This window comes from Frankia sp. AgB1.9, from assembly GCF_016786355.1.
Lineage (GTDB): Bacteria > Actinomycetota > Actinomycetes > Frankiales > Frankiaceae > Pseudofrankia.
Genome location: NZ_JADWYX010000031.1, coordinates 1 through 91,655, shown reverse-complemented (window position 1 = coordinate 91,655; position 91,655 = coordinate 1). Strand labels below are relative to the sequence as shown.

The window sequence follows — 91,655 nt, the reverse complement described above, 5'->3', positions numbered from 1 at the left end:
CAGACCAGCGCCACCCACAGACGGGGTTTTATGGCACTGACTTCTATGGCACGCTGTTGAGTTCTCAAGGAGCGGACGCATGAACCGGGCCCACCCTGACGGGTGAACTACCGGCGCGATTGTTCGCCTTTTCCGAAGGATCGGATGGATCGTGTCTGGTCCTCCGCCAGTGCGGTGACCGCCACGCCCCAGATATCTCAGTTCGAGACCGTGTCGGCGCCGAGGGCGATTTGGAGTGTCTGACCGCTCTGCGGTCTTTCTCCAGAAGCTCCCCGTGGGGGGCTCCGGCCCGCCGTGTTCGGCGCCGTGAGGAGAACATTACGGTCGTGCGACGGCAAGCGTCAAACGCAGACGGCTTAAATCGATGTGACCTGCGTCACACATGCTGGGACGCATCTAGACGATCTCATCAGGTATGGGAGGCTGGTCTGCCGGCCCCAGTGCAGGTCCAGCCCACTGAAGGTCCGGCCCCACGCGGGTCACCGGCGCGGTCCGGCCCTTGGTGGCACTCACGGTCGGATCTCCGGCCACCCAGAACCGCCACGGCCGTTCGACCGCCACCCGCAGGCCGATCCGTGGCCCCGTGCAGACCTGGGTGTCGTCCACCTGGGTCCCCCGCTCGACGACCAGCGGCCCTCCGCCAATGACGGGCGATCCCGTGAGGCTGCCGTCGGCTCCGAGAGTCCGGGCGAGACGGCCGGGGCCGCGGGCCAGGTCGCGGTCGACCAGCCGGGGGGCCCGCGCCCTCGCCAGGTCCACTCCAGCCACCACCTCACCGGCGCGGACCAACACCGCCGACGGCGTCCCCGCCGGCCCGCAGACGATGTTCAGGCACCAGTGCATGCCGTACACGAAGTAGACGTAGGCGTGGCCAGGCGGACCGAACATCACTGCCGAACGGGGCGTCGGTCCCCGCGCGGCGTGGGAGGCCGGGTCATCGGGGCCCGTATAGGCCTCGACCTCGGTGAGACGCACGCAGACCGGCCCGTGCCGGACCGTCGCGCCGAGCAGGTCGCGCGCGACGGCCAGCACGGGCCGGGCGTAGAAGTTCGCCGGGAGCGGCGCCGGGGCCGCCGGCGAGCCGGGGTCAGGCACTAGCCGACGGCCCACTTGTGGTCGGCGGCCAGCGTCGGGCGCAGGTTGGCGATCTGCTCGCGGACCCGGGCCGGCGCGGTGCCGCCGGGGGCCGACCGGGCGTCCAGCGCGCCGGCGACGGACAGCACGTCCCTGACGTCCGGAGTGAACGCGGGGTTGATCGCGGCCAGCTGCGCGTCGGAGACCTCGCCGAGGTCGGCGTCGTGCTCCACGCACCAGGCCACCAGCGCGCCCACGGCCTCGTGCGCCGACCGGAACGGCACGCCCCGGCGGACGAGGTACTCGGCGACGTCGGTCGCCAGCGAGAAGCCGTCCGGCGCGGCGGCCGCCAGCCGCTCGGTCCGCACCTTCATCGTCGCGACGGTCCCGGTGACCGCCGGCAGCACCACCAGCAGGGTGTCGACGGCGTCGAAGACCGGTTCCTTGTCCTCCTGCAGGTCCCGGTCGTAGGCGAGCGGCAGGCCCTTCAGGGTCGCCAGCAGGCCGGTCAGCGCGCCGATGAGCCGCCCGGACTTGCCGCGGGCCAGCTCGCCGACGTCGGGGTTCTTCTTCTGCGGCATGATCGAGCTGCCGGTGGCGAAGGCATCGTCGAGCTCGACCCAGCCGAACTCACGGCTGGTCCACAGCACGATCTCCTCGCCCAGCCGGGACAGGTGCACCCCGATCAGGGCCGCGGCGAAGAGGAACTCGGCGGCGAAGTCGCGGTCGGAGACGGCGTCGATCGAGTTGGCGAACGCCCGGTCGAAGCCGAGCTCGGCGGCGACGCCTTCCGGGTCCAGCGGCAGCGAGGAGCCGGCGAGCGCTCCGGCGCCCAGGGCGCAGACGGCGGCCCGCCGGTCCCAGTCACGCAGCCGGTCGACGTCGCGGGCGAACGCGTGCACGTGGGCGAGGATCTGGTGGCCGAACGAGATCGGCTGCGCGTGCTGCAGGTGGGTCATCCCGGGCGCCGGCGTGGCGGCGTGCTCCTCGGCGACGTCGACGAGTGCATCGGACAGCTCCGTGAGCACGGCGGCCACGTGGCGGACGGCGGCCCGCAGGTAGAGACGCAGGTCGGTGGCGACCTGGTCGTTGCGGCTGCGGCCGGCGCGCAGCTTGCCGCCGAGGGTGCCGAGCCGTTCGACGAGAGCCCGCTCCAGGGCGGTGTGCACGTCCTCGTCCTCGATGGTCGCGGTGAACCGGCCGGCGGCCACGTCCGCGCCGACGTCGTCCAGCGCGCCGAGCATCGCGGCTAGCTCGGCGTCGTCGAGCAGTTCGGCGCGGTACAGCACGCGCGCGTGCGCCTTCGAGGCGAGCAGGTCGTACGGCGCGAGGCGCCAGTCGAAATGCACGCTCACCGAGAGCTTCGCCAGCGCCTCCGCCGGGCCGCCGGCGAACCGGCCGCCCCAGAGGCGCAGCGGCGCTCCTCCGGCTCCGTTGGCCTCGTTGCCAGCCGTTTCGCCCGTCCCGGCCGGGCTGCCGGTCGTCTTCACCTGAAGCAACTCCCTATGTCCACGCGGGCCGCAGGTCAGCGGCCCGCGTCACGCGGTTCTCTGGTACGCGCGAACCTTCGTCGCGGTCGTGCCCGTTTCCTGGACCTGCGTCACCCTTCGGGCGGCGTGGCGCGTCCCTCGGCCAGGCCGAGGAGCCTGGCGGCCAGCCGCGGGCCGGAGGGGGCCGATGCCGGGGCGTCGAGACCGTCCGCCGGCTCGTCCGGCACCGGGATCAGGCGGCAGACCACCAGGATGGTGTCGTCGCCGGCGATCGTCCCCATGATCTCCGGGAGCGCGGCGCGGTCGAGCGCGGAGGCGAACAGCTGCGCGGCGCCCGGCGGGGTACGCAGGACGACCAGGTCACCGTTCGCCTCGGCGGAGACCAGCAGGTCCTCGCAGAGCCTGGACAGGGGCAGCCGCACCAGCTCGACCGGGGCGAGCCCCGGGTCGACGGTGTAGACCAGCTGCCCGTCCTGGCCGCGGACCTTCGTCGCGCCCAGCTCGTCCAGGTCGCGCGAGAGTGTGGCCTGGGTGACCCGGACCCCTTCGGCGGCGAGCAGCCGGGCGAGCTCGGTCTGCGAGCGGACCGGATGGGCCCCGATGAGCGCGGCGAGCCGGGCGTGCCGGGCCCGCTTGGTCAGCGGCGTCACCGGTTGGGTCGCAGCGGTCATCTTGGGGTCCCAGCGGTCATTGCGGGGTTCCGGCGGTCACTGTGGGTCCCAGCGATCATTGGGGGGCTTCGAGGGCCGAGAACAGGAATGCCAGCAGCGCCTTCTGGGCGTGCAGGCGGTTCTCGGCCTGGTCGAAGACCACCGAGGCCGGGCCGTCCATCGCCCCGTCGGTGATCTCGTCGCCGCGGTGGGCGGGAAGGCAGTGCATGACCTTCACGGTCGGCTTCGCCGCCGCGATCAGCGCCTCGTTCAGCTGGTAGGGGCGGAAGACGTCGACACGGTTGGCCGCGTCGGCCTCCTGGCCCATCGACGCCCAGACGTCGGTGTAGAGCACGTCGGCGCCGTCGGCGGCCGCCGCGGGGTCGTGCAGCACCGCGACCGATCCGCCGGTACCGGCGGCGAGCTGCGCGGACCGGGCGACGACGCCCGCGTCCGGCTCGTAGCCCTTCGGGGCGCAGACCCGGATGTGCGCGCCGGCCATCGCCCCCGCGAACAGCAGCGAGCGGGAGACGTTGTTGCCGTCGCCGACGTAGGTCAGCGTGACGCCCCTGGTGGTGCCGAGGTGGTCACGCACGGTCTGCAGGTCGGCGAGGGCCTGGCAGGGGTGGGTGAAGTCGGACAGCGCGTTGACCACCGGGACGGTGCCGGCGGCGGCCAGCCGGTCGACCCGGTCCTGGCCGAAGGTACGGATGACGATCGCGTCGACGTAGCGGCTGAGCACCTTGGCGATGTCCTCGATCGACTCGCGCTTGCCCAGGCCGATCGTGTTGGCGTCCAGGACGATCGGGTGACCGCCGAGCTCGGTGACGCCGACCTCGAAGGAGACCCTGGTGCGAGCCGAGGGCTTCTCGAAGATCAGGGCCACCGACCGGCCGGCGAGCGGGCGCGGGTGCGCCGGGGTCCGCCGAGCCGCCTTGAGCAGGTCGGCGCTGTCGAGGACCGCGGCCTGCTCGGCGGGCGTCAGGTCGGTGTCGAGGCGGAAGTGCCGGATCGTCATGGCCCGACCTTACGATCGCCGGCCGACGGCTCGATGGCTCCGGCGGCCACGGCCGCGATGGCGGGCAGGGCCGCGAGGAACGCGTCGGCGTCGGCCTCGGTGAGCACCAGCGGCGGGGCGAGCCGGACTGTCGCCGGCGCGATGCCGTTGACCAGGAAACCTGCCTCGCGGGCGGCGGTCTCGAAGGCAGCAGCCGTGTGGGTCGAGAGCTCGATCGCCAGCCACAGGCCGGCGCCGCGGACTCCGCCGATGCCGGGCACGCCGGCGGCGGCCGCGGCCCGGATGCCGGTGGCGAGCCGCTCGCCGACGGCGGTCGCGTGCGCGAGCAACCCGTCCGCCTCGATCGTGTCGAGCACCGCGAGCGCGGCGGCGCAGACGACGGGCCCGCCGCCGAAGGTGCTGCCGTGCTCGCCGGGCCCGAGGAGCCGGCCGGCCGCCCCGATCCCGATGCAGGCGCCGATCGGCAGCCCGCCGCCGAGGCCCTTGGCCAGGGTCAGCACGTCGGGCAGCACGCCCTCGTGCTGGTGGGCGAACCACACGCCGGTCCGCCCGAGCCCGCTCTGTACCTCGTCGAGGACGAGCAGCGCGCCGGTCCGGTCGCACAGGGCGCGGGCGGCGGCGAGGTAGCCGGCGGGCGGGGCGATGACGCCGGCCTCGCCGAGGGTCGGCTCCAGGAAGACGGCTGCGGTGCGCTCGCTGATCGCGGCCTCGAGCGCGGCGGCGTCGCCGTAGGGCACGAACGTCACGCCGGGCAGCAGCGGCTCGAAGGGAGCCCGCTTGCCGGGCTGGCCGGTGATCGACAGGGCGCCCAGGGTCCGGCCGTGGAAGGAGTTCTCCGCGGCGATGATCTCGGTGCGGCCGGTCTTGCGGGAGATCTTGATGGCGCACTCGTTGGCCTCGGCGCCCGAGTTCGCGAAGAACACCCGGGCGTCGGCGCCGAGCAGGCGCACCAGCCGCTCGCCGAGCAGGACCTGCGGCTCGTTGACGTAGAGGTTGGACGTGTGGCCGAGCTGGCCGAGCTGCGCGCCGACGGCTGCCCGCACGGCCGGGTGGGCGTGGCCGAGCACGCTGACGGCGATCCCGGCGAGCAGGTCGACGTACTCGTTGCCATCGACGTCCCAGACCCGGGTGCCCTCGCCGCGGGCGAGCGCGACGGCCGGCCGCCCGTAGGTGCCCATGATGACCTTGTCCCGCCGGTCGAACAGGTCCTCGGCGCCGCCCGGTCCAGCGGCGGGCCGCGTCGCGGCGGCGGTGCTGGGGGTCAAGGGGTTCCTCCGGTGCTCGGGGTCAGGGCGGGCGCCACGGCGTCCTCCTTGACGGTGGGGGTGATCAGGGTGCCGATGCCGTCGTCGGTGAAGATCTCCAGCAGGACGGCGTGCGGGACCCGTCCGTCGAGCACGTGGGCCTGCGGCACCCCGCCGTCGACGGCCCGCAGGCAGGCCTCCATCTTGGGGATCATCCCGGAGGACAGGGTCGGCAGCAGGTCCTGCAGCTGGTCGGCTGGCAGCTCGCTGACGACCTCGTCGGAGTTCGGCCAGTCCGCGTACAGGCCTTCGACGTTGGTCAGCACCACGAGCTTGAGGGCGCCCAGCGCGACGGCGAGCGCGGCGGCGGCGGTGTCGGCGTTGAGGTTGTAGACGTTGCCGTCCTCGCCGCGGGCGACCGTCGCGACGACCGGGACGCGGCCGGCGTCGAGCAGCGCGTTGATCGTCTCCGGGGCCACCTCGACGACGTCGCCGACGAGGCCGATGTCGACCTCCTCGCCGTCGACGATCGCGGGGCGGCGCTGCGCGGTGAACATGTTCGCGTCCTCGCCGGACAGGCCGACCGCGAACGCGCCGTGGTTGTTGATCAGTCCGACGACGTCCCGGTTCACCTGGCCGACGAGCACCATCCGGACGATCTCCATCGTCTCCGGGGTAGTGACCCGCAGGCCGCCGACGAAGCTCGACTGGACCCCGAGCCGGTTGAGGTGCGCGGTGATCTGCGGGCCGCCGCCGTGCACGACGACGACCCGGATCCCGGCCAGCCGCAGGAACACGACGTCCTCGGCGAACGCCTCGCGCAGCTCGGGGCTCTCCATCGCGTTGCCGCCGTACTTGATGACGACGGTCGCGCCGTGGAACCGGGCCAGCCACGGCAGCGCCTCGACCAGCACCTGGGTCTTCGGCAGCGCCGCGTGCCCCCGCGCGGTGGCCGCCGGCCCCCGCGCCTGCGCCGGCGCCGCCTCGGCGCCGTTCAGCAAGCTCATGTGGAGTAGGCCGAGTTCTCGTAGACGTAGCCGTCGGTCAAGTCGTTGGTCCAGATCGTCGCCTCGACGGTGCCGGCGTGCAGGTCGGCGACGATGGCGATCTCGCGCCCGGACAGGTCGACCAGGTCGCGGGACTCCCCCGGGGCGCCGGCCTTGCAGACCCAGACGCCGTTCATCGCGACGTCGAGTTCGTCGGGCTCGAAGGCGGCCTTCGTGGTGCCGATCGCGGCCAGCACCCGGCCCCAGTTGGGGTCCTTGCCGTAGAGCGCGCACTTGAGCAGGTTGTTGCGGGCGACCGCCCGGCCGACCTCCAGCGCGTCCTGCTCGCTGGCGGCACCCGTGATCGTGATCGCGATGTCCTTCGTCGCGCCCTCCGCGTCGCCGATCATCTGCTTGCCGAGGTCCATGCAGACGTCGGTGACGAGCCCCGTCAGCTCGGCCTCGGCGAGCGTCACGCCGGACGCGCCGGAGGCGAGCAGCAGCACGGTGTCGTTGGTCGACAGGCAGCCGTCGGAGTCGATCCGCTCGAAGGTCAGCCGGGTCGCCTCGCTGACCACCCGGTGCAGCGTCGCCGCGTCGGCGACGGCGTCGGTGGTCACCACGACGAGCATGGTCGCCAGCGACGGGGCGAGCATCGCGGCGCCCTTGGCCATGCCGCCGACCGTGACCGTGCCGTCGGCGGACGAGCGGACCGCCTGCTTGCTGACGGTGTCGGTGGTCCGGATCGCCTCGGCGGCGGCCGGGCCGCCGTCGGCGGAGAGCTGGGCGACGGTCCGGGTGACGCCGTTGAGCAGCAGGTCCATCGGCAGCCGGACCCCGATCAGGCCGGTGGAGCAGATCCCGACGTCGCCGGCGCCCAGGTCGAGCGCCTTCGCGACGTGCTCGGCGGTGAAGTGAGTGTCCGCGAAGCCGTCCGGGCCGGTGCAGGCGTTGGCCCCGCCCGAGTTGAGGACGACGGCGCGCAGCCGGCCGTCGGCCAGCGCCTGGCGGGTCCACTGGACGGGCGCGGCCTGCACCCGGTTGGTGGTGAACACGGCGGCCGCGGCATCGGACGGCCCGTCGTTGACGACGAGCGCGACGTCCGGACGCCCGGACGGCTTGAGCCCGGCCGCGACTCCGGCGGCCCGGAAGCCCTTCGGGGCGGTGACGCTCACCTGCGTTCCTCGATTCTGGGGTTCTGCGCCTATGGGGTTCTGCGCTGCTGGGAGGCGTTTCGCGGGGTTCAGGGGGCGAGGCCGGTCAGCGGGAGGCCCATGGTCTCCGGCAGGCCGAGCATCAGGTTGGCGCACTGGATCGCCTGGCCGGCGGCGCCCTTGGTCAGGTTGTCGAGCGCCGAGACGACGACGACCCGGTCAGCGTCCTCGTCGTAGGTCGCCTGCAGGTGGACGGTGTTGCTGCCGAGCGTGGCCGAGGTACGCGGCCAGCGGCCGGCGGGCAGCACCGTCACGAACGGCTCGTCGTCGTAGTAGGCGCGCAGGATGCCGCTGGCCAGGTCGGCGCCGAGACCGTCGGTGGATGCCTTGTCTGTCGGCCTCGCCGTGCAGGTCGCGAGGATGCCGCGCGGCATCGGGGCGAGCGAGGCGGTGAACGACACCTTCACCGTCGCCGCCGGCCCCGGCACGCCGGTGGCCGCGACCTTGGTGAGGTTCTGGACGATCTCCGGCCGGTGCTGGTGGCGGCCGACCTTGTAGGCCGTCACGTCGCCCATCACCTCGGAGCCGAGCAGGCTGGCCTTGGCGGCTCGACCGGCGCCCGAGGTGCCGCTGGCGGCGACCGTCACCAGGTCCGACGGGTCGATGACGCCCGCGGCGACGAGCGGCGCGTACGCGAGCGTCACCGCGGTCGGGTAGCAGCCGGGGGCGGCGACCCGCTCGGCGGCGGCGATGGCGGCGCGGGCGCCGGGCAGCTCGGGCATACCGTAGGTCCAGGTGCCGGCGTGCGCACCGCCGTAGGCCTTCGCCCAGGCGTCGGCGCTCTCCAGCCGGAAGTCCGCGCCCAGGTCGACGACCTTGATGCCGGTCGGGATGGCGGCCGCGACCTCGGCGGAGCGGCCGTGCGGCAGCGCCAGGAAGATCACCTCGGCGCCGCTCGCGACCGCCGCGGCGGTGTCCACGAACGTCTGCCCATACAGGCTGGGCAGGTGCGGGTGGAGGTCCGCGATGTCCTCGCCGACGTTGGTGTGCGCGGCCACCGCGCCGATCTCGATCTCCGGGTGCGCGAGCAGCAGGCGCAGGAGCTCGCCGCCGCCGTAGCCACTGCCGCCGATGACCGCCGCTGTCATGCCCATGGCCGCAATTCTATGCACGAAGACGCATGGCCATCCAGTATTTTTCGATGCCGGTCCGAGCGCCCCGCTCGTTTCGGGTGGTGTGCACCGCCGGGGGATGCCCCCGTTCCAGGGAACTTCCACTCCAACCACTAAGCCAGTCCTAAGAGACCTTCTCGGCTGCCTCAGGTGAGGCGGCGCCGGCCCGCGCGCTGGCTAGCCTCCGGCACCAACGCCCACCGAGGAGGTCACCCCACGATGTGGTCGAAGCAGGGTCGGCACCGCCGGCGCCGCCGCCAGATCATCTCCGGCACGGCGGCCGCGTTGGCCGCGGCGACTGGGCTCGTGCTGGCCCTCACCGTTCCCGGCACGGCCTCGGCTGCCGTCCTCGGCGCTGCCTACACGCGGACGCAGGCCTGGGAGACCGGCTACTCCGCCGACTACACGGTGACGAACACGACCGGGTCCGCCCGCGGGTTCACCCTGGAGTTCGACCTGCCGGCCGGCGCGCGGCTCACCTCGCTGTGGAACGCCCAGTATCAGGTGGGCGGCCAGCACGTGACCGTCACACCCGCGACGTGGCAGCCCGAGCTCGCGCCCGGCGCGGCGGTCGATGTCGGCTTCGTGGTGAGCACGACGGGCACGGTCGCCGACCCGACCGGCTGCCGGATCGATGGCGGCCCCTGCGCGCCGGGCGGCGACCCCGCCGGGCCCACCTCGGCGCCGTCGGCCACCACCACCGTTCCCCCGGCCACGCCACCCGCCACCGCGCCGGCCTCACCGCCGGTGACCGAGACGGCCACGTCGGCGCCCGCCACCGCGCCGCCCGCCACCGCGCCGCCGGCGACCGCCTCGCCCGGCGCCGGCTCGAACCGTTTCGCGCCCTACATCGACACCTCGCTGTACCCGCCGTTCGACCTGGTCTCGGCCGCGCGGGCAACCGGAGTGCGGACGTACACGCTCGCGTTCGTGCTTGCCGGCGGGGGCGGCTGCACCCCGAGGTGGGGCGGGGTGTCCGAGCTGAACCAGGACGGGGTGCCAGGCCAGATCGGTCAGCTGCGCGCGCTGGGCGGTGACGTACGGGTCTCGTTCGGGGGCGCGAACGGCACCGAGCTCGCGAGCGCCTGCGCCAGCCCGGCCGCGTTGGCCACGGCGTACGGCCAGGTCATCAGCGCCTACGGCCTGAGCCGGGTGGACTTCGACATCGAGGGCGCGGCGCTGTCCGACGCCGCGGCGGTCGACCGGCGTGACCAGGCCATCGCCGAGCTCCAGCGGGACGCGACGGCCCAGGGCCGGCCGCTGGACGTGTCGTTCACCCTGCCGGTGCTGCCCTCCGGACTGACCCAGCCGGGCGTGGCCCTCCTGGAGAACGCGCGGGAGCGCGGTGTCGCAGTCGGCTCAGTCAATGTCATGGCGATGGACTTCGGCGACGGCGTCGCACCGAACCCTGACGGCCAGATGGGCAGCTACGCCATCGACGCGGCAACCGCGACGCAGGCTCAGGTGAAGGGCGTGCTCGGGCTCTCGGACACCGACGCCTGGTCGCGTCTCGCCGTCACGCCGATGATCGGCGTCAACGACACGAGCACCGAGGTGTTCCGTGAGGCTGACGCCCGCCAGCTGGCCGCATTCGCCACAGGCCACGGGCTGGCCTGGTTGTCGATGTGGTCGCTGACCCGCGACCAGCCGTGCCCCGGCGGACCGGCCGGCTTCGCCCAGCCGACCTGCAGCAGCCTCGACCAGCAGCCGCTGGAGTTCACCCGGATCTTCGCCGCCGGCTGAGGACTCTGACCGCCGAGGCCGCGACCGTCCCGCCATCGAGGAGATCTCTGATGCTGAACCGACGCACCCTGCTGGGCGGCGGCGCCGCCGTGCTGGCCGGAGCCTGCGTGACCGGCGTCGCCGCCGCCACCCGCGACAGCCGGGCAGGCCCGGCGCGCCTGGTCGCCACCGACAAGGCAGCGGTCGACATCCCAGCTCATACGCCCGGCACGCCGCTGCCGCTGGTCCTCGTCAACCACACCTACCGGTACGCCAACCGTGACATCTGGTTCTACATAGTCGGCACCGACCTGAGCACCGAGCGGCAGGTCTACGGCCACGCGGACGGCAGCGTCACGCCGGTCGCCCTCGGCGCGGACGGCGCTGACCTCGCGATCCCGCTGGTCGCCGACGGCGACACCGTCGCCGCGATCCCGGTGGGCATGTCCGGGCGGATCTACGTCTCGATCGGGGCCAGGCTCGACTTCCGGATCGTCGCCGACGGGGCCGGCAAGCCGGCACTGCAGTACCCGGTCGGCTGGGTGCGCGACGCGCCCGGCTACGAGGTGCTGCACGACTTCGCCGAGTTCACTTACAACGCGGCCGGGATGTTCTGCAACACCACCATGGTCGACATGTTCAGCGTCCCGCTCCTGCTGCGGCTGCACGGCGACGGTGACCAGAGCACCGGCCAGGTCAGGCCCGGCGGCCGGGACGCCCTGTTCGCCGCGCTTCGGGCCGACCCGACGTTCGCCCCGCTGGTCGTCGACGACGTCCGGGTGATCGCCCCGGGGCACGGCATCCAGGCCGGGCTGTTCCCCGCGACCTACTACGACTCCTACATCAACACCGTGTGGGATGCCTACCGGTCCCGTCAGCTCGTCGTCGACGCTGCGGCGCGGCGAGTGACCGGGACGGTGATCGGGGACAGGCTCACCTTCGACGGCGGGGTCGCGTCGTTCGCCCGGCCGAGCAGCCGTGACGTCTTCTTCTGCGACGGCGCGCTGGCCGCGCCCAACGACGGGGTCACCGGGCCGGTCGCGGCGGTGCTCGGGGCCGGGTTCAACCGGTCGACGCTGCTGACCGACGCCGCGCAGCCCGACGCCGATCCGAGCACCTTCTACGGCGACCCGGTCACCAACCACTACGCGCGGGTCCTGCACGAGCAGACCGACAATGGTCACGCCTACGGCTTCGCGTTCGACGACGTCGCCGGGCAGGCCTCCTACGTCGAGGACCACGCGCCGACCCAGCTCACCCTGGTGCTCACTCCGTTCTGACGCCCGAGGCGGCGCCGGAACTCTCGCGACCGAGCTGGTCTGGGCTGGCCGCGGTCGTCGCTCGCCGCGCGGTTCGGCCGGAACGCGATCGGCGGTCCGGTCCGGGTCGAGTCGGGGACGTTCCGCGGCGGAGTAGGCGCGTTCCTGTCACGATCTGGTGCATGACCACGGTGGCCGGGTTCGGGGTCGGGTGGCGCCCGGAGCTGGCCGCGGCGCTCGCCGACCGGGCCGACCTCGGGTTCGTCGAGGTGATCGCGGAGCACGTGCCACCGCACGCGGTCATGCGTCCGGCGCCGACGGATCTGGGCGTACCGGTGGTGGCGCACGGCATCGGGCTCTCGCTCGGCGGCGCCGAGCGGCCGGACCCGGCCCGGCTGCGCCGGCTGGCCGACGTCGCGGCGTCGCTCGGCTCGCCGCTGGTGAGCGAGCACGTGGCCTTCGTCCGGGCCGGCGGGACCGAGGCGGGCCATCTGCTGCCCATCCCCTACAGCCGGGACGCGCTGGACGTGCTCGTCGCCAACGTCCGGATCGCCTGCGACCAGCTTCCGGTGCCGCTGGCGCTGGAGAACCCGGCCGCGCTCGCGCGCTGGCCGGACGACGAGCTGTCCCCCGCCGACTTCCTGGCCGACCTGGTCGAACGCACCGACGCACTGCTTCTCGTCGACGTCGCGAACTTCCACGGCGACACGATCAACCACGGCCTCGACGCCGTCGCCACCTTCGACCGGCTGCCGTGGGAGCGGGTCGCCTACCTGCACGTCGCCGGTGGGGTCGTGCACGACGGCCGTTACCACGACACCCACCTGCACCCGGTCGGCTCCGACCAGTTGGCGCTGCTCGCCGAGGCCGTACGCCGTTTCCCGCCGGGCCATCCGCCGGCCTACCTGGTCGAGCGCGACGGCGACTACCCACCCGTCACCGAGTTCCACGCCGAGTGCGACCGCGTCCAGGCGGCCGCGAACAGCCAGCGAAGGCAGGCGTCATGAGCACGGCGATAGCAGTCATCGTGGCCGCCCTGGGCCTGTGCGTGGGGACGGCGCTGGCCATCTGGCTGGTCCGCCAGGTGTTCGTCGGCCGGCAGGCGCCCAGCGGCCGGCGGGGCTTCGATTCCGACGTGTCCGGAGCGACCGGCATTGGCGGCGAGGCGTCCGGGCACGGGCATGGCGGGCACGGTGGCCACGGTTGTGGTGGCGGGCACGGCGGCGGCGGCCACGGCTGTGGAGGGGGCAGCTGTGGCGGCGGTGGGTGCGGTGGCGGGGGGTGCGGTGGCGGGGGGAACTGACCCGGCCAGCGGCCCGCGCAACCAGGACCTCGGGGCGTCTCGCACCGCCGACGCTGCTGGGCTCGCCGCCGCGAGGGCACGACTGGCCGCCGGTCAGGCGGCGTTGCTCGCCGCTCTGGTCGCCGGTGGCCCGGACCCGGCCGGCTTCGACCGGGGCGCGCTCGACGCGAGCCGCCAGGCGCTGCTCGACAAACGCCGGGGCGACGTCGCCCGCCGGTGGCCGGCCCTCGCGGCCGAGCCTGGTTTCGCCGCCCTCTTCGTGGCCTGGGCCGCCGGCCGGCCGCCCGAAGGCTCCTACGCCGACGGCCTGGCCTTCGGGCACGCGCGCCGGGCCGATCTCGGCTTGGACGCGCGCTGTGAGCTGCTCTACGCCCGTGCGGCGCGCCGTCGGCTGGTCGTGCTGGCCGACCGTGCGGACGGGGGCACGCTGGTCGCGCTGCGCGCCCCCGTCCTGGGGACGGTCATCCTGCGTTCGCCGAGGCTGCGTTCGCCGAGGCGCTGAGCAACCCGCCTGGCCCGCGCCGGGCTGGCGCGGCGGGTCAGGCCCGCAGGGCGGCGCCGGTGCGGCGGCCGGCCTCGGCGACGGCGGCGTCGCGGACACCGTTCGCCTCGTCGGCCGTCAGGGTGCGGTCCGTCGCCCGCAGCCGTAGGCCGAAGGCCAGCGAGCGACGCCCGGCGCCGACCTGGGCACCCTCGAACACGTCGAACAGGGTGAGCGACTCGAGCAGGTCGCCCGCGCCGTCCCGCAGCGCCGTCGACACGTCGGCGACCGGGGTCGCGGCGTCGACCACCAGCGCGACGTCCCGGTCGGCCGGCGGGTACTGCGAGACGACCGGCGCGGGCGCCGCGCCGTGGCGCAGCGCGGCCGCGATCAGGACGTCCGGGGACAACTCGAAGGCGACCGTCCGGGCCGGCAGGTCGAGGTTCGCGATCACCCGTGGGTGCAGCTCGCCCGCGTGCCCGGCGAGCTCCCCGTCGACGTGCAGCGCCGCGCACCGGCCCGGGTGCCAGGGGGCGTGCTCGTCGGCGGTGACGGTCAGCTCGACGCCGACGGCGCGGGCGACCGCGTGCGCCGCCGCGACGGCGTCGGCCCAGTCCGCCGGCCGGCCGGGCGCCAACACGCCCCCGGCCACCCCGGCGGGCTCGCGCTGGCCGGTGAGCACCCCGGCGACCCGGCGGGGCTGCTCGGGCAACGACGCGTTCAGCGCCGCGATCTGGTCGTCGGTCGGCCGGTCGAGCACCGACGGCGTCGCCACCGGCTCGGCCGGGGTCGGCAGCTCGCGGAACACCTGGCCGATCTCGAACAACGCCAGGTCCGCCTGGCCACGGCCCAGGTTGCGCACCGCCGCGTCGAACAGCCCGGGGAGCAGGCTGGTACGCAGGTAGGCGGCGTCCTCGGCGATCGGGTTCGCGATCCGCACCGCCGCCCGGCGCCGGTCGCCGGCCGGCAGGTCGAGCGCGTCGGCCACGCCGGCGCCGACGAACGGCAGGGTCATCACCTCGGTGAGGCCCTCGTACGCGAGCGACCGGGCGATCGCGCGGGTCAGCCGCTGGGACTCGCTGAGCCCCCGGCCGGCGGGCAGCCGCGGCAGCGTCACCGGGATGGTGTCGAAGCCCTCCAGCCGCATGACCTCCTCGACGAGGTCCGCCGGCCTGGTCAGGTCCTGTCGCCACGACGGGGGCGTGACGACCACGACGCCCTCGTCGACCGGCGCGTCACCGGCCGGCTCGACCGCGCAGCCGACGTCGGCGAGCCGGGTCCGCACGACCTCGTCCGGGTACAGCCGGCCGCCCAGCCGGGTCGGCTCGGACAACGGGAACCGGATCGTGACCGGCGCGGGCCGGTTGTCGACGTCGGTGGTCCCGGGCGCGGGCTGGCCGCCGGCGAGCTCGCCGAACAGGCGGACCGCCTCCTGCGCAGCGGCAGGCGCGAGCGCCGGGTCGACGCCACGCTCGAAGCGCCGGGACGCCTCGGAGAACAACCGGTGGCGCCGGGCCGTGCGGGCGACCGCGAGCGGGTCGAAGTGCGCCGCCTCCAGCACGATCTCGGTGGTGGCAGCGGAGATCTCGGTGCTCGCCCCGCCCATGACGCCGGCCAGCGCGATCGGGCCGGAGTCGTCGGCGATGACGAGGTCTTCAGGGTCGAGCGCCCGGTCGACGCCGTCGAGGGTCAGCAGCCGCTCCCCCGCCTTTGCCCGCCGCACGACGATCCCGCCGGTGAGCCTGGCCCGGTCGAAGGCGTGCAACGGCTGCCCGAGGCCGAGCATGACCACGTTCGTCACGTCGACGGCGGCGGAGATCGGCCGCATGCCGGACAGCGTGAGCCGCCGGGCCCAGCGCAACGGAGTGACGGCCGCGGGGTCGACGCCGGTGATGACCCGGGCGACGTAGCGGTCGCAGGCGGCGGCGTCCTCGACGGTGACCGGGTAGCCGTCGCCCGCGGTCGCGGCGGTGGGCGCGCCCGGGTCGTCGAAGGGCAGGCCGAAGGCCGTGGCCGCCTCCCGGGCGATGCCGCGGACCGACAGCCCGTAGCCGCGGTCCGGGGTGACCGAGATGTCGAGCACGTCGTCGGCCAGGTCGAGCAGCTCGGCGACGTGCGCGCCCAGCGGCGTGTCCGGCGGCAGGACCAGGATCCCCTCGTGGGCGTCGCTGATGCCCAGCTCGCGCTCCGAGCAGATCATGCCGTCGGAGACGTGCCCATAGGTCTTGCGGGCGGTGATCTCGAAACCGCCCGGCAGCATCGCGCCGGGCAGCGCAACCGCGACCCGGTCTCCCACCTCGAAGTTGACGGCGCCGCAGATGATCCCGCGCACGCCGGACTCCGGGTCGCCGGCGACGGCCTCGGTCACCCGGACCCGGCACCAGCGAACGCTCTTCTTCTTGGCCGCGACCTCGTCGATCGCCAGCACCTCGCCGACCACGACCCCGCCGAGGCCGCCGACAGACTCCAGGCCCTCGACCTCGAACCCGGCGCGGATCAACGCGTCGGCGACCACCCCGGCGGGCGGCAGGCCAGGGACCTGCTCCCGCAGCCACGACATCAGGATCAGCATCGCGTCAGCCCTCGATTCCGAACGGCAGGCTGAACCGGACGTCGCCCTCGACGAAGTCGCGGATCTCGCGGACGCCGTGGCGCATCATCGCGGCCCGCTCCAGCCCCATGCCGAACGCGAAGCCGCTGTACCGGTCCGGGTCGACCCCGGCGGCGCGCAGCACGTTCGGGTCGACCATGCCGCAGCCGCCGGCCTCGATCCAGCCCTCGTCCGAGCAGACCCGGCACGGCTGGTGGGCGGCCTCACCGCGGCAGTTGAAGCACTGGACGTCAAGCTCGGCGCTCGGCTCGGTGAACGGGAAGTAATGCGGGCGCAGCCGGGTGTTGAGCCCGGAGCCGAACAGCGCGGCGGCGAACACGTCCAGGGTGCCGCGCAGGTCGGCCATCGTGATGCCCTCGTCGACGGCGAGGCACTCCAACTGGCCGAACACCGGCGAGTGGGTCGCGTCCACCGTGTCGTTGCGGTACGTCCGCCCGGGGGCGACGACGTAGACCGGCAGCGGGCGCGACAGCAGCGCGCGGATCTGCACCGGCGAGGTGTGCGTGCGCAGCAGGCGGCCGCTGCCCTCCGGCTCGACGAACAGGGTGTCGTGCTCGCTGCGGGCCGGGTGGTCCGGTTCGAAGTTGAGCGCCTCGAAGTTGAACCAGTCGTGCTCGACCTCCGGGCCCTCCGCGACCTCGTAGCCCATGGCCACGAAGGTGTCGACGAGCCGGTCGGACAGCAGTGCCAGCGGGTGGCGGGCGCCGGGACGCCGGCGCGCGGCCGGCATCGTGACGTCGACCCGCTCCTCGACCAGGACGCGGTCGTCCCGCTCGGCGGTGAGCTCGGCGAGCCGGGCGGTGTGGGCGTCGCGGACGGCGCCGAGCGCCTCGTTGACCCGCTTGCCGGTGTCGGCGCGGTCCTCACGGGCAACCGTGCCGAGCTTCTGGCGGGCCAGCATCAGCGGAGCCGAGCGGCCGTCGACCTGCGCGGTACGGACCGTGGCCAGGTCGGCGAGGTCGGTGGCCGCCGCGAGAGCGGCGAGCGCCTCGGCCACGGCGGCATCGAGGGCCGCCGGGGCGAGCGGACCGCCGGCGGCGGGCTGCGGATCGGTCATCGTGTCGGTCATCGTCATTCGAGTCCGGTGTCAGCCTTTTGATCGGGTGTGGGCCGGCCCCGCGGCACGCGCATCATCACGTCGAGGGGTCGAAACCAGGGTTCCGGGTCGTTCGGCGAAGCCCGCCGGGCGCGCCAGCGGACAGCCGGGATGTCTGCGAGCACATCACAGGCGCTCGGGAAGCCGAACCAGAGGTCGGCGACCAGGCTTGGCCTCCTCGGCCTCGCCCGCCGGAGCGTTCGCGGTGCTTCGGCTCAGCCGAAGACCGGGGCGCCGGCGGGCAGGGCAAATCGGAACTCCGCGCCGCCGCCGGGAGCCCGGCCGACCACGATCGTGCCGCCGTGCGCCTCGATCAGCGCCTTCGCGATGTAGAGCCCGAGCCCGGTGCCGTTGCCCCGGCTGGCCCCACGCCAGAACTTGGTGAAGACCCGGGACGCGTTGGCCTCCGGCACACCGTCACCCTCGTCGGCCACGCTCACCTCGGCTCCCGTCTCCGTGCCGCGCAGTACGACAGTCACGGTACCCGCTCCGTGTCGCAGAGCGTTGTCGACGAGGTTGTGCAGCACCTGCTCGATCTTGTCCGGGTCGATCCACATCTCCGGCAGCTCGTCGTCGATGTGGACGATGAACCGCTCCGCGCCGGCGGCACCGGCGGCGACCTTGCCCTGCAGCACCCGGGTGAGGATGACCTTGGGGTCGGCGATCTGCTTGCGCAGCTGGATGCGGCCGGCGTCGATCCGGGACACGTCGAGCAGCTCGGTCAGCAGGCGGGTCACCCGGTCGGCGTCCGTGTTGACCGTGTTGAGCATGAGCTTCTTCTGCTCGTCGGTGAACCGCTCCCACTTGGCGAGCAGCGTCGCCGTGAAGCCCTTGACGCTGGTGAGCGGCGAGCGCAGCTCATGCGCGACCGTGGCCACGAGGTCCGAGCGGTTGCGCTCGATGCGCTCCCGGCTGGCCGTGTCACGCAGACACAGCGCGACCTGGACGAGCCGCCCGGCCTGCCGGGTGTAGCGCACCGTCACGTTGAAGTCGTGGTCGCGCGTCGGGCCGGCATACGTGAGGCGTCGCTCCGGCTGGCCGGTGACGCGCGGCAGCCGCCGGCCCGCGGTCGAGGCCTCCCACCAGTCGTTGCCCCGCTCGTCGACGAGCGGCAGCACCTCGGTGACGTGCCGGCCGCCGACCGATCCCGCGTCGACGTCCATGAGGTTCGCCGCGGCGGCGTTGAAGACGAGCACCACGCCGTCGGCGTCGGTCAGCACGACCGCGTCGGGGAGACCGTCGTACGCCGTGGCCGACGCGGCAGTCACCGACCCGGCCGGGGCTCCGGACGAATCGGTGGCTGCCGCGGCGTCAGGCGCTCCAGCCGTCGCGAGGCTGGCGTCCGCGTCGTCAGGCTCGCCTGCCGGGCCCGCGACGTCCTGCGGGCCGGCGGCCTGCCCACCGACGCGGGTGGGCGCCGAGGTGACCGTATGCGTCACCGTCGTTCACCTCCCCCGGTGCCGTGCGTACCGGATCTGGCCATTCTCCGCGCCCGGGCGGACGCGTAAAGACAGAGAGCCGTCGCGACCGCAAGATTCAACGACTCGGCCTGACCGTACACCGGCACCCGAAGCACCGCGTCCGCGGCGGCCAGTGCATCCGGGGACAGACCGTGTGCCTCGTTGCCGAACAGCCACCCGGTCGGGCCATCGAGCTCGCCCGCGTCGGCCGCCTCGTAGAGGTCGCGGGCGCCGTGGCCGGAGGTCGCGACCACCTGGCAGCCCACGGCGCGCAGCCAGTCGACGGCGACGCCGAGGTCCGGTTCCGTGACGACGGGCAGGTGGAAAAGGCTGCCGGCGCTGGAGCGGACGCACTTGCCACCGAAGGGGTCGACCCCGTCGCCCGCGAAGATGACGGCGTCCGCGCCGGCCGCGTCCGCGGTCCGGATGACGGTGCCGGCGTTGCCAGGGTCGTTCGCGGCCACACAGACCGCGACGAGGGCCGGGCGGACCAGGCCAGCCTGTCCCAGTTGTCCTGTCCCACCCGCGGGCCAACCCGCTTCGCCGGCGGGCCGGCCCCGCAGGTTGGTGAGATCGGCGAGCCTCGTCGCGGGAAGGGTGGCGACGCCGACCAGGCCCTGTGGGGTGACGGTCTCGGACAGCGCCGCGGCGGCCGGATCGGTGACGGGACGTACCGGCACTCCGGTGTCGGCCACCTTCGCCACGAGCTCGCCGAACCGTGCGGCGGCCGACTCCCCGACGAAGAGGTCGGTGAGCCGGCCGGTCGCGAGCGCGGCCTCGACGGCCTGGAAACCCTCGGCGAGAAAGCGCCCCTCGGCCCGCCGGGCCGAGGGGCGACGCAGCCGCCGGGCCGCCACGACACCGGCTGCCCGGGGCCCCAGTGGCTGGGGCCCCCTCAACGACGCTGTCACCGCAGGCGCGGCGGTCAGGCCGCCGACGACTCCGAGGCCACCGGAGGCACCGCGGCGCGGGCGACCTCGACGAGCGCGGTGAACGCGGCCGCGTCGTTGACCGCCAGGTCGGCGAGGATCTTGCGGTCGACCTCTACGCCCGCGACCTTCAGACCCTGGATGAAGCGGTTGTAGGTCATGCCGTTGGCGCGGGCGGCCGCGTTGATGCGGGTGATCCACAGCTGCCGGAAGTCGCCCTTGCGGGCGCGTCGGTCCCGGTAGGCGTAGTTCATCGAGTGGAGCATCTGCTCCTTGGCCTTGCGGTACAGCCTGGACCGCTGGCCGCGGTAGCCGCTCGCCTGCTCAAGGGTGGTGCGACGCTTCTTCTGGGCGTTGACTGCCCGCTTCACGCGTGCCATGAGGGCACTGTCTCCTAACGTTCTTCGTGGCCGGCAGCCGGGTCTCCGAAGGGAGCACCCGGAACAGCCAACCGGTCACCTAGCGGTCCCACTCGCCGCGCGACCAGAGCCGGTGGCTCGGTCCGTGCGTGGCGAGAGGATCAGCCCAGCGCGCTCGACCCAGCCCCAACGGGCCGGATCACCGCGACGAGCGGTTAACCCAGAGCCTCGAAACGAGGGTTCGCTCGCCCTGTCTAGCGAGCCAGCATGCGCGAGATGCGGCGGTTGTCCGCGGGGGCGAGCACGACCTCGTCGTTGAGTCGACGGGTGCGACGGCTCGTCTTGTGCTCGAGCAGGTGAGCGCGGTTGGCCCGACGGCGCATGATCTTGCCAGAGCCGGTGACGCGGAACCGCTTGGAGGCGCCGCTGTGCGGCTTCATCTTGGGCATGTCGAGTCTCGTGTCCTGATGTAGTTGGAACCTGGCATGTCTTCGGCGAGCGCGCCTGGGGCAGCGTCAGGGCCCGCATTCCGGCAGTGGACATCATGGGCCGGCGCCCGCCGCCCCGTGCCCCGGGCTCCGAACCGCCTTAGCGCGCGGGCTCGGGCTCGGGCCGCCGCTGGCTCGCGCCCTTGTGGGGGGCCATGACCATCGTCATGTTCCGCCCGTCCTGCTTGGGCTGGGCCTCGACGTACCCCAGTTCGGCGACGTCGGTCGAGAGTCGCTGCAGCAGCCGGATACCGAGCTCCGGCCGCGACTGCTCCCGGCCACGGAACATGATGGTGATCTTGACCTTGTCGCCGGCCTTGAGGAAGCGCACGACGTGACCCTTCTTGGTCTCGTAGTCGTGCGGGTCGATCTTCGGCCGAAGCTTCATCTCCTTGATGACCGTCTGGACCTGGTTCTTCCGAGCCTCGCGACGCTTCTGGTCGGACTCGTACTTGAACTTCCCAAAGTCCATGAGCTTGCAGACGGGCGGCCGGGCGGTCGGCGCGACCTCGACGAGGTCAAGATCTGCCTCCTGCGCCAGCCGCATGGCCTCCTGGATCGAGACGATGCCGATCTGCTCGCCCTCCGCGCCGACGAGGCGAACCTCGGGCACGCGGATGCGGTCGTTGATGCGTGACTCTGTGCTGATCTGGTTTCCTCCATGGCTCGACGCGCGGGCATGACCTCACCGCAGCGGAGCACCAAGCTCGGAAATCCGAGCTCCCGGCCGATGCCGCGCCCAAAGGGAACGACTCGACCGACCGGCGACCCGATCACCTTCAGGGGCTGATCGACGGATCCGATCGGCCAGACCCGGCACCTGGGTGCCGGGCGGTGACTCGGGTGGAGGGCGAACCCCCGCTTGGTCCTGCCGACCACCTGGGGCAACCCGCGCGGGCTGTTCCAGGCGCCGCCCCGGTGAGGGCGTAGCGCGACACGTACGGGTCGCTCACCTCAGACGCTCAGGTGGCTGGTGCGCTGGCCGTGGCTACCAGCCTTTTCAGCTGAGCAGCCGTGCCTGGCACCCCCAGGCCCGAACACCGTCACCAGGCCTGGAACACCCGGAAGCGGAACCCTGTGCCGACCGTCGACAGGCGGTCCGAGCCAGCGTAGCAAACCGACTGCCCTAGGTTGAGGCTGGCGGACCTCCTGCCGTGCGGTCAGGACGAACGCCCCGCGCTCAGGCCGGTGCGGCCCGCCGGCGCCAACGGCGTGCCACGAGGCCTCGGCCGAGGCTCGCGCGCAGCGCGGCGGCCTGCGTGGCGTCGACGAACACCACCGCCGGCGCCGGCTGGTTCGCGTCCACGAGGACGGCGGCCCGCAGCCGGCGGGCGATCTCGTCGAACCGGGCGTCCTCCCCTGGCCCATCAGTCTCCCCTGGCCCGTCAGTCGGGACGGCGACGGCGACGGCCGGCCCAGCCGCGGCCGCCTCCGGGCCGGTCACCAGCTCGGCCTGCCAGAGCCGGGCGCCGCGGGCGAGCCCGGCGGCGGCCAACGCGTCCAGCTCGGCCGCGACCCGCGACCGCAGACGCTCATCCCACGGCCACGCCGCCGGCCGCAGCCCGGTCGCCGGACCGGCCAGGTCCGGCCCGGGCCCCTGTCCACCGCTGTCGGCCCCCGCTGGCGTTGGTGAGCCTCCCTGCGAGTTGGCCGGGGTCGGTTCTGTCGGGCCCTCCGTCTGGGCCGAGGCCCCCATCTCGGCCAGGCCCCCCAGCTCGGGCTCGGGCCCCAGCTCGGTCTCGGGTCCCAGCTCGGGAGTCCGGGGCCCTGCCTCGCGTGTCCCGGGTCCCGTCTCGGGCGCACCGGCGAGGGCGCTGACGTCGAGGGTGGCCGTGACCGGGCCGGCGACGTCGACGACCACGGTCCGATGGCCCAGTCGGGCCGCCTCGGCGCACGCGTCCAGCGCGGCGACCGGGACAGGCCTGGCCGCCGAGCGCCACGCCGACAGGGCGGCCGCGCTGCTGAACACCGGCAGCGCCGTCGCCCCGGAAGGCAGCCGCAGGGTGGCCAACACCATCTCGGACTGCTTCTCGCCACGGAGTCCCGGCCTGCCCGGATGCCGGTGACCTCGGGCCAGCTTGTGCTTCCGACCTCGCCCGGCTGGGTCTGGGTCTGTGCCGGCACTGTCCGGGCCGGCCCTGTCCAGATCGACCAGGTCGGCCGGGTCGACCCGGTCAGCCCCACCCAGATCGGCCGGGTCGGCGCCGGCCCTGTCCGGGTCGGCTCGGTCAGCCGGGTCGGCCCTGTCCGGGTCGGCTCGGTCAGCCGGGTCGGCCGGGTCGGCCGGGTCGGCCGGGTCGGCGAGCTCTATCAGCCGGGACTCGACACCGACGAAGACGCGAGCGTCGGCCAGCGCCTCGGCGACGGCAACCTCGTCGCCCGACTCCAGCGCGGCCCGCAGCCGCGGGTCCGCCTCGCCCGCGTCGCCCTGGCCCGGCGGGGTCATCAGGTCGACTGCCACCGGCCAACCCTATGGTCCGGCTGCCGCGGCGACATTGGCCGGTCGTTGATCGCCATTTCGGCCGTCCTCTGGACCCTGCTGGCCTATCCGAGTCCGGGGTCTGCGTCTGTCCCTACGTGGTATCGGCGAATCTGCCCCGCAGGCGACCGCCAGGCGCCGTGACCGTCAGCGTTTGGCCGTCCCCCTGATCGCCAATTCCACCTCTGGCAGCTACGGAACAATCCGGGACCGTGCTGCCTTATCTGGGCCTTCAGTCGGCGCTCAGTCCTAGGTGGTGATGGCGGGTCTCGTCTGTGGCCGACCGCCCAGTAGGACTCAAGATCTGGTGCGCGAACCTTGGCACGAGCGGCGCCGAGCACCCGGACCGGGCGGGTCGGGCGGCGGCGCGCCACACCATCTCCGGTGGATCTTCAGGTTGGGGATGGCGCCGATTTCCATACGCGATCGCGGATCTCCGGCGGTGTCCAGCCGCTGCAATCGACAAGATCGCGGACCTGGTATGGAGAAAAAGCGCATATGGGGCGTGCAGCGACTATTTCGATACCAGACTGGCGATCATCACACCTCAGCGCGCCGCCGACGGTCGATGATCGCCAGTTTGGTACGCAAACCGGCGTGGAGCATCCGCATCGACGGCGGCATGATCGTCACCGGGTGAATGGCCCACCAGTTTCCCCTGCACATCCGGTGGTCAAGGACGCCTGATCACTCGTTGCGCAGGCAAGACGGCGCTCGGTGCCCCAATTCATCCCCTTTATCCCTGCGCAATTCTCGATCAAGGTGCGGCAGCTGGCCGGATGATCGGCGTCTGCGCAGGCAAGTCGGCGCCTCGGATCAGGCAAGTCGGCGCCGGGGGCCAGGCGCACCACCACCGAGCGCATGGCTAGCGCTGACGGAAGTCCTGGCGGACAGCATGTTCTGTCACTGACGTGGCGCACCGTCTCAGATACCTGGCGGACCGTTCAGGGACGTGGCGGACCGTTCAGGGACGTGGCGGACCGTTCAGGGACGTGGCGGACCGTTCAGGGACGTGGCGGACCGACTCAGATACCTGGTGGACGGTTCAGGGGCGGGGCGGACGGTCGGCGCGCGAGCTGGGCACCGTGGGCGTGTCAGGCGGATCGAGCCGCGACCGAGAGCGAGGTCGGGCCTGCGGGCCCGAGATCGCCGGACCCTGGGACCGTGCCTGACCCTGGGACCGTGCCTGACCCTGGGCACGGGCCTGCGCCTCGGCCCGAGTCGGGTCCACGGGGCCGAGCGGGGCCTCGTCGACCGTCTCGGCGAGCAGCATGAACGCCTCCCGGGTCCGGGGGCGCAACCGCTCCCAGACCAGGGGCGCGCCACCGGAAAGCGTCGGGTCGAACGGGATCGTCACGGGCGGGTGCCCGGCCCCCCCCCGCGCCGGGGGCGCCGGCGCCCCGCGGCGGACGGGGGCGCGGCCCCGCGACCCCGGGCGGCCCGACGCCGGTCCGGCGGACCCGGGCGTCGTCTCGACGTAGGCGACGACGGCACCGCCCGGCAGGTCGGCCCGTGCCGAGGCCAACGCGGTCAGCGCGTCCTGAGCGGCTCCGACCTCGGTGAACCGCGTCGGCTCGGCACCAGCCGGCCGCGCGAGGCCCCGTCGGTTGCGCGTGACCGGTTCGGCCCGCGCGGTGAGCACGACGGTGTCCGCGCGGGCCAGCAGCACCGCCGGCACGGGCTGGGTCCAGCCGGGCGGGCCGTCGATGACCAGCGTCGGGAAGAGCCGTTCGAGCAGGTCGACCACCCAGGCCGCCTCCGCGGCGGTCAGCCCGGGACCGGTGAGGTCGCGCAGCCCGGGCAGTACCTCCAGACCGGAATCACCGGCCGTCGCCAGGAATCGGCGGGCCTCCGTGAGCGACCCGACCGACGGGGTCGCGGCAAGCTCGCGCAGGCCGACGCCGCGGCCGGGCACGCCGGCGCGGTCGGCGAGCGGCCCGCCCTGGTCGGGGCAGGCGTCGACGGCGACCACCCGGCCACCCCGCAGCGCGGCCAGCGCCATCCCGAGCCCGACCGCCACGGTGGTCCGCCCGCTGCCGCCACCGAAGCCGCCGACGAGCACCCGTCGACCGTCCACCCGAGTCGCCGGGACGGGGGCGAGAACTCCGCGCCCCGCGAGTTCCATCCCGCGCCGCCACGCGGCCGCGAACGCCTCCGGCGACCCCGCGGCCTGACGCGGCGACGCATCCCACGCAAAGGCGGGCGTGGACCCGCCCGGCGCGGGCCAGGCCGACCCAGGCACCTCGGGCACCGGCCAGGCCGGCAGCGGCCAGGCGGGCACGGGCGCGGGCGCGGCGGAAGCCGGCGGGCTGGCTGCCTCCGGCAGCGCCGGGCGAACCGGTCGCCCCTCTGGCAGCGCCGGGTGGGCCGCTGGGTGAGCAGGCTGCCCAGCCAGGTGGGCCTGCTGCCCCGGCACGGGCCAGGGCGACGGCGTGGCCGGACCGGGTGGTGGGACCACCGGTGGGTGCGCGGGCGGAGGCGCCGACGGCCGGGCGGGCCCGGGTCCGACCACGGCCGGCGGTGGGTAGACGACCGGGACGGATCGACTCGGCGCGGGTGATGGCAGGGGTGGGCCCTCGGGCGCCTCGCCGGGCGGCGGGAACGTCGGGCGCGGTGGGCCGTAGCCGAACCAGACGCGCGGCGGGTCCTCGCCGCCGGCCGGGCTCGCCGCGTCGTCGCCGGGCTGGCCGGACCGGTCCGAGCCCGGCTGACTGACCCGCGGCGTCCCCGGCCCAGCCGCCGTCGCCCGCGGATCTGCCGTCGCCCGCGAAGCTGACGCCGCGGGCGAGGCGGGGTCTCCTGGCTGAAGCCAGGCGGCATAGCCGCTCTGGTCCAGGCTGTCCGGCCACCCGTCGGGGCCTGGCGGCCCAAACGGTTCCCGCGCCGACGCGGAATCCGTCGACGCGGCGGCATCGGACGGCGTGGCGCGGTCAGACCATGGCGTGAGATCAACCGGCGTTCTGAGATCAGTGGGCGTCCCGAGGTCACCCGGCAACGCGAAGCCGGGCGAACCGGCACCATCGGGCGAACCGGCACGATCAGGCACCCCGGCGTCCCGCGCGACCAGTTCGTCCCGCACAACGGCGTCGTCCCGCACAACGGCGTCGTCCCGCACAACGGCGTCGTCCCGCACAACGGCGTCGTCCCGCACAACGGCGTCGTCCCGTGCCACCGCGCCGCCGGGCTCCCCCGCCTCGTCGTCGGGCCTGACAGCGCCGTCGGGCCTAGCAGCGTCGCCGTCGGGCCTAACAGCGTGGTCAGGCTGACGGGTGGGATCGGGCGCAGCGGCCGGCCCGTCGGAGTGGGTGACTGGCGAGACGGCGGCCTCGGCGTCAGCAGCCCGCGCCGAGCCGGGCGGTCCCCACCAGGAGCCGCGCGGCCGGTGCGCCGGAGCCGGGACGAGCCCGACGTCGGGGACCCACCCGCCCACGGCCAGAGGCGCGGGCGGCCCGTCGGCCCGGGCGGACGGGCCAGGGCTCGCCGAGGCGCCCGTCGGCGCTGGGCCCTCGACAGCGCGGACCGGAGGCGCCACCGCCGCCGATGGCGGCAACGCGGGCCGAGCCGGCGGGGCGGGCCGGGCCGGCGGGGCCACTGCCGGGCGCGCCGGCCTCGGCGGCACCGCGGACGCCGGCGGCGACGAGGCCACGGCAGGGTGGGAGCCGGTCGGGTGGGAGGCGGCCGAGTGGGAGGCGGCCGACGACGGGTCACGGTCCAGGGGAACGGCCGCGAGGCGACGGTCCCCGGCCCGGGGGTTCGAGGCGGTGGCGCGGGCCCGCGCCGACGGACGACGTACCATCGCGCGCTCGCCGGTCCCGTCCGACAGGCGCATGCCCAGCAGCGAGACCGGGCGAGCGTCGCCGCCCCCACCGGGCGCCGGAACCGTCACGGTCCCGCCGTCGCCGGTGTCGCCAGACTCGTCCGCGGGCTCGGGAGACCCGTACTCACCGGGTCTGGCCTGGCCCGACGGGGTCGAGGCCGGCTCGCCGTCGCCGTCGCCCGTCACCGACGCCACGCGCACGCCACGTCACCCCGCTCCCCAGCCGATACCGCCCCCTGCGCAACCACGGGGTCAACTATCACCGCTGACCCACGTTCGGCGCCGCAACGCAAGGAGACCGATACACCGAGACAACACGGTCTCTCGTCGCACCCCGTCAGACAAGTCCGATGGCGTCCGCGTTGTCCTGGTCACCCAGCTCGTGGCGAAAGAAGCGAGAAATCGGCCTCAGGCGAGCGGTTGGAGCTCGGTGAGCACGAGGGCGGTCTCAAGCGCCGCGAGGGCCGCCTCGCGGCCCTTGTCCTCCACGGATCCGGGCAGGCCGGCCCGGTCCCTGGCCTGCTCGACCGTGTCGCAGGTGAGCACGCCGAAGCCGACTGGCACGCCGTTGTCGAGGCTGACCCGCAGCAGGCCCTCGGTGACGTACTTGCAGACGTAGTCGAAATGGGGGGTGCCACCGCGGATGACCACCCCGAGCGCGACCACCGCGTCGTGGTGGGCCGCCAGCCGGTCGGCGACGACCGGCAGCTCGACGGCGCCGGCCACCCGGACGACTGTCGGCTCGACCACGAGCTTCACGTCCTGCGCGGCGCGCAGCGCGCCCTCCAGCAGCGCGTCGGTGATCTCGCTGTGCCACCGGGTGGCGACGATCCCGAGGCGTACCTCGGACGCCTCCGGCAGCACCTCCTGTGGTGCCCCGAACCCACTCACCGACCGTCCCCTCCTCGGCTGGCCTCGGCCACCCGACGGTGACCGGTGAGCCGCCCTCGAACTCGCCCGTTGCCACTGGTGCCATTGCCACTGGTGCCGTTGACGTTCCCACGCCCGGGGGCCGCGCCGTCGGCCGCCTCGCCGCGGGCGTCGGCGTCAGCGTCGAGGACGTCGGCGGCCGTGGCGACCGCCTCGGCCACGGCCTGTGCGACCACCTTGACCGGGACGGCGGGCACCGCGGCGGCGACCGCCTCCGCGACCGCGTCGGCCACCACCTCGGGCAGCTCGGGGAGGCCGGGAATGTCGTGGCCCATCCGGTCCCGCTTGGTGGTGAGGTAGCGCAGGTTCTCCGGTGTGTGCGCGACCGGCAGCGGGACCCGCTCGACGATGCTCAGCCCGTAGCCCTCCAGCCCGGACCGCTTGGCCGGGTTGTTGGTGAGCAGGCGCATCCCCCGCACGCCCAGGTCGACGAGGACCTGCGCGCCGATGCCGTAGTCCCGGGCGTCGGCCGGCAGGCCCAGTGCCAGGTTGGCGTCCACGGTGTCGTGCCCGGCGTCCTGCAGCTGGTAGGCGGCGAGCTTGTGCATGAGGCCGATGCCCCGGCCCTCGTGCCCGCGCATGTAGAGCACGATGCCGCGGCCCTCGGCGGCGACCATCCGCAGCGCGGCGTCCAGCTGGGTGCCGCAGTCGCAGCGCAGCGAGCCGAAGACGTCGCCGGTGAGGCACTCGCTGTGCACCCGGACCAGCACGTCGGTGCCGTCTCCGATGTCGCCGCGGATGAGCGCGACGTGCTCGACGCCGTCGAGCGTGCCCCGGTAGCCGACCGCGCGGAAGGCGCCGTACTTGGTCGGCAGGCTCGCCTCCGCGACGCGGACGACCTGCATCTCGGTACGCCGCCGGTAGGCGACGAGATCCGCGATCGAGATGAGGACCAGCCCGTGCTCGCGCGCGAAGACGACGAGCTGGGGCAGTCGGGCCATCGTGCCGTCGTCGTTGACGATCTCGCAGATGGCCCCGGCGGGCCGCAGCCCGGCGAGCCGGGCCAGGTCGACGGCCGCCTCGGTGTGGCCGGGGCGGCGCAGCACGCCGCCCTCGCGGGCACGCAGCGGGAAGATGTGGCCGGGCCGGGACAGGTCGGTGCTCACGGTCGCCGCGCCGGCGAGCAGCCGCAGCGTGTGGGCCCGGTCGGCGGCGGAGATCCCGGTGCTGACGCCCTCGCGGGCGTCGACCGACACGGTGAAGGCCGTGCCCATCCGCTCGGTGTTCGTCGGGACCATCTGGCCCAGGTCGAGCCGGTCGGTCTCGTGCTCGGTCAGCGGCGCGCAGATCACCCCGGAGGTGTGCCGCACCATGAACGCGACCAGCTCCGGCGTCGCCATCTCGGCGGCGAAGATCAGGTCGCCCTCGTTCTCCCGGTCCGCGTCGTCGACGACGACGACCGCCTGGCCGGCGCGGATCGCGGCCACCGCGTCCTCCACCGTGCCGAAGGCGCTGGTCAGATCCTCGGCTGGCGGTGTCGCGCACACGGTGGTCGCGCTCATCGGTCGGCTCCCTTCAGGCTGGCGACCGTCGGGCGGGCGGCCTCGGGCGAGTCCGCCCGCGGCGGGCCGACGGGTGGTGCTGGCAACAGCGGGGACGGGTCCAGCCGCCCCACCGTGGTGGGCAGCTGGCCGAGAACCGCGCCGGCCACCTGGCCGAGGACGGGAGCGGCGAGCTTCTCCACGTACTTGGCGACGACGTCGACCTCAAGGTTCACCGGCGCGCCAACATTCCGGGCGCCCAGCGTCGTGTCGGCGAGCGTCGTCGGGATCAGGCTCACGGTGAAGGACGCGGGCACGTCGGCGGTGGCGGGTGTGACGTCGACGACGGTGAGGCTCACGCCGTCGACGGTGATCGAGCCCTTCTCGACGAGGTAGCGGTCGAGCCCGGCCGGCAGCGCGATCCGCACGACCTCCCAGTGCTCGTCCGGCGCCCGGTCGGCGATCGTGCCGACGCCGTCGACGTGCCCCTGGACCAGGTGGCCGCCGAGCCGGTCGGCGAGGCGCACCGGCCGTTCCAGGTTGACCCGGTCGCCGGCCGTCAGCGCGCCGAGCGCCGAGCGCCGCAGCGTCTCGAGCATCACGTCGGCGGTGAAGACGCGGGTACCGGTGCGCGGATCGACCTCGCCCGGCGGCGTGAAGGACGTGACAGTGAGACAGACGCCGTTGACGGCGATCGACGCGCCGTGGCGCACATCTTCCAGTACGGCCGTGGAGCCGATGGTCAGCTCGGCCGCGGTCGCGTGCTCGATGACCGCTGCGACAGTGCCGAGTTCCTCGACGATGCCGGTGAACATCCGACCTGCGTCCTTCCCGTCCGGCGCCCGAGCCGGGGGGAGCGAGGGAAGGACGTCACGCAGGGTCCACGGGCGGCACCGGGCCATCCGGCGCATCGCCGGATGCCGACGCCGCGACGCACGCCGGCCGGAACGGATCCGCCCAGCGCCACGGGGCCCCGCGCGCTGCCTCCCATCCGGACTTTCACCGTCGGTCCCGGAATTCCACCAGGTCCACCGCCCACCAACGGTGGGACGGGTCGCGGACTGTTACCGCCGGCTCGGAATTTCACCGACCCCGGAGCGCGCGTGCTGCTGTGGTCTCCCCGCCGACGGTTGTGGCCGCGGCTGGGAGGTGTTGGAACTTGCCTACTGGTAAGTCTGGCACACAAGCCGGGCCAACGCGGCAGCTCACCGGCCAGATATGCCGCAGTAGACACATTTGCGAGGTTCAGCGGTAACAGTCGGGTGACGAACCTCACCCGGCGCCACGTCGACCGGTCGCCGTCGACGTCAGTCGGCGAGCAGGTGGGCGTTAGCCGCGCGTACCCCGGCCGCGAGGTCTGGCCGCTCGACGACCGTGACACCCGCGGCGGCGAGCAGCTCGGCGCCCTGGCAGTCGACGAAGAGCGCGGGCTCGCGCCAGGCGAACACGACCCGGCCGATCCCGGCGGCCAGCGTCAGCTCGGTGCAGGTCCGCGGCCTGGAGGCCCGCGCGCTGCACGGCTCCAGCGAGCTGTAGAGGGTGGCGCCGGCCAACCGTGGGTCGCCGGGCGCGAAGCCGCGCAGGGCGGCCTCCTCCGCGTGGTCGCGCGGGTCGCCCGCCCGGGACCAGCCCTCGGCGAGCACCGTCTCCCCGTCCGGGCCGACGATCACCGCGCCGACCGAGAAGGCCGTCCGCGCCGGCGGGCAGCGCAGCGCCAGCTCGACGGCGTACTCCAGCCAGCGCCCGTCGACGTCGCCCGCGTCCGTCTCGGTGGCCACGTCAGGCCGTCGTCTCCCGGTCGGGCGCCGAGAGCCGCGGCGCCGCGCGCAGCGCCTGCGCCCGCAGCGCCTCGACAGCCGCGCCCGGGTCCGCGAGGCCGTAGACGGCGGTGCCGGCGACGAACACGTCCACCCCGGCGGCGGCGGCCCGCTCGATCGTCTCCGCGTTGACGCCGCCGTCGATCTGCAGCCACAGGTCCAGGCCGCGCTGGTCCAGCAGCCGCCTGGCCGCCTGGATCTTGGGCAGCACGCTGTCCATGAAGGTCTGGCCGCCGAAGCCCGGCTCGATCGTCATCAGCAGCAGCAGGTCGAAGCGGTGCAGGTCGTCGGCGTAGCCCTCGACCGGCGTGGCCGGCTTGACGGCGAGACCGGTGCGGGCACCGGCGGCCCGGATCGCCTCGGTGGTCCGCGGCAGGTTCTCGACCGCCTCGGCGTGGATGGTGACGTTCGCCGCGCCCCGCTCCGCGAAGCCCGGGGCCCAGCGGTCCGGGTCGGAGATCATCAGGTGGCAGTCCAGCGGCGTCTCGGTCACGGCGCGCAGCGCGGTGACGGTGTCGCCGGAGAAGGCCAGGTTGGGGACGAAGTGGTAGTCCATGACGTCGACGTGCAGCCAGTCCGCCCGGCCCTCGACCGCCTGGGCCGCGTCCGCGATCCGGCCGAAGTCCGCGGCGAGCAGGCTGGGATAGATCTGCGCGATGGCCACCCTGCGAGGGTATGACGGGCGCCGGGACGGCCGTCGGGACGCTTGCCCGGCCGTAGCATGGAGCTAATCCGCTCGTTGAAGGAGTTCCGTCTTGGCCGTCCGTGACATTCGCCTCTTCGGAGATCCGGTCCTGCGGACGAAGGCCGAGCAGGTGACGACCTTCGACAAGGAGCTGCGCAAGCTCGTCAACGACCTCGGCGAGACGATGTGGGAGGCCAGCGGCGCCGGCCTCGCCGCGCCGCAGCTCGGCGTCTCGCTGCGGGTCTTCACCTTCCTCGACGACGACGACGAGGTCGACCACCTGATCAACCCGGTGCTCGGCCCGTTCTCCGAGGAGCTGCAGGACGGCGAGGAGGGCTGCCTGTCGCTGCCCGGCCTGTCGTTCGAGCTGAAGCGGCCCGAGCGGGTGCTCGCGATCGGCCAGAACATGTACGGCGACCCGGTCCAGGTCGAGGGCTCCGGCATCGTCTCCCGCTGCCTGCAGCACGAGACCGACCACCTCGACGGCATCCTGTTCATCGACAAGCTGGACCGCGAGACCAAGAAGGCCGCGATGAAGGCCATCCGCGAGGCGGAGTGGGCGAACGAGCCCACCCCCGTGGTCAAGGCCTCCCCACACCCCCTGTTCGGCCGCGCCGTCTAGACCGGCCGAACAGCCCGGCCCAGCACGGTGATCACCGGGGTGATCGCCGTTTTGGCCCTCGCGCGGTCACGATCCGGCCCGGGCTACGACCAGTCGAGGGCCGAAACGGCGATCTTGGGCTGACGCAGCGCGGCCGAGCGAGGTCAGCTCTCCCCCATCGCCGGGAGATCCGCCGCGGCCAGGTCGGTGTGAGTGAAGTCGTCTCCTTTGAAGAGGAGCGGTTCGCGGCGGACCGACGCGAGCGCGTAGGCGAAGCAGTCGCCGAAGTTGAGCCGCGCGGGACTGCCGCTGCCCCGCCCGAAGTCCTGGTATGCCCGCCTGGCCAGCATCGCCTGCTCCACGGTCACCGGGACGACCTCGATGTCGGCGGCTCTGATGAGTTCATCAAACCGACGGCTGGCGACAGGGTCACGTGCGGAGTCGATCACCACGGCGGCCTCCACGTAGTTCACCGCTGACATCGCGGGTGTCCGCGCCGCCACCAGCGCGGCGGCGAAGCGGCCCGCGTCCGGCTCAGCCCGCGTGATGGCGACAAGCGCCGACGAATCGACGATCATGCGGGCAGGCCACGGTCGTCGTAGAGATCCTCGACGGTCATCTCGTGGGAGCGCAGCGCCGCCGCGATCTGGCGGCCGAGACCGACGATCCGGTCCGCCCGCTGCTCCGGTGGCTCGCCACCGGCACGCACCCGCTCTAGCCGTTCACGCAACGCCACGATGACGGCGGTGGTGATGCTCTCGCCAGTGAGCTCGGCGAGCTCACGACCGAGACGCTGGGCCTCGTCGTTCTTGATGTTCAGCGCCATGACACCCGACCCCCGGGCCGATACTCCACGGTGTCGTTCCACCCTGGTAGCGAGAAGTTCCACCATGGTACCTCCTAGGCCGTCCCGCATCGAGGAACGGAGTTCGGACCTGACTGTTGGGTCAGACACTGACTAACCAAACAGTAGCAAACGCGGCAGACGGAATCCGGCTCGCGGGCGAGGCGGCCGGACAGGTCCACGTCCCCGGTGCCACACCGGCCCCTGGTCCGGACCAGGTAGAGGCCTGTGACGCCGAGATCGCGCGCGTCCGGAGAGGGTCGGGGTGGCTCGGCGCCGCTAGGTTAGGGTTTCGTCTTTCGCCACGATGGACATCCACGAACTCTGAAACGGGCCGAGGCAGCGGCGTGACCCCGCGCGCCCGGCGGATCGGTGCGGCTACATGCGACTCGTCTTCGCCGGCACACCGGCGGTGGCCATCCCGAGCCTGCGCCGGCTGCTGGACAGCCCGCGCCACGAGGTGGCCGCCGTCGTGACCAGGCCGGACCGGCCTGCCGGCCGGGGCCGCCACATCGCCCGGTCCCCGGTCGCCGAGCTGGCGGACGAGGCCGGCGTGGAGGTCCTCGCGCCGGAGCGGCCTCGCGACCCGGACTTCCTGAGCCGCCTCACCGCGATCGCCGCGGACTGCGCCCCGGTCGTCGCCTACGGCGCACTGCTGCCCAAGGCGGCGCTGGACATCCCCCGGCACGGCTGGGTCAACCTGCACTTCTCGCTGCTGCCCGCCTACCGTGGCGCGGCGCCGGTCCAGCGGGCGGTCCTGGCCGGCGAGGACATCACCGGCGCGAGCGTCTTCCAGATCGAGGAGGGCCTCGACTCGGGCCCGGTCTTCGGCACCCTGACCGAACGGGTCCGCCCCCGCGACACCTCCGGCGACCTGCTCGAACGGCTCGCCGTCGTCGGCGCGGAGCTACTGCTCGCGACCATGGACGGGATCGAGGACGGCGTCCTGGAGCCGCGGCCGCAGCCGGCCGACGGCGTCACGATCGCCCCCAAGCTCACGGTCGAGGAGGTCCGGGTCGACTGGACGCTGCCCGACTTCGCGATCGACCGGCTGGTCCGGGCCGCCACCCCGGCACCCGGCGCCTGGACGACCTTCCGGGACGCCCGGGTGAAGCTCGCCCCGGTCCGCCCGGCCGCCGGCGCTGTCCAGACCCCACTGCCACCGGGGCAGCTCGTCATCGCGGGTAAGGACACCGTCGCGGTCGGCACCGGAACCACCGCGGTGCTGCTCGGCGAGGTCCGCCCGGAAGGCAAGGCACCGATGCCCGCCGCGGCCTGGGCCCGCGGTATCCGCCCCACCGACGGCGAGGCCTTCGCGTGACCAGTCCCACCGGCCGGCCCCGTCCCAGCGCCGGAGGCGGGCCGCCGACGGCCAAGGTCGACGACGCGCGGATGCTCGCCTGGGAGGTGCTGCGGGCGGTCGACGAACGCGGCGCCTACGCGAACCTGCTGCTGCCGAGCCTGCTCGCCCAGCGCCGGCTCACCGGCCGGGACCGCGGCTTCGCCACCGAGCTGACCTATGGCGCGCTGCGCGCCCAGGGCCTGCTCGACGGCCTGCTCGACACGGTCACCAGCCGGCCCGTCGCCACCGTCGACCCCGGCCTGCGGGACGCGCTGCGCCTGGGCACCTACCAGCTGCTGCGGACCCGGGTCCCGGCGCGGGCCGCCGTCGGCACCACCGTCGACCTGGTTCGGGCGACCGCCGGCGAGCGGCCGGTCCGGTTCGCGAACGCGGTGCTGCGCCGGGTCGCCGACCGGGTGGCCGAGACCGGCGGCGACATCGCCACGATGCTGTCCGCGCCCGCCTTCGACCGCGACCCGTTCGGCCACCTCGCCGTGGTGACCGCCCATCCGCGCTGGATCGTCGAGGTATTCGCCGACGCGCTCGACGGTGACCTCGACGAGACCCGCGCGGCGCTGCAGGCCGACGACACCCGCCCGGCCGTCCACCTGGTCGCCCCGCCGGACCAGCTGAGTCGGGACGAGCTGCTCGCCGAGGTGCACGAGGCCGGCCTCGCCGGCGAGCCGGGCCGCTACTCGCCGTTCGCCGTCGTCCTCGCCGGGGGCGACCCCGGCACGCTGCCGGCGGTGGCCGCCCGGCGGGCCGCCGTGCAGGACGAGGGCAGCCAGCTGGTGGCGCTGGCGCTGGCCCGCACCCCGACGGCCGGCCCGGACAGCGGCGTCACCGTCGACCTGTGCGCCGGCCCCGGCGGCAAGGCGGCGCTGCTGGCCGCGCTTCTCACCTCGGGCCAGGTCGGCGAGACCCTCGGGCTGCCGGAGCCGGCGCTGCTGGCCTTCGAGCCGCGGGCGTCGCGCGCGGGTCTCGTCGCCGCCGCGCTGGCCGGCCGGCCGGGCGCGTTCGCGGTGCGGGCCGACGGACGGTATCCACCGCTGCCGGCTGGCCGCGTCGACCGGGTGCTCGTGGACGCGCCGTGCACCGGCCTGGGCGCGCTGCGTCGCCGGCCGGAGGCCCGCTGGCGCAAGCTCGCCTCCGACGCGACCACACTCGCCCGGCTGCAGCGCCAGCTACTGGTCAGCGCGCTCGATCTGGTCCGGCCCGGCGGGGTCGTCGCCTACGTGACCTGCTCGCCGCACCCAGCGGAGTCCGTCGAGGTGGTCGCCTCGGTGGTCGAGCAGCACGACGCCGTCACCCTGCTCGACGCCCGTCAGTCCCTGCCGGGCGTCCCCGCACTCGGCGACGGCCCGTTCGTACAGCTGTGGCCGCACCGCCACGGCACCGACGCGATGTTCCTCGCGCTGCTGCGCCGGGACAGCTGACCGCGCTGGCGCCACCTCGGCGCCAGTGATCGGCGATCGGGCCCTCCGATGGTCGCAAAATGGCGCCGAACAGGACCACAGCGGGGCCGAAACAGCGATCATGACCGGTCGGGTGGCCCGCGATCGAGGGACTGGGCGCCGCACGTCGCCAGCGGGTGGGACGGGAGCCTGGTCCGGGCCTTCCTGCGAGCGGGGGTCGGGCGGGGCTGGGGCGGGGCCGCACCGCCGGTCGGTCGTCAGGTCGGGGGTGGCGCCGATTTCCATACCCAGTCGTGGATCTTCGGCGATGTCCGGCCGACACGACCTACAAGATCGCAGACCTGGTATGGATAAAAGGCGCATACCGGGCGCAGGGCGACGGTTTCGATACCAGACTGGCGATCATGATGGGTGACCGGGCCACCGACCGCCGATGATCGCCGGCCTGGCATCGAAACCGTCAAGGAGCCGCGGAACGCGCAGATCCACCGTCCCGCGGAACGCGCAGATCAGCCGCCCTGCGGAACGCGGAGATCAGCCGCCCTGCGGAATACCTCGGGCGCCGGGGCGCCCTGGGTGGCGGTTGCGCGGTGGGCGGGTCGTCGGTCAGTCGGGCGGTCGGGGTCCGCGCGCCCGGTTCGCCTGCGCATCTGGCGATCTTCGAACTGTCCGGCGGCAGGTAACAGTCATGATCGCCAGATGTGCAGGAATAAATACGACAAAACGGGGCATCGGGCGACGATTTCCCCTGCCCAACCCGCGATCATGAACAACCTCGACGGTGCCAGGGCGCGATGATCGCCAATTGCGCAGGGGAAACGGCAGCCGCGAAAGGCCGACCTCCCAGAACTGACACGCCACACAACCGCTGACCAGGCGGCCACCTCCCCGAGACAGGCGATCGCCACCCAGGCCTGCGACGCCGTCGCGGACGGCACCCACGACCCGAGATCACTCCCGTCCTAGTTTCACTTGCGCGATATCTGAAACTAAGGGGCCGGCTTGGTTTCGGTTACGGGGCCTGGCTTGGCTCGGGCCGAGGTCAGCCGAGGTCAGCCGAGGACCACGGGGTCCAGCTGGACACGCAGGCCGGCGGCGGCTCGGCGGGCGTCGAGGACGCCGTGCGCGGCGCGCAGCGCGTCGGCCAGCTCGGCGCCCTCCTTGCGGGGGACCCGGACCAGCAGCCGCTCTCGCGGACCGCCGTCGGACTCGGGTCCGCCCTGGCCGGTGGCCGGGTCGCCGGCGGGGCGGCGAGGCGGCGAGGCGACCGGCACCGGGCCGAGCACCTCGGCGTCCGGCGGCAGAGCGGCGGCGGCCAGGAACTCACGCAGGGTCGGCGCAGTGCCCTCGACGGCCGCGATCCGCGCCGCCGGGGGGAACCCCAGCTCGGCCCGGTCGTCCGCCTCCCTGGCGACGAACCAGGCCGGGTCCCAGCGGATGAGCGCCTGCACGGGGGCCAAGCCCTCGTCGGCGACGACCACGACCCGGCCGCCGGACGGCCCGGGCCGCGCGAGCGCGGCAGCGTTCGCCCAGCGGCGCAGAGTTTCCTCGCCCGCGCGCAGGTCGGGGCGGCCGAGCATCGCCCAGCCGTCGAGCAGCAGCACCGCGCCGTAGCCGCCCTCGGCGACCGGCTCGGCCCCGGGTGTGGCGACGACCAGCGTGGGGGCCGCCGAGACCGCGGCGAGCACCTCGTCGCGCCCGGAGGTACGAAGCGCGACCCCGGGGAAGGCTCGGCCCAGCTCCTCGGCGGTGCGCCGGTCACCCGTCACCGACACCCGTAGGCGGGTGTCCCCACAGGCCGGGCAGGCCCACGACACGCCGGGCACCGAGCGTGCCGCCGGGCCTCTACCGACCGTCTTGCCTGCCCGGGCCGTTCCCACGGCGGCAGCCGCGCCTGCGTCGGTGGTGTCCGCCGTGGGCGCGGGGCGGCCGCACCAGCCGCAGACCGGGACACGCCCGCCGGCGGGCCGGCCCAGCGGGCCGTGGCAGTGCGCGCAGCGGGCCGGGCGGCGGCAGGACGCGCACGCGAGCGACGGCTGGTAGCCGCGTCGCGGCACCTGGACGAGCACGGGATGGCCGGCGGCCAGCGCCTCCCGAGCTGTCCGGGCCGCCAGCGACGGGATACGCGCTATCCGGGCGGCCTCGTCGCGGGCCGCCTCCCAGTCCGACCCGGTCGCCCGGACCAGCGGGGCCAGCGCCCGGACCGTGCCCCTGGGCAGGACCAGCGGGTGCGCCCAGCCGGAGCGGGTCAGCGCCTCGGCATCAGCGGACGGCGCGTGCCCGCCGACGAGCAGGGCCGTGTCCTCCAGGTGGCTGCGCAGCGCCGCCACGTCCCGGGTATGTGGGTAGGGAGCGCGGGGCTCGGCGTGCAGGTCGTCGCCGTCGTCCCAGACGACGATCAGGCCCAGGTCGGCGACGGGGGCGAACCCGGCTGCCCGCGTACCGACCACGACCCGGGCCTCGCCCCGGGCCACGGCCAGGAACCGGCGGTAGCGCTCGGCCGGCCCGAGGTCGGCTCGCAGCACCGCGACCAGCGGCTTCTCGGCCCCGGCGGCGGCCAGATCCGCGGTGAGGACATCCGCGAGCCGGTCGACGTCCCGATGATCCGGGACGACCACCAGGACGCCGCGCCCGCCAGCCAGGGTCGCGCGCGCGGCCGTCGTGATCATCGCCGGCCAGGCCGGGCCGGGCGGCGCCCACCACACCGCGCGCGGCGCGCGTCCCGCGGTGAGCGCGGCCAGCAGGCTGGGACCGGCCGGGTAGCGCCGCCACTCCCCCGGCTCGACCGGCGCCGGCGCCGCGGCGGGTTCGGCCACGCCCGGCGACGTGGCGCCCGTCGGGGCCTCGGTCGAGGCCACGCCCGGCGTCGGGGCCTCGAGCGAGGCCGAGCCCGGGGCCTCGGTGGCCGAGGGAGCCGGTTGCCTGGAGGTCGCGGTCGGGACGGTGGCCGCCCGTTCGGCCGCGGCGTGCCGGGGCGGGATCGCGAGGCGCAGGACATCGGCGAGGGTGCCCGCGTAGCGGTCGGCGACGGCCCTGGCCAGCCGGGCCACCGGCGCGGACAGCACCGGTTCCGGGGAGATCACCTTGGCCAGCGGGGCGAGCCTGCCGTCATGGTCCGAGCGCTCCAGCCGCTCCAGCACGAAGCCGTCGACGAGCCGCCCCGCGAACCGGACCCGCACCCGGGCCCCGGGCACGGCGCCGGCGGCCATCGAGGCCGGGACGAGGTAGTCGAACGGCCGGTCCAGATGGGCGAACCCGACCATGGCCGCCACCCGGGCCACCGGCAGCTCGCTGGAGATCTCCGCGTCCCGGCTGGCCGGGCGCTTGCGAGCCGGCCGTTGACCCGCGGGCTCGGCGGTGCGGCCACCGCCGTCGGCCGTCGCCCGCCCTGGCGCCCGGCGCGCGGAGGCATGGCTTCCGGGCGGCTGGCTCCCGGGGGACCGCTCGTCAGGCAGCGGCTGGCCGGGCGGCGCCGGGGCCGCGGACAGGTCGCCGCCGGGCAGGTCGAGCCCAGGCAGCAGGTCCATGCCCGCATTCGTACCAGCCGCCTGAGACAGGCCTACCACCACCCGGACGTACGACGGCCCGGCCCCACGATGTGGGACCGGGCCGAGGTCGGAGCGATTCGCCGCTCCCTGACAAGGTCGGCCAGCCGCCTTGACTGCCGTTCTGGCCCTCTAGTGGTTGTAAAACACGCCCGGATACAACCAGCAGAGGGCCGAAACGGCGATCATGAGGAGACCGAATCGGGGCTAGCCCTGTCAGGGGCGGCGGGTGGCGCGTCCCGATCAGCCCTTGACGATCTTGGCGAGGGCCTCGGCGCGGCCGGTGGACTCCCAGGTGAAGTCCAGCTCGGGGCGGCCGAAGTGGCCGTACGCCGCGGTCGGCGCGTAGATCGGGCGGAGCAGGTCGAGGTCGCGGATGATCGCGGCCGGCCGCAGGTCGAAGACCGTGGTGATCGCGTCGGAGATCTGCTCGTCCGGGACGACGCCGGTGCCGAAGGTCTCGACGAACAGACCGACCGGGTGCGCCTTGCCGATCGCGTAGGCGACCTGGACCTCGCACTTGGTGGCGAGGCCCGCGGCGACGACGTTCTTGGCGACCCAGCGCATCGCGTAGGCGGCGGACCGGTCGACCTTGGACGGGTCCTTGCCGGAGAACGCGCCGCCGCCGTGACGGGCGTAGCCACCGTAGGTGTCAACGATGATCTTGCGGCCGGTCAGGCCGGCGTCGCCCATCGGGCCGCCGATCTCGAAGCGGCCGGTCGGGTTCACCAGCAGCCGGACGCCTTCGGTGGCGATTTCCAGCGTCGCCAGCTCGGGGTCGACGACGTACTCCTTGACGTCGGGCGCCAGCAGCGTCTCGAGGTCGATGTCGGCCGCGTGCTGGCTGGAGACGACGACGGTGTCGAGCCGGACCGGCCGGCCGTCGACGTACTCGATCGTGACCTGGGTCTTGCCGTCCGGGCGCAGGTAGCCGACCTGGCCGTCCTTGCGGACCGCGGACAGCCGACGGGCCAACCGGTGCGCGAGCGCGATCGGCAGCGGCATCAGCTCGGGGGTCTCGTCGCAGGCGAAGCCGAACATGAGGCCCTGGTCGCCGGCGCCCTGCTTCTCGAGCTCGTCCTCGACGGAGCCCTCGACGCGGGCCTCGTAGGCGGCGTCGACGCCCTGCGCGATGTCGGGCGACTGCGAGCCGATCGAGACGCTGACGCCGCAGGAGGCCCCGTCGAAGCCCTTCTTGGACGAGTCGTACCCGATCTCCAGGATCTTCTCCCGGACGACCGAGGCGATGTCGACGTAGGTCTTGGTGGTGACCTCGCCCGCGACGTGCACCTGACCGGTGGTGATCAGCGTCTCGACGGCGACCCGGCTCTTCGGGTCGTCCTTGAGCATCGCGTCGAGGATGGAGTCGCTGATCTGGTCAGCGATCTTGTCCGGGTGTCCCTCGGTGACGGACTCGGACGTGAACAGGCGCGTCGCCACTTGGTGGTCTCCCTGAAAGATCCGACAGATTCCGACGAAGTTTACCGATGCGCGTCGCGGAGCATCGAGCGCTACCGGCGGACGTGGCCAGGCTTTCACTCTCGCGCCCAGCGCCGCTCACACTGGTGAAATATCTCGCCGCAGCCGCGCGGCCACGAGGTCCAGGACGCGATGGGCCAGCAGGTCCTTGGTCGTGCGCTCGATCGTGGTCGTCGAGCCGTCGGATCCCAGGACCACCGCGGCGTTGTGGTCGACCTCGAAGCCGAGGCCCGCGCCGACCTCGTTGACGACCAGCAGGTCCGCGGGCTTGCGGGCCAGTTTCGCCCGGCCCAGGCTGAGCACGTCGCCGTCCGGGCCGCCGGTCTCCGCGGCGAAGCCGACCAGTACCTGCCCGGGCGGGCGGGTGGCCCGGGTGGCGACCAGCTCGGCGAGCACGTCCGGGTTCGCCTCCAGCTCCACCGGAGCCGGGACGCCGGCCTCTTTCTTGATCTTGTGGTCGACCCGCTTGGCCGGCCGGAAGTCGGCGACGGCGGCCGTCATGACGACCACGTCGGCGTCGGCCGCCGCGGCGTGCACGGCCTCCCGCAGGTCGAGCGCGGACACGACCCGCACGACGCCCGCGCCGGCCGGGTCCGGCAGCGCGACGTTCGCCGCGACGAGCGTCACCCTGGCCCCGCGGGCGACGGCGGCGCGGGCCAGCGCGTAGCCCTGCCGGCCGCTGGAGGAGTTCCCGAGGAAACGCACCGGGTCGAGGTGCTCCCGGGTGCCGCCCGCGCTCACGACGACGTGGCGGCCGCCCAGGTCCGGGCTCGCGGCCCGCGGCCCGAGGGCGAGCACGGCGCGGGCGACGGCGGCGATCTCGACGGGCTCGGGCAGCCGGCCGGCGCCGGAGTCGGGACCGGTAAGCCGGCCGACGGCGGGCTCGATGACGACCGCGCCCCGTTCGCGCAGCGTCGCGACGTTGGCCCTCGTCGCCGGGTGCTCCCACATCTCGGTGTGCATCGCGGGGGCGTAGACGACCGGGCAGCGGGCGGTCAGCAGCGTGCCGGTGAGCAGGTCGTCGGCGCGCCCGGCCGCGGCCCTGGCCATCAGGTCGGCGGTCGCCGGGACGATGAGCACCAGGTCGGCCTCACGGCCGATCCGCACGTGGGCGACCTCGTCGGCGTCGGCCCACACGTCGGTGTGGACGGGGTGGCCCGACAGCGCGGCGAAGGTCGTCTCGCCCACGAACCGCAGCGCGGCCGGCGTCGGGACCACCCGGACGTCGTGCCCGGTCTCGGTGAGCCGGCGCAGCACCTCCAGCGCCTTGTAGGCGGCGATGCCACCGGCCACCCCGAGGACGACGCGCGGACGACCGCCGTCCGGCGCTGCGCCGGACACCGTCAGGAGACGGGCGGCAGCGACTCGGGAGCCGCCTCGTGCGTGAGCAGCCCCGCGTTGATCTCGCGCAGCGCGATCGACAGCGGCTTCTCCTGGGCGCTGGTCGGCTCCACCAGCGGGCCGACGTACTCCAGCAGGCCCTCGCCGAGCTGGGAGTAGTAGGCGTTGATCTGACGGGCGCGCTTGGCCGCGTAGATCACCAGGCTGTACTTCGAGTCAGTGGCCTCGAGCAGCTCGTCGATCGGCGGGTTGGTGATGCCCTCGGGCTGGGCCGGCGTACCGGACAAGGTGTTCCTTCCGGTGGGACGGGTCGATCGGCTTCCGATCGGCCGGTCACGAGTGTGGGGCGGGCGACACCGAACGGTGTTCCGGTCGCGCGGGCATGCGGTGTTTCGGGGGCTTGCGGTGCTTCAGGAAATGCCGTACTGCCGGAAATGCGGTGTCTCGGGGGTGCGGGGATCGCCCCCCGCGGGCGGCTCGGCGCCGCCTGTCATGAGTCAGTCATCAAGGATACCAACCGCGCCGCGGCGGCCTCGACGTCGTCGTTGACGACGACCGCGTCAAACTCCTTCTCGGCGGCCAGCTCGACGCGGGCCCGGTCGAGACGGCGCTCGATCACCGCGGGCGGCTCGGTGCCCCGGCCGGTCAGCCGGCGGACGAGCTCCTCCCAGGTGGGCGGGGTGAGGAAGACGAACCGGGCGGACGGCATCGACGCACGGACCTGGCGGGCACCCTGCAGCTCGATCTCCAGCAGCGCGGGCAGCCCGGCGGTGAGCCGCTGCTCCAGCGGCGCTCGGGGCGTGCCGTACCAGTTGCCGGCGAACTCGGCGTGCTCGACCAGCTCGCCGTCCTTGGCCATCCGCACGAAGTGGTCCCGGTCGACGAAGTGGTACTCGACGCCCTCGGTCTCACCCGGCCGGGGCGACCGGGTCGTCGCGCTCACCGATACCCAGACATCGGGGAAAAGCCGGCGCACGGCGGCGACGACGGTTCCTTTGCCCACCCCGGACGGCCCGGACAAGACGGTGAGTCCCATCGGCCAACCTTAGGGGGTGAACCAACAGGCCGGGTTGCCAGCTCACGCCTGCGGCGGCCACAGCGGCCTGATCCCGGCGTCCACGTGCCGACGCGGGCGTTCACGTGCCAGCGCGGGCGCTTCGCCGGCCCGGGCCGCTGTCGGCGTCCCGGGCCGTCCGTGACCGCGTCACGGTGCGAAGCAGGTTGTCCCGGCCTGGCGCCGCGCCGTGCGTCCCGGGTCGCGCCCAGGGCGCGGCTCGGGAGACGCGGGCCAGGAGGGACGGCCCCGGCCGGAGCCCGGGAGTATCCCGATCATGCTGGGACGCTCCCGCGGGCACCGGCCTACTTGCGGTGTCAGGGCCTGACCGGGCGACGCGAGCAATCTCGCCGGGTCAGAACCCCACCAGAGGTCCTCGGCCGTGAACCTGGCCGAGGCGCTCGACTCCCGTCACCGCCACCGGCGTCCCGCCCCCCGCTGTGACACGGGAACGGGCCGCCGGCACCGATGATCAGGATGCCGCGCCGAACTCCTCCAGGAGCGCGGCACGCTGCTTGGCACCGAGGCCACGCAGCCGGCGGGTGGGGCTGATACCGAGCCGCTCCCGGATGCGTTGGGCCCGCACACGGCCCACACCCGGCAGCGCCTCAAGCACCGCCGAAACCTTCATCTTGCCGACGACCTCGTCCTCTTCGGCCTGGGTCAAGACCGCGGCCAGGGTCGTCTCCGCCTTCTTGAGTCGCTCCTTGAGATCCGCGCGCTGCTTGCGAGCAAGCGCGGCCTTCTCGAGAGCGGCTGCCCGCTGCTCGGGCGTCAGGGGCGGCAGGGGCACGGTACGCCTCCTCAAATGGGGTGATCGCGACGCGCAACCTAGCGAGGACTGTCGCGCTGGTCTAGCGGGGGTCACCTCACCCTGAAGCGGGTTTACCGCCCCGAAACGCGCATCGGAGCACCGGACCGGACCGGTTGCGACCGACCGGGGCCAGTCCGTAGCGCGGCGCCACGCTGTGACGGCACCGCGTGGCGACCGCGCCCGGGCCCGCCGGGCCATCCGAGACGTTTATGCAGGTCAGAGGCCTAAAGCAGGTGGCCGAGGGTCGCCGCGAGGGCGGCGGCGACGGCTCCGGGGTCAGCCGCACCCGTGATCGGGCGGCCCATCACGACCAGGTCGGCCCCGGCCGCGAGGGCCTCCTCCGGAGTTGCGACACGCGCCTGGTCAGCCCGTTCACCGCCCGCCGGGCGCACCCCGGGAGTGATTAGAGTCACATTGTTTCCGACCTCTTCGCGAAGCTTTTCAGCCTCCCAGGGGCTTGCCACCAGCGCAGTGGCACCAGCCTCGACGGCCAGTCGAGCAAGCCTTCTCGCGGCGTCGAGAGCCGGCCCGGCAAGCCCCACGATGGTGAGATCAGCCTCACTCAGGGAGGTCAGCACGGTCACGCCGGCGACGGCGAGGGGCGCGGTTCCGGCCTCGGCGGCCACCTCGTTCGCGGCCTCGACGGCGGCGCGCAGCATCGCCGGCCCGCCCGCGGCGTGCACGGTGACGAACTGAGGCCGCAGCCGGGCGACCGACCGGATCGCACCGGCGACGGTCGCCGGGATGTCGTGCAGCTTGAGATCAAGGAAGAGCCCTGGCGCGTCGGGCGACCCCGGCTCCCCCGGGTCGGCGAGCAGGCCCTCGGCGCGCAGCGTGGCGACGACCGCGGGGCCCTCCCGGTAGAAGAGCTCCATCCCGACCTTGAGAACGGCCACGTGCGGCGCCACGGCCCGCGCCCAGCGCAGCGCGGTCGCCACGTCCGACGTGTCCAGGGGGACCGCCACGGGCGCCCGCCCGGTCCGCAGGCCCTCATCCACCCCGACACCCATCCGCGCTCCCTGTGTTTCCGGTGGCCAACCTCGGGCCATGTGTTTCCGGTGGCCAACCTCGGGCCATGTGTTCCCGGTGGCCAACCTCGGGCCATGTGTTCCCGGTGGCCAACCTCGGGCCATGTTCTCGGTAGCCAACCGCTCCAGCATCCAACGCGGACCTGGCCCGCAGGAGCCAAACGCGGGCCAGGTCCCCCTCTGAGGCCGAATACCGGCCGACCGTCCCGCTGACACCGGATGTGGGCCAGACGTCCGCTGGGACGGAATGCGGGCCGCAGTCAGTCCCCCGCCGCACGCGGACCGGTACCGCCCGTGGCCGCCGCCCAGGTGGCGTGCAGCTCCGCGTGGTACGACTGCAACGGTCGGACACCGAGCTCCCCGCGCGAGAGCGCCTCGATGCCCTGGACGCAGGCCGCGGCCGCCTGGATCGTCGTGATGCACGGCACACCGGCCGAGACGCAGGCCGTCCGGATCTCGTAGCCGTCCAGCCGCGGACCGACGCCCCACGGGGTGTTGATCACCAGATCCAGCTGCCGGGAGCTGATCATGTCGACGCAGTCGGTCAGGCCGTCCGCCGGGGCCCGGTGCTTGCCCAGGACGACCGCCTTCACCCCGTTGCGGCGCAGCACGGCGGCGGTTCCCTCGGTGGCGTAGACGGTGAAGCCCAGGTCGGCCAGCCGCTTGATCGGGAAGATCATCGCCCGCTTGTCCCGGTTGGCGACGGAGACGAAGACCCGGCCGGACGTCGGCAACGACGAGTACGCCGCCGCCTGCGACTTCGCGTACGCCGTCCCGAAGCCGCTGTCGATGCCCATCACCTCGCCGGTGGACTTCATCTCCGGCCCGAGCACGGTGTCCACGCCGTGGCCGCCGGCGTCCCGGAACCGGCCGAACGGCAGCACGGCCTCCTTGACGGCGATGTGCGAGTCCAGCGGCAGCGTGGCGCCGTCGCCGGACGCGGGCAGCAGCCCCTCGGTACGCAGCCGCGCGACGGTCGCGCCGAGCATCACCCGGGCGGCGGCCTTCGCCAGCGGCACCGCGGTCGCCTTGGAGACGAACGGGACGGTCCGCGACGCCCGCGGGTTGGCCTCCAGCACGTACAGCACGTCGGACTGCAGCGCGTACTGGACGTTCAGCAGCCCGCGCACCCCGACGCCCCGGGCGATCGCGAGCGTCGAGGCCCGGATCCGGTCCAGCTCGGAGCGGCCCAGTGTGATCGGCGGCAGCGCGCAGGCCGAGTCGCCGGAGTGCACCCCGGCCTCCTCGATGTGCTCCATCACGCCGGCCAGGTAGAGATCCTCGCCGTCGAACAGCGCGTCCACATCGATCTCGACCGCGTCGTCCAGGAACCGGTCGACCAGCACCGGGTGCTCGGGTGAGATCTGGGTGGCCCGCTCGATGTAGTCGCGCAGCATCTCGTCGTCGTAGACGATCTCCATGCCCCGGCCGCCGAGGACGTAGCTCGGCCGGACCAGCACCGGGTAGCCGATCCGCTCGGCGATGGCGTGCGCCTGCGGGTAGGACGTCGCGACGCCGTGCGGTGGGGACGGCAGGCCGGCCGCGGCCAGCACGTCGCCGAACAGGCCACGGTCCTCGGCCAGGTCGATCGCCGCCGGGGAGGTGCCGACGATCGGCACCCCGGCCGCCTCCAGCCGGGCGGCGATGCCCAGCGGCGTCTGGCCGCCGAGCTGGACGATCACCCCGGCGAGCGGCCCAGCCTGCTGCTCGGCGTGCACGACCTCCAGGACGTCCTCGACCGTGAGCGGCTCGACGTAGAGCCGGTCGGCGGTGTCGTAGTCGGTGGAGACCGTCTCCGGGTTGCAGTTGACCATGATGGTCTCGTAGCCGGCGGCCGACAGCGCCATGACGGCGTGGCAGCACGCGTAGTCGAACTCGATGCCCTGGCCGATCCGGTTCGGCCCGCTGCCGAGCACGATCACTCGGGGCTTGTCTCCCGGCGCGACCTCGGACTCCTCGTCATATGCCGAATAGTGATACGGCGTGGCCGAGGCGAACTCGGCCGCACAGGTGTCGACCGTCTTGAAGACCGGCCGGATGCCGCGCGCGTGCCGGAAGGCCCGGACGTCCTCCTCGGTCGTGCCGAAGATCTCCGCGAGCTGGACGTCGGAGAAGCCGGCCCGCTTGGCCCGGCGCACCGCCAGAACGTCGTCGGACCCGGCCGCGGCCGTGGCGGCGGCGATCTCGTTGATGAAGACCAGCTGGTCCACGAACCACGGGTCCATGCCGGTCGCCGTGACGACCTCGTCGGCGGTCGCGCCGGCCAGCAGCGCCTGCTGCATGACCTTCAGCCGCCCGTCGCGCGGCACCCTGGCCTCGTCGACCAGGTCGGCGGCCTTGCGGTCCGGGGCCGCGAAGGAGAACACCCGCTCCGGGCGCTCCTGGGAGCGCAGCGCCTTCTGCAGCGCCTCGGCGTAGCTGCGCCCGACGCCCATCGCCTCGCCGACGGACTTCATGTGCGTCGTGAGCGTCTCGTCCGCGCCGGGGAACTTCTCGAACGCGAACCGCGGCACCTTGACGACGATGTAGTCCAGCGTCGGCTCGAACGCGGCCGGGGTGGTGCGGGTGATGTCGTTCGGGATCTCGTCGAGGGTGTAGCCCAGCGCCAGCTTCGCGGAGATCTTCGCGATCGGGAAACCGGTCGCCTTCGACGCGAGCGCGCTCGACCGGGACACCCGCGGGTTCATCTCGATCACGACGATCCGCCCGGTCCGCGGGTCGACGGCGAACTGGATGTTGCAGCCGCCGGCGTCGACGCCGACCTCGCGCATCACCGCGATCGCGAGGTCGCGCAGCTTCTGGTACTCACGGTCGGTGAGCGTCAGCGCCGGGGCGACGGTGATCGAGTCGCCGGTGTGCACGCCCATCGGGTCGACGTTCTCGATCGAGCAGACGACGACCACGTTGTCGGCGCGGTCGCGCATCAGCTCGAGCTCGAACTCCTTCCAGCCGAGGATCGACTCCTCGACCAGCACCTGGGTCGACGGCGAGGCCGCCAGGCCGTCGGAGGCCATCCGGGCCAGCTCGTCCGCGTCGTGGGCGAAGCCGCTGCCCGCGCCGCCGAGGGTGTAGCTCGGCCGCACGACCACCGGGTAGGAGAACTCGTCGGCCGCGGCCAGGCACTCCTCGACGGTCACGCAGATCGCGCTGCGGGCGGTCTCGCCGCCGACGGTCGCGACGATCTCCTTGAACAGCTGCCGGTCCTCGCCGCGGCGGATCGCGTCGATGTTCGCGCCGATCAGCCGGACGCCGAACCGATCCAGCACGCCCGCGTCGTAGAGCGCGACCGCGGTGTTCAGCGCCGTCTGGCCGCCCATGGTGGCCAGCAGCGCGTCCGGGCGCTCCTTCTCGATGATCTTCGTGACGATCTCGGGGGTGATCGGCTCGACGTAGGTCGCGTCGGCCAGCTCCGGGTCCGTCATGATCGTCGCGGGGTTGCTGTTCACCAGCACCACCCGCAGGCCCTCGGCCTGCAGCACCCGGCAGGCCTGGGTGCCGGAGTAGTCGAACTCGCAGGCCTGGCCGATGACGATCGGACCGGAGCCGATCACCAGCACGCTGCGCAGGTCATCGCGCCGCGGCATCAGGCACCACCCTTCCCGGCCGAGGCCATGAGCTCGCAGAACCGGTCGAACAGGCTGCTGGCGTCGTGCGGGCCCGCCGCGGCCTCGGGGTGGTACTGGACGCTGAACGCCGGGACGTCCAGGCAGGCGATGCCCTCGACGACGTCGTCGTTCAGCGCGATGTGGCTGACGGCGACCCGGCCGAACGGGGTGTCGACGTGCGTTCCATCCGTGGGCGCGTCGACCGCGAAGCCGTGGTTGTGGCTGGTCACGGCGATCTGGCCGGTCGCGAGGTCCTTGACCGGCTGGTTGATGCCGCGATGGCCGTAGGTCAGCTTGTAGGTCCCGAAGCCGAGCGCGCGGCCGAGCACCTGGTTGCCGAAGCAGATCCCGAACAGCGGCACCCCGGCCCGCAGCACCCCGGTCGCCGCGGCCACGGCGTAGTCGGCGGTCGCCGGGTCGCCCGGGCCGTTGGAGAAGAAAACTCCGTCCGGCTCGATCGCCAGCAGTTCGTCCGCGGTCGCCGTCGCCGGCAGCACGTGCACCTCGCAGCCGCGGGCCGCCATCGACAGCGGGGTGTTGCGCTTGATCCCGAGGTCAAGCGCCGCGACGCGGAACCGCCGCTCACCGTCGCGTGGGGCGACGACATACGGGGCCTGGGTGCTCACCGCCGGCGCGAGGTCAGCGCCGAGCATCTCCGGGCTCGCCAGCACCTTCTCCAGCAGCGCCGGGGCGCTCGCGTCGAGGCTGGAGATCCCGCAGCGCATCGCGCCGCGCTCGCGCAGGTGGCGGGTCAGCGCGCGGGTGTCGACCCCGCTGATCCCGACGACGCCCGCGTTCGCCAGCTCGCCGCCGAGGTCGCGCTGCGAGCGCCAGTTCGAAGTGATCCGGCTCGGCTCGCGCACCACGTACCCGGCGACGTGAATCCGGTCGGACTCGTAGTCGCGGTCGTTGACCCCGGTGTTGCCGATATGCGGCGCGGTCATCACCACGACCTGCCGATGGTAGGACGGGTCGGTCAGTGTCTCCTGGTATCCGGTCATCCCGGTCGAGAACACCGCCTCACCGAACGTCTCGCCGACGGCACCGAACGCCTCACCGGCGAACGCGCGGCCGTCCTCCAGGACCAGCACGGCCGGCTGCCCTGGCCTGGCCTGTACTCCTGCTCCCACCTGTGCCCTCGTTCCCTGCTCCGTCACAGCCCGCTCCGTGTCACAGCCAGCTCCGTCACCGAAACCGCGTCCTCACCACGCCGTTCCCGGCCGCGACCGCGGTCACCGGGTTCACTCTTCGGGACGCGGGCGCCGCCGCCCAGCGTCGTACTGCCCGTACGGGTCCGCGTAAGGCTCGCCGGGGGCCGTTCCGCCCGGCCCGGCCGCCGCGTAGGGGTCGGCGTACGGGTCCTGCTGCCTGTAGGCCTCCGGCTCCCACCGGTGCTGGTCACCCGGAGCCGGCGGGTACCGGTCGTCCGAGGCACCCGGCCTGGCCGCGTTCGGGTCGCGCCAGCCCGTCGGCGGGTTCTGGGTGTTCGCGTACGGGTCCAGCGACCGGTCGGCAGCCGGGCCCGGGTGCCGGGGGTACTGGCCCGGGTCGGGATACCGGGCGTCCGGTCGCTGCTCGGGGTACTGGCCGCCGGGCTGGCCCGCGCCGGGACCTCCCGCGCCGTAGGCGCCCGGCGGCGCGGGAGGCGCCACCGGCGCGGGATAGGCCCGCGGGGCCGTCGGCTGCGCGGCCGGGTGCCGGTCGGCGGGGTACTGGCCGCCCCCGCGCGGACCGGTCGACGGATAGGCATCGGACGGCGGCGCGCCGCCGCCGCGCGGACCGGCGGCGGGCGGGTACTGGCCGGCGCGCGGCTGCTGCCCGGTCCCCGGCTGCCGGCCTGGGGCCGACGGCGGCCCGGCGACGCGAGGGCGACCGGACGGTGCCGGGCCCTGCGGCGTGCCGCCGGAGGCCGGCCGGCCGAGTCCTGCGCCATAGGGCACGTTGCGCGGGTTCGTCACGTAGGGGTCCACACCGGGCGGGGCCGCCGCGCGGGGACCGGTGCCGTACGGGTCGTCGCCGCGCCGGTCGGCGATCTCCTGCTCCAGCGAGCGCGGCCGTTCCCGCCGGCGCGGCCGGATGCTGCGACCGGCGTGGGCGATGTGCCCGCCGCGGCCACGGCCGGCCGGCTGGCCCTCGACGGCGGCCCCCACGCCGGGGCCGGGTCCGGCGCCCGGGCCCGCGGCGACGCCGGCCGGGTGGTGACGACGCGGCCGCAGCTGGCGCAGCGAGCGCACGGCCGGGCGCGGCGAGGTGATCTCGCCGTCCGACGGCGCCGACGGCGGGCCGATCAGGTCGTGCACCGAGCGCATCACCTTCGGCTGGCGGACCCGGTCCTCACCGCGGAAGCCGGTCTCCAGCTCCCGGCCCTCCAGCGACCAGGCGATCACGAGCAGCCGGCCGGGCGCGGCCACCTTGCCGACGTGGGCGCGCTCGAACCGGGCGCCGCGCACCGCGTCCCGCGGAATCCAGAACGACCGGCCGGCGCGGTCGACCTGCACCCCGGACTCGTACACGCTGATGTAGCTGCCCTCTTTGCCGCCGAGGCCGCTGGCCGAGAACCATTCCAGCCAGTGGCCCGCGTCGGCGGTCCCCAGGTATGCCCCACGCAGCGGAGCGGCGAGCACCGTGCCGGGGTCCTCGGGCGGCGAGAGCAGCTCGGGCAGGTCCTCCTCGTCCCGGGTCGCCCGCCGCCGCCACGCCTGCCGCAGGAAACCGATCACCGCGACGATCAGCAGCAGCACGCCGAAGACCAGCAGCAGACGCACTCCGAGGAGGCCCGAGCCCCCGCCCGAGGCGAGGACGCGACCGTCGGCCAGCTTCATACGACCTTCCCGTCGAGCACCGTGGGCCGCCCGGCGCGGAAGGTGGCGTGCACCTGCGCTGGCAACGTCATCCCCCGGTAGGGCGAGTTCCGGCTGCGGCTGGCGAACCCGGCGGGGTCGACAACCCAGCGCGTCGCCGGGTCGACGAGGGTCAGCGTCGCGGCGGCGCCGACGTCCATCGAACTGGACGCGTCAACCGGCACGTCGGGCAGCCCACCGATCCGCGCGGGCGCGAGCGCCATCCGGTCGGCGACACCGGCCCAGTCGAGCAGCCCGGTCTCGACCATCGTGTCGATGACGATGGACAGCGCGGTCTGCAAGCCGAGCATGCCGGGTCGGGCGGCGGACCACTCGGTGTCCTTGTCCTGGGGCGCGTGCGGGGCGTGGTCGGTCGCGACGGCGTCAATCGTGCCGTCGGCGAGCCCGGCCCGCAGCGCGGCGACGTCCTCGGCGGTGCGCAGCGGCGGGTTGACCTTGTAGACCGGGTCGTAGGACGCGGCCAGCTCGTCTGTGAGCAGCAGGTGGTGCGGGGTGACCTCGGCGCTGACCCGCCAGCCCTTCGACTTCGCCCACCGGATGATCTCGACCGAGCCGGCCGTCGAGACGTGGCAGATGTGCAGCCGGGAGCCGACATGGCCGGCCAGCAGCACGTCCCGGGCGATCACCGCCTCCTCGGCCACGGCGGGCCAGCCGATCATCCCCAGCCGGGCCGAGCAGGCGCCCTCGTTCATCTGGGCGCCCTCGGTGAGCCGTGGCTCCTCCGCGTGCTGCGCGATCACCCCGTCGAACGCCTTCACGTACTCCAGGGCCCGGCGCATCAGCAGCGGGTCGGCGACGCAGTGGCCGTCGTCGGAGAACACCCGGACGGCCGCGGCCGACGTGGCCATCGCACCCAGCTCGGCCAGGCGCTTGCCGGCGAGACCCTCGGTGACGGCGCCGACCGGGCGCACCTCGCAGTGCCCGGCGTCCCGGCCCAGCCGCCAGACCTGCTCGACGACGCCGGCAGTGTCGGCCACCGGGTCGGTGTTCGCCATGGCGAACACGGTGGTGTAGCCGCCGAGCGCGGCGGCGCGGGTGCCGGACTCGACCGTCTCGGCGTCTTCCCGGCCCGGCTCGCGCAGGTGCGTGTGCAGGTCCACGAAGCCGGGCAGGGCGTACAGCTCACCCGCGTCGACCACGCCGGCGCCGGCCGCGTCGAGGGTGCCGGGCGCGCCGCGCTCCGCGATCCGGCCGCCGGCCAGCAGCAGGTCCACAGGTTCGGCGCCGAGCGGCCGGACGCCACGCAGCAGCCAGGTGCCGTGGCCCCGAAGATCGTGGCCCCGCTGGTCGTGGCCCCGCGGGTCGGCGGCCTCATCTGTGCGCGTCATCGAGAGACCTCCCGCTGCTCGTGTGGTCGCCGGTCGGGTGCCTGCTGGTCACCCAGTCGCTGGTCATCGGGCCGCTGGTCGCCGGGCCGCTGGTCGCCGGATCGCTCGTCGCCGGGGCCGTCCGCGCCGCCCAGCAGCAGGTAGAGGCAGGCCATCCGGACGCTGACGCCGTTCGCCACCTGCTCGACGACCGTCGAGCGCGCCGAGTCGGCGACGTCGGAGGCGATCTCCATGCCGCGCACCATCGGCCCCGGGTGCATCACGAGCGCGTGGTCGGGCAGCTTCGCGGCCCGGTCGGCGTCCAGGCCGTAGCGGCGGCTGTACTCCCGCTCGGTCGGGAAGAACGCGTCGGACATCCGCTCCCGCTGCACCCGCAGCATCATCACGACGTCCGACGCCGGCAGCACCGCGTCCAGGTCGTAGGACACCTCGACCGGCCAGCTCGCCACCGCGTGCGGCAGCAGCGTCGGCGGGGCGACCAGCGTCACCTTCGCCCCGAGCGTGCGCAGCAGCCAGACGTTCGACCGGGCGACCCGCGAGTGCAGGACGTCGCCGACGATCGTCACCGCGAGCCCGTCGACCCGGCCGAGGCGCCGGCGCATCGTGAACGCGTCCAGCAGCGCCTGGGTCGGGTGCTCGTGGGTGCCGTCGCCGGCGTTGAGCACGGTGCCGCGGACCCAGCCGGCCAGCCGGTGCGGCGCGCCGGAGGCGGGGTGACGGATGACGACCGCGTCGGCGCCCATCGCCTCCAGGGTCTGCGCGGTGTCCTTGAGGCTCTCGCCCTTGGAGACGCTGGAGCCCTTGGCCGAGAAGTTGATGACGTCGGCGGACAGGCGCTTGGCCGCGACCTCGAAGGACGTGCGGGTGCGGGTCGAGTCCTCGAAGAAAAGGTTGACGACGGTCCGGCCGCGCAGGGTCGGCAGCTTCTTCACCGACCGGTCGGCGAGGCGCGCCATCTGCTCGGCGGTGTCGAGGATGAGCAGCGCGTCGTCGCGGCTGAGGTTGGCGGTGCTCAGCAGGTGGCGGTTCACCGAACCATTTCCCTCTCGCGCGGGAGCGCGTACCACAGCGCCTGTCCCGGAGATGCCCGTCCCGGAAGTGCCTCTCCCGGACGGCCGCGCAACGCGCTCACGGCTTCGCTCCCAGGATCAGCACCGCGTCGGTGCCGTCGGTCTCGGCGAGCCGGACAGCCACCGTCTCCCGCCGCGACGTCGGCATGTTCTTGCCGACGTAGTCGGCGCGGATCGGCAGCTCCCGGTGGCCGCGGTCGACCAGGACTGCGAGCTGTACCGCGCGCGGGCGGCCGTATTCGGCGAGCGCGTCGAGCGCGGCCCGCACGGTGCGCCCGGAGTACAGGACGTCGTCGACGAGAATGACGACGCGGCCGTCGATGCCGCCGTCGGGGATGTCGGTCACCCGCAACGGGCGGACCGCCTTCAGCCGCAGGTCGTCGCGGTACATCGTCGGGTCCAGCGAACCGGTGGGAACGGTCACACCCTCGACGTCGCGGATTCGGCCGGCGAGGCGCTGGGCGAGTGGCACCCCTCGGGTCTGGATCCCGAGCAGCACGACGTCGGCACCGCCGGAGGTCTTCTCGAGAATCTGGTGCGCCATCCGGCTGACGACCCTGGCGATGTCGGCCTGGGCCAGCACGGTTCGGCTTGTCGCGTCGGGGCCGGGCTCCGTGGCACTGGGCTCCCCGGCATTGGGCTCCGTGGCACTGGGCAGGGCGGCGCTGGGCGCGGCGGTGCCGTCGGTGCCGGAGCGCCGCGCGCCGACATCCCCGGGGATCCGCGTCAGCGGGTCGGTCGGGGAGTTCTCTGGCGGGCCAGCCTCTGGGTTTTTCGGGAAGCCGTAGTTACGGCGAGCAGCGTCAGCCACCTATCCCTCCTTCCCCGCCTCACGGGACGGTCCTTAAAGGAGCGGTCCGCAAGACGGTACCAGCAGGCACTGTCGCTACCCGCCGTCGCGACCGGGGCCACTGGGCGGGCACGAGATGTCACACCGTCCTGTGCCGCAGCGTGCACACGCAGACGCCACGGCGGTACGCTCACGCGCCGCTGCCCACACTCTCGATGACGAGACCAGTGCGTCCGGTCACCTGACACATCCGGATGACGATGGGGCGTGCGGACGCGACAAGCCCTGGTTCAACCCGCATCACATGGCGTTACCGTTGCAGGACGGCGGGCCGGGGCGGTCCGATAGCCGGAAGTCCCACGGGAGTAGCGCCGGGAGCGACGACGGGGCTACAGAAAGTGGTACAAAGAAAGAGGCGACACGACCCCCTCATGTCAGGTCGCAACCGCCTGGGCACTACTATCGGTAACCGCCGTCGGCAAGAGCCCTCGGCTTCATCTGACTCAGACCACGACAGGAGTGGGCACTCCGATGTCCGACTATGCGAAGGCGCTCGGTGCTCGGCTGCGGGCAATACGCACCCAGCAGGGGCTCTCGCTGCATGGCGTGGAGGAGAAGTCGCACGGTCGGTGGAAGGCCGTCGTCGTGGGCTCCTACGAACGTGGGGACCGCGCCGTCACCGTTCAGCGCCTGTCCGAGCTCGCCGAGTTCTACGGCGTGCCGGTAGGAGAGCTCCTTCCCGAGGGCTCGACCGTCGCTCCGCTGGAGCAGTCTCCCCGCATCGTCCTTGACCTCGAGCGGCTCTCGCAGGTCCCCAAGGAGCAGGGCGGCCCGCTCGCCCGGTACGCGGCCACGATCCAGAGCCAGCGCGGCGACTACAACGGCCGTGTCCTGTCGATCCGCTACGAGGACCTGCGGTCTCTCGCGGTGATCTACGACACCTCCCCGAGCAAGCTGACCGAGCAGCTCGTCTCCTGGGGCGTGCTGTCCCCGGAGGCCGGCCAGGAGGCCACCCCGTCCGACGTTTAACGTCGGGCCCCACGCGGCTCAGCAAGCAGCGCCACCCAGCAGCAAATGATCAACACAGCAGGGCAGGCACCAGACCAGCAGGGCAAGGCACCAGCGCCGGGGCCACCCGGTACGCCGCGTCGGGCGGCGTACCGGGAAAACCGGGCGATTCGCTAGTCTGCCGCCGGCTTGACGTGCAGCAGGCTGGCCAGCAGGCCGTTGACGAAGGCTGGCGAGCGGTCAGTGGAGACCGACTTGGCCAGCTCCACCGCCTCGTCGATCGCCACCCGGTCGGGGACGTCGTCCCGCCACATCATTTCCAGCACCGCTATCCGCAGGATGTTGCGGTCCACCGCCGGCATCCGCTCCAGCGTCCAGCCCTCGGCGTGCTCGCCGATGAAGCCGTCGATCCGGTCCAGGTGCTCGGTGACGTCACGGACCAGGCCACTGGTGTACTCGTTGACCGGCGGGTCGTTCTGCACCGACCGCGCGGCCAGGATCTCCAGCGGGGACGCCGACCTGAGGTCGGCCTCGTAGAGAATGTCGAGCGCGCGCTTGCGGGACTTGGACCTGGCGCTCAGCTCGTCACCCGGCCGAGGTAACGCCCGTCGCGGGTGTCGACCTTCACGCGCTCGCCGGTCGTGACGAACAGCGGGACCTGGATCGTCGCGCCGGTCTCCAGCTCCGCCGGCTTGGTGCCACCGGTCGACCGGTCGCCCTGCAGGCCCGGGTCGGTGTGCGAGATCGTCAGCTCGACGCTGGCCGGGAGCTCGACGTACAGCGCCGCCCCGTCGTGCAGCGCGACCGTCGCGATCGTGTTCTCCAGCATGTAGTCGGCCACCGTGCCGACGACGTCGGGACCGACCGGGATCTGGTCGTAGGACTCGCTGTCCATGAAGACGAAGTCGGTGCCGTCGCGGTAGAGGTAGGTCATCTCCCGCTTGTCGACGGTCGCGAACTCCACCTTGACGCCGGCGTTGAAGGTCCGGTCGACCACCTTGCCGGTCAGCACGTTCTTCAGGGTGGTGCGGACGAACGCCCCGCCCTTGCCCGGCTTGACGTGCTGGAACGCGACCACGTTCCACAGGACGCCGTCGATGTCGAGCGTCAGGCCGTTCTTCAGGTCGTTCGTGGTAGCCACGTGGGGTGTCTCCTGTGCCAATCTAGGCCGCTTGCGGGCCTGTGCCGATGCGGACCCGGTCCGGGCCTGTACGGATTTAGGCCGACTGCGGGCCTGTGCAAGCCGCGTCGTCGAGGTCGCGGACGAGTTTACTTACTGGATCGTGTTCGCCGGAATCGGCTCTGAGCCGCGTGCCACGAGCGCGCGCACGGCGAGCAGGTAGCTGTCGACGCCGAGGCCGGTGATGGTGCCGGTCGCGACCGGGCCGATGACGCTGACATGGCGGAACGCCTCCCGCGCCGCCACCTGGGACAGGTGCACCTCGACCAGCGGGCCGGTGAGCGCGGCGGCCGCGTCCCGCAGCGCGTAGGAGTAGTGCGTCCAGGCGCCCGGGTTGAGCACGACGGCGGCGCCCGTGTCGGCGGCCTCGTGCAGCCAGCCGATCATCGTGGCCTCGTCGTCGGTCTGCCGGCAGTCGACGGCGACGCCGAGCTCGGCCGCGGCCTTCTCGACCCGGGCGACCAGCTCGGGGTAGGTCGTGCGGCCGTAGACCGCCGGCTCGCGCTTGCCGAGCCGGCCCAGGTTGACCCCCGACAGGACCAGGATCGCGGTCACGTCGCGGCCCCGGTCTGCGAGGCCGTCGCGACCGCGTCGAACGCGGCGCGGACGAGGGCCGGGTCCGGGTCGGCGAGCAGCCGCGGCGCCCCGAGCGCGTCCAGGACGACGAAACGCAGCATCCGGCCGCGCGACTTCTTGTCGACCCGCATCGCGGCGAGCAGCTCGGGCCAGGCCTGCTCCGGGTACCCGACCGGCAGGCCGACCCGGACGAGCAGCTCCCGATGGCGGGCGGCGACGTCCGCGTCCAGGCCGGCCGCGAGCCGGGACAGCTCGGCCGCGTAGACCATGCCCACGGAGATCGCCGCGCCGTGCCGCCAGCGGTAGTGCTCGACCTTCTCGATCGCGTGCCCCAGGGTGTGGCCGTAGTTCAGGATCTCGCGGCGGCCGGCCTCGCGCGGGTCGCCGGAGACCACCTCGGCCTTGACCCGGATGGCCCGCTCGATCAGCTCGGGCAGGTCGGCGGCCCCGGTCGGGTCCGCGTCCAACAGATCAAGGATCACCGGGTCGGCGATGAAGCCGGCCTTCACGACCTCGGCCAGCCCGGCCCGCACCTCGACTGGTGGCAGCGTGCCGAGCAGCGCCGTGTCGCACAGCACGGTCAGCGGCTGGTGGAACGCGCCGACCAGGTTCTTGCCAGCGGCGGTGTCGATGCCGGTCTTGCCGCCGACGGCCGCGTCGACCATCGCGAGCACGGTGGTCGGCACCTGCACGACGTCCACCCCGCGCAGCCAGCAGGCGGCGACGAACCCGGCCAGGTCGGTCACCGTGCCACCGCCGAAGCCGATCACCACGTCGTCGCGGGTGAATCCGAGCCGGCCCAGCTCGTCCCAGCAGCGCCCGGCGACGGCCAGCTCCTTCGCGGCCTCGCCGTCGGGCACCTGGATCGGATACGTCTCGACACCGGCGGCGCGCAGGTCGGCGACCACCGCCGCCGCGGCCGTGGCGAGCGCCGCGGGGTGGATCACAGCGGCCCTGGTCCGCCCGGCCACGGTGGCGGCCAGCCGCCCGACCAGGCCGTCGCCGACCAGCACCTCGTACGGCCGGTCCCCCGCGGGCGCCACCGGCACCCGGACCAGCTCCCCGGGCACGCCCCGCGTCACGGTCACTCGGCTCCCCCTGTCGGCAGCTTGGCCAGGATCTCGTCGACGATCTCTTCGGGGCCGCGACCGGCGGTCTCGACCACGATGGTCGCGACCTGCTCGTAGAGCGGCTTGCGCTCGCGCAGCAGAACGGCCAGCCGGGTGCGCGGCGCCTCGACGAGCAGCGGCCGGTCCCGGGCCAGCCCGACCCGCTTGGCCGCGTCGGAGAGGTCGACGTCCAGGTAGACGACGGTGTGCCCGGCCAGCGCCGCCCGCGTCCGCTCGGCGAGCACCGCGCCCCCGCCCAGCGCGAGCACCCCCGGGTGCCCGGCGAGCGCGGCGTCGACGGCGTCGCGTTCGGCGGCCCGGAAGGCGTCCTCGCCCTTCTCGATGAAGACGTCGGACACGCTCATCCCGAGCGCGGCCTCGACGTCGGCATCGGTGTCACGCAAGGTGACACCGAGTCGGGCGGCGAGCAGCGCGCCGACTGTGGTCTTCCCCGCCCCCGGCGACCCGACCAGAACCGCCACCGGCCTTGAGGGCCCTGCCGCCGTCACGAGAGCACCGTCAGTGACTTGAGGTAGGCCTCGTAGTTGCGCCGGGTCTCCTCGACCGAGTCACCGCCGAACTTCTCCAGCGCCGTGCCCGCCAGCACCAGCGCGACCATCGCCTCGGCGACGACGGCCGCCGCCGGCACCGCGCAGACGTCCGAGCGCTGGGCGATCGCGACGGCGGTCTCGCCGGTGGCGACGTCGACGGTCGACAGCGGCCGGGACAGCGTCGAGATCGGCTTCATCGCGGCCCGGACCCGCAGCACCTCGCCGTTGGTCATGCCGCCCTCGACCCCGCCGGCCCGATCGGTCGCCCGCCGGACCCGCTGCACGCCTCCTTCGGGGGCGAGCACCTCGATCTCGTCGTGCGCCGCCGACCCGCGACGGCGCGCCGTCTCGAACCCGTCGCCGAACTCGACGCCCTTGACCGCCTGGATGCCCATCAGCTCGCCGGCGAGGCGCGCGTCGAGCCGCCGGTCGCCCATGACGTAGCTGCCGAGGCCCGGCGGCAGGCCGTAGACGACCACCTCGACGACGCCGCCGAGCGTGTCCGCGTCCTTCTGGGCCGCGTCGATCTCGGCGACCATCCGGGCGGACGTCTCGGCGTCGGCGCACCGGCAGGGATCGTCGTCGATCGCCGCGAGCGTGCCGGGCGCCGGCAGGGGCGCGTCCGCCGGGACGGCGACGGCCCCGATCGACAGCACGTGCGACAGGATCTCGACGCCGTAGGCCTGCGCCAGGAACGCCTTCGCGACCCGGCCGAGCGCGACCCGCGCGGCGGTCTCCCGCGCGCTCGCCCGCTCCAGCACCGGCCGGGCGTCGTCGAACCCGTACTTCTGCATCCCGGCCAGGTCCGCGTGGCCGGGCCGCGGCCGGGTCAGCGGCGCGTTACGCCCGAGCCCCTCGAGCTCCGCCGGGTCGACCGGGTCGGGCGACATGACCTTCTGCCACTTGGGCCACTCGGTGTTGCGCACCACGATGCTGACCGGCCCGCCGAGGCTCACCCCGTGGCGCAGCCCGCCGAGCAGCTCGACCTCGTCGCGCTCGAACTTCATCCGCGCGCCGCGGCCGTAGCCGAGCCGGCGGCGCGCCAGGTCGTCCCCGATGTCCGAACTGGTCACCCGGATCCCCGCCGGCAGGCCCTCCACGGTCGCAACCAGCGCGGGCCCGTGCGACTCCCCTGCCGTCAACCACCTCACCATGCCGCTCAGTCTTTCACGCGCCGCCCGATGGCCGGCCGGGACGGGCCCTCTCTTGATCCTTCCGCCAGGCGCCGCGCGGCGGCTCGGGTGACCTTGATCGCTGTTTTGGCCCTGCGATGGTCATGACCGGGACGTTTTTACGACCACCTCAGGGCCGAAATGGCGATCATGAGATCAAGAGGGCCAGGAACGCGCCGAGGAGGAGGTGGGGACCGTAGGGGATGGGGTCCGTTCGACGGGCGCGCCGGGTGACGAGCAGGATGGCGGCCCACAGTCCGGCGGTCAGGACGCCGATCATCAGACCAACCGGGACGAGAACGAGATTGACCCAGCCGAGGGCCGCGCCCAGCAACCCGGCGACCTTCACGTCGCCGAGGCCCAAGCCGCTGCGTGGCATCAGGTGAAGCAGCCCGAAGAAGATCAAGGGGATCGCCGCGCCGACCGCGGCTCGTAATGCCAGGTGGCTTGTCCGGCCAAGCGGGCAGCCCCAGTAGCCGTAAGTGATCCGGTCGGCGACGGCGGCGAGGGCGAACAGCGCGGCGAGGATCAGGTAGGACGGGAGCACGATCGCGTCCGGGAGCCGGTGAACCCGCAGGTCGACGGCGGCCAGCACAACACCGATGACGCTCAGGTACAGGTAGGCGGGGAGCAGCCTGATGTCGCCCCAACTCGTCACCGCCACGGTCACGCCGGCTACCGCCGCCGTTTCCATGATCCCGAGCGTCAGCCGCGAAGGGACCTTCCGACGGACCGGCTCGCCTGCGTACGGCTCGAACGCGCCGACCAGCCGCGGTCCGTAGACCGCGGTCAGTGCGACCGCGGCCGCCGCCAGAAGCGCGGCGACAGCCAGCCTCACCGGCCTGCCGGACCGGAAGAGCTCGTGTCCGACCTTTCGTCGTCGGTCCGGGCATCGTCCGGCGGGGCGGAGACGTATCCCTCGAGCCACTTTCGTTCGTCGAGCACATAGGCGCCGGACCAGTAGCTCTCGCCGGCCCGGAGCACCCGCGCGCCTTCTTGCTCGGCCGTGACACGTTCGGCCTGCGCCTCGTCCCGGTAGGCGCCCAGATAGTCGACGGCCTGGTCCTCGAGGTCCTCGTTCTCCAGTACGTGGAGGACGAGGTGAACCGTCTCGCCGGTCCTCGGCTCGCCCGTGATCTCCAGTGGCGTGATCCGGAAACCCTCAGGGGCGTCCCGGAATCCGGGTAGGTCCAGTGCCGCCCAGATCGCCGAGCGGGCCGCGGCGAGCGACGAGAACGCTCCCAGGCCCTTCACGTCCCGGTAGACGTCATCGAGCTCGTGGACGTGGTCCAGCACGTACAGGTGCTGCCAGATCTTCGGGCCCTCCACCGGCTCATCCCGGGCAGCCAGACCCTCGACCGCGTTCGCGCGCTCCCCGGCGACCTCCATGTCGCCATTGTGGCCGAACGGGCGACTTCAGCCGCCCGCGGTCCCGCCGGCCGCGTGGTACTCGGCGAGCAGCTTTTCGAACTCCTGCTCGGTGGTCGCGAACCTCGTCTGGCCGTTCGGCATCGAGACGAAGTAGTTCCACGGGCCCGCGGCCGGGTTCAGCGCCGAGGTCAGGGCCAGCTCGCCGGGGTTGGAGATCGGGCCGGGCGGCAGGCCCTTGATCTTGCGGGTGTTGTACGGGTTGTTCGACGTGAGCTGGCTCTGGGTGAGCGGGCCTTCGTAGTTGTTCTCGGCGTAGCGCGTCGTCGAGTCCATACCGAGCGTCGGGAAGTCCTGCGGGTCGGCCAGCCGGTTGTAGATGACCCTGGCCGCCATCGGGTACTCCGGCGGGTTCTTGACCTCCTTCTCCAGGATCGACGCGACGATGACGACCTGGGCCGGGGTGAGGCCGAGCCGGGCCGCACCGCTTTCCAGGTTGAGGCCGGCCGCCTTGTCGGAGAACTCGCCAATGAACATCTGCAGGGTCTCCGCCGGGGACGCCTGCGGGTCGAGCAGGTAGGTGTCCGGGAACAGGTAGCCCTCGACCAGGCCGTTCGCGTAGCTCGGCAGGTCCAGCTTCCCGGCCGGGCTGCGCACGATGGCCTCGTAGGTCGCGACCGGCACGCCCATCCGCTTCGAGAGGTCCTTGAGCACCTGCTGGACGGTCTCCCCCTCGGTGATCGTCAGCCGCAGGTGGTTGTTGGCCGGGTCGAGCAGCGCCAGGAGGGCCTCCCGCGCGCTCATCTGCCGGGCCAGCAGGTAGGCCCCCGGCTGGATCCGCTCCGACCGCGGGTCGGCACGCGCGATGGACACGAAGGCGCGGGTACTCGCGATCACCCCGGCCTTGTGCAGCGAGGCGGCGATGTCGCTGGCGCTGTCGCCGAAGCCCACCCTGACCTCGACCGAGCCCGTGCCGGGGCCGGGATAGTCCTTGGCGGCTGTCGATCCACCGATCTGGGGAATCAATGAGCCGACGGCGTAGATGCCACCGCCGAGCAGGGCGGCGAGGACGACGAGCAGGACCAGCAGCTTCGTCAGCGCCCGGCTTCGGCGTGACCTTCGACGACGACCGTCATCCGAGCGGAAGCCAGCAACGCGCCCGTCGTAGCCGTCGTAGTCCGGCTCACTGTCATCCAGATCGTCGTACGAGTTCACCGGCGCTCTTCTGTGGTGAGGGGACCGTTCTCGGGGCGATGCCCATTCATGGTCGCTTCGAACCGGTGCGGAGTCGCCCGACCGAGGCGAAAAACTCAGGCGGACAAGCCGGATTCAGCTCTTGACGGGTGAGAAGGCGTCGACGGCCGCGCGGCGGGTGAGAGCCTGCGTCCCGGCGGTCAACAGGACCTCGACGCGGACCGGTCGGCCAGTGAACAGGGTGACCTGCTCGGCCGCCTGAGCCGCGAGGACGGCCATCCCGCCGCCGACCCGGGCACCCGCGCGGTACGCGGTGACCGCCAGCGCCGTCGGCCACGGGTGGTACAGCAGCTCGACGAGCGGGCAGCCTGCGGGCCAGGCCCATTCGGCGAGCTGGTCAGTCACGCCCGCCGGAGTGGTCGCGACGACGAGATCCACCCCGCGTGGCAGCCCGCCGGCGATCGTCTCCCAGGGCAGCGCCACGACCTCGATCCCCAGGCCCGCACCGATCTCGGTCAACGGGACGACCGCGGCCGCGCGCCTGGCGACCACTCCGACCCGGCGCACCCCGACGGCGGCGAGCGCCGCGACGGCGGCCCGCGCCGTCCCGCCCGCGCCGAGCAGCAACGGACGTACCGGCGGCGCCGCCAGCGGCGGCACCGGCGACTGGGGCACCGGCGACTGGGACCCGCCGCCGCCGGCCGGCGGCGCGGGCGCCGCGGCCGCCGGGAGCGCCTCATGCCCGCCGGGACGGGCCGCGCCGAGGACCTGGCGGACGGCGTACCGGATGCCGGCGATGTCGGTGTTGTAGCCGGCGAGCGAGCCGTCCGGCTCGACGACGATCGTGTTGAGCGCGCCGACCGCCTCGACGCTCGCGTCGAGGCGGTCGACCAGCGGTACCGCCGCCGTCTTCAGCGGCATCGTCAGTGACAGGCCGGCCCAGCCGGGCTGCGACCGGACCTGGTCCAGGACGCCCGCCAGCCCGGCCTCGTCGGTCTCGATGGCCGTATAGGACCAGTCGTCGAGCCCGAGCGCCTGGTAGGCGGCCCGGTGCAGCACTGGGGACAGCGAGTGCGCGATCGGCGATCCGAGCACCGCAGCCCGTCGTCCCGGCTGGGCCTCGGCCGGATCGGGCTGTCCCGATCCGGCGTCCGACGGCCCCGCCGGGACAGGGTCAGCCAACGCCGCCCTCGGCTACGAACCTGGCGTGCGCCGCCGGCCACTCCGACTCGCTCGCGAAGATCGTGACATTCGACTTGGGCAGCGCGACGAAGTAGTACCACGGCTGCCCGTCGGCCCCCTGCGGCCCGGTGTACGGGTGCAGGGCCGAGGTCAGCGCCCACAGGTCGGGGCTCGCGATCGCGCCCGGCGGCAGGCCCGTGTGCAGTCGGGTGTTGTACGGGCTGGGGTTGTTCAGGTCGCTCTGGGTCAGCGTCCCGGTGGGCTTGTGGACCGCGTACCGGGTCGTCGAGTCCATGTCGAGCTTCTGGTACTTGCCCGTCTTGTCGTTGAGCCGGTTGTAGATCACCCGGGCCACCTTCTGGCCGTCGTCGATGCGCGGCACCTCCATCTGGATGATGGAGGCGACGGTGACGATCTGGGCCGGCGTCATCCCGTCCTGCTGCGCGACCGCCTCAAGGTTGATCTTCGTGGCCTGCGCCTTGAACGCGTCGATGAACAGGTTCAGGGTCTGCGCCGGCGTCGCCTTCGGGTCGAGGTCGTAGGTCCCCGGGAGCAGGTAGCCCTCGACCATCCCGTTCGCGTACGACGGCAGGTCCAGCTTGCCCTGCGGATGGTCGATGAGGTCCTGGTAGGTCTGCTTCGGCACGCCCAACCGCTGAGAGAGCGCGGTGATCAGCGTGTCCGCGGTCAGGCCGGGCGCCAGGGTGAAGCGATAGATCGAGTTGTTCGTGTTCAGCAGCGCGGCCAACGCTCCCACGGCGCTCATCTGCTTCTTCAGCCGGTACGTTCCCGGCTGGATCTTCACCGAGTTCGGGTCGTTGGCCGCGGCCGTGATGAACGACTGCCTGCTCCTGACGACGTCGGCCGCGAACAGGGCCCCGGCGATGTCGGTCGCGGTCGCGCCCTGGGCGACCTTCACGTCGGCGGTGCCGGAGCCAGGTCCCGGGTAGTCCGGGATCGCCTTGGAGCCGGTCATCCGGCCGAGCATCTTGCCACCCGCGTAGATGCCCCCGCCGAGCAGCACCGCGAGCACGAGCAGCATCGCGATGAGCTTCGGCGCCGCCCGACGGCGACGGGCCCGGTCACCACGGTCGCCACGGTCGTCCCGCCGCGGCCGCTCGAAACGGGGGGCTCTGTCGCCCGGCCGGTCCTCGGCGCCGTCCTCGAGCTCGTCCAGCCCGCTGTCGGCGTGGTCGCGCCCGGCGACGAACCGACCGTTCTGGCCGCGGGCCCCGGGCCTGCTCCCGCGCCGGGCGCCGGCGGCGGGGACCTGGTCGAACCGGCCACGCGGCTCGTCCGCGAAGTCCTCGTCGGCCGGCGCGTACAGGTCCTCGGGCGGGTCGATCCGGAAGTTCAGCGCCTCGGTCCGCCGGTCGGCGGGGCGCCGACCGCGCCGGGCCGAGCGGGCCGCGCCCTCACCGGGCTCAACGGCCGGCGGCGGGACCGCGCCCGGGGCGGGGAGGTCGGCCGGCCGGCGGGGTCCAGTGCCAGCCTGCCTGGGCTCGTCGCTGTAACGGGCGGTCTGCACCTGGTAGCCGCCGGTGCCCGGCGGGTAGCCGTCGGGCGGGTAGCCCTCGACCTGGGCGGCGCCACCGGCCGTTCCGAACGCGGCGGCCTGGCCGCTCACCTCGTAGCCGGCCGGCTCGGGCGCCGCCGGGTAACCGGCGTCGGGGTAGCCGGCCGGGACGACGGCCGCGTAGCCGGGCTCCAGGCCCGGGCTCGTCGGCTGCGCCGGCAGGACCGGCCGGGCGAGACCACCGGTTCGCGGGTACGGGTCGGCGAGGTACTGCTGGGTGGCGTAGCCACCGGTGACGACGTGACCGCCCGTCGCGGGATGGGGCCCGGACGGGTAGGCCGTCTGGTAGCCGGCCTGCTGGTCGGCCGGAACGGCAAGCTGGTACCCGCTGTGCTCGACGGCCGGGACGGCCTGCTGGTAGCCGCTCTGCTCCACGGCCGGGACAGGCTGCTGGTAGCCGTGCTGTTCGACGGCCGGAACAGGCTGCTGGTAGCCGGCGGTCGAGAAGGAGCCGGTCGGCGGGTTGACACCGGTCTGTTGGTAGCCGGACTGGTAGTCGTAGGCGGCTGCCTGCGCCTGCTGCCCGAAGGCGTCCGGGTAGCCGACGGCCTGCTGGTAGCCGGTCTGCTGGGCGACTTCCTGATAGCCGGTCTGGTGCACGGCCTCCTGATACCCCGTCTGGGGCACCGCCTCCAGGTAACCGGTTGGTTGGACTGGTTCCAGATAACCGGTCTGGACCGGCTCCAGGTAGCCCGTCGGGTAGCCGGCCTGCTGGTAGCCCGCCTGCTGCGCGCCCCCGAGCGTGCCCTGTCCGGGCACCACGGTGCCCTGGCCACCGTCGGAGTAGCCGAGCGCTGCGTGGTACCCGGTGGAGGTCTCGGTGTACGCGACGGCGCTGTCCGCCCCACGGGCCGCCGAGTCGCCGAGGTAGGGGCCGCCGACATACGGGGCGGCGACCGCCGGACCGGGTATCTCGTACCCGCCGGGTGCCTCGGGTGCCTGGTAGCTGGGCCAGACCCCGGTCCCCGCGCCGAAGAAGGCCGCGGTGGTGTCGCTGTACGCCGGGGTCGCGGCTGGCGCGGGCGCGCTGGCCGCCGGGTACCCGCCGGTGCCGTAGCCCTGGTCGCCGACGCTGAAGGCGTCGCCGCCGTATCCGCCGCCGGCCGCCGGGTAGCCACCGGTGGGGCCGCCCACGGGCTGGCCGCCGGGCGTTCCGCCCAGAACTGGGCCGCCACGGACTGGGCCGCCACTGACCGAGATGTCGGCCACCTGGTCAGGCGACTCCACGGCGAACGGGTCTATCGGGCGTGCGCCCGTCCGGTGCGCGGCCCACGGATCATTCCCGTACCCGGCCGCGCCCCCGACACCGTTGTCGAGGTCCCAGCGCTCGCTCACCGATCTTCCGTCGGACCGCCGGCGGCGGTCGCGCCCGGCGCGCCGCGCCGCACGTCCAGCGCGTGTTGCAGGATCTGCACGGCTGCCTCCTGGTCGACGAGACCGCGGCGGGCTCGTGAGCTCAGCCCTCGCTCGGCCATTCTGCGATGCGCCGCCGCCGTCGTCAGCCGCTCGTCGACGAGACGGACCGGAATCGGGGCGACGCGAGCGGACAGCGACTGTGCGTATTGGCGGATCCGCTGGGCTGCCAGACCCTCTTCACCAGAGAGGGTCATCGGCAGACCGACCACCACCGCTACCGCCCGCCGTTCGTGTACGAGCTCGGCCAGCTGCGCGAGATCGCTGTTGTCTGACACGTCGCGACGAAGCGTACCTATCGGTAGTGCGAGAACCCCATCCGGGTCACTCACCGAGACACCGATCCGAACCGTGCCGACGTCGACCCCGAGCCAGACCCCCAGCGGCAGCGGCCGCCGGGTGGCCCGCTGGCGCGGCTTGCGCGGCCGGCCCGCCGCGGCCCCGGACCCGGCCGATCCGGACGGATCGGCCGAGCGGCCCACCGACGGGTCGCCGGGACCGCCTGCCGCCACTCCTCGCCCCGGCCCGACTAGGAGCCGGTCGACGCGGCGACCAGGTCGCGGACCTTGGCCAGCGCCCGGCCGACGCCGCTGACGTCGGTGCCGCCGCCCTGCGCGACGTCCGGCTTGCCGCCGCCGCTGCCGCCGAGCTCGGCGCTCGCGGCCTTCACCAGGTCGCCGGCCTTCAGCCCACGACCGCGCGAGCCCTCGGTGGTGGCCACGACGAGGAACGCCCGCTCGCCGCCCGCGCTGGCGGCGGCGACGATCGCCGGGCGGTCGATGAGCCGGCCGCGGACGTCGAGCACGAGCTTGCGCAGGTCGTCGGGGGAGGTCCCGTTCGGCGCCTCCGCCGCGACCAGCGCGACCCCGCCCACGTCGACGGCACTGTTCGCCAGGCCCGCGGCGCCGGCGAGGACCGCCTCGCCGCGCACCCGCTCCAGCTCCCGCTCGGCGTCGCGCAGCCGGGTGACGATGTCGGAGACCCGGTCGGGCAGCTCGTCGGCGCGGACCTTGAGCAGCCCGGACAGCTGCGAGACCAGCAGGTGCTCGCGGGCCAGGTAACGGAACGCGTCCAGCCCGACGAGGCCCTCGACGCGCCGGGTGCCGGCCGAGATCGACGACTCCGACAGCAGCTTGACCGCGCCGAGCTGGGCCGAGCGGGCGACGTGCGTGCCGCCGCACAGCTCGCGGGAGTAGTCGCCGACGTCGACGACGCGGACCCGCTCGCCGTACTTCTCGCCGAACAGCGCCATCGCGCCGATCCGGCGCGCCTCGTCCTGCGAGGTCACGAACGCGGTGACGTCGAGGTCCCGCAGGGCGACCTCGTTGACCTCGTCCTCGACGTCGGCGAGCACCGCGGCCGGGATCGAGCCGAGCGCGTGGAAGTCGAACCGCAGCCGGCCCGGCGAGTTCAGCGAGCCGGCCTGGGTGGCGGACTCGCCGAGCGCCCGGCGGAAGGCCGTGTGAACAAGGTGGGTGGCGGTGTGCGAGCGGGAGACCGCGCGCCGGCGGTCCGCGTCGACGGTGACCTCGACCTCGGTACCGAGTCGGATCTCGCCGCGCACCACCTTGCCGCGGTGCAGCACCAGGTCCGGGATCGGCTTCTGCACGTCGATGATCTCGACTTCGCCGCCGTCGAAGACGAACCGGCCCAGGTCGGCCTCCTGGCCGCCGGACTCGGCGTAGAACGGCGTCGAGTCGATGACGACGCCGACGTCCTCACCCTCGCCGGCCGCCGGTACGCCCAGCCCGGTCGCGGCCGAGACGAGGCCGACGACGGTCGCGGTGCGGGTCAGCTCGGTGTAGCCGGTGAAGCTGGTCGCGCCGGAGCGCGCCAGGATCGGGCGGAACACCGACAGGTCGACGTTGCCGATCCGCCGGGACGCCCGGTCGGCCTTCGCGAGCTCGCGCTGGCGATCCATCAGCCGGCGGAAGCCCGGCTCGTCGACGGTGAGGCCCTGCTCGGCCGCCATCTCCAGCGTCAGGTCGATCGGGAAGCCGTAGGTGTCGTGCAGCTGGAAGGCCTCCTCGCCGGCCAGCTGGGCCGCGCCGGTCGACTTCGCCTTGCCGACCGCGACGTCGAAGATCGTGGTGCCGGTGCGCAGCGTCTCCAGGAACGCCAGCTCCTCGCCGACCGCGACGGCCGTGATCGCCGCCGCCCGGTCGACCAGCTCCGGGTAGATCGGGCCCATCGCCGACTGGACGACGCCGAACAGGTTCTCCATCACCGGCTCGCGGCCGCCGAGCAGCCGGACGTTACGGACCGCGCGGCGCAGCATCCGGCGCAGCACGTAGCCGCGGCCCTCGTTCGAGGGCACGACGCCGTCGGCGATGAGCATCGCGGCGGTGCGGGTGTGGTCGGCGATCACGCGCAGCCGGACGTCGTCGCCGTGCTGGGCGCCGTAGCTCTTCCCGGTGAGCTCGCCGGCGCGGTCGAGCACCGGGCGGGAGATGTCGATCTCGTAGAGGTTCTCGACGCCCTGCAGCAGGGTCGCCATCCGCTCCAGGCCCATGCCGGTGTCGATGCTCTTCGCGGGCAGGTCACCGAGGATCGGGAACTCGTAGCCGGCGCCCTCGCCCCGCTCGAACTGCATGAAGACGAGGTTCCAGACCTCGAGGTAGCGGTTCTCGTCCGCCTCGGGCCCGCCGTCGCGGCCGTACGCCGGGCCGCGGTCGAAGTAGATCTCGCTACAGGGGCCGCACGGGCCGGGCACGCCCATCGACCAGTAGTTGTCCTCCTTGCCGCGGCGCTGGATGCGCTCCGCGGGCAGCAGGCCCTTCCAGATCTCCTCGGCCTCGTCGTCGTCGAGGTAGACCGTCGCCCACAGGTCGTCGGGCTTGAAGCCGTAGCCCTCGGTCAGCAGCTCGAAGGCCCAGGGGATGACCTCGGCCTTGAAGTAGTCACCGAACGAGAAATTGCCGCACATCTGGAAGAACGACGCGTGCCGCGCGGTCTGGCCGACGTTGTCGATGTCGACGGTCCGGACGCACTTCTGCACGCTCGTCGCCCGGGGCGCGGGCGGAGTCAGGTCACCGAGGAAGTACGGCTTGAAGGGCACCATGCCCGCGTTGACCAGAAGCAGCGTCGGATCCTCAGCGATCAGCGACGCGCTCGGGACCACAAGGTGGCCGCGCTGCTCGAAGTGGTTCAGAAAGCGCCGGCGGATCTCAGCCGTTTCCATCGGTTTCTCACGTCGTCCAGGGTCGAGGTTGCGGCGGTCAGGGGTTGCAGCGAGCAGAGGGTGCGGCGGGCAGGGTGCGGCGGGCGCCGGCGGCGACCGACCGGGCAGGCGGGTCGCCGGGGTGACGCCGTCCAACTTAGTACGTGAGGTTCGGCGCGCAGCGCGCCCGGCCGACCACCGCAACCGTACCGCCGCCGCCCGCCGCGGCTCCAAGGAGTTTCGGGCTAGCGCTGGCGCAGCCGCTCCAGGCGGACGGTGTCCTCGGACACGGCGGCGCGGAGCTCGGCGGACGGCTCGTCCTCGTCGGCCTCGTACAGACCGAGCGCCTCGCGGATCTCGTCCTCCCGCTCGGCCATGAACGCGCGGACGTCGGCCACGAACTCCTGGACCGACGCGACCAGCGAGCCGGCGACACTGCCCGGGGCCATCGCGGCGGCGGCCTTGGCCGCCTGGCGCACGGCGAGGACCCCGGCGACCGCGCCGAAGGTGACGTAGAACAGCCGGCGCGGCATCTAGCGGCCCCGGACCGGCTCGTCGACGTCGGTGCCGGTCGGCTGCGCCGGCGCCGTCGCGGCGCGTCGCGACCGCCTGGCCGCCGTCTTCTCGGCCTTGATCTCGGCCTCGACCCGGGAGCTGACCTCGGCCCTGGCCCGCTTGGAGGCCGCCTGGCGCACTCCGTAGGAGAAGGCCGCGACCCGCACGATCGGCCCGCCGATGGTCGCCGCGAACAGCGACGACATCGACGACACGTTGGTGGTGATCGTCTGGACGTTCTCCGTGATCGCGTCGATCCGGTCGAGCTCCTTGTTCACGTGCGCGAGCGCGACGTTGACCTCGTCGACGGTCGCGCCCGCCTGCCGGACCCGCGCGGTGCCCTCGTCGATGGCGATGCCGGTCTGACGGACCCGGGCGGCGGTCTCGTCGAAGATCTTGCCCAGCTTGTAGAGGGCGTAGCAGCCGAAGAGCACGAGCACCGCGAAGGCACCCGACGCGATCAGGCCGGCCATCGCGCCAGCGGACATCGTCACGCGCCTCCAATGCGGGTCGGCCAGTACCCGACCGGCCGGTATCTGACCGGCCGGTGTCGTGCCCGAAGGTCACCGCCCGGTTCTGCCCGGACCGCGAACACCGGTCGTGAGAGGACCTTACCGACCGGACGGCCCCCAGCACGGCATGGCCCGCAGACCGGGTCGTGTCAGGACCCCTCCCCGCGAGCCCCGTCAAGGGGGTCAGGCGGGGCGTCGGCGGACGTCGAGGCCCGCAGCACCGCGCGCAGCTCCGCCGCCCGCGCGGCGGCCCGGCGCTCGAAGCCGAGGTCACCCGGGCGGTAGTAGTCGACGCCGACCAGCTCGTCCGGCGGGTACTGCTGGCGGGCCACACCTTCGGGATAGTCGTGCGGGTAGCGGTAGCCGTCGCCGTGACCGAGCCGGCGGGCACCCTGATAGTGCGCGTCGCGCAGGTGGCGCGGAACGGGCCCGGCCTTCCCGGCGCGGACGTCGGCGGTGGCCGCGTCCATCGCCCGGATCACCGCGTTGGACTTCGGGGCAAGCGCGAGGTGAATCACAGCCTGGGCGAGGGCGAGCCGGGCCTCCGGCAGGCCGATCAGCTCCAGCGCCTGGGCGGCCGAGACGGCGACACCGAGCGCGCCCGGGTCGGCCATGCCGATGTCCTCGCTGGCCAGGATGATCATGCGGCGGGCGATGAAGCGCGGGTCCTCGCCCGCCTCGATCATTCGGGCCAGATAGTGCAGCGAGGCGTCGGCATCGCCGCCGCGCATCGACTTGATGAAGGCGCTGACGACGTCGTAGTGCTGGTCGCCGTCCCGGTCGTAGCGGACGGCCGCACGGTTGATCGACTGCTCCAGCAGGGCGAGGTCCACCGCAGCCGTCGGCGCCTGCGCCTGCTCCGGCGCCTCGGGAGCCGCGCCGTCGACGGCCGGATCGGCCGTGGTCAGGTCGGCCCTGGTCGGATCGGCCGTGGTCAGGTCAGCTGTGGTCAGGTCAGCGACGGTCGGATCGGCCGGCGGCGGCTCGGCCGCAGTCAGGTCGCTCGTCGCCCGGCTCGCGGCCGGCGGAGCCGCGGTGTCGGTTCCCGCCCCGGCGACGGCCGGGCCCAGCTCGACCTTGCCCGGCGAGCCGCCCTCGGCAGCCGCCTGCGCGGACGGCGTCGGCGCCGTGGCCAGCGAGGGTGCCGCGGTCTGCGCGACCGCGAGGGCCGCCTCGGCGCTCGCCTCCAGCGCCGTGAGCGCGCGGCGGGCGTCGCCACCGGCCAGCCGGACCAGGTGCTCCAGGGCGTCGTCGGCGATCCGTACCCGGCCGCCGTAGCCGCGCGGGTCGACCAGAGCGCGGCGGACCAGGGCGCGGATGTCGTCGTCGGTCAGCGGCGTGAGCGTGAACAGCAGCGAGCGCGACAGCAGCGGGGCCACCACCGAGAACGACGGGTTCTCCGTGGTCGCGGCGACCAGCGTGACCCAGCCCCGCTCGACGGCCGGCAGCAGCGCGTCCTGCTGGGTCCGGGTGAACCGGTGCACCTCGTCGATGAACAGCACGGTCCGCAGGTCGACAGGCACCTCCCCGCCGGCCGGCTGGGTCGCGTCACTGAACAGGCCGGGCTCGCGGACCATCCGTCGCGACTGGTTCGACCGGCTGCTCGACAGCGCCTCCCGCGCCTCGTCGATCACCGCCCGGACGTCCTTGACGCCGGCCGTGACCGCCGAGAGCTCACGGAACCGCCGGCCGGTCGCGCGCGACACGATGTGCGCGAGCGTCGTCTTCCCGGTGCCCGGCGGCCCCCACAGCACGACCGAGGTCGTCCCGCCGCCCTCGACGAGCCGGCGCAGCGGGCTGCCGGGGCCGAGCAGGTGCCGCTGGCCGACGAGCTCGTCGAGCCCGCGCGGGCGCAGCCGGTCGGCGAGTGGACCTGTCGGCGCGGGAAGCGGGGCCGGTCCGCCAGGCTGCCCAGCCGGGCGGGACCCGGCAGCCTGGCCCGCCGGTGCGCCACCGCCGGCCGAGGCAGGCGCGGTGGGGCCGGCACCCGGCGCGCCGCCTGGTGAGGCGTCGGGGAAGGGAGCAACCGTGTCGAACAGGCTCACCCACCAACCGTACGGCGACGGTCACCAGGCGGTGCTGGCAACCTGCATCGCCGACCTGCTCGACGCGGTTCGCCGACGGCCGCTGCCACAGGAGCGGCGCCCGCGGAACCACCGCCTACTGGCCGGTGATCGCTTTTTGGCCCTCCCACGGCTGTGATCAGGGCGTTTCCACGACCACCGGAGGGTCCAAATCGCGATCACTGTCGACAGAAGATGATCAGCAGGGCGAACTGGCCACCCTGACTGCGGAAAGCGGCTAGCGCCGGGCCGATGGGCCGCCGGTGGAGCCTTCGGAACGCTGGTAGCCGGCCAGCGCGGCCAGCTCTGGCGCCGACTCGCCGACGACCGCGCGGAACCGCTCGACGGCCAGCGGGCCCAGAGCGTCGTAGGTCTCGGCGAACAGGTCGCGGGCGCCACGGCGCGGCCAGCGCTCGGGCAGCAGGTCGAGCGGGAGGTCCGGGTCGAGGCTGGGGAAGCGCCACCAGGCGTTGAGCAGCGCGGTCCTGGCGACCAGGGCCGGCGCGCCGGCGACGCCGCCGGCGCGGACCTGGTCTCGCAGCGGGGCGGTGGTCGCGACGAACTCCTCGTACTGGCCACGGAGCTCGGAGAGGTCCCAGGCGGCCATCGGCGGGCGCGGGTCACTGCGGCGGGCGTCGACGGTCGTGGTCAGCACGGTGGACGCCAGCACCCCCAGCTCGGCGAACACCCGGCGGGCGGGCTCCGCGACCGGGCGGGGACTGACCCACATGCCGTCGTAGAGCGGGGCGAACCCGAGCCAGCGCAGCCGGCTGCGCACGGTGTGCCGGACGTCGCGCAGATCCTCGGGCAGCGAGAAGGCCGCGACGGTCCACCGGCCATCCCACGGCTCGTGCCGCTCACCGAAGGACCGGAGCCGGTGCACGTTCTCCAGGACGACCTCGGACGCGGCGGCGGTCAGCCCGTAGTAGGTGTGGCGACCGACCTTGGAGGACTCCAGGACACCGCGCCGGGCCAGCCTGGACAGTGCCGCGCGGGCGCCGACGGTGGTCACGCCGAAGTCGCCCAGCAGCGCGACGAGGGCGGCGGAGGGCAGGTGCTCGCGCCGGCCGTACCAGTAGTCGCCGAGCAGGGTGGTCAACAGCCGCTGCGGCTGCGGGCCTTCCTGGGTGCGCGGTAGGTCGACCTCGGGGTGCGTGGGCAGCGCGCGCAGGGCTGGCCGCTGTGGGGGTACCAGCGGATGGGCCGGAAGGTGGTCCGGCCCGATTGTCCGGCGCGGCGAGGTCACAAAGGGGCAGTTTACGAGGGTCCTCGGCGCAGTTGGACCGCTCGGTCGAATCGGGACACCCGCGGGCCCGTGACCGGCCAGGCCACGCGACAGGACGATCACCAAAAGTGCCGGGCTGGCAGCGTGAGCCGGGCCAGCCCGCGGCCGGGGCCCCTCCTCAGCCCGAGCGGCTGGGCGCGGCCGGGACGCGCGGGCCGCCGGGGTCGCGGCGCCGCGTACTAACATCGACATGGGTCCGCGGTGGCCAGGACTGATCCGCCGAGCCCCACCCATCCGAACGTTCAGCGCCGACGCGGGCCGGTAGGCCGCTCGGCGGGGACCAGGCGGGTTCGGACGAGAACGATCCCGAACACGCCCGGACGACAACCGGCCCCTGGAAGGACCCGTCATGCTTGAGCGGGACGAGATCGACGCCCTGTTCCCCAGGGTCCCGGCCGGACCGGCTTCCGCGGACCGGCCGGACGGCGATCTGCCCGGTCCGGAGTACTGGGAGCAGCGCTACCCGCCCCGGGACCTGCCCGCGGGCGCGATGGTCACCCGGTTCTCGCCGAGCCCGACCGGCGCCGCCCACCTCGGCGGCGTCTACGTGGCGATGCTCGACAAGGACCTCGCCCGGCACTCCGGCGGCGCCTACTTCATCCGGGTCGAGGACACCGACCAGGCCAGGACCGTCGAGGGCGCGCTCCTGCAGTTCGACGCGGCGTTCACCTACTTCGGGGTCCACGCCGACGAGACGCCGGAGAAGGGCGCCTACGGCCCGTACACCCAGTCCGAACGGGCCGAGATCTACCTCTCGTACGCCCGCGAGTTCCTGCGGGACGGCCGGGCGTACCTGTGCTTCGCCACCAAGGAGGAGCTGGCCGCGTCGGCCGAGCAGCAGCGGGCCGCGAAGGTGCCGACCGGGTACTACGCCCGGTGGGCGCTGTGGCGCGACGCCCCGGACGAGCAGGTCCGGGAGGCGCTCGCGGCGGGCCGGCCGTACGTCGTCCGGTTCCGCTCCCCCGGCGGCTCCAGGGTCACCTACACCGACCTGATCCGCGGCGAGATCACCGCGGACGCCAACCGCAACGACGTCGTCCTGCTGAAGTCCTCGGACAGCCCGCTGCGGCTGCCGACCTACCACTTCGCGCACGCCGTCGACGACCACCTGATGCGGGTCACCCACGTGATCCGCGCCGACGAGTGGCTGTCGTCGGTGCCCCTGCATCTGCAGCTGTTCGACGCGGCCGGCTTCGAGCGGATCCCGTACGCCCACATCGCGCCGCTGCTCAAGGGGGACGGGTCGAGCAAGCGGAAGCTGTCCAAGCGCAAGGACCCGGAGGCGTCGGTCGAGTTCTACATCGCCGCCGGCTACCCGGCGGACGCCGTCCTCTACTACCTGCGCGGGCTGATCAACGGCCGGCTGGCCGTGCTGCCGATGGACCAGGCGCTCGCCGAGCCGCTGCGCCTCTCGGAGGCCGGCGTCTCAGGCGCCCTGGTCGACCTGGTCAAGCTGGAGGACATCGCGGCCGACCACATCGCGACCCTGTCCGGCCAGACGATCGTGGACGAGGTGCTCGGCTGGGCCGACGTCCACGACACGGAGCTCGCTTCGGCGGTCCGCGCCGAGCCGCGGGTCGCGCTGCGCGCCCTGGACATCGAGCGGACCGGCGTCGAGAACCCCCGCAAGGACCTGCGCAAGTGGTCGGACTTCCGTTCGGTCTACGGCTACTTCTTCGCGGCGCTCTTCGAGCCGGTCACCGACCCGGCCGACCCGCGGCTCGGCGCCCTGCCGGCGGACGTGGTCCGCGCGCTGTGCGAGGACTTCCTGCGCGACTACCGGCACGTGGACGACAGCGACGAATGGTTCGGGCAGATCCGGGCCGCCGCGGTCGCGAACAGGTTCGCCGGTAGCCCGAAGGAGTACAAGGCCGACAAGGACTCGTTCGTCGGCTCGACGAAGGAGGCGGCGCAGGTCTTCCGCGTCCTGCTCACCGGCTCGAACCGCAGCCCGGCGTTCCACCTCGTCACCCAGGCCCTGGGCGAGCCCGAAACCCGCCGCCGCCTCGGCGCGGTCCTGGCAGGCTGAAGCCGTGGCAACCGTGGGCGTCTCCCTCATCATCGACGGCACGATCGAGCACCGGATCGACATCAGCGGCCTCCTGGACAGCGCCGAGCCCTGGAAGGCACAGCTCGCCGCGCTGACCCAGACGATTCAGGGGTGGATCGCCCAGAGCGAGGTGACGGCACTCCCCCTCGACGGCGGCGGCCAGGTCGTCGTGTCCTGGCGAACGATCAGAACGGTCGAGGTCAGGGCCTAGCCCCAGCGGTCGCGGCAGCGGGGCACATCATTGGATACTGGATAAAACTGGTCCCGGGCGGCGGCCGAGCGCTGGGCCGGCCGACCGGCTGTCCGGGCCGTCTTCGAGTGCCGCGAGGGGTTGTCCATGCCGCCAGGTGGCAGTGCCGAGTCAGTGATCTTCTCGCGGCGGGATCTGGACTTCCTGCTGTACGAGTGGCTCGACGTGACGGCGCTGACGGCGCGGGAACGGTTCGCCGAGCACGACCGGGAGACGTTTGACGCGCTCCTTGACCTCGCCGAGCAGGTCGCGACCGAGCACTTCTACCCGCACCTGCGCCGCTCGGACCTGAACGAGCCGACGTTCGACGGCGAGCGGGTGCACCTGATCCCCGAGATCGGGGCGGCCGTCGACGTGTTCGCGAAGACCGGGCTGATCGCCGCCACGATGGACGCCGAGGTCGGCGGCGCGCAGCTGCCCGTCGTGGTCGCGGACGCCTGCTTCTCGTGGCTGATGGCGGCCAACGTCTCGACGTTCAGCTATCCGTTCCTGACGATCGGCAACTCGAACCTGCTGCTCGCGCACGGCAGCCCCGAGCAGATCGACGCCTACGTCCGCCCGCAGCTCGACGGCCGCTTCCACGGCACGATGTGCCTGTCGGAGCCGCAGGCCGGGTCGTCGCTTTCGGACATCATCACCAGGGCCGAGCCACGCCCGGACGGCAGCTACCGGGTCTTCGGCAACAAGATGTGGATCTCGGCCGGCGACCACGAGCTGGGTGAGAACATCGTCCATCTGGTCCTGGCGAAGATCCCCGGCGGCCCGGCCGGCGTCAAGGGCATCAGTCTGTTCGTCGTCCCGAAGTTCCTGGTCAACGCGGACGGCTCCGTCGGCGAGCGCAACGACGTGGTCCTCGCCGGCCTGAACCACAAGATGGGCTACCGCGGCACCACCAACACGCTGCTGAACTTCGGCGAGGGCAAGTACACCCCCGGCGGCGAGCCGGGCGCGGTCGGCTACCTGGTCGGCCAGCCGCACCAGGGCCTTTCGTACATGTTCACGATGATGAACGAGGCCCGGATCAAGGTCGGCGCGGGCGCGATGGCGCTCGGCTACACCGGCTACCTGAAGTCGCTCAAGTACGCCAAGGACCGCCCGCAGGGCCGCCCGCCGGCCGGCAAGGACGCCCGTGCCCCGCAGATCCCGATCATCGAGCACGCGGACGTGCGGCGGATGCTGCTCGCGCAGAAGTCCTACGTGGAGGGGGCGCTCGCGCTCGTCCTCTACGCCGGGAAGCTGCTGGACGACGAGCGGACCGCGCCGACGGAGCAGGAGCGCGACCGGGCCCACCTGCTGCTGGACACGCTCACCCCGATCGTGAAGAGCTGGCCGTCGCAGTGGTGCCTGGAGGCCAACAACCTCGCGATCCAGGTCCACGGCGGCTACGGCTACACCCGCGAGTACGACGTCGAGCTGCACTTCCGCGACAACCGGCTGAACCCGATCCATGAGGGCACGCACGGCATTCAGGGCCTGGACCTGCTGGGACGCAAGGTGGCGCTGCGGGGCGGGGCGGGACTGGCCGCGCTGGCCGAGGCGATGAACGCGACCGTGGCCACGGCGACGGCCGCGGGCGGCGAGCTGGCCGAGCTCGCCGGCCTGCTCGGCTCGACCGTCGAGCGCGTCGTCGAGGTCACGGCGAAGCTGTGGGGCGCCGGCGACCCCGACGTCACGCTGGCGAACGCGAGCGTCTACCTCGAGGCGGTCGGCCACGCCGTGATCGCCTGGCTATGGCTGGAGCAGGCGCTCGCCGCCGCCGGCAAGCAGGGGCCGTTCTATGACGGCAAGCGCGCGGCCGCCCGCTTCTTCTACCGATACGAGCTGCCCAGGACCGCGCCGCAGCTCGACCTGCTCGCGAGCCTCGACCGCACCACCCTCGACACCGACCCCGCCTGGCTGTAGCCGCGCCGGTCCCGAAGCACCGTCCTGGAAGCCGGGACTTGGCGCGATGCCCGAAATCCCACCTGGCCGACGTGAAAAGTTCGCCAAGGCGGGCCCGAAACGACCCGGCTAGGTTGACGCCGTGGACTGGTTGCGGCGGCACGCCGGACAGACCGGCGGCGGCAAGCCGCCCGTGCACACCGTCGGCACTGAACCTGACTATCGGTTCAGCCTGGCGAACGAACGCACCTTTCTGGCCTGGATCCGCACCGCGCTGGCGCTGTTGGCCGGTGGGATCGCGGTCGTCCAGATCGTGCCGAGCTTCTCGATCGGCTGGGCCCGTCACATTCTCGGGATCGCGCTGATCGTGCTGGCGATCCTGATCGCCGCGACCAGCTACACCCGCTGGGAACGCCGCGAGCGCGCGATCCGCGAAGGGGCGCCGCTGCCCCCGTCGCTGCTCCCCCGCCTGGTCGGCCTGGGCATCTCCGTCGTCATGATCAGCGCCATGGCGTTCATCCTGGTCGACGTGGCCCGGGGCCGCCGATGACCGACCGGCCGGAGCACCCCGCCGAGATCCTCGACTCCGGGATGCAGAGCGAGCGCACCTATCTCGCCTGGCAGCGCACCGGCCTCGGCTTCGCCGCCAACGGCGCCCTGCTGCTGCACGCCGCCCTCGACGGCCGGACGCCGCTCGTCGTCCCCGGACTGATCGCGCTGGTCGTCACCGCCCTGCTCGTCGGCCGGGCCCAGCTGCGCTACCGCTCGACCGTGGCCGCGATCCGCCTCGACCGCTCCCCCGAGGACCACCGCGCCCTGGCCGTCACCGCCGCCCTGACGGCCGCGCTGTGCGTCACCGGACTCGTCGCCATCCTGCTGGGCTGACGCGCGAGCCGGGTCAGCCGGCCGGGGCCGGGCCTGGGCCGGCCAGCCAGGCGAGAACCGCGGTGCGGGTGAGGCGCCAGCTCTCGCCGATGCGGCGAGCCGGAAGCTCGCCGGACTCGACCAGCGTTCGTAGGTCGTCGACGGGAACGCGCACCAGCTCCGCGGCCTCCTCGAGCGTCAGCACCTCGCTCAACGGCGCGGCGGGCGCCTCCGGCTCGGGCGCCGCGGCCTTGCTCATCCGCACCTTCGGCCCGGCCGCTTCTGCGTCCGGGTCGTCGGCACTCGAACGCTTGCGCCACAGGTCACCCGGACGCGGGGGCCGGGGCGCGCCCTCGGGCCTGCCCTGGCTGTTGCCGTCCCGGCCGTGCGGGCGAAAGACGATCTCGTCGCCCTCGATGTCGAGGTGGTCGGAGACCAGCGTGGCGAGCAGGTCGCGCTTGCTGACACCGAAGCGTTCGGCGGCCTTGTCGAGCTTCTGCGCGAGCTTGTCCGGCATCCGGACGTAGACGGCCCTGGTCGGTTCGGACGGGGTCATCCCGGCCTCCTGAGGTTTCCGTGCGAAGCGGCCCCGAATGCGGGCAACCCCCGCACGGACCGACTCGATCGATAGCTATCGTATAGCTAGCTAGCAGGATCCGTACCTCCGGAGGAGTCATGGACGTGACAACCCCCGCCCCGACGGCCCGGCCCGGCCGCTCGTCGCGCAATCCCCTGGCGCGCGTGCTACACCGGGCGCAGGTGGCGGCCGTCGAGCAGCTGGCCGCCCGCACCCGCCGGATCACGCTGACCGGCGACGCCCTCGCCGGCCTGGACTGGACGCCCGGCCAGCACGTGAGCGTCGTGCTCGCCGACCCCTCGGTGCCCGGCTCCTGGCTGCGCAGCCCGCGCGACCTCAAGCGCACCTACTCGGTGTGGGACTACGCCCCCGACGGCCGGCTCGACCTCGCCGTCTACGACCACGGCGGCGACGGTCCCGGCGCCCGGTGGGCCCGCGAGGCCACCGCCGGCCGGGGCGTCCTGGTCAAAGGCCCCGAGGGGCACCTCGTGGCCCAGCCCGACGCGCCGTACCACCTGTTCGCCGGGGACGACACCGCCGCGGTCGCCTTCGGCGCGATCCTGCGGGCCCCGCCCACGACGGCGCCCGTGTTCGGGGCGGTCGAGCACGACACCCCGGGCGACGCGCTGCCGCTGCCGCGCGGCGGCGAGCTGACCTTCGTCTACCGCGAGGGCGCGCCAGCCGCCGACTCGCCACGGCTGCCGGCCGCGCTCGCCGACCTGCCGCTGCCGGCCGAGCCCGGCATCGCCTACCTGGCCGGCGAGGCCCGCGCGATCCAGAGCGCGCGCCGCCATCTGGTCGAGGAGCGCGGCTGGCCGCGCCGCAACGTCCTCACCCACCCGTTCTGGACGCCGGGACGCCGCGGCATGGACTGACCTGCGTGTCCTGATCGCCGCCCTGGCCCTCCGGTGGCTGCGATCAGGGTGGAATCACGACCGCGCGAGGGCCAAAACGGCGATCATGGACGTGCGGGCGTACTCGCGGGGTAGGCGGTGATCAGGCGCAGGGCGCCGGTGAACTCGTTCTGGAGGCGCAGCGCGGCGTGGCGGCGGTCCCAGGCGCCGGACACCAGGTCGGCGCGCAGCTGGGCCACGCCACGGGCCACGATCTCGGGCCCGACGAAGACCCACGGGGACTGGGCCCGCCGGATCATCGGGTCGAGGAAGCATTCGGGCCGGCCGAGGAAGGCCTCGATGAAGCCGTCGCAACAGTCGGCCGGTACCGGCACGGGCGTGACAACCGTCGTACCGCCGAGGGCTGCCACGATGCGCCCGATCGAGGGCATCCGGCGCTGCTCGTAGGCGACCAGCTCGGGGACGTACTCCACGAGCCAGTTCCGGTCGAAGGCGTCGCCGTCGAAGGTGAGCAGGACGACCGGGCCGCGGCTGACCCGGCGCAGCTCGCCCAGGCCGCGCTCCAGGTCGGCCCACTGATGGACCGTGTTCGTCGCCATCGCCGCGGCGAACGCACCGTCGGCGAACGGCAGCGCCTCCGCGACCGCGGCGACGACCTGGGCCTGGCCGGCGAGGCGCTGCGCCCGCATCCGCGCCGACGGCTCGACCGCGACGACGCACCGGCCCAGCGGCTCGTAGGAGCCGGCCCCCGCTCCCACGTTGACGACCGTGCACGCGTCACCCAGGGCGGCATGCACGAACGCGGCGATGCGCGGGTCGGTACGCCGGCGCAGCGCGTAGCCGCCGCCATGGGTCTCGTAGTCGAAGTCGCCGGCCGTCGGGGCGGTCACGCGAGCCTCCTGAGCCGGCGTCGGCCACCGAGGAGCGCGACACAGACCGGGCCGACCCCGTCGGGTCCGGTCCGGGCATCTGTCGCTCACACTGGGCGGCGGGTGGTTGCGGGACGTCCCAAGTCCACGACACCCGGCCCGTGACGTCCACGGAATTTCCGCTGGTCTGAGGTTCCGGGCCGGGCCGCGGACCCGGTCTGCCCGCCTGTCAGCCGGGGAGGGTCTCGCGGAGCCGGTCGTTGCGGGCAACGCGGGCATCCAGCTCGTCGCGGAACGAGACCAGGCCCTTGATCTTCCCTTCGACCTGGTCGCGCAGGTTCAGGTACACCTCGCGGGCCTCGTCCAGCAGGCGGACCCGGTCCTCGGTGCTCGCCACCGCCCAGTCCTGGCGGACCCGGGCCAGCCGGTCCTCGTGGCCGAGGATGTCGCGCACCTCGTCCAGGTTGAAGCCGAGCAGCTGCTGCAGTTCCCGGATGCGGCGGACGCGGGCCAGGTCGTCCGGGCCGTAGAGCCGGTTCCCGCCGCTGGTGCGCCCCGATGGGGTGAGCAGGCCCATCTCCTCGTAGTACCGCAGCGAGCGCACCGAGACGCCCACCTCGCGGGACGCCGGCCCGATCGCGAGCAGGGCCCGCTCCGCGGCCGCGTCGACGGCGGCGGGGTTGGTCGCGCCATCGGCCGCGGCAGAGGTATCTGCACCGGGACTCCCGGCTAAGGCCGGGCCGCCGGCCTGGTCGCCGCGAACGGCGGCGATCGTCCCACTGTCCGTCATGACCTAAGTATTCCCAGCGGGTGGCGCTGAGCGCGCGCTGTGCGCCGCCGGGGGCCGCATGTCGGCCTGCCAGGCCCGCTCAGCAGGCGAGCGGCCTCGCCGGGCGTCGGGCGGTTGGTCGGCCTGACCGCCCGGCGAGCGGCCTCGGCGAGCGCTGGGCGCCGGCGCGGTAACGCCGGCTGGCGCCGCCCGGTCGTCATGTCGCCCGGTTCGTCGTCATGTCGCCGCCCGGTTCGTCGTCATGTCGCCGGGTTCGCGGCCGGCAGCCCCAGCGCGCCGACCGCGTCCGTCGCCTCGGCCGGGTCCGTCGCCTCGGCCGGGTCGATGCCGCCCACCCCACCGGCCCCGGCCTCCGCAGCGGCGGCGTCACCCGCGCCGGCCAGGCCCGCGGCCGTCTCCACGGCGAGCGAGCGGTGCACGGGCTGGTCCTGGCCGCCGCGCAGCCAGGAGACCACCGCGCCGATCACGCAGGCGAGCGCCGCGAACGCGAACGCGAGGTGCAGTCCGTCGCCGAACGGACCGGAGATCAGGTGCGGGAAGAACTCCTGGCCGGTCAGGTAGCTGGCCCGGTCCGGCGGCAGGGTCGACAGCGTCGACGAGCCGATCAGCTGCTGGATCGGGTTGTAGCCGAGGAACGCGGCGAAGAGGCTGCCGACCGGCGGGATGCCGGCGATCTCGTGTGCCTTCGCGGCCGGGACCCCCTGGGCGGCCAGACCCGAGAACAGCGTGTGCGGCAGCGAGGCCGCGAGCCCCAGGCCGATCACGGTGAAGAAGACGCCGATCGAGAGCACCTGCGCGGAGTTCTGGAACGTGTTGAGCATGCCGGCGCCGGCGCCCCGCCGGTTCGGCGGCAGCCCGTTCATCACGGCCGCGGTGTTCGGGGCCGCGAACAGGCCCATCGACATCCCGATGAGCATCAGGGCGAGCGCGAACCCGATGTAGTTGAAGTCGATCGGGATGACGTCGAAGATCCCGAAGCCGGCCGCGCTGACGAGCATGCCGACGGTCGCGAAGGGCCGGGCACCGTAGCGGTCGGAAAGCCGGCCGGCGATCGGCCCGGAGATCAGGAAGCCGACCGTCATCGGGATCATGTAGATGCCAGCCCACAGCGGCGTCCGCTCGAAGCTGTAGCCGTGCAGCGGCAGCCAGATGCCCTGCAACCAGATGATCAACATGAACTGCAGGCCACCACGGGCGAGCGCCCCCAGCAGGCCGGCGATCACGCCCATGGTGAAGCCACGGTTCTTGAAAAGCTCCAGGGCGAACATCGGGTCGCTGACCCGGGTCTCGATGAAGCAGAACAGGACCAGCACGGCGACGCCGCCGATCATCGCCGTGAGCACCCACGGGTTCGTCCAGCCCATCGTGTGGCCGCCGTAGGGCTGCAGGCCGTAGACGATGCCGACCAGCACCGAGATGAGCCCGGCGGCGAAGGTCAGGTTGCCCCACCAGTCGATCTTCGCCGGGGTCCGCACGCCGTTGTCCTTGAGCTTCACGTACGCCCACACGGTGCCGAAGACGCCGAACGGCACCGAGACGATGAAGACCAGGTGCCATTCGATCGGGGCGAGCAGACCGCCGATCAGCAGCCCGAGGAACGACCCCGAGATCGCCGCGACACCGTTGACGCCGATGGCGAAGCCCCGCTCGTTCGCCGGGAAGGCGTCCGTGATGATCGCCGAGGAGTTGGCCATCAGCATCGCGCCGCCGACGCCCTGCACGACCCGGACAATGATGATCCACAGTGCCGCCGCGTCGCCGTGCATCCAGGTGACGGCCAGCAGGATCGACGCGGCCGTGAACACCGCGAAGCCGAGGTTGTAGCAGCGCACCCGGCCGAACATGTCGCCGACCCGGCCGAGGCTCACCACCAGCACCGACGTGACGAGCATGAAGCCCATCAGGATCCACAGGAAGTACGAGGTGTTGCCCGGAGCCAGCGGATCGATGCCGATCCCGCGAAAGATGTCCGGCAACGCGATCAGCAGGATCGACGCGTTCACCGTGGCCATCAGGATGCCGATGGTCGTGTTGATCAGCACGGTCCACTTGTAGCCGTCGCCGCGGACCTCCGCGTCCCCCGGAGGCACCGCCGCACCCCGCGGTCGTGACCCGGTCCCGTTCAGCGCTGCGCTCTCCGACGTCGTCACGATCCCCGACGCTACTACCTCTATCTCACGTCAACGTAAGATTCCACCACCTTCTCCCTCACACTCAAGCTCCGACCACCTCGACCATCCGGCGCGCAGCGGGGGTGCCACATCAGGCTCGATCGGGGCGCCACCCCAGCCCCCACTGCTCACAATTCCCCTGCGCAACGAGTGATCAAGGCGGCCTCACACCCCACCGGGACGCCTTGATCACTCGTTGCGCAGGCAAAACGGCGTTGCGTACCCCAATTTGTCCACTTTTTTCCTGCGCAGTTCTCGATCAAGGTGCAGCAGCCTGCCCAGCCAGCCGGATGATCGGCGTCTGCGCAGGCAGGTCGGCGCCACGAAATCGGCCGAGACGGCGCAGGCAGGCCGGGCGCAGTTTGGTCAAGCCGGGCCACCGGACGGTGACCCGCGGTCGAAGACGTACCGGCTTAGAAGGTCGCCGGAGGAGTCGCCAACAGGGAAGCCAGCTGGGCGATGATCCAGCCAGGCCGGTGCTCCACGTCCCGCCAGGTGACACGCTGCAACCGCCAGCGGAGCCTGACCAGCGCGTTCTGTCGATCACGGTCGCGATACGCGGGAGCGGGGGCCGAGTGATATCCGACGCCGTCCGCTTCCAGGCACACCCTGCGCGACGGCCAGGCCATGTCAACACGGGCCACGAATCCGCCCTCGTCGCTGAGGATTTCGTATTGCAGTTCCTCGGGCCGAAGGCCCGCATCTACGACGATCAGCCGCACGTGGGTCTCGAGCGGCGATTCGGACCGCCCATCCACCTCCGCGAGCCAAGGACGACGGCCGACCGCGCCTCGCCGGCCGAACAACTGCGCGAGAACCGGCCCCGTGTCAGGGACCCAGCCCGCTCGCAACCCGGCATCGAGTGCCGCCACCGCGCGCGCCCGGTCGAAGGACAGCGCGAGGTCCGCAAGCGTCCGTGCCGGCGACGTCATGGGTATTCCAGCCAAGCTGTGAACGTCACGGGCCTCGATCTCGCCGACATGGATGACGGCTCCCTGGACAGGATCTCGCGTGCCGCGGCGGCTGACCAACAGATGCACGGGCTCGGCGGGGCCGGCCAACGGAAGCGCGTCCAGGCCAGCCAGCCGGGCCGCCGTGACTCCGCAGACCACCGCGTCCGGTCGCCGGTGGATCGCCGCGCGCGCCCGTCCCCGCACCGGGTCGGCGCCGGGGACCAGGTAGGTCGCCCGAGCCGCCCGCGTCCAAGCGCCCGAGCGAACCAGCCACCTGAGCCGACCGTCGGTGAGCCCGGCCTGCAGTGCCTGTTGGCGTGTGATCATTCCGTCCTGGCGGCGGGCCACGCGCAGGGACTCGGCCAGGGTCAGGTCCGCCTGGCGGCGGCGTTCTCGATCGGTCATGGCCCAAAGGCTTCGCGAAGGGGCCAGGGCAGGCAAACCGGTCACCGACAGCTGTGGACAAGCAGCGGGTCGGTGGAAAACCGCCTCGGGCCGATCGGCCCGGAGCACCCGGCTACCGGGCCGAGTCCGGCAACAGTCGCCAACGACCTGCGGACGCGCAGGCGCAGACGTCTGAGGCGCCGACAACCCACGTACGCGGTCGCCCTTGGGGACAGGCCTCGCCTAAGCCGTCCGCCGAACGGCGCAACCGCTCCGACCCGGGCATGAAGCCCTCGCCTCGACGTCCACCGACCCTCGGACACTCTCCGACCCGGCCACAAGCCATCGGCCCCACGCCCGTCGGCCCGGGGCGTGCCGTGGCCGGATTTCTCTGACTAGAGTCAGAGGATATGGAGGACGCTACGGCTGTGGTGCGGCGGTTCAATCGGGCCTACACGCAGCGGATCGGTGCGTTGGAGGAGTCGTTTCTCGGGATGGGGCTGCCGCTCGGGACCGCGCGGCTGCTGTTCGAGATCGGGTCGGGGCCGACGACGACGCAGGCGCTGCGAGCACGCCTCGGCCTGGACTCGGGGTATCTGAGCCGCCTGCTGCGCCGACTGGAGGAGGACGGGCTGGTCGTGGTCAAGCCGGATCCGGACGACCGCAGACGCCGGCTGGTCGGGCTGACCGAGACCGGCCGGCGACGCTGGCAGGAGCTGGACGACAGGTCCGAGGAGCGGGCCCGCCGGCTGGTCGAGCCCCTCTCCGAGCGGCAGCGGGCCCGGCTGGCGGCGGCGCTGAGCGAGGCCGACCTGCTGGTCCGCGCGGCGACGGTGACGTTCGAGCCGGTCGATCCGCGCGGGCCGGTGGCTCGGGTCGCGGTCGACCGGTACTTCGCCGAGATCGGCCGCCGGTTCGGCTTCGAGGCGACCGGCCAGGCCGAGCAGGACGGCGTCCAGCTGGCCGCGCCGCATGGGATCTTCCTCGTGGCCCGCGATGACGGCCAGCCGGTCGCCTGTGGCGGCGTGCGGACGATCGCCGACGGCGTCGGCGAGGTGAAACGCATGTGGGTCGACGACAGGTGGCGCGGGGTGGGTCTCGGCTCCCGCCTGCTGCGCCAGCTCGAGGACGCGGCCCGGGCACTGGGCCACCGGGCCGCCCGCCTCGACACCAACGAGTCCCTCGCCGCGGCGATCGCCCTGTACGGGCGCGCCGGCTACCGCCGCACCGCCCGTTACAACGACAACCCCTACGCCACCCACTTCTTCGAGAAGACCCTCACGGCCCCGACGAGTGACAGCTGACGGATGACAGCTACAGCCGGGTGAGGACGGCCTCGCACGAGCTGACCTCGACGCCCCGCTTGGGTTCGACGTCGAGGTTGCGGATGACGCCGTCCTCGATCACGGCGGCGTAGCGCTGGGACCGGACGCCCAGGCCGGCCGCCGTCATGTCACCGGCCAGGCCCATCGCCTCGGTGAACCTCGCGCTGCCGTCGGCGACCATCACGATCTTGTCGCCGACGCCCTGCGAGGCGGCCCACGCCTGCATCACCCACGGGTCGTTCACCGCGACGCAGGCGATCCTGTCGACGCCCTTCGACGCGAGCTCGTCCGCCTGCGCGACGAAGCCCGGCAGGTGGATCTTCGAGCAGCCGGGCGTGAACGCGCCGGGGACCGCGAACAGCACCACCTTCCCGGAACCGAGCAGCTCGGCGCTGCGCACGGTCACCGGGCCCTCCTCGCCCATCAGCTGGACCTCGACGTCCGGAACCCGATCGCCGACCGCGACCGACATGAGCCCACCTCCATTCCGAAGTTCCGACAATGCAATATTCCGACATCCGAAATTCCGACAATCCGATCGAGGGCACGTCGCGACCGACAGCCATCTCGGCAACGGTCCCGCAGGACCGCTTTGATCGCAGACTATGTGGAGGGGTGGGCTGGGCGCGGCGCCACAACGTCGCTTCCTAGAATCGGAGCGTGTCCGGTATGGGTGAGGTTGGCCGTGGCTTCAGCCTCAGGCGGTGGCGACCGACGGCGTTACGGGCGACCGTGGTCGGGCTCGCCGTGGCGGTCACCGCGGCGGCCTGCGGTGGCTCCGGCGCGGCGGGCGGCAAGACGTCTCCGGGCTCCCGGACCCGGATCATGATCATCGGTGACTCGCTCGCCCAGGGGACGGCCGGCGACTACACCTGGCGCTACCGGCTGGCCGGTCACCTCACGCTCACGGCGCCGGGGCGGGTCGACCTCGTCGGCGACCGCACCGATCTCTACGACCCGCTGACCGACGACGCCGGCTCGCACGCCTACCTGGACCCGAAGTTCGACACCGACCACCACGCGGACTGGCGTGACGCGTTCCGCCTCGAGATCCCGAAGGTCGCGGGCCTGCTGCGCAAGGTGCCGGCGGACGTCCTCCTGGTCGAGCTGGGCGAGAACGACCTGACGTACTGGACCAAGCCGGCCGAGACCGTCGCGCTGACGAAGCAGTTCATCGACAACGCCCGCAAGGCCAACCCGAACATCACCATCGTCCTCGGCCACGTGCTGACCAGGTGGGACTACCTGCGGGACGACCTCGGCCTGCCGATTGCCACCGACTACAACCGGCTGCTCGACGCGCAGGTGCCGCGCTGGTCGACGCCGACGTCGAAGGTCGTCCTCGCGCTGACCGACCAGGGCTGGGACCCGCAGAAGGACACCTGGGACGGCACCCACCCGAACCCGGACGGCGAGATGCTGATCGCCCGGGGCTTCGCGAACGCGCTGCACAGCCTCGGGATCGGCGGCCCGTTCGGACCGGTGTACGGCGGGCTGACCTGGCCGGAGAAGGGCGGGACACCGACGGCCACCCCGGCCGGCGGCACCCGTTACACGCTGAGCTGGCCGGCCGCCGCCGGGACGGACGACTTCATCGTCGAGCGGCGGATCTCGTCCGCGAACGAGGCCTCGTTCACCCGGCTGCCCGGCTCGGTGAAGGGCACGAGCTGGACGACGGACAGCCTTCCGGCCGGCGCCACCGTCGCCTACCGGATCATCCCGCTCAAGTTCTGGATGGCCGGCCAGCCGGGCCCGGCGGTCGAGTTCGCCGTTCCCGGCCAGTAGGGTCGCCGGCAGCGGGAAGGGCGCCCGTGCCCGCGGTGCCGGCCGGCGCGACCGGGTGTCGCCGGACGGACGGTCAGGACACGGACGGCTACGGCAAAGGCGACACCACGGGGTGAATGTCGCAATCCGCCCCTCTAGTGTGTCCGGCATGACACAGCTCGGGCGTGATGCAGGTAACGGCGGCCGGCCCTCGGCCGCGTGGCTGACCACGCTCCTGCTGGCCGTGGTGGCGGTCGCGGCGGCCGGTTGCGGCGGCGCGGCGAAGGCGGCGGACGGACAGCCTTCGGCGTCGGCGCAGCCACGACTGCGGGTCATGATCTTCGGCGACTCGACCACGCAGGAGACGGCCGGCGACTACACCTGGCGCTACCGGCTGGCCGCGCACCTGTCGTTCTCCGCGCCCGGCCGGGTCGACTTCGTCGGCACCCGCGACGACGTGCACGACAACGTCTCCGACACGGCCGGGTCACACGCCTACCTCAACCCGATGTTCGACAGCCAGCACTCGTCCGTCTGGGGCGACTCGCTCTACCTGGAGACCCCCAAGGTCGAGAGCGTGCTGCGGAAGGTTCCGGCCGACGTCGCGCTGGTCCTGCTCGGCGGGAACGACCTGGAGTTCCGGACCAACGCGCCGCAGACGGTCGTCAAGATCAAGCAGTTCATCGACAACGCCCGCAAGGCCAACCCGAAGCTGACGTTCGTGCTGGGCCACGTACTGACCCGCTGGAACCCCGAGTTCAACGCGATCGCGCTCCCGCAGGCGGTGGCCTACAACAAGCTGCTCGACCAGGCGGCTCCCGGCTGGTCGACGTCCACGTCGCAGGTAATCACCGCGCCGACGGACCTGGGCTGGAACCCGCGCGAGGACACCTGGGACGGCTCCCACCCGAACCCGAACGGCGAGATGCTGATCGCCCGTGGCTTCGCGAACGCGCTGCACGACCTCGGCATCGGCGGCAGGTTCGGGGCCGTCTTCGGCAACCTCACCTGGCCCGAGAAGGGCGGGGTGCCGGTGGCCGCGCCGGCCGGTGGCACCCACTACACGGTGACGTGGCCGGCGGCGCCCGGAGCGACCGCCTACCTGATCGAACGCCGGACCGGGTCGACAGACACGCAGACCTACGTCCGATGGCCCGCGCAGATCAAGGGCCTGACCTTCACCACGGAGAACCTGTCGCGAGGCAGCACCGTCTACTACCGGGTGATCCCGGTGAAGGCGTGGATGACCGGCCAACCGGGGCCGGCCGTCGAGATCAACGTGCCCAGCAGCCGCGCGTAGCCGCCGCCGGCCGCCACGGGCTCGACGTCAGAATCGCGGCTCGACGTACGGGTGGACGTAGAAGCCGTCGTAGAACGGGGTGAACCAGACGCTGATCGGGTCCGCGGCCCGTGAACCGGCGAGCTCGGGGGCCTCGTCGAACAGGCGCAGGTGGGCGTCGTTCTCGAACGCCTGCTCCTCGAAGAACTGGTAGCGCGCCCGCGGGTCGTCGTCGAGCCCGTAACGGTCCAGCAGGCTCGCCGCCTCCTCGACCACGAGGTAGAGGGCCAGCTGCTCGGCCAGGCAGGCGATCGGGATCCAGTCCGGCTCGGCCAGCCGGCCGGTGACGCTGACCGTCGCGACGAGCAGCCGCCTGGCGAAGTCGACCGTGTAGTGGTCTCCGTAGGCCTGGGGCAGCCGGGACAGCGGCCCGTCCTCGCGCCCGACCACGTCGGCGGCCACGGCGTCCACCCTGGTCATCAGCAGCGCGGCGATGTCGACGCACAGGTCGTCGACGAACGTCGTGCAGGCGGTGATGAGCGCGCCGGCCGCGACGACCGCGTGGTCGCCGTCGCTGCCGGGCTCCGGGTCCCGGCCCGGGCGCGGGCCCGCGGCGTGCACGGGGGAGGGGTCGACGGACGACGCCCCCCCCCCAAGGGCCCCCCCCCCCATGTGCGCCATCGCGTCAGCCTGCGCCTCGACGTCCACCAGCCCACCCCGCCCCACGATGATCTCCCCATCTCGCTGCGGGCGCGCCTGCCGCGCCGGTTCAACCCGGCGCCAACCATAGCGATTCCGACGAATCGCCGGCCACCGCGAGCCCACCCGGACCGCACCGGCCCCGGCGGGCGGCGGGGGCGGGGGGGGGCGGGGCGCGGCGCGCCGCGGGGGGGGGGGGGGGGGCCCGGGCGCGGCGCG

The 91,655-nt window shown here is 73.3% G+C and carries 79 protein-coding genes, 1 pseudogene and 1 riboswitch; of the genes and pseudogenes, 18 read left to right on the top strand and 62 right to left on the bottom strand.

All coding sequences use genetic code 11. From position 1 onward, the window contains the following. Positions 1-396: 396 nt before the first annotated feature. The 8 genes from I6A60_RS14750 to argC all read right to left on the bottom strand — a co-directional run bounded on the left by I6A60_RS14750 (position 397) and on the right by argC (position 8,770). Positions 397-1,095, bottom strand: coding sequence for a DNA-3-methyladenine glycosylase (locus I6A60_RS14750; protein ID WP_203041907.1), 699 nt, complete (start codon positions 1,093-1,095; stop codon positions 397-399). Then, complete coding sequence (gene argH / locus I6A60_RS14745) at positions 1,095-2,564, bottom strand: argininosuccinate lyase (protein ID WP_374113325.1); 1,470 nt, start codon at positions 2,562-2,564, stop codon at positions 1,095-1,097. Before argH ends, I6A60_RS14750 begins: the two co-directional genes overlap by 1 nt. A 110-nt stretch (positions 2,565-2,674) precedes the next feature. Beyond that, positions 2,675-3,235 carry an arginine repressor gene (gene argR / locus I6A60_RS14740; protein WP_203024046.1) on the bottom strand — a complete coding sequence of 187 codons (561 nt, stop codon included), beginning with the start codon at positions 3,233-3,235 and terminating at the stop codon, positions 2,675-2,677. Between the two features lie 55 nt (positions 3,236-3,290). Then, positions 3,291-4,232 carry an ornithine carbamoyltransferase gene (gene argF / locus I6A60_RS14735; protein ID WP_203024048.1) on the bottom strand — a complete coding sequence of 314 codons (942 nt, stop codon included), beginning with the start codon at positions 4,230-4,232 and terminating at the stop codon, positions 3,291-3,293. After that, entirely contained in the window at positions 4,229-5,497 is a 1,269-nt protein-coding gene (locus I6A60_RS14730; protein WP_203024050.1) for an acetylornithine transaminase, read from the bottom strand. The genes argF and I6A60_RS14730 overlap by 4 nt, the downstream gene beginning before the upstream one ends. Further along, the gene (gene argB / locus I6A60_RS14725; protein WP_203024052.1) at positions 5,494-6,483 is read right to left on the bottom strand and encodes an acetylglutamate kinase; all 990 of its coding nucleotides are present in this window, start codon (positions 6,481-6,483) and stop codon (positions 5,494-5,496) included. Before argB ends, I6A60_RS14730 begins: the two co-directional genes overlap by 4 nt. Then, positions 6,480-7,637 carry a bifunctional glutamate N-acetyltransferase/amino-acid acetyltransferase ArgJ gene (gene argJ, locus I6A60_RS14720; protein WP_203024053.1) on the bottom strand — a complete coding sequence of 386 codons (1,158 nt, stop codon included), beginning with the start codon at positions 7,635-7,637 and terminating at the stop codon, positions 6,480-6,482. Before argJ ends, argB begins: the two co-directional genes overlap by 4 nt. A 68-nt stretch (positions 7,638-7,705) precedes the next feature. Further along, positions 7,706-8,770 carry an N-acetyl-gamma-glutamyl-phosphate reductase gene (argC, locus tag I6A60_RS14715; RefSeq protein ID WP_203024055.1) on the bottom strand — a complete coding sequence of 355 codons (1,065 nt, stop codon included), beginning with the start codon at positions 8,768-8,770 and terminating at the stop codon, positions 7,706-7,708. Positions 8,771-9,007: 237 nt separating this feature from the next. Here argC and I6A60_RS14710 point away from each other — a divergent pair, with 237 nt between their 5' ends. The 4 genes from I6A60_RS14710 to I6A60_RS14695 all read left to right on the top strand — a co-directional run bounded on the left by I6A60_RS14710 (position 9,008) and on the right by I6A60_RS14695 (position 13,574). Further along, positions 9,008-10,531: a cellulose binding domain-containing protein gene (locus tag I6A60_RS14710; RefSeq protein WP_203041909.1), complete on the top strand. Its 1,524-nt coding sequence runs from the start codon at positions 9,008-9,010 to the stop codon at positions 10,529-10,531. Between the two features lie 50 nt (positions 10,532-10,581). Next, entirely contained in the window at positions 10,582-11,790 is a 1,209-nt protein-coding gene (locus I6A60_RS14705) for a beta-1,3-glucanase family protein (RefSeq protein ID WP_203022171.1), read from the top strand. A 161-nt stretch (positions 11,791-11,951) separates the two neighbouring features. Next, positions 11,952-12,776, top strand: a complete 825-nt coding sequence (locus I6A60_RS14700) for a DUF692 domain-containing protein (protein ID WP_203022172.1) — start codon at positions 11,952-11,954, stop codon at positions 12,774-12,776. A gap of 186 nt (positions 12,777-12,962) precedes the next feature. Further along, complete coding sequence (locus I6A60_RS14695; RefSeq protein WP_238435433.1) at positions 12,963-13,574, top strand: hypothetical protein; 612 nt, start codon at positions 12,963-12,965, stop codon at positions 13,572-13,574. Positions 13,575-13,611: 37 nt separating this feature from the next. On the opposite strand, the gene pheT is transcribed toward I6A60_RS14695, so the two are convergent. The 8 genes from pheT to I6A60_RS14655 all read right to left on the bottom strand — a co-directional run bounded on the left by pheT (position 13,612) and on the right by I6A60_RS14655 (position 22,957). Further along, entirely contained in the window at positions 13,612-16,125 is a 2,514-nt protein-coding gene (gene pheT / locus I6A60_RS14690; protein WP_203022173.1) for a phenylalanine--tRNA ligase subunit beta, read from the bottom strand. 4 nt (positions 16,126-16,129) lie between these two features. Further along, positions 16,130-17,221, bottom strand: coding sequence for a phenylalanine--tRNA ligase subunit alpha (gene pheS / locus I6A60_RS14685; RefSeq protein WP_238435432.1), 1,092 nt, complete (start codon positions 17,219-17,221; stop codon positions 16,130-16,132). A gap of 254 nt (positions 17,222-17,475) precedes the next feature. After that, a complete protein-coding gene (locus tag I6A60_RS14680; RefSeq protein WP_203022175.1) occupies positions 17,476-18,699 on the bottom strand; it encodes an ATP-binding protein in 1,224 nt (407 codons plus the stop codon). Beyond that, a complete protein-coding gene (locus I6A60_RS14675; RefSeq protein ID WP_374113367.1) occupies positions 18,696-19,649 on the bottom strand; it encodes a TrmH family RNA methyltransferase in 954 nt (317 codons plus the stop codon). The genes I6A60_RS14680 and I6A60_RS14675 overlap by 4 nt, the downstream gene beginning before the upstream one ends. Continuing rightward, positions 19,646-20,029: a 50S ribosomal protein L20 gene (rplT, locus tag I6A60_RS14670; protein WP_013422879.1), complete on the bottom strand. Its 384-nt coding sequence runs from the start codon at positions 20,027-20,029 to the stop codon at positions 19,646-19,648. The genes I6A60_RS14675 and rplT overlap by 4 nt, the downstream gene beginning before the upstream one ends. Positions 20,030-20,262: 233 nt before the next feature. Then, positions 20,263-20,457 carry a 50S ribosomal protein L35 gene (gene rpmI / locus I6A60_RS14665; protein WP_045875640.1) on the bottom strand — a complete coding sequence of 65 codons (195 nt, stop codon included), beginning with the start codon at positions 20,455-20,457 and terminating at the stop codon, positions 20,263-20,265. Positions 20,458-20,596: 139 nt separating this feature from the next. Beyond that, positions 20,597-21,109, bottom strand: a complete 513-nt coding sequence (gene infC / locus I6A60_RS14660) for a translation initiation factor IF-3 (RefSeq protein ID WP_374113366.1) — start codon at positions 21,107-21,109, stop codon at positions 20,597-20,599. 567 nt (positions 21,110-21,676) lie between these two features. After that, positions 21,677-22,957: an SseB family protein gene (locus I6A60_RS14655; RefSeq protein ID WP_307873679.1), complete on the bottom strand. Its 1,281-nt coding sequence runs from the start codon at positions 22,955-22,957 to the stop codon at positions 21,677-21,679. A 499-nt stretch (positions 22,958-23,456) separates the two neighbouring features. Between I6A60_RS14655 and I6A60_RS14650 the strand changes: the two genes are divergently transcribed. Then, positions 23,457-23,615 carry a hypothetical protein gene (locus tag I6A60_RS14650; protein ID WP_203011836.1) on the top strand — a complete coding sequence of 53 codons (159 nt, stop codon included), beginning with the start codon at positions 23,457-23,459 and terminating at the stop codon, positions 23,613-23,615. Positions 23,616-24,020: 405 nt separating this feature from the next. Here I6A60_RS14650 and I6A60_RS14645 read toward each other — a convergent pair whose 3' ends face one another. From I6A60_RS14645 to rpe, 6 genes are all read right to left on the bottom strand, one after another. Further along, positions 24,021-25,100: a chromosome partitioning protein gene (locus I6A60_RS14645; protein WP_203055635.1), complete on the bottom strand. Its 1,080-nt coding sequence runs from the start codon at positions 25,098-25,100 to the stop codon at positions 24,021-24,023. A gap of 2,100 nt (positions 25,101-27,200) precedes the next feature. Continuing rightward, a complete protein-coding gene (gene ribH, locus I6A60_RS14640) occupies positions 27,201-27,683 on the bottom strand; it encodes a 6,7-dimethyl-8-ribityllumazine synthase (protein WP_013422874.1) in 483 nt (160 codons plus the stop codon). Next, positions 27,680-29,224, bottom strand: a complete 1,545-nt coding sequence (locus I6A60_RS14635) for a bifunctional 3,4-dihydroxy-2-butanone-4-phosphate synthase/GTP cyclohydrolase II (protein WP_203024532.1) — start codon at positions 29,222-29,224, stop codon at positions 27,680-27,682. Before I6A60_RS14635 ends, ribH begins: the two co-directional genes overlap by 4 nt. Continuing rightward, positions 29,221-30,018, bottom strand: coding sequence for a riboflavin synthase (locus I6A60_RS14630; protein WP_203024533.1), 798 nt, complete (start codon positions 30,016-30,018; stop codon positions 29,221-29,223). Before I6A60_RS14630 ends, I6A60_RS14635 begins: the two co-directional genes overlap by 4 nt. A gap of 158 nt (positions 30,019-30,176) precedes the next feature. Continuing rightward, a riboswitch (FMN riboswitch) is annotated at positions 30,177-30,308 on the bottom strand. 202 nt (positions 30,309-30,510) lie between these two features. Next, entirely contained in the window at positions 30,511-30,981 is a 471-nt protein-coding gene (locus I6A60_RS14625; RefSeq protein ID WP_203024534.1) for a dCMP deaminase, read from the bottom strand. A 1-nt stretch (position 30,982) separates the two neighbouring features. After that, a complete protein-coding gene (gene rpe, locus I6A60_RS14620) occupies positions 30,983-31,684 on the bottom strand; it encodes a ribulose-phosphate 3-epimerase (protein ID WP_203024535.1) in 702 nt (233 codons plus the stop codon). Positions 31,685-31,775: 91 nt separating this feature from the next. On the opposite strand from rpe, the gene def reads away from it, so the two are divergent. Beyond that, on the top strand, positions 31,776-32,327 hold the full coding sequence (gene def / locus I6A60_RS14615) for a peptide deformylase (protein ID WP_203024536.1): 552 nt from the start codon (positions 31,776-31,778) through the stop codon (positions 32,325-32,327). 143 nt (positions 32,328-32,470) lie between these two features. Here the strand turns inward: def and I6A60_RS14610 are convergent, their stop codons facing one another. Both I6A60_RS14610 and I6A60_RS14605 read right to left on the bottom strand, forming a co-directional pair. After that, a complete protein-coding gene (locus I6A60_RS14610) occupies positions 32,471-32,884 on the bottom strand; it encodes a type II toxin-antitoxin system VapC family toxin (RefSeq protein WP_203024537.1) in 414 nt (137 codons plus the stop codon). Continuing rightward, on the bottom strand, positions 32,881-33,132 hold the full coding sequence (locus tag I6A60_RS14605; RefSeq protein WP_203024538.1) for a type II toxin-antitoxin system VapB family antitoxin: 252 nt from the start codon (positions 33,130-33,132) through the stop codon (positions 32,881-32,883). Before I6A60_RS14605 ends, I6A60_RS14610 begins: the two co-directional genes overlap by 4 nt. 400 nt (positions 33,133-33,532) lie before the next feature. Here I6A60_RS14605 and fmt point away from each other — a divergent pair, with 400 nt between their 5' ends. Together fmt and I6A60_RS14595 are read left to right on the top strand one after the other, a co-directional pair. Beyond that, complete coding sequence (gene fmt, locus I6A60_RS14600) at positions 33,533-34,471, top strand: methionyl-tRNA formyltransferase (protein ID WP_203024539.1); 939 nt, start codon at positions 33,533-33,535, stop codon at positions 34,469-34,471. A gap of 71 nt (positions 34,472-34,542) precedes the next feature. After that, positions 34,543-35,928, top strand: coding sequence for an RsmB/NOP family class I SAM-dependent RNA methyltransferase (locus I6A60_RS14595; RefSeq protein ID WP_238435454.1), 1,386 nt, complete (start codon positions 34,543-34,545; stop codon positions 35,926-35,928). A gap of 1,031 nt (positions 35,929-36,959) precedes the next feature. Here the strand turns inward: I6A60_RS14595 and I6A60_RS14590 are convergent. From I6A60_RS14590 to pyrR, 13 genes are all read right to left on the bottom strand, one after another. Beyond that, on the bottom strand, positions 36,960-39,434 hold the full coding sequence (locus I6A60_RS14590) for a primosomal protein N' (RefSeq protein ID WP_203055634.1): 2,475 nt from the start codon (positions 39,432-39,434) through the stop codon (positions 36,960-36,962). Between the two features lie 261 nt (positions 39,435-39,695). After that, positions 39,696-40,892: a methionine adenosyltransferase gene (gene metK, locus I6A60_RS14585; RefSeq protein WP_203024542.1), complete on the bottom strand. Its 1,197-nt coding sequence runs from the start codon at positions 40,890-40,892 to the stop codon at positions 39,696-39,698. 117 nt (positions 40,893-41,009) lie between these two features. Further along, positions 41,010-42,272, bottom strand: a complete 1,263-nt coding sequence (gene coaBC, locus I6A60_RS14580; RefSeq protein ID WP_203024543.1) for a bifunctional phosphopantothenoylcysteine decarboxylase/phosphopantothenate--cysteine ligase CoaBC — start codon at positions 42,270-42,272, stop codon at positions 41,010-41,012. 2 nt (positions 42,273-42,274) lie between these two features. Further along, positions 42,275-42,559, bottom strand: coding sequence for a DNA-directed RNA polymerase subunit omega (rpoZ, locus tag I6A60_RS14575; protein WP_013422862.1), 285 nt, complete (start codon positions 42,557-42,559; stop codon positions 42,275-42,277). A gap of 203 nt (positions 42,560-42,762) precedes the next feature. After that, positions 42,763-43,308 (bottom strand): guanylate kinase, encoded by a 546-nt coding sequence (gene gmk, locus I6A60_RS14570; RefSeq protein ID WP_203024544.1) that lies wholly within the window; start codon positions 43,306-43,308, stop codon positions 42,763-42,765. 490 nt (positions 43,309-43,798) lie between these two features. After that, complete coding sequence (gene mihF, locus I6A60_RS14565) at positions 43,799-44,119, bottom strand: integration host factor, actinobacterial type (protein ID WP_013422860.1); 321 nt, start codon at positions 44,117-44,119, stop codon at positions 43,799-43,801. Between the two features lie 245 nt (positions 44,120-44,364). Beyond that, a complete protein-coding gene (gene pyrF / locus I6A60_RS14560; protein WP_203024545.1) occupies positions 44,365-45,150 on the bottom strand; it encodes an orotidine-5'-phosphate decarboxylase in 786 nt (261 codons plus the stop codon). Positions 45,151-45,428: 278 nt separating this feature from the next. Further along, positions 45,429-48,752, bottom strand: coding sequence for a carbamoyl-phosphate synthase large subunit (gene carB / locus I6A60_RS14555; protein WP_203024546.1), 3,324 nt, complete (start codon positions 48,750-48,752; stop codon positions 45,429-45,431). Beyond that, positions 48,752-49,930 (bottom strand): glutamine-hydrolyzing carbamoyl-phosphate synthase small subunit, encoded by a 1,179-nt coding sequence (gene carA, locus I6A60_RS14550; protein ID WP_307873678.1) that lies wholly within the window; start codon positions 49,928-49,930, stop codon positions 48,752-48,754. The genes carB and carA overlap by 1 nt, the downstream gene beginning before the upstream one ends. Positions 49,931-50,014: 84 nt before the next feature. Continuing rightward, a complete protein-coding gene (locus I6A60_RS14545) occupies positions 50,015-51,595 on the bottom strand; it encodes a hypothetical protein (protein WP_203055633.1) in 1,581 nt (526 codons plus the stop codon). Then, complete coding sequence (locus I6A60_RS14540; protein ID WP_238435429.1) at positions 51,592-52,962, bottom strand: dihydroorotase; 1,371 nt, start codon at positions 52,960-52,962, stop codon at positions 51,592-51,594. The genes I6A60_RS14545 and I6A60_RS14540 overlap by 4 nt, the downstream gene beginning before the upstream one ends. Continuing rightward, entirely contained in the window at positions 52,959-53,993 is a 1,035-nt protein-coding gene (locus I6A60_RS14535) for an aspartate carbamoyltransferase catalytic subunit (RefSeq protein ID WP_203021852.1), read from the bottom strand. The genes I6A60_RS14540 and I6A60_RS14535 overlap by 4 nt, the downstream gene beginning before the upstream one ends. A 97-nt stretch (positions 53,994-54,090) precedes the next feature. Beyond that, the gene (gene pyrR / locus I6A60_RS41610; protein ID WP_203021853.1) at positions 54,091-54,843 is read right to left on the bottom strand and encodes a bifunctional pyr operon transcriptional regulator/uracil phosphoribosyltransferase PyrR; all 753 of its coding nucleotides are present in this window, start codon (positions 54,841-54,843) and stop codon (positions 54,091-54,093) included. A gap of 510 nt (positions 54,844-55,353) precedes the next feature. On the opposite strand from pyrR, the gene I6A60_RS14525 reads away from it, so the two are divergent. Further along, a complete protein-coding gene (locus tag I6A60_RS14525) occupies positions 55,354-55,851 on the top strand; it encodes a transcriptional regulator (RefSeq protein WP_013422852.1) in 498 nt (165 codons plus the stop codon). Positions 55,852-56,003: 152 nt separating this feature from the next. Here the strand turns inward: I6A60_RS14525 and nusB are convergent, their stop codons facing one another. From nusB to I6A60_RS14440, 17 genes are all read right to left on the bottom strand, one after another. Then, positions 56,004-56,411, bottom strand: a complete 408-nt coding sequence (gene nusB / locus I6A60_RS14520) for a transcription antitermination factor NusB (protein ID WP_203021863.1) — start codon at positions 56,409-56,411, stop codon at positions 56,004-56,006. Continuing rightward, the gene (efp, locus tag I6A60_RS14515) at positions 56,408-56,971 is read right to left on the bottom strand and encodes an elongation factor P (RefSeq protein ID WP_203021854.1); all 564 of its coding nucleotides are present in this window, start codon (positions 56,969-56,971) and stop codon (positions 56,408-56,410) included. The genes nusB and efp overlap by 4 nt, the downstream gene beginning before the upstream one ends. A gap of 132 nt (positions 56,972-57,103) precedes the next feature. Next, positions 57,104-57,565 carry a type II 3-dehydroquinate dehydratase gene (locus tag I6A60_RS14510; protein WP_203021855.1) on the bottom strand — a complete coding sequence of 154 codons (462 nt, stop codon included), beginning with the start codon at positions 57,563-57,565 and terminating at the stop codon, positions 57,104-57,106. Next, positions 57,562-58,674: a 3-dehydroquinate synthase gene (gene aroB / locus I6A60_RS14505; protein ID WP_203021856.1), complete on the bottom strand. Its 1,113-nt coding sequence runs from the start codon at positions 58,672-58,674 to the stop codon at positions 57,562-57,564. Before aroB ends, I6A60_RS14510 begins: the two co-directional genes overlap by 4 nt. After that, on the bottom strand, positions 58,671-59,204 hold the full coding sequence (locus tag I6A60_RS14500) for a shikimate kinase (RefSeq protein ID WP_203021857.1): 534 nt from the start codon (positions 59,202-59,204) through the stop codon (positions 58,671-58,673). The genes aroB and I6A60_RS14500 overlap by 4 nt, the downstream gene beginning before the upstream one ends. Beyond that, positions 59,201-60,400, bottom strand: coding sequence for a chorismate synthase (gene aroC / locus I6A60_RS14495; protein WP_203021858.1), 1,200 nt, complete (start codon positions 60,398-60,400; stop codon positions 59,201-59,203). Before aroC ends, I6A60_RS14500 begins: the two co-directional genes overlap by 4 nt. Positions 60,401-60,566: 166 nt before the next feature. Beyond that, positions 60,567-61,256, bottom strand: a complete 690-nt coding sequence (locus I6A60_RS14490; protein WP_203021859.1) for an A24 family peptidase — start codon at positions 61,254-61,256, stop codon at positions 60,567-60,569. Beyond that, entirely contained in the window at positions 61,253-61,807 is a 555-nt protein-coding gene (locus tag I6A60_RS14485) for a hypothetical protein (protein ID WP_203021860.1), read from the bottom strand. The genes I6A60_RS14490 and I6A60_RS14485 overlap by 4 nt, the downstream gene beginning before the upstream one ends. 27 nt (positions 61,808-61,834) lie before the next feature. Then, the gene (mltG, locus tag I6A60_RS14480) at positions 61,835-63,001 is read right to left on the bottom strand and encodes an endolytic transglycosylase MltG (protein ID WP_203021861.1); all 1,167 of its coding nucleotides are present in this window, start codon (positions 62,999-63,001) and stop codon (positions 61,835-61,837) included. A gap of 114 nt (positions 63,002-63,115) precedes the next feature. Then, positions 63,116-64,075 (bottom strand): shikimate dehydrogenase, encoded by a 960-nt coding sequence (locus I6A60_RS14475; protein WP_203055632.1) that lies wholly within the window; start codon positions 64,073-64,075, stop codon positions 63,116-63,118. 79 nt (positions 64,076-64,154) lie between these two features. Further along, a complete protein-coding gene (mltG, locus tag I6A60_RS43520; RefSeq protein ID WP_307873677.1) occupies positions 64,155-67,073 on the bottom strand; it encodes an endolytic transglycosylase MltG in 2,919 nt (972 codons plus the stop codon). Further along, positions 67,070-67,663 carry a Holliday junction resolvase RuvX gene (ruvX, locus tag I6A60_RS14465; protein ID WP_203023715.1) on the bottom strand — a complete coding sequence of 198 codons (594 nt, stop codon included), beginning with the start codon at positions 67,661-67,663 and terminating at the stop codon, positions 67,070-67,072. The genes mltG (I6A60_RS43520) and ruvX overlap by 4 nt, the downstream gene beginning before the upstream one ends. Before the next feature lie 17 nt (positions 67,664-67,680). Further along, positions 67,681-70,332, bottom strand: a complete 2,652-nt coding sequence (gene alaS, locus I6A60_RS14460; protein WP_203023716.1) for an alanine--tRNA ligase — start codon at positions 70,330-70,332, stop codon at positions 67,681-67,683. Positions 70,333-70,556: 224 nt separating this feature from the next. Beyond that, positions 70,557-70,844, bottom strand: a complete 288-nt coding sequence (locus I6A60_RS14455; protein WP_203023717.1) for a hypothetical protein — start codon at positions 70,842-70,844, stop codon at positions 70,557-70,559. Further along, positions 70,845-71,354, bottom strand: coding sequence for a DUF948 domain-containing protein (locus I6A60_RS14450; protein WP_203023719.1), 510 nt, complete (start codon positions 71,352-71,354; stop codon positions 70,845-70,847). It abuts the gene before it with no gap. Between the two features lie 173 nt (positions 71,355-71,527). Further along, complete coding sequence (locus I6A60_RS14445; RefSeq protein ID WP_203042666.1) at positions 71,528-73,423, bottom strand: AAA family ATPase; 1,896 nt, start codon at positions 73,421-73,423, stop codon at positions 71,528-71,530. 256 nt (positions 73,424-73,679) lie between these two features. Then, positions 73,680-74,687: a PaaX family transcriptional regulator C-terminal domain-containing protein gene (locus I6A60_RS14440; protein WP_203024002.1), complete on the bottom strand. Its 1,008-nt coding sequence runs from the start codon at positions 74,685-74,687 to the stop codon at positions 73,680-73,682. A 388-nt stretch (positions 74,688-75,075) separates the two neighbouring features. Here I6A60_RS14440 and I6A60_RS14435 point away from each other — a divergent pair, with 388 nt between their 5' ends. The 5 genes from I6A60_RS14435 (at position 75,076) to I6A60_RS14415 (ending at position 79,792) form a co-directional block, all read left to right on the top strand. Further along, entirely contained in the window at positions 75,076-76,755 is a 1,680-nt protein-coding gene (locus I6A60_RS14435) for a glutamate--tRNA ligase (RefSeq protein ID WP_203024004.1), read from the top strand. Between the two features lie 4 nt (positions 76,756-76,759). Beyond that, on the top strand, positions 76,760-76,987 hold the full coding sequence (locus I6A60_RS14430; RefSeq protein ID WP_203024006.1) for a hypothetical protein: 228 nt from the start codon (positions 76,760-76,762) through the stop codon (positions 76,985-76,987). 126 nt (positions 76,988-77,113) lie between these two features. Then, positions 77,114-78,928, top strand: coding sequence for an acyl-CoA dehydrogenase (locus tag I6A60_RS14425; RefSeq protein WP_203024008.1), 1,815 nt, complete (start codon positions 77,114-77,116; stop codon positions 78,926-78,928). A 121-nt stretch (positions 78,929-79,049) separates the two neighbouring features. Continuing rightward, on the top strand, positions 79,050-79,457 hold the full coding sequence (locus I6A60_RS14420) for a DUF202 domain-containing protein (RefSeq protein WP_203024010.1): 408 nt from the start codon (positions 79,050-79,052) through the stop codon (positions 79,455-79,457). Then, positions 79,454-79,792, top strand: coding sequence for a DUF202 domain-containing protein (locus I6A60_RS14415; protein WP_203024012.1), 339 nt, complete (start codon positions 79,454-79,456; stop codon positions 79,790-79,792). Before I6A60_RS14420 ends, I6A60_RS14415 begins: the two co-directional genes overlap by 4 nt. Before the next feature lie 13 nt (positions 79,793-79,805). Here the strand turns inward: I6A60_RS14415 and I6A60_RS14410 are convergent, their stop codons facing one another. Continuing rightward, positions 79,806-80,327, bottom strand: a complete 522-nt coding sequence (locus I6A60_RS14410) for a helix-turn-helix domain-containing protein (protein WP_203024013.1) — start codon at positions 80,325-80,327, stop codon at positions 79,806-79,808. Positions 80,328-80,446: 119 nt separating this feature from the next. Between I6A60_RS14410 and I6A60_RS14405 the strand changes: the two genes are divergently transcribed. Beyond that, a complete protein-coding gene (locus I6A60_RS14405) occupies positions 80,447-81,223 on the top strand; it encodes a siderophore-interacting protein (RefSeq protein WP_203055631.1) in 777 nt (258 codons plus the stop codon). 83 nt (positions 81,224-81,306) lie between these two features. Here I6A60_RS14405 and I6A60_RS14400 read toward each other — a convergent pair whose 3' ends face one another. From I6A60_RS14400 to I6A60_RS44000, 5 genes and pseudogenes are all read right to left on the bottom strand, one after another. Beyond that, a complete protein-coding gene (locus I6A60_RS14400; protein WP_203024017.1) occupies positions 81,307-82,092 on the bottom strand; it encodes a methyltransferase domain-containing protein in 786 nt (261 codons plus the stop codon). 208 nt (positions 82,093-82,300) lie between these two features. Then, on the bottom strand, positions 82,301-82,861 hold the full coding sequence (locus I6A60_RS14395) for a MerR family transcriptional regulator (RefSeq protein ID WP_203024019.1): 561 nt from the start codon (positions 82,859-82,861) through the stop codon (positions 82,301-82,303). Positions 82,862-83,100: 239 nt separating this feature from the next. Then, the gene (locus I6A60_RS14390; RefSeq protein ID WP_203024021.1) at positions 83,101-85,011 is read right to left on the bottom strand and encodes an MFS transporter; all 1,911 of its coding nucleotides are present in this window, start codon (positions 85,009-85,011) and stop codon (positions 83,101-83,103) included. A gap of 434 nt (positions 85,012-85,445) precedes the next feature. Then, entirely contained in the window at positions 85,446-85,964 is a 519-nt protein-coding gene (locus I6A60_RS41605) for an endonuclease domain-containing protein (protein ID WP_238435427.1), read from the bottom strand. Between the two features lie 249 nt (positions 85,965-86,213). Beyond that, a pseudogene (locus I6A60_RS44000) lies at positions 86,214-86,390 on the bottom strand (type IV toxin-antitoxin system AbiEi family antitoxin domain-containing protein); the annotation flags it as partial. A gap of 389 nt (positions 86,391-86,779) precedes the next feature. Between I6A60_RS44000 and I6A60_RS14380 the strand changes: the two are divergent. After that, positions 86,780-87,673, top strand: coding sequence for a bifunctional helix-turn-helix transcriptional regulator/GNAT family N-acetyltransferase (locus I6A60_RS14380; RefSeq protein ID WP_203024023.1), 894 nt, complete (start codon positions 86,780-86,782; stop codon positions 87,671-87,673). 10 nt (positions 87,674-87,683) lie between these two features. Here the strand turns inward: I6A60_RS14380 and I6A60_RS14375 are convergent, their stop codons facing one another. Beyond that, positions 87,684-88,166, bottom strand: a complete 483-nt coding sequence (locus I6A60_RS14375; protein WP_203024025.1) for a peroxiredoxin — start codon at positions 88,164-88,166, stop codon at positions 87,684-87,686. Between the two features lie 197 nt (positions 88,167-88,363). On the opposite strand from I6A60_RS14375, the gene I6A60_RS14370 reads away from it, so the two are divergent. Together I6A60_RS14370 and I6A60_RS14365 are read left to right on the top strand one after the other, a co-directional pair. Further along, positions 88,364-89,479 (top strand): GDSL-type esterase/lipase family protein, encoded by a 1,116-nt coding sequence (locus I6A60_RS14370; protein ID WP_203024027.1) that lies wholly within the window; start codon positions 88,364-88,366, stop codon positions 89,477-89,479. Between the two features lie 148 nt (positions 89,480-89,627). Next, on the top strand, positions 89,628-90,758 hold the full coding sequence (locus I6A60_RS14365; protein WP_238435426.1) for a GDSL-type esterase/lipase family protein: 1,131 nt from the start codon (positions 89,628-89,630) through the stop codon (positions 90,756-90,758). Positions 90,759-90,785: 27 nt separating this feature from the next. On the opposite strand, the gene I6A60_RS14360 is transcribed toward I6A60_RS14365, so the two are convergent. Next, a complete protein-coding gene (locus tag I6A60_RS14360) occupies positions 90,786-91,463 on the bottom strand; it encodes a hypothetical protein (RefSeq protein WP_203055630.1) in 678 nt (225 codons plus the stop codon). Positions 91,464-91,655 lie beyond the last annotated feature (192 nt).

Bases quoted from the DNA above. Each gene is read 5' to 3' on its own strand.
- I6A60_RS14540 (WP_238435429.1), bottom strand. From the start codon at position 52,962: ATGACGCGCACAGATGAGGCCGCCGACCCGCGGGGCCACGACCAGCGG.
- I6A60_RS14630 (WP_203024533.1), bottom strand. From the start codon at position 30,018: ATGTTCACCGGCATCGTCGAGGAACTCGGCACTGTCGCAGCGGTCATC.
- I6A60_RS14410 (WP_203024013.1), bottom strand. From the start codon at position 80,327: ATGACCCCGTCCGAACCGACCAGGGCCGTCTACGTCCGGATGCCGGAC.
- fmt (WP_203024539.1), top strand. From the start codon at position 33,533: ATGCGACTCGTCTTCGCCGGCACACCGGCGGTGGCCATCCCGAGCCTG.
- I6A60_RS14525 (WP_013422852.1), top strand. From the start codon at position 55,354: ATGTCCGACTATGCGAAGGCGCTCGGTGCTCGGCTGCGGGCAATACGC.
- rpmI (WP_045875640.1), bottom strand. From the start codon at position 20,457: ATGCCCAAGATGAAGCCGCACAGCGGCGCCTCCAAGCGGTTCCGCGTC.
- I6A60_RS14395 (WP_203024019.1), bottom strand. From the start codon at position 82,861: ATGACGGACAGTGGGACGATCGCCGCCGTTCGCGGCGACCAGGCCGGC.
- pheS (WP_238435432.1), bottom strand. From the start codon at position 17,221: ATGACCGATCCGCAGCCCGCCGCCGGCGGTCCGCTCGCCCCGGCGGCC.
- pyrF (WP_203024545.1), bottom strand. From the start codon at position 45,150: ATGGGTGTCGGGGTGGATGAGGGCCTGCGGACCGGGCGGGCGCCCGTG.
- I6A60_RS14370 (WP_203024027.1), top strand. From the start codon at position 88,364: ATGGGTGAGGTTGGCCGTGGCTTCAGCCTCAGGCGGTGGCGACCGACG.
- I6A60_RS41605 (WP_238435427.1), bottom strand. From the start codon at position 85,964: ATGACGTCGCCGGCACGGACGCTTGCGGACCTCGCGCTGTCCTTCGAC.
- pheT (WP_203022173.1), bottom strand. From the start codon at position 16,125: ATGCTGATCCTGATGTCGTGGCTGCGGGAGCAGGTCCCTGGCCTGCCG.
- I6A60_RS14545 (WP_203055633.1), bottom strand. From the start codon at position 51,595: ATGAAGCTGGCCGACGGTCGCGTCCTCGCCTCGGGCGGGGGCTCGGGC.
- I6A60_RS14380 (WP_203024023.1), top strand. From the start codon at position 86,780: ATGGAGGACGCTACGGCTGTGGTGCGGCGGTTCAATCGGGCCTACACG.
- aroC (WP_203021858.1), bottom strand. From the start codon at position 60,400: ATGGTGAGGTGGTTGACGGCAGGGGAGTCGCACGGGCCCGCGCTGGTT.
- alaS (WP_203023716.1), bottom strand. From the start codon at position 70,332: ATGGAAACGGCTGAGATCCGCCGGCGCTTTCTGAACCACTTCGAGCAG.
- I6A60_RS14705 (WP_203022171.1), top strand. From the start codon at position 10,582: ATGCTGAACCGACGCACCCTGCTGGGCGGCGGCGCCGCCGTGCTGGCC.
- I6A60_RS14635 (WP_203024532.1), bottom strand. From the start codon at position 29,224: ATGAGCGCGACCACCGTGTGCGCGACACCGCCAGCCGAGGATCTGACC.
- I6A60_RS14700 (WP_203022172.1), top strand. From the start codon at position 11,952: ATGACCACGGTGGCCGGGTTCGGGGTCGGGTGGCGCCCGGAGCTGGCC.
- I6A60_RS14455 (WP_203023717.1), bottom strand. From the start codon at position 70,844: ATGCCGCGCCGGCTGTTCTACGTCACCTTCGGCGCGGTCGCCGGGGTC.
- I6A60_RS14375 (WP_203024025.1), bottom strand. From the start codon at position 88,166: ATGTCGGTCGCGGTCGGCGATCGGGTTCCGGACGTCGAGGTCCAGCTG.
- I6A60_RS14405 (WP_203055631.1), top strand. From the start codon at position 80,447: ATGGACGTGACAACCCCCGCCCCGACGGCCCGGCCCGGCCGCTCGTCG.
- I6A60_RS14415 (WP_203024012.1), top strand. From the start codon at position 79,454: ATGACCGACCGGCCGGAGCACCCCGCCGAGATCCTCGACTCCGGGATG.
- I6A60_RS14710 (WP_203041909.1), top strand. From the start codon at position 9,008: ATGTGGTCGAAGCAGGGTCGGCACCGCCGGCGCCGCCGCCAGATCATC.
- I6A60_RS14365 (WP_238435426.1), top strand. From the start codon at position 89,628: ATGACACAGCTCGGGCGTGATGCAGGTAACGGCGGCCGGCCCTCGGCC.
- argR (WP_203024046.1), bottom strand. From the start codon at position 3,235: ATGACCGCTGCGACCCAACCGGTGACGCCGCTGACCAAGCGGGCCCGG.
- argF (WP_203024048.1), bottom strand. From the start codon at position 4,232: ATGACGATCCGGCACTTCCGCCTCGACACCGACCTGACGCCCGCCGAG.
- argB (WP_203024052.1), bottom strand. From the start codon at position 6,483: ATGAGCTTGCTGAACGGCGCCGAGGCGGCGCCGGCGCAGGCGCGGGGG.
- gmk (WP_203024544.1), bottom strand. From the start codon at position 43,308: ATGGGACTCACCGTCTTGTCCGGGCCGTCCGGGGTGGGCAAAGGAACC.
- I6A60_RS14650 (WP_203011836.1), top strand. From the start codon at position 23,457: ATGGAGAAAAAGCGCATATGGGGCGTGCAGCGACTATTTCGATACCAG.
- I6A60_RS14450 (WP_203023719.1), bottom strand. From the start codon at position 71,354: ATGTCCGCTGGCGCGATGGCCGGCCTGATCGCGTCGGGTGCCTTCGCG.
- I6A60_RS14595 (WP_238435454.1), top strand. From the start codon at position 34,543: ATGCTCGCCTGGGAGGTGCTGCGGGCGGTCGACGAACGCGGCGCCTAC.
- I6A60_RS14645 (WP_203055635.1), bottom strand. From the start codon at position 25,100: ATGGAACTCGCGGGGCGCGGAGTTCTCGCCCCCGTCCCGGCGACTCGG.
- I6A60_RS14435 (WP_203024004.1), top strand. From the start codon at position 75,076: ATGCTTGAGCGGGACGAGATCGACGCCCTGTTCCCCAGGGTCCCGGCC.
- I6A60_RS14590 (WP_203055634.1), bottom strand. From the start codon at position 39,434: ATGGACCTGCTGCCTGGGCTCGACCTGCCCGGCGGCGACCTGTCCGCG.
- argC (WP_203024055.1), bottom strand. From the start codon at position 8,770: ATGGGCATGACAGCGGCGGTCATCGGCGGCAGTGGCTACGGCGGCGGC.
- I6A60_RS14485 (WP_203021860.1), bottom strand. From the start codon at position 61,807: ATGGAGGTCGCCGGGGAGCGCGCGAACGCGGTCGAGGGTCTGGCTGCC.
- I6A60_RS14610 (WP_203024537.1), bottom strand. From the start codon at position 32,884: ATGATCGTCGATTCGTCGGCGCTTGTCGCCATCACGCGGGCTGAGCCG.
- rplT (WP_013422879.1), bottom strand. From the start codon at position 20,029: ATGGCACGCGTGAAGCGGGCAGTCAACGCCCAGAAGAAGCGTCGCACC.
- I6A60_RS14425 (WP_203024008.1), top strand. From the start codon at position 77,114: ATGCCGCCAGGTGGCAGTGCCGAGTCAGTGATCTTCTCGCGGCGGGAT.
- I6A60_RS14605 (WP_203024538.1), bottom strand. From the start codon at position 33,132: ATGGCGCTGAACATCAAGAACGACGAGGCCCAGCGTCTCGGTCGTGAG.
- carB (WP_203024546.1), bottom strand. From the start codon at position 48,752: ATGCCGCGGCGCGATGACCTGCGCAGCGTGCTGGTGATCGGCTCCGGT.